Raw genomic sequence first — 115,343 nt, 5'->3', positions numbered from 1 at the left:
CTGTCGCTGCTCTTTTTCGCTGTCTTCTCGATTGATTCGCTATTGTCACGGCTCATATTTGTTCAGCCGCTGGTCGCAATCGCGCTTGTACTCGGTGGAGCCTGGATGCTGGTAGAGCGAAAAAAAGAGTGGTAATGAATAAATGTGCTGGATTGACCGGGGTTCTACTAACGCAGATAGCAGAACTCCGGCAGGGAAAGAGGCAGAACCGTATACATAGCAGAATCGATGTCATCCCTTCATATCGTATAACGCACATGCTCTATCAGGTATGCTAAAGTATAGGATTCACAGGCGACGCGACATGCTGCCTGGTCTATACCTGCCAGCTTGCAAGACTCACATATCGACTTACGGATAGCTGCAGAATCTTGCTTCACTGAAGAGATCCGCTGCATCTCATCGCTATCCATTTGTATCCGAAAAAGCTGCCGAGTTGGCAGCTTTTTTGGCGTTCCTGAACTCAGCTGTATGCTCACGAAAACAGATCCGGTAAATTTGGGTAATGGTATTCAGTGAATGCAAAAGCATACATATCGTCAATGTACATATATCAGGCATGTATGCCTACCGGCTGCTGTCAATTGAAAGGGAGGAATAATATCGCCTATGGAAACGCTCAATGTTATTATCGTGATTTTACTTATTCTGCTTACATCCTTTTTTGTCGCATCGGAGTATTCGATTATTCGGGTGCGGATCTCACGGATCAACCAGCTGGCAGAAGAAGGCAACAAAAATGCCAAAGCTGTACAGTATATTATTTCCAAGCTGGATGAATTCCTGTCTGCCTGTCAGCTGGGAACTACGCTCACGTCACTGGCACTCGGCTGGTTGGGGGAATCGACGATCGAAGAGCTGCTGCATCCGCTGTTTGTTTGGCTGCAGATTCCAGCGTCGCTTACGTCCGTGCTGTCTTTCCTGATCGCGTTCCTGTTGATGACGTATTTTGAAGTGGTGATCGGGGAGCTGGTACCCAAATCATTTGCGATTCAGGTCGCCGAGCCGATGGCGCTATTCTTTGCCCGGCCGATGATTGTTTTCTACAAAATCACTTATCCGTTTAACTGGGTACTGAGCCGTTCAGCCCGTGTGATTACCGGACTGTTTGGAGTCAAACCGCTGTCCGAGCAAGAGGTAGCACAGAGCGAGGCAGAACTGCGCTTCGCCCTCTCGGAAGGATACAAAAGTGGCAGCATCACCCCGACTGAGTACCGATATCTGAATAATGTATTTGATTTTGACGAATTGGTCGGCAGCGAAATTATGGTACCGCGTACGGAAATTATTTATATTGCACAGGATGCTTCTCTGGCGCAGTTTTATGATATTATTCGTGAAGAGCCATATAGCCTGATCCCGGTCGCGCTTGGCGGAGACAAAGACCGGATTATCGGACTGCTCAATGTCAAAGAAGTACTCCGTGATGCCGTGAACCGGTCGCATGCTCCAACCGATCCGATTGCACCGTTTATCCGTCCTGTGCTGCAGCTGATCGAGACGGTGCCAGCGCGTGAACTGCTCGGACAGATGCAAAAGGAAAATATTCATATGGCCGTCTTGCTGGATGAATACGGCGGTACTGCAGGAATGGTCACCCTGGAGGATATTCTGGAAGAGATCGTCGGTGATATTCCATCCAAATCGGATACCGAGCCGCTGTCCACTCCGGCGATCAGCAAGCTGGGTGACAAGCATTACAAGCTGCAGCCGCAGGCATTGATCCATGAAGTTAACCGTCGCCTTGGCACCGATATTGAAGCAGGCGAAGCTTATACAATCGGCGGCTGGATCCTGTCACGCAAATTCAATATTCGCGAGGGACAATCGGTAATAGAAGAACATTATGAATTTACCGTAACACGGATGGAGCAGCATCATATTCGCGAGATTGAAGTACAGCCGCATGAGCCGGAAGAAATGCAGGAAGAAGATGATTAAAAAGTACAGATAGCTGCGATAACTAAGGGCAGCTAGCCTACGTTCAAGCGGCCATCCTATCTATAAGCAGCTGCAAGTCATAAAAAGCACACCTCAAGCGTAATAAACAGATGCCAACAAACGCAAAACAAGCTTCAAAAGCTGACACCAAAAATAGCATAAAACAGCTTGCCTCTTCACCGGTATTACCGGGAAATGATATAATATAATGAATACCAGCCTTTACGAACCCATGCTCTTAAAAGTTCGACTGCAGCTGATATTCCAACTCTGGATAACGGGGGAACCAAAGATGGCCAAGAAAAACAAAGCTCCGGCAAGACCGGCAGCAGCACAGGATAAACCAGCTACACTCAAAGATCTGTTGAGTGCAGATGTACTCGATAAGCTCAAAGCCCAGGCTAATGAGATGCGTGAAGTAGAGCAGCAACGCCAGGAGCAGGAGCGTCAAAAGGCGGAAGAAGCCCGCAAAGCCGAGCAAAAGCGCAAGGACAATGATTTCGAATATCTGCTGGAAAACAGTAAGCAGGATTGGAAAAAATACAAGTAAGCTAATCGTCATACAAACAGCAAGCCATTCGTTAGATCGGGGGATTCTCTGATATAGCGAATGGCTTCTTTTGTATACTTACTGATAACGATTATCAAAAAAAGAGTTGATCAATAATCGGTAAGTGGCTACAATGATACTTTGTAGTCTATTGATAATGAATATCATTATCGAATGTAAATGATTCCATATTACATAGCAGGTCAGCCATCAGGAGGGAGGATACCGTAAAAAAAGGAATGTACAGGCAGTCATGCCGCTTTTTACGGGATGATATCTGGTATGAAATTGAGAACACTTATTGTACTGTTTGCTCTGCTGGCGATCACCTCTCTATTTGTAGGAGTAAAGGACCTTCGTCCATGGGAGATATTCAGCTGGACAGCTGAACAGCAGCAGGTATTCTGGATTAGCCGGATACCGAGACTGATCAGTATTATTATCGCCGGTGCGTGTATGAGTATTGCCGGACTGATTATGCAGCAGCTCAGCCGCAACAAATTTGTCTCTCCGACAACAGCCGGAACGATCGAGTGGACAAGGCTCGGCATTCTCGTCTCGATGATGCTGTTCGCAGCTGCGGCACCACTGGTCAAGATGAGTATTGCGTTTGTATTTGCACTGGGTGGTACTTTCTTGTTCATGCAAGTGCTGAATCGGATCAAGTTCAAGGATACGATATTTATCCCGCTGGTAGGACTGATGCTCGGCAATGTGGTTAGCTCGATCGCTACTTATTTTGCCTATCGGTACGATCTGGTACAGAATATCTCCTCCTGGCTACAGGGTAATTTCTCGCTTGTGCTGCAGGGGCGATATGAGCTGCTGTATATCAGCGTGCCGCTCGTGATTATCGCATACATCTATGCCAATCGGTTTACGCTGGCAGGTATGGGGGAGGATTTTGCCACCAATCTGGGACTGAATTACAAAAGGGTAGTCACGCTCGGGCTGATTATTGTCTCGCTGATCTCGGCTTCGGTCGTACTGACGGTTGGATCGATTCCTTATCTGGGACTGATTATTCCGAATATCGTCAGCATCTATCGCGGCGATCATCTCAAAAAAAGCCTAATGCATACCGCACTGCTCGGCGCAAGCTTCGTCCTGCTGTGCGATGTACTGGGACGGATCATTATTTACCCTTACGAAATTCCGATCGGAGTGATGGTAGGTGTCATTGGCAGCGGCATTTTCCTGTATCTGTTGTTAAGGAGAGATGCGTATGCGGCTGCAAGCTAAGATAGGGTGGATGACGGGAATATCCCTTGTACTGATCGCTCTGTTCCTGCTGGTCAAGCTGAATCCGGTCAATCTGGATTATGTGCTTCCCCGGCGCGGAGCCAAAATTACAGCGATTGTACTGACCGGTACGACGATTGCGTTTGCTTCGGCTATTTTCCAGACGATTACGAATAACCGGATTCTGACGCCGAGTGTGATGGGACTGGATTCGCTGTATGTGTTTATCCAGTCGGTGATTGCTTTTGTGTTCGGCACATCGAGTCTGTTTATGCAAAATGCGAATGTGAACTTCCTGCTCTGTGTGATCGGGATGATTGCGTTCTCCGGTGTACTGTACCGGCTGATGTTCCGGCGGGAGAATCAGAATATTTACTTTCTGCTGCTGATCGGCATGATTCTGGGCAGCTTCTTCTCCAGCCTCTCGACCTTTATGCAGGTGCTGATTGATCCGAATGAATTCCTGATTTTGCAGAACAAACTGTTTGCCAGCTTCAACAAGGTCAATACCGATCTGCTCTGGCTGGCGCTTATCGGTACGGCAGGGGTCTTTGTGTATGTGTATCCGTACATCAAGTACTTTAATGTACTGGCACTGGGCAAGGATCATGCGGTCAATCTGGGGATTGATTATGACCGTGTGGTCAAACGGTTGCTGCTGGCGGTAGCAGTATTGGTATCGATCTCGACAGCACTGGTCGGTCCTATTCTGTTTCTCGGACTGCTCGTCGTCAATCTGGCCCGCGAGTTCCTGCCGACCTATCGGCACAGCTATCTGATTGCGGGATCTGTGTTGATCGCCATTATTACACTGGTTGGTGGACAGTTTGTCGTCGAGAGAATCTTCGCATTCTCAACACCGCTTAGTGTGATCGTGAATTTCTTTGGCGGGAGCTATTTTCTTTATTTGCTGCTGCGGGGCAATATCGCGAGATAAAACAGGACAAAGGACCCCATCACGAATCTGCAAAGAACAGGGAGAATATCTCCCTACTCGGTCATGAAAGGAAGAGGAAGCATGCTGGAAGTCAAAAACCTGTCCAAAACGTATAACGGCAAAAAAGTGGTCGACGATGTCTCTCTGACGATCAACAAAGGGCAGATTACTTCGTTTATCGGTCCGAACGGAGCAGGCAAAAGTACCCTACTCTCTATGATCAGCCGTCTGATTACGAGAGATCAGGGTGAAGTATGGCTGGAAGGCCGCGAGATTGGCAGCTGTGACAGCAGAGAGCTAGCGCGTACGCTGGCGATTCTCAAGCAGGCCAACCATATCGAACTGCGACTGACGATTCGCGAACTGGTGGCTTTTGGCCGGTTCCCCTATTCACAGGGCCGACTGAAAAAGGAAGATGAACGTCATGTAGATGAAGCCATTGCCTATATGGAGCTTACCGAGATGCAGCACAAATACCTCGACGAGCTGAGCGGCGGTCAGAAGCAGCGTGCCTATATTGCGATGGTGCTCGCCCAGGACACCGAGTATATCCTGCTCGATGAGCCGCTCAATAATCTGGATATGAAGCACTCCGTCCAGATTATGCAGACGCTGCGCCGGATGGTACAGGAGCTGGGCAAGACGATTGTGCTGGTCATTCACGATATTAACTTTGCTTCCTGTTATTCGGACCGGATCGTCGCACTCAAAAACGGCCGGATCGTACAGGAAGGCAGTGTAGAGCAGATTATCGATAGCGATGTACTGCGCAGCATTTATGATCTGGAGATTGGTATCCAGGAGATTGAAGGGCAGCGTATTTGTACATTTTACGCCTGATAACTGTACCGGGAAATAATAGAGAAGTGATACTTAAACTATACAGCGGGTAGCAATAACGAATTCGGTATTGCGCGCATTAACAATAAAAGAGTCTGCCAATTGCAGGTGGCTGTGGCTGTATAGCACAGGGTGGACTGCGGATGGCAGCACTCGGATTTGCAAAAAAATCATCCAGGCAAGATCCAATACACTTATCAAAGGGGAATTATGATGAAAAAATGGACACTGAGTTTGACACTTATTTTGGCGATACTAGTACTGGCTGCTTGCGGCAAAGAAGCCGGATCTACAACAGGAGCAGCAGGAAGCGATGCAGCACCAGCGGCTACTGTCAAAGTCGCTCAAACGACAGGAGATGTCGAAGTACCGAAAAATCCACAGCGTGTAGTTGTATTTGATATGGGCATCCTGGATACCATGGATCAGCTGGGTATTAAGCCTGTTGCTGTCCCGCAGGACAATCTGCCTCCTTATCTGGAAAAATACAAAAGCAGTGATTATATCAATGCAGGTGGTCTGAAAGAGCCGGACTTTGAGAAAGTCAGCGAAGCTGCACCGGACCTGATCATCATCTCCGGACGCCAGGCGGATTCCTATGAAGAATTCAGTAAAATTGCGAAGACGATCAACCTGAGTGTTGATACGAACGATTACATGAAATCTTTTACCCAAAACATGAATATCATCGGTGAAATCTTCGGCAAGCAGGATGAGATTAACGAAGCATTGACTGCTATCAATAATGAAGTAACGGCTACACAGGAAAAAGTAAAAAAAGCGAATCATAATGCACTGATTGTACTGGCTAATGAAGGCAGCCTGAGCGCATATGGAGCCGGTTCACGCTTTGGATTGATTCATGATGTACTGGGCTTCAAAGCCGCCGATCCGAACATCGAAGTATCTACGCACGGACAGAGTGTATCTCCCGAATATGTAGCCGAGAAAAATCCGGATTATCTGTTTGTTGTAGATCGCGGCAGTGCAATCGGTGAAGATTCATCCGGCAAAGCGACAGTCGAGAATGCCTTGGTTAAAAACACCAATGCCTATAAAAACGGACATATTGTCTACCTGAATCCTTACTATTGGTATCTCTCCGGTGGCGGTCTGCAATCCGTATCCGAAATGGTCAAAGAAGTAGGAGATGCAGTACAGGGATAAATGATTTCTGACGTAAACCCTATACAAACAGCACGCAATGAAAACAGGAAAATAGGCAAAAATATGCTAACAGTCCTGCAAAGCTGGTTATCCCGATCTATTCCCAATTCATAACATAGTCTAAAGGAAGCTGTGAGTCATATCGCAGCTTTCTTTTTGTTATATAAAGTGACATAAATAAGTGAAGAGAATGTTGGATATCTGCTAAAATTCGATTTTTATAGCTGAAAATTAATTTTATTGATCAGACCAATTAACTATTTTAATAACTACATTACATAAAAAGAGAACTATACTCTAGAAATTAATCATTATTTCATTATAATGATTATAACAACAGGTGCTGCTCACAAAACTTCCAAGAAAGAAGGTGGATGATGGTGTCTGAAAATACACAGGTAATCGCAGGTCAACAAACCACAGCCGTCCGCAAAAAATGGCTGCGTTCCACCGATATTGCCGGCTGGTGCTTTGTGCTGCCGCTGCTCGTTGGTGTGCTGGGCTTTTCTCTGTATCCAATGGTCTCTGCACTGCTCACTAGCTTCCGCGGTAATGGCGCTGCCTCTGCGCAGTGGGTAGGGTTGACCAACTATTCCAGAGTGCTGCAGGACGATCTGTTCTGGGGGGCTCTCTACAACACCATCTATATTGGCGGGCTGTCGGCCATACTTGGTATTGTGTTCTCCTTTATCCTGGCCAGTCTGGTACATCATCTACCCTGGCAGCGTACACGCAATCTGTTCAAAGCGATTTTTTTCCTTCCCAATGTGGTCTCGGCCGTAGCCACCAGTCTTCTGTTCAGTCTGTTATTTCATCCCGGCAAAGAAGGTCTGATCAACTATGCGCTAAACTGGTTCGGCATTGATCCGGTTGGCTGGTTTACCGATCCTTCGATTGCCCGTCTGAGCGTTGTATTCATGATTCTGTGGAGTGCGCTTGGATACAATACGATTATTTTCCTCGCTGCCCTGCAAAGTGTGCCGCGCGAGCAGTATGAAGCGGCAGATATTGATGGAGCGAGCGCGCTGGGCAAATGGCGTTATATTACGATTCCATCGCTACGTCCGATCTTCCTGTTCATGATTGTCATGGGCGTAATCAATGGTATGAAGCAGTTCACCAATGTATGGCTGATCGGTGGAAGTGCCGGTAATCCATCGGGTGCACTGATGACTTCGGTACTGTATATTTACCGCAATGCCTTTTTGTCTTCCCAGCTGGGGATTGCGACAGCGGCATCGTATCTGCTGTTTGTATTTATCCTGCTGCTGACACTGGTTATCCTCAAGGTAAACGCCAAAAACCAATTGAACTAGGAGGCTGACGACATGGATAAAACTGCACCATCCCTCCCCAAAGCTCCGATAAAGCTGGGCCATCAAACCAGTCGCAAGTTCACCAGTTTTGCCATTATGTTTATTCTCTGCGCCGCCTCCGTGACGATGGTACTGCCATTTATCTGGATGGTTATGACCAGCTTTGACTGGGGAGCACGGCTCAATATTCCGTTTCCGCCGAGCTTTTGGCCGGAAGATCCGTCGCTGCGCACATACCGTGCAGCCCTCACCAATGTGGATCTGATCCGCTATATTCTGAATTCCTTTGTCGTGGCGATCGGTGTCATCGTAATCAGCCTGTTCTCTGCTCTGTTATCGGGATATGCACTGTCCAAGATCCGGTTTAAAGGAGCGGGCATGGTGCTGGTTCTGGCGCTCAGTACGATGATGATTCCTTTTGAAATGACAATGATTCCGCAGTACATGCTGTTTAACCAGATTCATCTCCTGGATACATATTGGGTTTTCTTTTTGCCGGCACTGAATTATGCGTTTGGTACCTTCCTGTGCAAGCAGTTTATTGACGGGCTGCCGGGTGAACTACGGGAGGCGGCATTGATCGACGGAGCGAGTGAATATGGCATTTTCCCGCGTATTTATTTGCCGCTCTGTATGCCGATTTTTGCCACGATGGTCATTTTGCAATTCCTGGGTGTGTGGAATGAATTAATCTGGCCGCTGCTGGCGCTGAACAATCCGGACAAGTACACGATTCAGCTCGGTCTGGCGATGTTCAATTACAACAACGGTTCCCGTCAGATGCCATCGATTATTATGGCTGCTACCTGTATCAGTCTGATCCCGGTACTGGTGCTGTATATGTTCCTGCAAAAATATATTGTGGAAAGTATCGCAACAACAGGTCTGAAGCAGTAACCAAATCCGACAAAGGTGGTAATCCGATGAGACGAAAATGGCAAACCGTATGTATTGTGCTGCTGGTGATGATCTTGACGGCATGTAGTTCCTCGGCAGAAGGCGAAGCGGGTTCGCAGACGTATAGTACGGAGAATTTACAAAAAGTGTCCGATGTATCCGGTACGGTACGCCTTTCTCTGGCCGGTTGGCAGCTGGAGAATGGTATCGATCCGGTGACCGGACAGGAGACGACCGGATTTAACCAGTATATCGATGATACATTCAAAAAAATGTATCCGAATATCAAACTGGAGATCACCCAGGTGCCGTGGGAGAATGCCCAGGCCAAGCAGCGCGCCCAGCTGATGTCGAGTGATGTGGATGTTATCTATACTGGCGGTGCTTTTGCTGCCCAGTATTATAATGAAGGATTGCTGCGTGACCTGGATGATCTGATCGACAAGGACAAGACGTTTGATCCGAGCATCTATCTGGAAGGAATCTGGAACAGCTCTTACAGCACACGTTCGCCAGATGGTAAGCATCAGTATGGTATTCCCGCTATTCTCGGCAAGCGCGTCACGATCTATGACAAGCAGATCTTCGCAGACTGGGGCGTAGAGCCATTATCCGAAGTCCCAACTCCCGAAGAGATTCTGGAAAAAGCCAAAAAAATGACCGGTACCGACCCGAAAACCGGCGAGCAGACGTATGGACTGTGGTTCTCTGGCAACTCGATCAACCAGTCTACCTTTGTTGCACTAAGCTATTATTTTGGTGAAAAAGGCGGCGAAGGAACGCTCGACAAACCGGGTGATATCAAATGGTCACTGGATACCCCTGGCATGGTCAAAGCACTGGAATGGATGGGCGAAGCGGCCAAGCTGGCACCACCGGCATTTGTAAATGGCAGCGGCGAAGAAAACTTTGGTCTGGAAAAGAACAATGTTGCTATGGTACTGGATAACAGCGGGACTACGATCATGAGTGAATTCCGTGCCAATGGAGACAAGGAACTGCTGGATCGTTATGTACCGGTCATGAATATCGGTAAAAACGGCACCGGCTGGGTAGCGGTAGATCCATTCATCATGGCCAAAAAAGCCCAGAACCCGGAAGCTTCCTGGGAAGTAATGAAGTTCCTGGCGAGCTATGACACCCAAAAATGGGCGTATCTGAACTTTGACTATACGCCTACACTAAAAAATGCAGACTTTATCGAAGAAAATAACGGCTACGTTAAAAATGCCATGAAGATGGCGGACATCACCAAGCCAACACTCATGGACGAAGCCAATCCATTCTACAACAGCGAAATTGTACCGGCGGTTAACGGTTATTTGAGCGAGTCGGCCAACGGCAAGTCACCAGATGCCAAAGCATTGCTGGAACGACTGCAGTCACGGGCTGAGGATTGGTCGGCTAATCAGAAGTGATGCAAGCGGAAGATAACGGTTTGTCAAGATGCATATTCCACAGTAAATGATCGAATGGTGTTACTGTATCTCTATAGTAGACTTTGAATAAGCGCTCTGGACTGGGCATGTATTTGTGGAATTCTGTTGTGAGATCATGCATTCCAGAAAGGAATAAGGGCACGTCCTCGGGTGGAGCCCGGGAATCTATGGATAAGGAGAAGCTGTAGATTCCCGCGCTCCAAAGTCGTCCTTTGCCCTTATTTCCTTTCTTCCATTACGAGGGAAGATATACTATGTATCCTTCTAGAATGAGAACAGTACAGCTTGAGTCATCTGATTTGTTATATGAAGTTTATTAAGGGATAGCTGCTATCGCAGTCTGTCCCTTTTTTTCGGTTGCTTATTTATGGAGAACCGCTTATTGATTATACGGCTTTCTGGGTAAGTACATATTTGATTTGGGATGAAGGGATGGGTTGGTATAGTGCTTTAGCGATATCGCATGCTCTATCACTGCATATATAAAATAAATTTAAAGATTTTATATTCAACCTACTACTCTCCGGTAGACTTGTTCCGTAAGCCCGTAAGCCCGTAAGCCCGTAAGCCCGTAAGCCCGTAAGCCCGTAAGCCCGTAAGCCCGTAAGCCCGTAAGCCCGTAAGCCTTTGCCCTGCCACTCTGTTCAGCCAACAGTTACTCACTGCACAGAGCGCAGGCAAGGGAATAGAGCTAAGGACGACCTTTAAGCCTGGAGATCCTCATTTCCTCTCCCATATAAAACGATCTCCAGGCTTAACCGGAGGACGTGCTCTATCCTTTGCCGGAGCGGAATAACATAAAACCCACCATGCTTAACAATAACACCAACAAATACAATAAAGCTGCTACATGAAACAACCTTGCGCCCGCCACTGGACTGCTACATTCTGCAGATTCATGCTGATTTTGTGGATTCAGGCTAATTATTATAAAATACGCTATAGTACGATCAAGAGAAACAAAAAGCCTGAATCCATTACCGCTCATATACCACCTTTTAGGCAGAAAGGAATTACTCTCATGAATGGACAGACACGCGCCAATATCAAGGCAGGACTGGAAGTAGATATCGTACTCAAGCAGGATCAGCGTACCGGCAAGCTGACCCGTGGTGTGGTTAAGGATATCCTGACCAATTCTCCCAACCATCCGCATGGAATCAAGGTTCGACTGACTTCGGGTCAGGTCGGACGGGTAAAGAATATTATTACGCCTTCTTGAACATCGAGAATAGATACAGCTGGAAATGCGACTGAAGCATTTTCCAATAGAAGTTGGTTATGTGTCAGCGCACAATAGGCAGTAGTGAAAAGGACTATACATGGAATCAAGCACAAGAGAGGAGTACACATAATGAAACAGAACAAACTGGGAGGTACCGATCTGGTGGTCGGCGAAATTGGACTGGGCTGCATGTCGCTCGGCACCGAAGAGAGCAAGGCCATCAATCTGCTGCACGAAGCGCTTGATATGGGCGTGACGCTGCTCGATACGGCAGACCTGTATGATGAAGGACGCAACGAAGAAATCGTCGGCAAAGCGATCAAAGGTCGCCGTAGTGACGTCGTACTCGCTACCAAGGTCGGTAACCGACGTATTCCGGGCCAGGACGGCTGGGTATGGGATGCATCCAAGGAATATATTCTGGAGGCAGTCAAGGATAGTCTGCGCCGATTGCAAACTGATTATATCGATCTGTATCAGCTGCATGGCGGTACGATGGATGATAACATTGATGAAGCTATCGAAGCCTTTGAACAGCTGAAAAATGAAGGCTTGATCCGCCAGTATGGCATTTCCTCGATTCGTCCCAATGTAATCCGCGAATATGTGAAGCGCTCGCATCTGGTTAGCGTGATGAGTCAGTACAGCATTCTGGATCGTCGTCCGGAAGAAGAAGTGCTGCCCCTGCTGGCCGAGAATGGAGTGAGTGCTATTGTTCGCGGGCCGGTTGCCAGCGGAGCACTCGCTGACGGACGTGAAGATAAAGCACAAAAAGGGTACCTTGGTATCGATGGAGCCGAGATTATGGATCTGCGACGTCAGCTGGAACCGCTATGCGGATCGGAGCGCAGCATGAGTCAACTGGCAATTCGTTATGCGCTGTCTCATCCGGCTGTCGGCACTGTGATTCCGGGAGCGAGTTCCTCGGAGCAGCTGCGTCATAATGTAGCAGCTGCTTCGTCTCCAGCATTGACCGAGGATGAAGTACGACTGATCCGTTCAATCCGTCCGGCCAACCAGTATACCCAACATCGTTAAGCAATAGCAAACCGCAAAAAGAGCATCTCGTCTTTTAGATGAAATGCTCTTTTTTTGCCGTTTATATCGAATATGTACATAATGCAATAAATAATTGTTCATATACCCGGTTTTTTTGGTTAATAAGAGGGCAGGTTAGCTTGTTACATAAGGAGGCGAAGATGATGTGGGGTGCATTAATGTGGGGAGCTATCGCTGGCTCGGCGGTATTGCTCGGAGCGCTGGTAGCGATGTATTTCAAAATTCCCAAAAAAATTATTGGCTGGATTATGGCATTTGGTACCGGTACACTGATCGGAGCAGCTTCGTTTGAACTATTGGAAGATGCGATCGAGGATGGTGGGCTGGTCGCTACAGCGATCGGTTTTCTGGTCGGAGCGGTTGTCTATACCGTGTTCGATCTGCTGATCTCTTCCCGAGGCGGAGCGAACCGCAAACGCTCGTATTATAGCCGTGCGGAAGAGGGAGACGATCAGGATAGCGGTAAAAGCGGACAGAACGCTTCGTCAGATGGTAAAAAAGGCAAGTCCAAAGGCGGCAGCGGTCTGGGTATTTTCGCAGGTACGGTAATGGATGCTATTCCCGAGTCTATCATGATCGGAGCCAGTCTGCTGACCGGTCAGGGTGTCAGTGCTGTGCTGGTCGTGTCTATCTTCGTGAGTAATATTCCAGAAGGATTGTCCAGTACCGTAGGGATGCAGCAGAGTAATTATTCCCGCAGCAAAATCTGGGGCATGTGGATCGCCGTACTGATCGTATCCTCACTCGCTTCCATGCTGGGCTATCTGTTCCTGGAAATGCTGCCGAACGAGATCAAAGCAGGGATCGGCGCTTTTGCCGGCGGCGGGATCATCGCCATGCTATGCTCAACAATGGCACCGGAAGCCTATGAAGAAGGCGGCCCGATGGTCGGTCTGATTGCTTCATTGGGGCTGCTGGCTGCGCTGATATTGAGTATTTAATATTTGATTGTAGGGTAGAAAGTAAAATGATCACAGTAAATACATCAGCTGATTTTCCGATTGAGGAATCGGCTGATGTATTTTTGATGAAATCTATTTTTATCATATAATAGATGCACATTAAAAAATTGGCTGATTTCATATACTATATTATGAAAATATAAAGATGTATGAGCGGGAGTACTGTGAATAATACTCGCTGCGGTTAAAGGGCAATCATTTGACAGGAACGAGAGTGCCAGATGGAGAAAATATCTATACAACAATTAATGAAGTTATACTTAGATACCATGGACAAGTGTGGAGTTTATCTGCTAAATGAAAGTGATCAGGTGATCGCACATCATATTTTTGAGGAATTTGATACAGGGGTGATTTCATTCTTGCATATAAATAGTCTACAAGCACTTTACGATGCAGGCTGGATCACAAACGAAGTAGTATGTAAAAGTTCTGCTTTAAGAACATTAGTTATGGAGTTACAGCAAGGCAAAGAGTGGAATATTTATGCAGTCAGACATTCACCCAGCTGGAGAAAAGTGCTTGAATTAGCGGATGAAATCAAGAAAGATAATACTTGGGATACATTCATCTAAGTTGTCCTTTATTTATTAAATTAAAAAGCAGAAGAAGGAGAGTCGTCATGAAAGGAACACTGTTTACCGAAAGACATGCCGGTCGTGAATTGTTGATTTACTTGCCTCCTTCTTATGATCAGGCGGCCTATCCGCTGCCGGTGGTCTATGTGCAGGATAGCGGGGATCTGTATGATCCCGTGCTGAATGCCAATTTGTATCATCTGGAGCTGCGGTTTGCAGCCGGAACTTTGCCTGAATGTATACTGGTCGGCATTATGCCGCATGACCGGATTCATGAATATACGCCATGGTCGGCCCAGAAGCTGCTGCCAGGACGAAGATATGATGATTTTGGTGGTAGAGCCAGCCAGTATCTGTATATGATCGTGCATGAACTCAAGCCGTGGATTGATCGCAATTTCTATACCGATCCGCGTCCGGAAAGTACCGGGATCGTCGGCAAGTCGCTCGGCGGTCTGGTTGCTCTGTTCGCTGCTTATGTCTATCCCGAGGTGTTCGGCCGGATTGGGGCGATGTCGGCATCTCTCTGGTATGAAGGCTTCGTGGAATTTATGGAGGAGAGACAGCTGAACCCCAACCTGCGTATCTACATGGATATCGGCTCCCTGGAAGGCACCACCAAAACGAATCGTCAGCGGCTGATGCAATCGCTAACCGATGAAGCGGCAGCTATTCTGGCTCGCAGTGAACTGCCTGCGGAGCAGCGGCAGTTTGTACGAATCGAGGGAGAAGATCATAATGAAGAAGCTTTTCATCGCCGTTTTCCGGAAATGATGGAATGGCTATATGCTCGTCACAGCATTCGACTGCTGCAATAGGCATCTTGCCAAATTTAACTAAAAAGCAGATAATAAGGACAGAGAATTCTTTAAATTAAGATAGCTTGACGGATGACAGCAATAACAGGCTGCTAATCCGACAGTAAAATAAATCGATTTGGAAGGAGCGATTCTCTAATGGAAAGAATAGAATCCGCAGAGCAGTACCAGCAATTGATTGGTGAACAGGAATATACCGTTATCAAGTTTGATACCAACTGGTGCCCGGACTGCAGAACACTGGACCGCTTTATGGGCGGTATTATCGAACAGAACACAGATAAGCGCTTCTATGCGATGGATGCAGAGAAATTCCAGGATCTGGCGGAGCAAAATGAAGTCAGAGGCATTCCAAGTCTGCTCGTTTTCCGTAACGGAGAAAAGATTGCCCATCTGCACAGCAAATTTGCCAAAACGCCAGCTCAGGTATCGGAATACCTGGCAGAGGTCAAATAAGTACCCGTACAACAGCGAAAAACCCGGTACAGGATGATCATCCTACCGGGTTTTTTGTGGTAATGTATATGTTAACCAGATGAAGAAGGGTTAAAATGCAAAATAACATCATTACATTATTATCTTTGTTTCGCAACCAGCTCTTTACGTTTTAGAATCAGATGTTCTACACTGCGCAGATGCAGCAGCAGCTCATCCGCGTCTTCGTCATTGAGTTCACGGATATTGTCGACCAGCTTGCTGGCCATGATACTAAATATTTTATCGAGAGCTCTGCCGCCCTTACGGGTAATAGAGATGCTCACATAACGGCGATCCTGATCGGAGCGGGTACGTTCAATCAATTCTTCCTGTTCCAGCTTATCACAAATTTGTGTAACTGCACTTGTCGTCAGACCGGTAGCCTTGACGATATCGGTTCCATATTGACTGCCATTGTTCAGTAGAAAATGAAGAATAAAGATCTCGGTCGTATTGGACTTTAGCTGACGCATCAATGTAGGCAATTCCATAATCCGCGGCATGCGGTCCACAAGCAATAAATAACTCTTAAGCAGTTCACCAGACGTTTCCAATTGTTAAATCCTCCTCAATAATATAGGTAAAACTGTTAGTTAATTATCGGTATAATGAAAAGTGTGAAAAATGATTAACTATCAGAATTCCATTATGTACCATCCGATTGTAAAAAATAGAAATTGCAAAAATTCAAATAAGAAATCAAACTTTCTTAAAACTTCCTTAACAATATAGTAATTTGTTACCAGTATTACGTCAATGCAAATTCGACAGATTGAGACAAAAAACCGCTGTCATTGACGTAAATTTGAACTTTTTTTATAATTAAATATAAATATCGCCGATTTAGCTATCATTTTTTAAAATATTGAACTATGCATAGTCTGCCAGTCTGATTGGCAGGCGAATTATATCAATTAAAAGGTGGCCCAATTCTATTGAACGATTCATCACTTCCCTTTGTAACCATGGACGAAATTGTACGTGAGGGGGATCCGATTCTGCGCGAGGTGACAGAACCGGTGACTCTTCCTTTATCCGAAGAAGAGCGTACAAAAGTCAATCGCATGATGGAGTTCCTCAAAAAATCCCAGGACGAAAAAGCGGCTGAGCAATATGGACTGCGAGCGGGTATAGGTCTTTCTGCCAATCAGATTGGCTGGAACAAACGCGTCTTTGTTGTGTATTTTACCGATGATCAGGATCGTCAGCTGGAGTACGTCTTCTGCAATCCCAAGCTGGTCAGTCATTCGGCTGCAATGATCTATCTGGAGAGTGGTGAAGGGTGTCTGTCTGTAGATCGTCCGGTGGACGGTTATGTACCAAGATATGAGAAAGTTACGGTGCAGGCATATACGCCGGAGGGGCAACTCTTCAAGCTCAAGCTAAAAGGCTTTGCTGCAATCGTATTCCAGCACGAGTATGATCATCTGAATGGTGTGATGTTCTATGATCATATTAATAAGAAGGACCCGTTCCGTCTGCCCGATGCTGAATATATACGTCCGCTGTAATCTTTATAGTATATCGGACAATTCTCTGTTTTCGTGAATTATTTTCTCGAAAAAGTTCATACTTTTTTAAAACTTTGGAAATGGGACAGATTCATATCCAGGTAAATCCGGACTGTATCCTGTTATCTGTACTGAGGATTCAGTCATGGTTCGCAAGCATGAAGTCCAATTCTGCCTGAATGGTGCAGATCCTACCAATCAGAGAGGCCGTCGATGAAAGACGGTCTTTTTTGTCGGGTTGTGATATGATACATTATATTTCTCGTTCATTGTAAGCGTTTTAATATTCGGTTCGTATAACAATTCGGAATATGGCAATCGGCAGATAACGATCTATCCTGATCAGGCGGAGCGATGAGAAGATATGAAAAAAGTACGTGGAACAATGCTGCAGCTGCTCATTGAGCGCATCAATAATATCAAGATCAAGAACAAGCTTATTTTTGCGTATATTTTTGTCGTGGTGCTGCCGGTATTGTGTATTGGCGGCCTGGTCGTGGATTATCTGCGGCAGGAGGCACTGAACAATGCGATCGAACAAACAACTAACAACGTAGAGCGCATCAAAAATCAAATGACCACAATGCTGCGCATTCCTATTAACATCTCCAATGAATTGCTATTCGATAACCGGCTCAGCCAGGTGGTCAATACACGTTATGAACGGGTGTATGATCTGGTGGAAGCCTACCACAATTATCAGGAATTTGATGAATATCTGCGCCTGTACTCCGAAATATCAGCGATACGCTTTTACACCAGCAATGATACGATCCAGAACAACCTGGAATTTATGAAAATCAACTCGGATATCCGCAGCAGCGAATGGTATCAGACAGCGATCAACAGCCGCAAGATTAACTGGTTCTATCGCAGTGATGACCAGATCAGCCCGATCAAAAAACTCAGCTTGGTGCGCGATATCAAATTCAGCGATTATACAACCAGCGGCGTGCTGGTGATCGAATTGAGTCAAGCGTATCTGAATTCATTGATCAGTGCAGAGCCATTTGAGACGATGATCCTGGACCAGGACGGCAATATCGTGGCCGCCAAGGATACGGCTCTGATCGGTAAGCGTCTGGATGATCCCGTGATTGATATTGATATCGACCCTGCCGGCAAAGGTACCTATGAACGGGAAGTTAACGGTCAGCAGTCCAATATTGTAGTCGATGAACTGATACCGGAGAGCAGTGCCAATGGACTCCGGATTGTCTCGGTTTTCTCCAATAATACGATTGTACGGGATTCCAATATGATCATTCTGATCGGGACCGGTGTGCTGCTGCTGATTCTGCTCAGTGGACTATTGTTCCTGCGGCTGATTTCGCTGCTGATCACCCGGCGTCTGTCCGGACTCAGCCGTCAGATGAACAAAGTGGGTACCGGCGATCTGAGCGCGATTTCGCGCATTTCCGGCATGGACGAGATTGGACAGCTATCCCGCAAGTTCAATGATATGATCGCCAGCATCCGTCAGCTGATGGATCAGGTCTATGAGACTAATGAACGCAATACCCGACTGGAGATCAGCCAGCGGGAGATTAATTTCAAAATGCTGGCGAGTCAGATCAATCCACACTTTCTATTCAATGCGCTGGAGTCTATCCGCATGAAAGCCTACATGAATGGTGAAAAAGAGATCGCTTATATTGTTCGGCTGCTGGGCAAGCTGATCCGCAATAATCTGGAGATCGGCAACAAGCAGACAACCATAGAAGGAGAAATGGAGCTGATCCGTTCGTATCTGGAAATCCAGAAGTTCCGCTTTGGCGAGCGGCTGAATTATGAGCTGCTGCTCGATCCCCAGACATGCCGCACACCGATTCCGCCGCTGATTATTCAGCCGCTGGTCGAGAATGCTATTATCCACGGCATGGAGAGCAAGGAAGGAGGCGGTCTGATCATTATCCGTACCCTGCAGATTGATCATGAGGTGATGATTGATGTGATCGATAATGGTACAGGGATGAGCGAGAGCAGACTGGAGCAGGTACGGAAGTCGCTACATAGCGAAGCGGAAGGAGAACGTATCGGTCTGCGCAATGTGCATCAGCGTCTGACTCTTTCCTATGGCAGCGCCTATGGTCTGCATATCTCCAGTACGCCGCATGTCGGCACACAGATTTCTTTTAAAATTCCGGCAGGATAAAGAGACAGCAGCACATATCATGCAGCAGACGGACGTTATACCATTCTGGACAGGGGGAGGTACATTATGTTTAAAGTAATGATTGTGGATGATGAGCCGGCAATACGGGAAGGGCTGAAAACGATAGTAGACTGGGATGCGATCGGTTTTGAGGTTGCCGAGACAGCGGCCAACGGACGCGAAGCATTGCAAAAATATGAGCGCATCCGTCCTGATCTGATGATTATGGATATCCGTATGCCTGGTATGAGCGGACTGGAAGTCATCGAACAGCTGCGCGAGAATAAGCTGCGCCAGGCCCATGTACTGATCCTGAGCGGATACGCGGATTTTGAATATGCTCGCAGAGCACTGGGTTACGGGGTTGATGGATATTTGCTGAAGCCGGTGGATGAGCAGGAGATGGAAGAAGAGCTGCGACGGGTATACCGTACACTGGAGCAGGAGCGCCGGGTGAATGTGCATCGGTCCGAGCCGGTACCGGTTCATGAAGTGGTGGAACAGATGCTGCTGAGCAGCTCCGGTAAAGAGCAGCTCAAAGCAGAAAACCTGCTGCAGCTGGACTGGAATTGGTATCAGATTATTCTGGTAGAGCTGCGTGAAGGACGGGGCAAGCCTTCCGAAGGATTGGCACGTTCGTTCCGTCAATTGTCGGACGGATGGACAGCGGATGCCAAAACGGTCGTTTTCCGGGCAGGCAGCTATCTGGGAATACTGACGGGGCGCGAAGTCACTACCGACAGTTTGCAGCAGCTGCGGGAACAATTGATTGCACTGGAGCCGGAAGGCTGTCAGGTATATCTGGCTGCCGGGGAAGCGGTAAAAGACAAAAGTCTGATTCATGACAGTTACGAGCAGGCTGAGTCACTGATGGCACAGCGCTTCTGGGCAGGAGAATCGGGTATTCTGGCAGCCGAACCTGCAAGAGCAGATGGCGAAGGTACGGTACCATTGGCTGGAGAATGGGCGGATCGTCTCTATTATGCTGTCGATATCCGTAGTACCGATGCAGTAGGACGTGTGCTGGAGGAGCTGATTACTGCCTGTCGCAGTGCGATGCTGTCCGAGCATGATACGAAGAGTCTTTGTTCACATGTGCTATCGCTCGCACTTAGCCGTCTGCCGGGCAGTATCGCCGGTTCGGGTCCGGCTGTGCAAAAGTGCCTGTCTCTGATCCCGGAGCTATACGCCCTGTCGACAGCCGGCCAGATTATCCGTCTGGTGCTGCAACATATTGGTGAATTGCTGCAATCGATGGATGGTGGCAGTCATGAGTCGGTGATGAAACAGATGACCGATTTTATTCGTCGTCATTACAGCGATAATCTGAAGCTGGAGATGCTGGCGGAGATTTTCAACTATAACAGTGCATATCTGGGCAAAATGTTTAAAACCTATACCGGCGAATCCTTTAATCATTTTCTTGATCAGGTTCGACTGGATAATGCCAAGGAAATGCTGGCGCAGGGGATGAAGGTGCATAAGGTAGCCGCTCAGGTCGGTTATGCCAATGTAGATTATTTCCACAGCAAATTCAAAAAATATACAGGCATCTCGCCTTCTGCTTATCGTGAGCAGATGGGAGACAGTTAAAGCAGAAGCATACGGCTTCTGCTTTTTTTATTGTGCTGTAACATTCGATAGAATACATTACTCTATTTCAACAGAAACCAAATAGACTACAAAACGAATGATGAAAAAGAAAACACAAGGAGATTGGGTGGTCCTGTAAAACCTTGATTTTCAGTGAAAAAGGTGAGCGAATTTCCGATGACTAATTTTTATATGAATTTATGTGCAATTTGTAAGGTATTAACAGTAAGCGCTTTCTTTTATAATCGAGAGGTATCCCACACAGACACGGTATCAAGTTATCAAGGTCGATCAGGATCGATTATAGGAAGGCGGATGAGTTATGGAATCAACCACCAAGCAGGCCTCTTCCCGTAAAAGGGATCAGGCAGCCAGTCTGAATTCCCGTAAAACTGGGGGATTCTGGAAGCTATTCAAACAGCAGCGTTATTTGTATCTCATGTCGTTGCCTTTTGTAATCTGGGCGTTCATCTTCAGCTATGTACCTCTGTGGGGCTGGCTGATGGCATTTCAGGAATACAAGCCGGCCCGTTCGTTTTTTGCTCAGAAATGGGTAGGGTTTGACCAGTTTATTACCCTGTTCCAGGATCAGCAGTTTTACCTGGCACTGCGTAATACACTGGCAATGAGCTTCCTCGGTCTGATTTTTGGATTTATTTTCCCGGTCATTTTTGCCATTCTGCTCAATGAAGTTCGGGGCATGATCTTCAAAAGAACCGTACAGACCGTCTCCTATCTGCCTCACTTTGTATCATGGGTCGTTGTAGCCGGTATCGTAACCAAAGCACTCTCCACAGACGGCGGTATTATTAACGAACTGCTTGTCTCGCTTCATATTATAGACCAGCCGATTCAGTTTATGGCTCAGGGCCAATGGTTCTGGGGAATTGTAACCGCTTCCGATGTATGGAAGGAAATGGGCTGGAGCACGATTATCTATCTGGCTGCCATCACGGGTATTGACCAGGAACAGTACGAAGCTTCCCGCGTGGATGGAGCGGGTCGATTCCGTCAGATGTGGCATATCACGCTGCCGGGGATGCGAACCACTATCATCGTACTGTTGATTATGTCGATCGGTCATCTGGTGAGTATCGGTTTTGAAAAGCAGTTCCTGCTCGGTAATAACCTCGTAACGGATTATTCACAGGTACTGGATCTGTACGCACTGAAATACGGTCTGGAAATGAACCGCTATTCCTACGGTACAGCGATCAGCATATTCAACTCGGTTATCAGTATTATCCTGCTGTTCACAGCGAACGGAATATTCAAAAGAACCACCAAAGAAAGTATCATGTAACGCTGGAAAAGCAAGGAAGATACATCCGCATGCTGAAGTCCTATGCATAATCTGAAGGGAGAGAATAACAATGGCTGCAAATAAAGCTTTTAACGCTACCCGGGGCGACAAGATATTCGATGTATGCAATACGATTATTATGTGTCTTGTACTGATCGTCACCCTGTACCCGTTCCTGAACGTGCTAGCGATATCCCTGAACGAGTCGTCCGATACGGTAAAAGGCGGCATTCACCTGATTCCACGGGCATTTACCCTGGAAAATTACTCGGTCATCTTCCAGTACCAGGGGTTGCTGCAGGGAGCGCAGATCTCGATTCTGCGGACTATCGTAGGTACGATCTTCGGTCTGATCAGTGCCTCGATGCTGGCTTTTACACTGAGCCGGGTTGACTTTCAGGCTCGCAAATTTATCTCTACGTTCCTCGCGCTGACCATGTATGTAACAGCAGGTTTGGTACCTACGTTCCTGCTGATCCGGGATCTGGGCATGATCAACTCGTTCTGGGTATACGTGCTGCCGGGTGTTGTAAGCGCATTTAACGTATTTATTATCCGTTCCTTTATCGATGGCCTGCCGTATGCACTGCAGGAATCGGCCAAGCTGGACGGTGCCAATGACTTTACCATTTATCTCAAAGTGATCCTGCCGCTGTGTAAGCCGGTACTCGCTACGATCGCACTGTTCCTCGCAGTTGGACAGTGGAACTCCTGGTTTGATACGTACTTGTACAACGCAAGTGCACCGGAGTGGACCACCCTGCAGTATGAGCTGATGAAAGTTCTGCAGCAGAGTACCCAGCAGAGCGGAGCAGTCAATGCCAACGATATGGCCAAACAGATGGCCAGTATCTCTCCGGAATCAATCCGGATGGCGATTACGATCGTCGTTACCGTACCGATTTTGGTCGTGTATCCGTTCCTGCAAAAGTATTTTGTTAGCGGTATGACACTGGGTGCGGTCAAAGCATAATGTACCTGCTTTATACTTGAACGTAGGCTACAAAGCGGTATTTTGCCGCCTCAGCATAAACGGTCTGACTATTCTCCCGTGATATTCTGCCCGCCAATCTATGGCAATCGGTAGAGTGCACGGGAGAATGGGGCAAGCCGGAAGGTCCATGTTACATCCTATCTGTTTGATGCAGTATCCATTTCATAAAGGGGGCTATATGAATGCCTAGCAAATTATTCCGATATGCACTGGCTCCACTGGTCGTAATGTCGCTCGTTACCGCGACTGCCTGTGGTAGCTCGGATCCAACCGAGCAGGAGACTTCCGATCCGTCTACACCGATTACTATTTCCTTCTTTGGTTCCGATGCCAGTCCAACCTGGAACAATATGAAGGATGATGTAGGACAGGCGATCACCAAGGCAACCAATGTTACGATCAATGCCGAGTACGATGTCAGTGGTGGCGGCACACAGAAAATCGCCCTGATGACAGCATCCGGTGAATATCCGGACATGATTTTCCCGAAAGGTTCGATTACCAAGCTGGTAGAAGCCGGCGCGCTGATCGATCTGACCGATCTGATTGATAAATACGGCCCGAATATTAAAAAAGTATATGGCGACGATCTGTCCCGTCTGAAATACAGCAAAGAAGATCCATCCATCTACGTGATTCCGACCAACGCCGGTGTAGGTCAGACAACATTCGATGCTGGCGGCGGCTTTGAAGTACAAAACGCTGTTATGAAAGAACTGGGCTATCCGAAAATCAAAACCGTTAAAGATTTTGAGAACGTTCTCAAAGAATACAAAGAGAAACATCCAACGATCAACGGTCAGCCTACTATTCCATTGTCGCTGAATGCCGACGACTGGAAAATTATGATTACGGTTACAAACCCGGCGTTCAATGCTACAGGTGCACCGGATGACGGTGAATTCTACATCGATCCAAAAACCTATGAAGCGCAGCTGCACTACAAACGTCCGGAAGAAAAAGAATACTTCCGCTGGTTGAACCACATGTACAATGAAAAGCTGCTTGATCCCGAGACGTTTACCCAAAAGAGTGACCAGTATATGTCCAAAATCGCCAGCGGCCGCGTTCTTGGTCTGATCGATCAAGAGTGGGATTACCAGCAAGCCGAGAATTCCCTGAAAACATCCGGTATGGCAGAGCGCACCTATGGTCATTATCCGGTACAGCTGGATGAATCGACCAAAGACCGTTCGTTCCAGGATATCGGTGCACCGGTTGGATACGGTATCGGTATCACAACTTCCGCCAAAGATCCGATCCGTATCGTCAAGTTCATGGACTGGATGGCATCCGACGAAGCTCAGGTGCTGAACAACTGGGGCGTAGAAGGCAAGCAGTATGAAGTGAAAGACGGCAAACGCGTAGTCCCAGCTGCAGTGCAGGAACGCAAAGTCAATGACAATACCAACTTTACCAAAGAATCCGGTATCGGCATGTACAACTTCTCGGTACGTTACGGTGATGGTGTCAAAGATCCAGGTGGCAACTACTACACTACCAACTTCCCTGAGCAGATCATAGCCGGATACACCGAGCCGGAAAAAGAAACGCTCAAAGCATATGGTGCCAAAACATGGAAAGATCTGTTCCCGCAAAAAGAAGAGTTCCCGGTTAAACCATGGGGTGCAGCGTACAACCTGCCTGCTCCTGACGACCCGAACTACACAGTAAGCTTCCAGAAATCCCAGGATATCGTCCGCAAACGTATTCCGGAAGCGATCCTCGCGAGTCCGGATCAATTTGATAAAGTCTATGACCAGATGATTGCGGAAATCAGTACGGATGATATGAAGAAAATGGAAGCCGAATATACCCAGATGATCAAAGATACGGTTGAACTGTGGGGAGAAGCTCCAGCTGCCAAATAAGCAGCGATATGAAATAAAAATAGGTTCATACGAGTCGAGAGATTTGTCGGAACCGATCAGATTATTGCTCCTGTATACTGAATACAATGGGGACTCCGGTTGCTGGAGTCCCTTTTCCATGAAATACTGCGATAAGAAAAAGAAATGGTACAAAGGAGGAATCAATAACGATGTCCGGCAAATGGCTTAAACGTACGCTTGCACCCTTGGCTGTTCTTTCACTGGCAGCTGTAACAGCCTGTGGTGACAGCAGTGATCCGACTCAAATGGAAACTACCGACACGTCCCAGCCGATCTCGATCTCATTTTTTGGCTCTGATCCCAATGCAACCTGGAATAATATGCAAGATGATGTGGGCAAGGCGATCACCAAAGCAACCAATGTAACCATTAACGCAGAATACGATGTCAGCGGTGGAGGCACACAGAAGATTTCCCTGATGACGGCATCTGGCGAATACCCGGATATGATTTTCCCGAAAGGCTCGATTAACAAGCTGGTCGATGCCGGTGCGCTGATTGATCTGACCGATCTGATCGATCAATACGGTCCCAATATCAAAAAAGTATATGGCGACGATCTGTCCCGGCTACAGTACAGCAAGGAAGATCCATCCATCTACGTGATACCGACCAATGCCGGTGTAGGGCAGACTTCTTTTGATGCTGGGGGCGGCTTTGAAGTACAGAATGCTGTCATGAAGGAAATGGGCTATCCCAAAATCAAAACCGTCAAGGACTTTGAAAAGGTGCTGAAAGAGTACAAGGAAAAGCACCCGACGATTAATGGTCAGCCGACGATCCCGTTATCCCTTAATGCAGATGACTGGAAAATCATGATCACCGTTACCGATCCGGCAGTCAATGCTACAGGCGGTACACCCGATGGTGAATTCGATATCAATCCCAAAACGTATGAAGCACGGCTGCACTACAAACGACCAGAAGACAAGGAATATTTCCGCTGGTTGAATCATATGTATAATGAAAAGCTGCTTGATCCCGAGACCTTTACCCAGAAAAACGACCAGTACCTGTCCAAAATCGCCAGCGGACGCGTTCTGGGCCTGATCGATCAGGAATGGGATTACCAGCAGGCCGAGAATTCGCTGAAAACATCCGGCATGGCTGAACGCACCTATGGTCACTATCCGCTGCAGATGAGCGAATCCACCAAGGATCATTCTTTTCAGGATGCAGGTCCTCCGGTAGGCTACGGCATCGGGATTACCACTTCGGCCAAAGATCCGATCCGTATTATCAAGTTCCTCGATTGGATGGCATCCGATGAAGCGCAGGTGCTCAATAACTGGGGCATTGAAGGCAAGCATTATGAAATAAAAGACGGCAAGCGTTCTCTGCCGGCAGACATCCAGGAACGCCGGGTGAATGACAATACCAACTTTACCAGAGAATCCGGTATCGGCATGTATAACTTCTCGGTACGTTACGGGGATGGGGTCAAAGATCCAAGCGGCAATTATTACACGACCAATTACCCGGAGCAAATCGTAGCAGGCTATACACAGCCGGAAAAAGATACGCTCAAAGCATATGGCGCGACAACGTGGAAAGACCTGTTCCCCGCCAAGGAAGAGTTCCCGGTGAAGGAGTGGGGCGCAGCCTATAATCTGCCTGCTCCCAATGATCCAAGTTACACCGTAGCGTTCCAGAAGTCGCAGGATATTGTCCGCAAACGGATTCCGGAAGCAATCCTCTCCAGTCCGGATCAGTTCGACAGTATCTACGATCAGATGATTGCCGAGCTGAGTACCGATGATATGAAGCAGATGGAAGCGCAGTACAGCCAGATGATCAAAGATACGGTAGAGTTGTGGAGCCAGCCGGTCGCTGCAAAGTAAGCAAGCCGCCAGCCGATACACAAAGGGGGCTCCTGTAGAGGAGCTCCCTTTTTTATATTTTTATAATAGTAGAAATCAGTGGAACAGAAAGGTGTGTTGGCATGAATACATCGAAGCAGTATTCCCCGTGGTCATTGTGGTATAACCGTCCGGCGAGTGTATGGGAAGAAGCGCTCCCTATAGGCAATGGACGACTCGGAGGCATGGTATTCGGCGGAGCCTTTAACGACCGGATTCAATTAAATGAAGATACATTATGGTCCGGCAGGCCGCAGCAGGATATACCAGCCAGTGATCCAGGCGAGCTGAATACTGTGCGGCAGCTGATTCTGGATGGTCAACTGGACGAAGCGCAGGAACAAATCAATACACGGATGCTGGGCAAAGACGTGGAAGCCTATCAGCCATTGGGCGATCTGGAGATAGAGTACATCAGCCCGGAGGGAGAACTGTCTGACTATTATCGTGAACTGGATATCCGGGAAGCGATAGCACGTACATACTGGACGACGAATGGACAACCGATGCAGCGCGAAGTGCTGGTTAGCCGTCCGCATCAGGTAATGGCTTATCGAATGGGCAGCATGGACGGTACACCGTTCAGTGCGGTAATCAGGCTGCGCAGCATACAGCCGCATCAACTTTATCTGGAGTCGCAGGAATTGCGGATGCACGGATATGTATATCCGGATATGGAAAAGTATGAGGTAGAACCTGATGTAATACATTATCGAGAAGGTGTCGAGTTAGAGTGTGACCAGGCTGGTTTCGATGCAGCATATGCGGATGATGCTCCCGATTTGAAGCGTTATCGGGATGGGTACAAGTCCTATCCTTATCGGGAGGAGGAGCAGCAGGGTATTCATTTTCAGGTACATGCCCGTGTACAGCTCTCTGGAGGACAGTTGGAGATACGGGATGGGCAACTCTATGTAAAGGATACTGCCGAACTGATTGTGTTGCTGGCGGCGGTTACTGACTTTGACGGGTATGACCGGCAGCCTGGGAGTGTAGGGCGCCATTTGGATGAAGAATGTGCGGAGCGTCTGCAGGAAGCGGCAGCATACAGCTGGGCAGAACTGACAGCCGCTCATCAACAGGATCATCAGCAGTTGTTTGACCGGGTAGAGCTGGAGCTGTACTCTTCCCTAGCGGAACAGCATAGAGCCGAAGACAAGAGTACACGTCAGAGGGTTGAGCTGCCTACAGATGAACGGTTGGAACAGTACCGGCAGGGAAGTATAGATCCTCAGCTGGAAGCTCTGTATTTCCATTATGGACGTTATCTGCTGATTGCCTGCTCGCGTCCGGGAGATCAGGCTGCCAATCTGCAGGGAATCTGGAATCCGCATGTACAGCCGCCTTGGAACAGTGATTACACGACCAATATCAATGTACAAATGAATTATTGGCCTGCCGAAGTATGCGGTCTGGGCGAATGTCATCAGCCGCTATTCGATCTGATCGAGGAGCTGAGTCATACCGGTCGTCAGGTAGCACAGCAGCGGTATGGTGCCAGCGGCTGGACTGCACATCATAATACCGACCTGTGGAGATCGGCACTTCCGACAGGTGGCGACGCCAGCTGGGCATTTTGGCCGATGGGCGGAGTGTGGCTGTGTGCACATCTGTGGGAGCATTATGCTTTTACTGGAAATATGGAATTCCTGCGTGAGACCGGCTATCCGGTAATGCGGGAAGCGGCGAGATTTGCGCTGGACTGGCTGGTAGAGGACAGACAGGGTTACCTGATCACCGTACCATCCACTTCGCCGGAAAATAAATTCAAAACCTCTTCCGGCCAGCCATGCAGCACATCCGCGGCTTCCACTATGGATATGACACTGATCCGCGAATTGTTCATGCATTGTATCGAAGCATCTGCGCTGCTGGGAAGCGACGAGGAGCTGGCTGCTCAGCTGCAGGAAGCAGCAAACCGATTGTATCCTTTCCATATCGGACAGCATGGACAGCTGCAGGAATGGTATGAAGATTATGAAGAATATGAACCAGGTCATCGGCACGTATCCCATCTGTACGGACTGTATCCCGGACGGGAAATTAACCGCTATGAGACACCGGAGCTGGTAGAAGCCGCACGTATCTCGCTGGAACGACGGATTGCCCATGGAGGGGGTCATACCGGATGGAGCTGTGCCTGGCTGATCAATCTGTATTCCCGGTTGCTCGATGGAGAACAGGCGTATCATTTTGTGCATACACTGTTGGCACGCTCCACCTATCCGAATCTGTTCGATGCCCATCCTCCCTTCCAGATCGATGGCAACTTTGGCGGAACTGCCGGTATCGCCGAGATGCTGCTGCAAAGTCATCTGAATGAACTACATCTGCTGCCCGCCCTGCCAAAAACCTGGTCCAATGGCAAAGTAACCGGCCTGCGCGCCCGCGGCGGATACACCGTCGATCTGAACTGGCAAGAAGGCGAACTGGTATCTGCCATCATCGTATCGGATAACGATACCGTATGCAGCATACTCTCTCCAACAGCACTCATGCTGTCAGAGCATAGCCCTGTCTCAGCTACTCTAAAGGAGAAAGCCATATTTTCAACTCAAACCCAAATAACTCCAGCAAAATCGACTGTAGCCAAGCATTCCGATGAACACCGGCTGGAACTGCCCATGAAAGCAGGGCAACGCTATACACTGGAGGTACAAATATTATAATGACGTCAACGTCTATCAGCACAGTAATAACATCTGTTATCCCCTAACCTCATTAAATGTACAAACCTGCAAAACCAATAACTTACAAATTCATAGACCTGTACATCAACAAAGCGATTACAAAATTACTAAAGACTCTGCAACAAACCTGCAAAACGACCACCAAGCTCCAAGCACAGAACGCAGGAAAGGAAATAAGAGCAACAACCGACATTTAAGCCTGGAGATCTTCGTTCCCTTTTCCAAGTAAAAGATCTCCAGGCTTAACCGGAGGGCGTGCTCTTATACCTTTCCGAAGTGGATGATGCCTATAGCAGTCAGACAACGCACCCCGTAAAGTCCTTGAATTTCCGTACCATGAAACATAAGTTACATCCTTTTAGAAGCTTCATCGCTACACTATAATGTAAGCAAATGTAAGCGTATACCTGTTTTCGACTCCAGCAGCACAGTCGAAAACAGGATAAAGGAATATTCTACCCAACCACCATACAGGAGGCACAAAACATGACTATTTTCCAATTTCCCAAAGACTTTATGTGGGGTACAGCTACCGCAGCCTATCAGATCGAGGGCGCTTATCAGGAAGGCGGACGCGGCCTGTCGATCTGGGATACCTTTGCACATACACCGGGTAAAGTGTTTGATGGACATAACGGCAATATTGCCTGCGACAGCTATCATCGCTATGAAGAAGATATTCTGCTTATGAAAGAGCTGGGCATCCAGACTTACCGCTTCTCGGTAGCCTGGTCACGTATTATTCCGGATGGCGATGGAGAAGTGAATCAGGAAGGAATCGATTTCTATCATCGGCTCGTTGACTGTCTGCTGGATGCAGGCATTGTTCCTTTCTGTACACTGTACCACTGGGATCTGCCGCAGACGCTGCAGGATGATGGTGGCTGGGAGAATCGCCGTACAATAGATGCTTTTGTCAAATACGCAGAAGTAATGTTCCGTGAGTTCTCCGGTAAAATCAAATTCTGGCTTACCTTTAATGAGCCGTGGTGTATTGCTTTCCTGTCCAATCTGGAAGGCAAGCATGCGCCGGGCAACCAGGATCTGCAGATCGCGCTGAATGTAGGTCACCATCTGCTCGTCGCTCACGGCCACTCCGTAAAATTGTTCCGGGATATGCAGCTCGAAGGTCAGATCGGGATTGCACCGAATGTAGCCTGGGCGGTTCCGTACAGCAAAAGCCCGGAAGATCGCGCAGCCTGCGACCGTAACATCGAAGTCTATGCCGACTGGTTCCTCGATCCGATCTACAAATGCAGCTATCCGGATTCTCTGTATGAATGGTTCCTGCAGGCAGGTGCGCAGCCGCCGGTACAGGATGGAGATATGGAGATAATTGCCCAGCCGATTGATCTGCTCGGCATTAACTACTATCATCCATCGGTGAATCGTTATCATCCGGAAGCCGGCTATCTGCAGAGCGAAGAGGTAGATATGGGGCTGTTCAAGACCGATATCGGCTGGCCGATCGATGCAACCGGTCTGTATGATGTACTGCACTATTTGCAAAAATACGGTAATGTCGATATCTACATTACCGAGAATGGCGCCTGTGTAAATGACGGCCCCGTAGACGGAATGGTCAATGATACGCTGCGCACCCAGTATCTGCAGCAGCATATTGCGCAGGTACACCGTGCAATCAATGATGGTATTCAGCTCAAGGGTTATATGGCGTGGTCGCTGATGGATAACTTTGAATGGGCAGAAGGCTACAAGATGCGGTTTGGATTGATCCATGTCGATTTCCGTACGCTAGAGCGCACACCAAAAGAAAGCTACTATTGGTATCAGAATGTAGTTCGCAACAACTGGATGGAGACACGCTGATTGCATAAATATAGTTGTTAGTTCGGGTCGGTATTCAAAAAGCCGGCGTTTCGCAGATAGGTCTGTGCCTATAGCCGCGAAATGCCGGCTTTTCCGGTTCATTTGATGCCAAGTTACCAAATATTTTAAGGGAAAAGCAGGTAAAGCGAATCAAACCCATGCTTTTGTGGTAATAAGCTCTATATCATACTAACGTCATACAAACGCTACTATGAACAAACTAACCGGTAGACGGACCAGAATCACAATCATGAAAGGGGAGTGGAAGATATGGCTACTAACAGCAAAGGGCATTCCAATTCGCCCCGCAATCATTCACCAAGACATAATACTTACGCAATGAGCAGAGCGCTCACCATCGTATCATGGGTGGTATGTGCGGTAGGTGTCTTTTTGATCATTTTCAATCTTCAGCCGTTTAATGACAACAATATGGGATTGATGGGCGGAATTGGCTGTCTCGTAGCAGCAACGTTTATTTACTTTATTGGTAAATCCTTCGGTTCGATGCAGGCACGAAGCGACGAAGGCAAGGACGGAATCAAAGAAGACTAACTGTCCTGCTTACAATTAAATAGCAGCTCCTTTGAGAATTTGTTCTTGAAGGGGCTTTTTTACGGAGTAAATATATGTTAATCTTTAAATAATGTGAAAACATTCACTTCCGCTTGCTAATAAATTGACAGATTTGTTAACAAGCTAAAAAAAACCGAAATTTACACGTCCTATGGATACGCAAAAAGCACACTTAGTGTTAACATAGGAATGTGTGGTTTCAATATTATGAACGTCATAAGCGTTATGTGAGAAAGGGGATCAAGATGAGCAAAAAACCAGGTTCGCGCCTTATGAAATGGGTTGTTCTGATTGTGACCGTTCTGTCACTGGCCCTGACGGTTTGGGCGTTGTTTGCCGGTACAGGCAACTATTTCGTTCTTAACCCGAAAGGACCTATTGCAGAAGGACAGCGGGACTTAATCGTCATTTCTACGATTCTGACGGCAATCGTTATCGTGCCGACGACAATAATTGCTTTTATTATTGTATGGAGGTATCGTGACAAGCCAGGCAGAAAGGCCAAATACGATCCGGATTTCAGCCACAACAATTTGCTTGAAACCATCTGGTGGGGCATTCCGATCGTTGTTATCTTTATACTGGCTGTCGTAACTGTTCGTTACACGTATGCCCTGGAACCTTCCGTGGCTCTCAAGTCCGAGAAGAAACCAGTCACTATCCAGGTTGTTTCACTGGATTGGAAATGGGTGTTCTTTAACCCGGAAGAAAATATTGCCACTGTGAACTCCGTGACAATTCCGGAAGATACACCAATCCGTTTTGAACTGACAGCCGATGCGCCGATGAACTCTTTCTGGGTACCGCAGCTGGCCGGTCAGATTTACACGATGTCCGGTATGGCGATGACCCTGTACATGCAGGCCGATCATCCGGGAACCTATTTCGGTTCAGGAGCGAACTTTAGCGGTGAGCACTTTGCCGATATGAGATTTGATGTAAATGCTGTATCCGATGCCGATTATCGTGCATGGGTAGAGAAAATCAAATCCGAGTCCAAGCCAATGACAATGGAAACTTACCAATCACTGGCGATTCCAGGAACTGCTGAAAAGCAAAGCTTCTCCTCATTCCCGGATAATTTGTTCCAACAACTCGTAACCAAATACCTGCCTGGCGGTCTGGCTGATACCAGCAACCGTGCAACTCACACCACTCCTCAAACGGAAATCAATGAGAAGGAAAGTGAACAGGGGCAGAGCGATATGGGTACAGACACCAAATCCAACAATGAGCATGACGGACTGGGTACAGACACTCAGGAAGGCTCAAACAACTAGGTTTGATCAAGGTTCCGCTTGCAGATAGGCTGCCGATCGTGAGGCAGTGTACCGGTAAGCGGAGCGTATAAAGACAGTGAAAGGAGCTCCCCGATGCTCGAGAATATTAAACAGTTTGCATCAGAATTTTTTGTCACCGGTGACCCGCTGATTTACGGTGCAGACGTATCCATCGCATTGGTAACGATCGCGATCTTTGCGGGACTAACCTATTTCAAGAAATGGAAATGGTTATGGCGTAACTGGTTGACTACTGTCGATCACAAGAAAATCGGTATCATGTATATCCTCGCTGCGATCATCATGATGTTCCGTGGCGGTGTCGATGCTCTTATGATGCGGACACAGCTGGCGATTCCGAATTTCGAATTTTTGCATCCCGAGCACTATAACCAGGTATTTACTACGCACGGCGTAGTTATGATCCTCTTTATGGCGATGCCATTTATGTTCGGTTTGTTCAACGTCGTTGTACCTCTTCAGATTGGTGCACGTGACGTCGCATTCCCATTCCTGAACTCACTCAGCTTCTGGCTGTTCTTCCTGGGTGCGATGCTGTTTAACCTGTCGTTCGTAATCGGTGGTTCACCGGATGCGGGCTGGCTGAGTTATCCGCCGCTCTCGGAACTTCAATTTAATCCAGGGCCTGGACAGAACTTCTATATCTGGGGTATTCAGATCTCCGGTATCGGTTCCCTGGCAACAGGTATCAACTTCCTGGTAACTATCATCAAAATGCGTGCACCAGGCATGACAATGATGAAAATGCCGATGTTCACATGGTCGGTATTTGCAACTTGTGTAATCATTATTTTTGCATTCCCAATTTTGACTGTTACACTGGCACTGCTGTTCCTTGACCGTTTTGCAGGAGGGCACTTCTTCACGCTCGATGGCGGCGGTAATCCGATGATGTATATCAACTTGATCTGGATGTGGGGTCACCCTGAGGTATACATTGTTATTCTGCCGGCGTTCGGTATCTTCTCCGAAGTCGTCAGCGTATTCTCCCGTAAAAAGCTGTTTGGTTACACATCCATGGTATTTGCCATGATGATCATCGCTTTCGTATCATTCTTCACCTGGGCTCACCATTTCTTCACAATGGGTTCCGGTGCAGACGTCAACGCATTCTTTGCGATTTCGACGATGCTGATTGCGATTCCGACAGGGGTTAAAATCTTTAACTGGCTGTTTACGATGTATCGCGGACGAATTCGCTTCGATCTGCCGATGCTGTGGACGGTTGCTTTTATCCCGGCCTTTATCGTCGGTGGTATGACAGGGGTTCTGCTGGCGGTTGCGCCTGCTGACTTCCAGTATCACAACAGTTACTTCCTGATTGCCCACTTCCACCAGGTTCTGATCGGTGGTGTCGTATTTGGTTACTTCGCCGGTATGTACTACTGGTGGCCAAAAATGTTCGGCTTCAAGCTGAACGAGACATTGGGCAGATGGTCCTTCTGGTTCTGGAACATCGGTTTCTACGTATGTTTCATGCCGCAATACCTGCTTGGTCTGATGGGTATGACTCGTCGTGTAAGTACGTTTGACTGGGATACAGGCTGGGGACCACTGAACGTGGTATCTACAGTCGGTGCATACCTGATGGGTATCGCATTTATCTTCCAGGCAATCCAGATTGCCTACAGCTTCAAGTATCGCGAAAAAGATACAACAGGCGATATCTGGGATGCTCATACGCTGGAATGGACTATTCCTTCCCCGGCGCCAGAGTATAACTTTGCAATTACACCTGTAGTGGACAGCAGAGATCCGCTGTGGGTTGAGAAGCAGCGTCGTGCTGCCGGCAAGCTTCCGAAGAAAGATGCGAAGCCGAAATACGAACCAATTCACATGCCTAGTAACTCGGGTATACCGATTGTATTTTCTACTTTCTTCTTCATCGCTGGTTTCGGATTCACGTTCCACTGGGTATGGATGGCAGTCCTGGGTCTTGCAGGCGTCCTGGCATGTCTGGTTGCGCGTTCCATGAACGATGATGAAGGCTTCTACATCCCTGCTGAAGAAGTAGAAAAGACTGAGGCTTCATTAAGGGGGACACTTTAATGGCACAAGCCGTATCACAGAATGATCATGGTCATCACGATCATGGACATCATGATCCGCAAGAGCTAAAAATGCTTGGCTTCTGGATCTTCCTGATCACAGACGTTATTCTGTTCGGTACGCTGTTTGCTACGTATGTGGTGCTTCACCACAACACGGCAGGCGGACCGAGCGGTGCTGATATTTTCGAAATGCCGGGTGTTATTGCTGAGACATTCATCCTCTTGACCAGTAGTTTTACAAGTGGTCTGGCTGTTCTGGCAATGAACAAAGGTAAAGTAAAACAATTGATCGGTTGGCTCGTTGTAACATGGATTCTGGGTGCTGCCTTTATCTACCTGGAAGTAGATGAGTTTGCCAAACTGATCCATGAAGGCCATGGCTTCTCCGGAAGTGCATTCCTGAGCTCCTTCTTTACACTGGTAGGAACGCACGGACTTCACGTTTCTATGGGTCTGGGATGGATGCTGCTGTTGATTATCCAACTGTCCCGTCGTGGTATTAACGATGTAACACGCGGTAAAATCAACGTAATCAGCTTGTACTGGCACTTTTTGGACGCAGTATGGATCTTCCTGCTGTCGGTCGTATATCTGATGGGGGTGATGTAACATGGCGAATCATTCCAACCATTCACACGGACATGACGAAGCTCATGCACATGGCTCACTGAAGTCTTATATCATCGGCTTCATCCTGTCGATTATACTGACCATTATTCCACTGGTTGTCGTTATGAATCATATGATGGATCCGATTCCTACGATCTTTGTCATTATGATTACAGCGATTCTGCAGTTCGTTGTACAGCTGTTCTTCTTCATGCACGTACGCGAGCGTCAGGGTAACCAACCGCGCTGGAACGTTATGGCTCTGATCTTCGGTCTGGCTATCGTATTGGTAGTCGTATCCGGTTCGATCTGGATCATGACTTACAACGGCGTAGGTTACTAATTCGAGTGATCCTGTTTGATAGCTCAAGCAGTTATGGAACAGGTATAGAAATACAATAAAAGCTCTTCTGCAAGTTGGCTTTCCCTTTCGAGAGAAGGGAGGCTGATACCGCAGAAGAGCTTTTTTGTTATGTCTGGATGGTCTGGAATCCGAAGGGTGATCTATAAGAATAAATCATTTTCGAACAAGTAAGAGCAATTGACCCAATCTCGGCTTAATAAGCTATAAGTAGGATAAGCCTGGTACATTGTGATCGAGCTTGTTCAGGACAGAACACTGTTCATATAAGCAGGCTGATACTTATCCTGCAAGTACTTCTCGATCTCCTCACGGAGCTCCGGACGATTCAAAGCAAATTCCAGTGTAGCTTTAACATAACCAAGTGGATCGCCAATATCATAGCGGTTACCCTGAATCTCCAATGCGGCCAGATGTGGCAGACGGGAGATCGCATCGGTCAGCTGGATTTCGCCGCCTTTGCCTGGCGGAGTGTCTTCCAGAATATCGAAAATCTCCGGTGGCAGTACATAGCGACCGATTACTGCCAGATCGGAGGGAGCATCTTCCACATTCGGCTTCTCTACAATATCGCTGACCGGGATAATCGAATACGGTGTACTGGATACAGCAGAAGGTGCGACGATGCCGTATTTATTCGTATGCTCATACGGTACATGCTGTACCCCTACAATGGCTGTCGACGGATAGACATTCTGGTTAAGCAGCTGCTTGAGACCAGGCTCTTCATGCACGATCAGATCATCGCCCAGCAGCACGGCAAAAGGCTCATTACCGACAAATTGGCGTGCACAGAGAATCGCATGACCGAGGCCGAGCGGCTTTTTCTGGCGGATGTAATGGATATCTGCCATTTCGGAAATAAGGTTAACCTGCTCCAGCAGAGCAGTTTTGCCTTTGGAAGCCAGATCAAGCTCCAGTTCAATCGAATGGTCAAAATGATCTTCGATCGAGCGCTTGCCGCGTCCGGTTACGATTAATATGGATTCAATACCGCTGGCAACCGCTTCTTCGATAATGTACTGGATAGCCGGTTTGTCGACGATCGGAAGCATTTCTTTGGGTTGCGCCTTGGTTGCAGGCAGCAGGCGTGTACCCAGGCCAGCTGCAGGAATAATCGCTTTACGTACTTTCATAGATAAATGCCTCCTTGATGATTGTATTGTGCCAAATGGTCAGAAGTGTATAAAAAGGGACAGCGGAGAAGTTCTGTCGCTGTCCACTTGATGCTTAACGAAATACCCACAATTTGCTGAAGCCAAAATTAATGATAAGTCCCAGCAGTGTAACGGCTACTTTGGCGATCCAGACTGGAATCACTGCCGACATAAAGCTGATAGCGATAGTCGTGATTGCTGCGACGATACCATTTACCAGCAGGAAGCGCAGCAGCTCGCCTATATTCCAGCCCTTGCCCTGTTCAAACGTCCAGCGCCGGTTCCAGAAATAGCTGTTGGCCGTACCGGCAGCATAGCTGATCACCTGCGCAGGAGCGACACCGATCAGATGGTGCAGCAGCATAAAGACGATAAAATCTATGGCTGTATTGGAGACGCCTACTGCAGCAAATCGTACTGCCTGACTGGCAAACAGCTTAGAAACCAACATAGCGCTGTTCCTGGATCATAGGGCGTTGTTCACTGACAGGACGCTGCTGCTCCTGACTGAAATTCTTGGTCTCCTGTACCAGATATAATGGGCGCTGCTTGACCTCATCATAAATCCGGCCGATATATTCGCCGATTACCCCGAGGATGATCAGCATAATACCATTAAGGAACAGAATGCAGGCGATTACCGATGCCCAGCCGGGCGTTGTAGAGAAGTGCAGCAGCTTCTGCCCGACGACGAACAACAAATAAACAAAACTGAATACAGAGATAATACTACCGAGTATACTGGCCAGCCGCAGCGGCTTCAGGGAGAAAGCCACCAGGGCATCCGAAGCAAACTTGAGCATTTTTTTCAGAGGATATTTGGTCTCGCCGGCAAAGCGTTCTTCCCGTACGTAGGAGATAGAGGTCTGGCGGAATCCCACCCAGCTCACCAGACCACGTACAAAGCGGTTCGTTTCCTTGAGGCTTTTCATCGCTTCGCATACTTTGCGGTCGATCAGGCGGAAGTCACCGGTATCGAGCGGAATATCAATATCGCTCAGCTTGTTGAGTGTCCGGTAAAAGGCAGCCGCCGACCATTTTTTGAATCCGGTCTCGCCTTTGCGTTCGGCGCGTGTGGCGTAGACAACATCGTAGCCTTCTTTCCATTTCCCGATCATCTCCAGAATCAGCTCAGGCGGATCCTGCAGATCGGCATCAATCACGACAATAGCGTCGCCCTGTGCATGATCCATTCCTGCCGTAATCGCAATCTGATGACCAAAATTACGGGAAAATTCAATCAGCTTCACTGCCGGATCGCTGCTGCATAGCTGGCTAACCATCGAAGAGGTCTGGTCCCGGCTTCCATCATTAATAAAAATCAGTTCATAGCTTTCCCGTGTCTGTCTCATTACTTCGGTCAGGCGGCGATAGCATTCAAATACGACAGCTTCCTCGTTATACACCGGAACGACAATCGAGTATCGCATATTCTTTTCCTCCTTATCAATCACAAGCTGTATTTATCGTGTTGTAGCATCCCAAGCGTCTATTCCGTCAGTTGTTCTGTTGATCTATCTGTTTTTATCTGTTTTGTACACCGCCTGCCGGATTGCCGGAGTAGGCTATACCCGAATAAGGCAGAGCATTCATTTTGCAAGTACAGAAGCATGATCAACAAGACCAGTAGTTTATGTAAAAAATATAACAATGCAATATGAACAATAAATGAACGTTGCCTTAAAGACCGCTGAATATTACCGTAAAAGAAGATAAAAAAAGACGCTAACTCCTTTACTGGCAAGGGGTTTGGCGTCTTTTTTTAAAAATATTCCGCTTGAAATAATCAAGCCTATTTTTGCAAAAGGAAGGGTTGTTCCCTTCCCAATATGGCTAACAAAATCTCTGATATCCCAGGTTATACGCATCCATCAAGCAACAGCAGAGTACCAGCAGAAGAGCAATAGAAGAGCAATAGAAGAGCAATAGAAGAGCAATCGGTTTATACGGTTGTTCCCGCATCTCCCGGTAAATACACTCTCATGATTGTCCCCTGCTCCGGAGCGCTGTCCACCTCGATACGTCCGCCATGCAGACCAACGATTTTGTGGACGATCGACAAGCCGAGTCCATTGCCTCCTGTAGCCGAGTTACGGGATGTATCCGCTTTGTAAAAGCGTTCAAAAATATGCTGCCGATGCTCTTCGGTAATCCCGCAGCCGGTATCCTGCACCGACACCTGAATCCATTGCTCATCCTGGGTCAGTGTAATATAGATATTTCCATGATCCGGCGTGAACTTGATCGCGTTGGACAGCAGATTCATCCATACCTGACTGAGCAGATCCTCATCACCGGTAAACTGGATTTTGTCCAGATCGGCCGATAGATCAATCTGCTTGGCCATCCACATCGGAACGCAGGACACGACAGACATCCGTATCTGCTCATCCAGCCGGAACGGACGTGTATTTAGCTTGACCACATCCAAAGAGGCCAGTTTGAGCAGATTGCTGCTCAGCTTGGAGAGACGTTCGCTTTCCTGCTCGATAATCTGTAGATGCCGTACCTGTTCCTCGGTAGCGCTATCCCGCAAAGCACCTGCGAATCCGCGAATCGAGGTGAGCGGTGTCTGGATCTCGTGCGATACATTGGAGACGAATTCCTGACGCATCGCTTCGATCTTGGACAGCTGGCTGGTCATCTGGTTAAAATTATTACCCAGTTCTCCAATCTCATCCCTGCGCTTGAGATTAACGCGCACACTATAGTCTCCCTGGGCGACGAGACGGGTCGCTTCGGATAGCTTGTTGATCGGGCGGGCAATCAGTCTGGCGGCGAACAGGAACAACAGTACACCTGTGACCAGCATGACCGACAGTACCAGAATCATCCAGTTGTTGAACTGATTCACAAAGTGACCGGGAGAAGGACGCACAAAAAGTGCATAATGCTCGCCATTTCGTTCAAACGGTACGCCTACATATCGCGGTGTTTTATCCTCGGACGATTTAGTATTGAAAAAGAAATTCAGGCTCGGTACACCGGGAGCCTTGTTATCCTGCGAATTAGCCGGATGATACGTCTGACCCTTCAGCACCAGCTGTTGTACTTGCTCGGGAATTACCCATTGTCCTGCCGGATCATTATCCGGAGGTGGATTGCCATTACCGCCATTGCCCGATGCCGGAGCTGCCGAAGAAGAACGGTCAGCAGATAGCTGACTGTCATTTCCGGTAGCTGCTGGTAAAGAAGAACTTTCGGACTCATCCGATTGCTGCGCAGTACGGGAAGGCGAAGTGTTGCTGCTGTTCGTAGAGGAAGGAGAAGAAGACAATCCGGGAGGACCGCCGGGACCATCGCCGGTAGAGCGGTACTCCGAGCCATTTTCTCCGACAACAACGATCTGCAGCTGACCGCCCTGGCTGTCCAGATACTTCTGCATCATGGATTCCGGCAGAGAAGACTGGATATCCGCCATTGCTCGCGCATCTGTAAGAATCCGGTCTTCCACAAAGTTCACCTGTTGACGCTGGAATACCCAGTCAGATAGCAGCAGAGTAACTACGAAGCTGGCGACGATCACGAGGATAAAGGTCAGCACCAACTGGCTGTAGATATTTTTCAATCCATTTTCACCTCGATCCGGTATCCGATTCCCCGAATCGTCTGGATTACAAACCCATTCTCTTCGGAGAATCGGTCGCGCAGCCGCTTGATATGCACATCTACCGTACGCTCATCCCCGTCATAATCGTGACCCCAGATTTTCTCGATCAGCTGGTCCCGGGTAAAGATCTGTCCGGGGAATCCGGCGAGCGTGTAGATCAGCTCGAATTCCTTGGCAGGAAGGGATTGCAAAGTGCCGCCTATATCGGCTTCTTTGGTAGAAGCATCCAGTCTGACATTGCCGATCGTCAGCGATTCACCCGCAAAAATGCGGTACCGTCGCAGCAATGCTTTTACCCGCATGACCAATTCTTCCGGTACAAAGGGCTTGGCGAGATAATCATCGGTACCGAGCCGGAAGCCTTTGATTTTGTCTTCGGCTTCTCCTTTTGCGGTTACGAGCAAGATCGGCACATCTCCATAATAACGGCGGATATCCATACACAGCTCCCAGCCATCCATATGCGGCATCATTACATCCAGAATAATCAGGTCCCATTTACCGTCACTCAGCATGTCAAAAGCTTCCCGGCCATCCCGTGCCCGGTGCACAGTATACCCCTCACGGGTCAAATACATATAAATCAATTCCAGTATGGATGCATCATCATCAGCAATTAGAATACGTACCATCATTAACGCTCCTTTAAGTGGTCATCTCACTTTTTAAGTTGAACATACAATTATGCTGTTATAAGCAGAATCTATAGCTATATCGGCTTTTGCTCATATCTTTATCCATCGTATCACAGGAATATGTAGAATATATGAACAGCAGTCTGGAATAAAAAAGAAATAAAGTGAACAAACCTCTTTTCAAAACGAACAATATGAACTAAAATGAACTTATATAAACGTAAACAGTCACTAGGCTTATACGATAACCCATCTACCGAGAGGATGAATATTATGGAAAACCGTTATGTATCCCACCCGAATGATGTAAAAACATTTGATACTGCCCGTCTGCGCGAAGAGTTTCTGATTGAGAGCCTGTTTGCTACAGATGAACTTGTAACCGTTTACAGCCATGTGGATCGTTATATCGTCGGTTCAGCCGTTCCCGCTTCCCGCGAGATCAAGCTGGAAGTGAATCTCAAGGATATTGGTACCGACTTTTTCCTGGAGCGTCGCGAGATCGGTATTATCAATATCGGTGCAGCCGGAACGGTAACAGCCGATGGAGAAAAGTATGAAATTGGCGCTTTTGAATGTCTGTATGTATCGCTTGGAACCAAGGAAGTCAGCTTTGCGAGCGGTGGCAGCGAGCCGGCCAAATTCTACTTTGTGTCCACACCGGCACACAAAGCCTATCCAACGACCAAAGCAACCAAAGAAGACGCAACCCCAAGCCATCTGGGCGATATCAAAACATCCAATGAACGTACGATCTACAAATACATTCACCAGGGCGGTATCCAGAGCTGTCAGCTGGTCATGGGTATTACCGAACTGGCACCGGGCAATATGTGGAATACGATGCCTTCTCATACCCATAACCGTCGTTCAGAAGTATATCTGTACTTTAACCTGCCGGAAGATGCAGTGGTATTCCACTTTATGGGCGAACCGCAGGAGACCAAGCACCTCGTTATGCGTGACGGACAGGTTGCCATTTCGCCGAGCTGGTCGATTCACAGTGGAGTAGGTACGAGCAATTATACGTTCTGCTGGGCGATGGCCGGCGAGAATCAAACATTCGATGATATGGACGCAGTAGCCATGAAGGATTTAAAATAAACCCAAAAACCATTCCAGTGCACAGAAATGAACATATTGTATTTGTAATGAGCTCTGAACATGCGTCCAGTAGATGGTGCTGCACAGAATCATAACGAATACAATCGATACTGGAAGGGACGGGGGTCAGGATGAGCGCACTCAAACGGCATGAACGAATTATGGAAATATTGATCGCCAGCCAGGAGATTACGGTAGGCGAACTTAGCGATACACTCCATGTAACCGGCAAAACGATCCGTGAGGATCTGGCCAAACTGGAAGAAATGGGCCTGCTGGTCCGTGTACATGGAGGTGCTGTACTGGCTCAAAATGATCAGTATGGTATCCTGTCCGGGCAGGGCGTAAATACCAAGCATATGCCGGAAAAAGCGGAGATCGCCGAGCGGGCGCTGCATTATATTCAGCCCAATGATATTATCGCGCTGGACGGAGGCAGCACTACGCTGGAGATCGCCCGCAGACTGCCGGCAATCCCGCTAACGGTGGTAACGAATGATCTGTTTATTCTCAGTGAGCTGGCTAAAAGGGAGCAGATCCGCCTGGTTGTTCCCGGCGGCGAACGCAACCGCAATATGCTGGTCAGCAGCCAGGCGATTGAATATGTACGGGGGCTGAATATTCACAAAGCCTTTGTTTCTTCCACCGCGCTACATCCGGAATTTGGCTTATCGATCTATACCGGCGATCTGGTTCCTTTCAAAAAAGCGCTGGTCGAGACCGCCCAACATGTGTACGGCGTGATCGACCATCAGAAATTCGGACAGTTTGCACTCTGGACGTTTGCAGGTTGTCAGGAACTGGATCGTATTATTACAGACAGCGGATTATCCATAGAGCAGGCGGAGCAGTTCCGTCAGGCCGGTATCTCGCTGGATCAGGCAGATGCACTATCATGATTCCATCACTCAGTTGTTAACAAAGCTATTCCATTACAGGAGGATGAACAGGGATGAAAGCATTTGATTTGAGCGGCAAGGTAGCACTGGTAACCGGCGCGAGCGGAGGACTGGGACAGGGCATGGCTCTGGGACTTGCGGAAGCAGGCGCGGATATCGTCTGTGTCTCCTACTCTAGCAGCGACGATACAGTTAGAAAAGTCCGGGATCTGGGCAGAGAAGCGCATTCGATCGAAGCGGATTTGAGCCAGCATGATCGGCTGGAAGATGTAGTGAAGCAGGCTCTGGCCTTCAAGGGACATATTGATATTCTGGTCAACAATGCAGGGATTATCCGCCGTACACCGGCTGTCGATCATGCATGGAAAGACTTTGCCGATGTCATTGATATCAATCTGGAGACGGTATTCTATCTGTCCCAGCTCGTAGGTCGTCATATGATCGAGCGCGGCAGCGGCAAAATTATCAGTGTGGCTTCGATGCTGTCTTATCAGGGCGGAATTAATGTGCCGGGATATACTGCGAGCAAGCACGGGGTAGCCGGGATCACCAAGGCGCTCGCCAATGAATGGGCATCCAAAGGCATCCAGATCAACGCGATTGCTCCCGGCTATATGATGACGGATAATACCGCTCCAATCGTGGCTGATCAGGCACGGTTCGATGCGATTACCGAACGTATTCCGGCAGGACGCTGGGGTAAGGCAGAAGACATGCAGGGTCCGGTCGTCTTCCTGGCTTCCGAAGCTTCGGATTATCTGAATGGACATATTTTATGTGTAGACGGCGGATGGATGGCACGTTAACAGAGATTGCATTTCAGAATCGGAGGTGTCCTTTTGAGACAGGCAGTATTATCTCATCTATACGGCAAGCAGCCCGTCGCCGATCTGGCTGCCAGAGTCGCACAGGGTGGATTTACCGGTGTGCAGCTGGCTCTGGCCAAAGCGATCTCGGACGTGGATACATCAACCGGCAAATTAAGTCCGGGACTCGGTCATATGATCGCCGAGCAGTTTGAGCGGCAGGGGATACGTATTTCGGTGCTGGGCTGTTATATTGATCCGGTACATCCGGACCCGGCTATCCGGCGCCAGGAGATTAACCGGTTCAAGGAGCATCTGCGTTATGCCCGCGATTTTGGCTGCAGTATGGTAGCGACAGAGACCGGCTCTCTCACTACGTATCAGCAGGGTTATCCGGACAGCTATCAGGAAGTCGGCTGGAATACCCTGCGGGATACCGTATCCGAGCTCGCGGAAGAAGCGGAAAAATGGGGCGTACATATAGCGATCGAGCCCGTAGCGGTCCATACGCTGCATACCGCCGAGCTGATGGAGCGGCTGATCGAGGAAGTACCTTCGCCTACCGTCGGTATGCTGTTTGACCCCTGCAATATGATGAAGACCGAATTTGTAGCCGATCAGCAGGCTTTTCTGCGCGGTGTATTCGAGAAACTGGCCGACCGGATTATTCTGATCCATGCCAAGGATATCCGATTTACCGAGGATGGTATCAAGCAGGAATGCCTGGCAGGCACCGGTATACTGGATTACCCGTACTTTTTTGAATTGCTGCAGCAGTACAAGCCGCATATCGATATCTCACTGGAAGGCGTAACCAAAGAACAGCTACCGGAGGCTTCCCTCTATATGCGCCGCATCTGGCAGGAGACGCTGGACAAGCGTCAGGCATCGGTTACGGGATAAAAAGAAAAAGCTATAGGGATAACGGAGAAGCGAATAGTAGATAAAAGAGTACACGATATACTTGCTGCTAGTTGCCAGCATAGTCATATGGCTTTTCGGCTTCCTGTAAGGCACATCTGTCCCGTTCAGGAAAAGCCTGCTGCTGCAAACGCTGGATAGACGATTGAATAATTCATGTCCGTTTATGGGCGTGCCCCAGGGGTAATGATGAACATACTATTCCCCTGGGAGGAGACGACTATGACGCAATCACCACAGGATCATCGTAAAGTCGCATTGGTCACCGGAGCAGCGATCGGAATCGGAAGAGGAATTGCCAAAGTACTGGCCCAAAAAGGCTATCGACTCGCTCTAACCTATCATTCGGACGAAGAGGATATGGAGACTGTAGCCCAGGAGCTGGCCCATATTTACGGAGCAGATCCCTTTACCATTCAAAGCGATCTGACCCGGCAGGATGAAGTGGAATCGACCATTCGCCAGGCGGTAGAGCATTTTGGCCGACTGGATCTGCTGGTCAACAATTCCGGCGGAGGCACGATGAAGCCACTGATCGAGCTTGACAGAGAGCAGATGAACCAGATGATCGATCTGGATTATCGCGCACCGATTCTGGCTACACGCTATGCCGCACAGGCGATGATCGAGCGCAATATCCAGGGGAATATCATCTATATTACTTCCTCCCGCGGCGAGCGAGCTTATCCGGGTGACAGTATCTATGGCGGTATGAAGGCTGCACTGATCCGCTCCTGCGCTTCGATTGCATTGGAGCTGGCGCCGCATGGCATACGTGTCAATTGTATTGCACCGGGAGCTACAGTCAATCGTCTGGAACAGGACCCACTCAAGGAACCACTCGGCAAAAAGATTCCGCTCGGGCGTATGGGCACACCGGCAGATATCGGAGAAGCGATCGCCTGGATCGCTTCCGACGAAGCTTCTTATATTACAGGTATCAATCTACGCGTGGATGGCGGACTGATTCTGCCAGGCATGCCGGAGGATGTGTCGGAAGAAGCGGGTTATGGCTGGGGTAAAGTCTACGATTAATGAACAACATGACTAATATATAACAGCTACTCACTGCATTCATATCCTTATAGATGAATAGAAATCAGATAAAGGATGAATTCCACGGGAGACCGGAGAATTCATCTTTTTGGCGTTTCATCAAAACTTCATTTGACTAGAGAAGCGAGTGGAATCATAATAAACATATCTTCAAAACAAATAAATTGTATACAATTTAATTAACGGCATGTATAATAAAGATAACTTCCAGATTCTATAATAAACATAGTAATAATGTAGTAAGATAATACTTTTATTTTATGAGGCAAAGGGTGTCTGTCTTATCACTTCCAATGTTGTCATTGCAGACAGCAGGTGATGCAGCAGCACCGAAATTATAATATATATGGAGGAATTCACATGTACAAATCTATTATTATCGGTACTGGTCCTGCGGGACTGACAGCTGCGATCTACCTGGCTCGTGCCAACATGAGCCCACTCGTTATCGAAGGACCACAGCCTGGTGGACAGCTGACCACGACTACAGAGATCGAGAACTTCCCCGGTTTCCCGGAAGGTATTATGGGTCCTGAACTAATGGATAATATGCGCAAACAAGCCGAGCGCTTTGGCGCCGAATTCTTTACCGGCTGGGTAAACAGTGTAGACATGTCCGAACGTCCGTTCAAGCTGCAGGTCGAAGGCAAAGGCGAGATCGTTACCGAGACGCTGATCATTTCTACCGGTGCAACAGCCAAGTATCTGGGTATCCCGAACGAGCAGGACAATATCGGCCGCGGTGTAAGTACCTGTGCGACCTGTGACGGTTTCTTTTTCCGGAATAAAGAAATCATCGTTGTCGGCGGCGGAGACTCTGCGCTGGAAGAAGCCAGTTTCCTGACCCGTTTTGCTTCCAAAGTCACATTGGTTCACCGTCGTGACGAGCTGCGTGCTTCCAAAATCATGCAGGATCGCGCACGTGCCAACGAGAAAATCGAGTGGGCGTTGAATAGTACGCCGGTTGAAGTAGTAGCAGGTGATATGGGTGTGACCGGTCTGAAAGTGCTCAACAATGCAACAGGCGAGGAAGAAGTCATCCCGGCTCACGGCGTATTCGTAGCGATCGGTCACCATCCGAACACCGGCTTCCTCGGCGGACAGATCACTACGGACGAGAACGGTTATATCGTGACTACACCGGGCACTGCCGAGACCAATATCCCTGGCGTATTCGCTTGTGGTGACGTGCAGGATACCAAGTATCGCCAGGCCATCACTGCTGCAGGCAGCGGATGTATGGCAGCGATGGATGCAGAGAAATATATCGAAGCACTGGAGCATGCCGCAGTCACTCTGTAATGCGATGAGCTGACCAGATAATTAATGAATTGAATATAACTTCAAAAGCTGCCCGATTTACTCAGGCAGCTTTTTTGGTTTTTCAAATTCAAAGTTCATACAATTAAATAAAGATTGGTAATAGTAACGAATAGTAATGGCAAGCAAGAGTAACCGACAGCTTTTCTCGTAGGGAATTTTCCTGCCAGCAATTTCTATTGCCAATTTTTTGGAGCGTTTCCATTAAAACTTTGGTGTCGGACGTTTTGGTGGGAAGTTTTTTTATTTGTGTTTTCCTGTATAAACGATAATAAAATTCGTCCGATATAGCTGGTTACGTTTGTTTATTCTTTTCCAGTGGCTACATACTGCCACGCCTCTATGAGACCTTTTTCAAATTTGAGAAATAAATCAGCCTGTGGATGATACAGATCTGGTTGGAATGGGCTATCCAGCGGCTCCGGCTGCAGGGTAGAGAGATCCCATGCCTGCATATCCACCTCGCGTCCCCAGGCAAACAGCTTGCCGGTAGAGGAGACAGCCAGCTGCGCTTGCGGATAGACAAATACATCAGGCAGATTTGTAGAAGTTAGAAAGTCCGGGACGTTGGTAATGACCGCATGACGAGCACGCTGCCGAGCATTATAGATTAGAATTGCAGACTGTGTCTCTTCCTGTCCCCAATCTTCCTCTTCCAACAAGTCCTCATCCAGCCGGCCCCAGATTGCCAGCCGTTCAGAATCCAGCCATACCATGGGGAGATCCCAGTCAATCAGCGGATACCAGATGGAATCGAGCGAAGCGCCATCTTCGGACTCCCACACGTTGTTTAGCCAAGCCGTACTACTCCAGATTCGACTAACACCAACAGGTGCCCATACCCAGCCAGTTTCAGCGATATACTCCCCATCCGGTGAGACATACAGTTCCCCGTGAAAATAATTCAAATAATGTTCGTTGGCTTTGGCTGCCTGCTCTTCTGATTGAGAAACCGGGATATCCCGGTCGCTGAGCGGCTGGATTTTCGGCAAAAGAGATATAAGCTCCAGCCGATTCCAATCTGTCCCATACACCAGCAGTAGCTGTTCCTTTTTCATAATAAAAGCCAGAGGGTACACAGACTTGTCGTAGTGATACTCTCCGCGCTCCAGTGACAGTAGCGTATTGCCCGAGGCTAGTTCAATCACAACCGCATATTTGCCAAACCGGTTGGAGACAGCAGCGGCACGTCCACATGGGCTAACGATCAATTGAACCGGATAAGCCGGCTGGAATGCCGGTAATTCAACCTGGCTAATCAGCCGAGTCTGTCCGGTAAATAGCTCAATCTGCCACAGCTCTGCCTGCTCATTAAATGCCAGCAGCAGCGGCTGTTCTCCGGTAGCAACAGGGACAGCGCACCAGGCAATCATGGTGCCCAGGTCCGGATGCAGCGGAGGCAGAGATACCGATATCTTTTGCATATCTATTCTCCTTACATTATGTATATGAAAAATTATATAAAATAAAGCCAGTGGCCCATAGGGAGTCACTGGCTTTATCTGGATTATACGTTATTGTCTACATTATGCCAATGAATGGCATTTACATCTTCCATACTAAAACCAGACACTTGATATGGCCTGAAAAATCAGAAATATTCCCAAACCGGCCATTAACAAAGACATGCCTTTTTTTCGCTTGGCCTGAGAGAAGTTAAACACACCCAGACTGAGCAGGGGGAAAATGATGAGCGCGAATAAGAACATCATAAAGTAAAAAGGCAGCGAAATGTCGGCAGTTCCCCAGAAATTCATGGTCGCTTTCTCTCCGTTTCACAAATGGTTGATCTCTATCTATTTATATGTTTGTATAGTGGCCGTGATAGCCTTTTTTGAATATCCTACAATTACCAATAACGAAATTATAGATCAAAATGCCGAATCTGGTTCATCCTAAATAAGGCGATTTTACGTCAAATTTTAAGCAATTGAGTGAGCATGTATGGTTCGCTACTCTGTCTGTGTCGATGTCGTGACCGGTATGATCTATAGCCAAGTCCCCTGATCATTTTCAGGATCATCTATAGACAAAACAAGAAGCACCGATGTATGTATTCAATAAATCTATAACCGGCTGCAGCATAATCACATAGCCAGACTATTGTATTTGCCTATATTCCGAGTATAATACTCGGTATAAAAGAAAGCAAAGGTGTGAATGACTGTGAATCGTATTCAGGAAATAATATCAGAACGCAATGACGATTATCTGGATCTGCTGAATTATGCGATCCAGCTCGGCGACCTGGAATGGCAGCAAGAGATTCTCGACAGCCTGTCTCACTGGAATACATCCAGCGATTGGGCGATTACCGAGAATCTATGGAGAGAATTTGACCGTATCAATTATAAATTAATACAAGTGTATCAAGATATTCGCCACAGCACCGATGAGCCGACCAAAAAACAGCTGCTTCAGCAGTGGTGGGAGCTCAAGCTTCAGCGCATCCATGTATCCCGCCAGATCCAGTCCGAGACGACAGAGCAGGACAGCCCTGAGCAATCCTGTCCCTAGACCCTGACAGAATCGCATCAGTATAACCAGGCATAATCTATCTGCCTGCCAGCACCTGCAGCTGCTACTTGCCTATAATCGGCATAACCATAGGCAGACACCGTTCACATCGCAAATGATGCAATAACAAATAAAAAAAGAGAGCCGCATCTGCCCCAGCAGACGGCTCCCTATATATCTTCTTGTACATGACAAGCCAGCCTGTATTCACATTCTATTGTGAATTACATGCTGGCTTGTTTCATATCGCGCATCATCGTCATCATATTGGTCATCATCTCATCGCATTCCTGCAGCTTGGTCATCATCATGTCGGTATTCATACCCATATCCTTCATGTTCATGTCCATTTTGCTGCACATTTCCATCATCATCTTCATGTTGTTCATCTTGCTCATCATGTCTTCCATACACATACCCATCATCATTTGCATACACATCTTTTCCATAGCTTTCAGCTCCTCATGAGTGTATTGATGTTACGGTACTGCTGATAACCTTAGGTTCTAACGCTGTTAGAATACTACAGATTTGGAAGAAAGACAATCAGCAATCCGTCAGCATGGCTATACGACAGAGGAGAAATTTATTCTGTTGCGTGATCCTAATATAAGAAAGGAACAGAGCAGGCACAACCCGGAACCCGCGATACTACACGGATACTCGCACCCGTCCCAGAAATTGTGAAATAGCGGCATATGCGGCACCGATTACGGCAGACTGATCGCCAAGCTCGGAATACTGGATGACCAGCTTTTGCCGGTGATAGGGAAGGGTACGCTGGGAGACAACTGTCTGTACATGCGGTGCAATCCACGGCTGCGCCTGACGCATATGACCGCCGATAATAACCACCTCCGGGTTGAAGCTATTGACCAGATTGGTAATTCCGATCCCCAGATATTCTCCGATCCGCCGAAACAGCTCGATGGCTTCCGGTTCGTCCCATTCTGCCTGCTGTACCCAGTAAGCGGTCGTACTGTCGAGCAGCGGATCACGAAGCGCATGATCATAAGCCAGTTCCGAAGCATATAGTTCCCAGCAGCCGCGGCTGCCGCAGGAGCAGGGCAGACCGTACGCCTCGACTGACATATGACCGGTTTCCCCGGCATAACCACGAGCTCCCTTGTACGGCTCACCGTCAATAATAATACCGGAGCCAATCCCCATACCTACACTGACATAGACCAGATTGCGTACATGCCGTCCCGCACCGAACTGCAGCTCGCCAATCGCGCCGGCATTGGCTTCATTATCAATCGTAACTGGCAGTCCGAACAGCTGCTCCAGCTCCACGCGCAGCGGCACACCTTCCCAGCCCAGATTGGGTGCGAAGAGCACATTGCCAAGCGCATCGACCATACCAGGCACACCAACGCCCATCCCGATTAGTCCATGCACAGAGGCAGGCACCTCGGTCAGCAACCGGGTCATCATCTGCTGCATCAGCTCCAGTGTCGTGGATACCTGGTGATCCTGCAGCGGCATCATCTGCCGCGCGATAATCTCGCCTTCCAGATCGGTTAGTACAATCGTCAGTTCATTGACGGTTAGCTCTACACCAGCAGCATAACCGGCTGTCCGGTTGAATTCCAGCATGAGCGGCTTACGACCGCCGCTGGACTGGCCTTCACCGGATTCCAGCACCAGTTGATCATCGATCAGTTCCTGCACCAGATTGGAGACGGTTGCCTTGTTCAGCCCGGTGAGCCGGGAGACGCTGGTACGGGACAATGGTGCATGCTGGCGGATGCTGTCCAGTACGAGCGACTTGTTGATACGTTTGACGAGTGCCTGGTCTCCAGTAATTTTCATGAATAATACCCCTTTAGCCGATTTTTTAAGACTTTGTTTAATGAATAGACAAAGTATTCTGTATATGTTAGGATAACGATGTAAACGATTTCTTTCAAGCGGTTATTTTGCGCAGCCGACAGCTGAACCGATCATGGACGACCTGTTCTGCCGCGAAATCTCACGCCCATGAACACATAAGAGGAGGATTTATGTAATGGCTTACTTTGCAAATGTTGAGAAAGTAGCTTACGAAGGTGTCCAATCCAAAAATCCCTATGCTTTTAAATTTTATAATCCGTCCCAGATCGTAGCGGGCAAGACGATGGAAGAGCATCTGCGCTTTGGTATGGCGTACTGGCATACACTCGTTGCCGGTGGTTCCGATCCATTCGGTGTTGAAACCGCTTCCCGTCCGTGGGGCTCCTATACAGGCATGGACCTGGCCAAAGCTCGCGTCGAAGGACTGTTCGAGCTGATGGACAAACTGAGCATGCCTTACTTCTGTTTCCACGATGTGGATATCGCTCCCGAAGGAGACAGTCTTCGCGAATTTTACAACAATATCGATACGATTGTCGATATGATTGAACAACATATGAAGCAAACCGGCAAAAAACTGCTGTGGAATACAGCCAACATGTTCAGCAATCCGCGCTTTATGCACGGTGCAGCTTCTACATGTAATGCCGATGTATATGCTCATGCGGCGGCACAGATCAAAAAAGGTCTGGAAGTCGGCAAGCGTCTGGGCGCGGAAAACTATGTATTCTGGGGCGGTCGTGAAGGGTATGAGACACTGCTGAATACAGACTATGCACTGGAGCAGGACAATATGGGCCGCATGTTCCATATGGCAGTCGATTATGCCAAGGAAATCGGCTTTGATGCCCAGTTCCTGATCGAGCCGAAGCCAAAAGAGCCGACCAAGCATCAATACGACTTTGATGCGGCGACAGCGATTTCCTTCCTCAAAAAATATGATCTGACCGATCATTTCAAACTGAACCTGGAAGCCAACCATGCGACACTGGCAGGCCATACGTTCCAGCATGAGCTGCGTGTAGCCCGTACAGAAGGCATGCTCGGCTCGCTCGACGCGAACCAAGGCGATATGCTGATCGGCTGGGATACAGATGAATTCCCGGTAGATCTGTATGCAGCGACAACAACCATGTATGAAGTGCTGCAAAATGGTGGTCTGGGTCGTGGCGGTATTAACTTTGATGCCAAAGTACGCCGTCCTTCCTTTACACCGGAAGATCTGGTAATCGCTCATGTAGCCGGTATGGATACATTTGCCAAAGGTCTGACCACGGCTGCCCGTCTGCTGGAAGATCGCGTGTTCGAAGACTTTATCGATCAGCGCTACAGCAGCTTCCGCGAAGGCGTGGGTGCCGATGTAGTGAGCGGCAAAGCAACACTGTCTTCACTGGCAGAGTACGCGCTGAACAACGAGCAGCCGCGCCAGAATGAATCCGGCCGTGAAGAATTGCTCAAAGCCACACTGAACCAGTATCTGGTGACTGAATAATCCTATCTTTACAGCAGACAGCCATGCATCGTATCAGATCCTGCAGGTGTGATCCGGATAGCTGTTGTCTGCATCATAAAGAGTCCATGATCGCTTCCCTGGGTCCCGTAAGGGAACCGGCAGGGGAGCGATTTTTGGTATGAATACCATTCGCTGTAAAGCATCATTTTGATGTGTGCAGCCATCCTATCGGTCATTCAGCAATTTATAAAGGAGGAATACTATGAGCTACGTTATTGGAGTAGATCTGGGGACCAGCGCTGTCAAAACGGTGCTGGTCAACAAGCAGGGGCAGGTGGCATTTGAGACATCGGAGTCGTATCCGCTATCCCAACCCAAGCCGGGATACAGCGAACAGAATCCCGAAGATTGGGTAGAGCAGACGCTGGTCTCGCTGGGCAGACTGCTGGAGGTATCCGGCGTACCGGCAGAAGAGATACAAGGCATGAGCTTCTCCGGACAGATGCATGGATTGGTATTGCTGGATCAGGATCATCAAGTGGTCCGTCCGGCGATCCTGTGGAATGATACACGTACCACTTCCCAGTGCCGTCGGATCGAACAGAAGCTGGGTGGAGAATTGCTGCAAATTGCCCGTAATCGTGCGCTTGAAGGGTTTACTTTACCCAAAATACTGTGGGTACAGGAACACGAACCGGATAACTGGAGCCGGGCAGCCCTGTTCCTGCTGCCCAAGGATTATGTACGCTATCGGCTGACCGGTGATCTGGCGATGGATTATTCGGATGCGGCAGGTACGCTGCTGCTCGATATTACCGCCAAGTCTTGGAGCGAAACGATTGCTACTGCGTTTGATCTGCCATTATCTCTTTGTCCGCGTCTGGTAGAGTCTTTTGACGATGTAGGCGGACTGCTGCCGGAGGTCCGGGAGCGTACAGGTCTTGGTGAGACTACGCGTGTCTATGCGGGTGGCGCGGATAATGCTTGCGGTGCGATCGGAGCAGGCATTCTAAGCGAAGGCCAGACGATGTGCAGTATCGGTACCTCCGGGGTTGTGTTGTCCTATGAAGAACGCAAGGATCTGGATTTTGAAGGTAAAGTTCATTTCTTTAACCATGGGGAAAAAGATGCCTTTTATATCATGGGCGTAACGCTGGCTGCTGGTTACAGTCTGGAATGGTTCCGCAGCACATTTGGCAAAGAACTATCATTTGAAGCCTTGCTGTCAGGCGTGGACGAGATTACTGCCGGAGCCGATGGACTGCTGTTTACGCCGTATATTGTCGGCGAACGTACACCACATCCGGATGCAGATATCCGGGGCAGCTTTATCGGTATGGATGCATCGCATCGTCTGCCGCATTTTGCCCGTGCTGTGCTGGAAGGTATTACGTTCTCCCTGCGGGAATCGATCGATATCTTGCGGGAGTCCGGCAAACAGATTACCGAAGTGATCTCCATAGGCGGCGGTGCTCGTAATGAGACCTGGCTGCAGATGCAGGCGGATATTTTCAATGCACGGGTAGTCCGGCTGGAGAATGAGCAGGGACCTGCGATGGGAGCTGCTATGCTGGCTGCTTACGGCAGCGGCTGGTTCGATTCGCTGGCAGATTGCGCTGCAGCGTTCCTGCGCACTTCCAAATCGTATGAACCCGATCCGGACCGGGCAGAGCAGTATAACCAGCTATTTGTCATTTATCAGGAGATTTACAATCAGACGGCTGACCTGAACCGGCGGCTGGCTGCTTTTAGAGGATAAGGATGATCTATCGGGAGGATACATCCGGTTTACAGACATGTCTGTTGGTTCTTTAATGCGTATAGCAGTCTACCCGCAGAAAGAAGATAGAACTGACATGAGAATCAAGAGAAAAGCCGGATAGCAGAACAGACCCTGATAGTAGAATAGAAGCTAATATAGACGTTTCACTACACAGCCTTTTTTCTTTTGACAGGAAAAGGGCTGTGCTTATTTTCGGCATCCATGCATACATACCGGAATAAGCGGTTAAGTTGATTGTACGATCAAAAAAGTTTTACAATAAAAGCAAAGGAAGCAGTATACTATAGCATAGCAATAAAAGATGCATTCTGGTTGCTCCAGGATTAACTTTTCATTTGTATGATTTGATCTTTCCTGTATAGTGAGATTATTTGATTAAATAATAGTAATTTCACACTTTTTTACAAATAATACATTCATTTAGCGCAACTATCTGCCGCTGGATGCGTCTTATGCTATGGGCCTGGAAAATCTCGGGCGCAGAGCGGAATCAGCCCTGTAATACATCGTACACATAACCATAAAATTTATCGGTAAAGCGCCCTCATTCTATTACCGGAACCGGCTTGTCTGCCGATAAATACAATCAGAGCAAATCATAGGAGAAGGGCGGTTACGTCTGCATGAAAATATCAAATACCATCTGGGTCAAAACCCTTCTGGCTGGAACGATCCTGTTTACAGGACTTCCTGCTGTTACTCCCAATCAGGCTATCTATGCGGCTTCTTCACAGGTAACCGTTAACAGTTCCACCGATGTAACCAATGCGCTTTATACATCGCTAATGAATCGTGATGCCGAAATTACTCTTTTATATAAAGGAAGTACCAGCGGTCTCAAAACCATGCTGCAAAACGCATTCGAAAATGCGCTGGAAAAAGATCCGTATACCCAGTACATTCTGGACAGCTATGGACTCAGCTGGCGCCAGAATGCCTATTCTGCGCGCGTGACAGTTACGATGAACTATCGTGAGACGACTGCCCAGACCGGCTACGTCAAAAATAAAGTACAGCAGATTCTCTCCAATATCGTGTCTGCCAGCATGAATGACCACGAGAAAGTCAAAGCGATCCATGACTGGGTCGTACGCAATGTAAAATATGATGAGACATACACCCGCTATACCGCATATGAAGCACTGCATGATGGCACAGCAGTCTGTCAGGGATATGCTCTGCTGACTTACGAGCTGCTCAAGGAAGCCGGTATCCAGAACATGATCGCCGAAGGTACAGCCGATGGCGAGCTGCATGCCTGGAATCTGGTGAACCTGGACGGCAAATGGTATCACCTGGATACGACCTGGGATGATCCGGTACCAGATCAGGGCAATGATGTGCAGACAGCCTACTATCTGCTGACTGACTCCCAGATGAAGCAGGATCACAAATGGACCAAAACCTACCCGGCAGCGAATACAACGTATCACAGCACGCTGGATCAGCTAATTGCGGCGGGCGGTCCCAAAACCAGCGTTTACCAGCAGCTGGAGAAAACACTGAATTATGTGTCCACAGCGAGCGAATCCGATACGATTCGTTCGGCAGCAGGCCTCAAATCGCAAGTACAGGCGGCTCAGACAGCTGGCAAAAATGCAGTGACTTTCCGTTATAACGGCAGCCTGACCAGTCTGAAAAATGATCTGCGTGGATTGTCTTCGGTTGGCGTGAAGTCGCTATCCTACAGTGTGAAATCAATCAGCAGTGCCAGTGATCTGAAAGTTACCTTGAGCTGGAGCTAATATGTACTTCAAGCTGGAGTTGAATTGTACTTGAGTATAACTTCAGTAGTAAATAAATAAAGTTAAAAAGACCTGTTGGCTAAATACCAGTAGGTCTTTTTTTATGGATAAAAAGTTCCATATTATTATACAATTTAAATTTGAAAAATAATCAAAAGACCGAAAAGTACATATTCAACTTTATCAATATCAATAATAACCTTTATAAATTAATGTTAAAGCATATTAATTTATATATATATTAACTATAAAAAGTGCAAAAGATACCTAAATATAAATGAAATACAAATACGTGAATATTATATTTTAATTTATTGAAAGCGCTTTATAATTAAGTATAGACATTGAGCAGCGCAGGCTGATTATTCAGTGTTAAATTGATTCAGAAGGGTGGAAGTTCCTTGCATATGAAACGCAAAGTACTTACGATGGTGGTTATTATGACGCTCTTGCTGCCTATTTTTGCTGATACCAAAGGATTCGCAGCTCACTGGGCACTAAGTGGGGATGTGAATGTTCATGATCCATCTTATATCAAAGAAGGCAGCGGAACCTACGTATTCTCAACAGGCGCTGGTATTCAGGTTCTGAAGTCTGATAATGGAACCAACTTTTATCGTGTGCCGCAGGTTTTCCTTTCTCCTTTATCCTGGTGGAGACAATATGCTCCTAACTTGAAAAATGATCGTGCCAATGATGTATGGGCACCGGATGTCAAACAATATAATGGTCGTACATGGTTATACTATTCGATCTCTTCTGATTTTGGCCAAAATACATCGGCGATCGGCCTTGCTTCAGCAAGCAGTGTTGGCGCAGGCAGCTGGCGCGATGATGGTGTTGTTCTGACTTCGAACAGCACAAAAGACTACAATGCGATTGACCCTGAACTGGTTATCGATGCCAGCGGTCAGCCTTGGCTTGCTTTTGGATCATTCTGGACAGGTCTGAAAATTACCAAATTGGATAAAAATACGATGAAGCCTACAGGCAGCATCTATTCTATTGCCAAACGTACTGTTAATGATGGTGCGATTGAAGCTCCATCCATTACGTACAATGCACAGACAGGATACTACTACTTATTCGCTTCTGTTGATAAATGTTGCGATAAAGCCAACAGCACTTACAAAACTGTCTATGGACGTTCGAAGAGCATTACCGGTCCTTATGTGGACAAAAATGGCGTAGATATGATGAAAGGCGGTTTTACGATTCTCGATGCAGGTAATGATCGCTGGAAAGGTCCGGGCGGTGAAGACATTTACAATACCAACCTGATTATCCGTCATGCCTACGATGCTACCGATGGTGGCAATCCGAAGCTGCTGATCAGTGATCTGAATTATGATTCTGCCGGCTGGCCGACCTACTAATCTCGTAACATTCTTTATCTGCCACAACTTACTGTATGGTGTAACTCAAAAAGCCTTTCCTGCTTCACTGTCGTACCCGGAATCCGGTTACAGACAGAGAGCGGAAAGGCTTTTTGAGTATATATTTTGGTAAAGGTTAGAGTATGAATAGATTCGCGATAGGCATCCCAATGTATAAGGTCAACTAATCACATCTTTGGATGCTGATGGTGCGGCATTATGATACCGAATCATCCTGCCGCGCGCCAGTCTCCAGATCACACTCGTTCAGTGGGATTACTTTGGTACGCTTGGTCCATTTATAACCCAGCCATAGAATCAGGAACAGCGGAACACTAATGTAAGAAGCGAGCAGAGATTTCCAGTCAATCGCTTCCGGTGTAATGTACGACAGACTCTGTCCCACGATAACGATCGCACACAGTACAAAAGCAAATAATGGGCCAAACGGGAACCATTTTGCCTTGAATGGCAGATCATTCATATCACGACCCTGTGCCTGGAAAGCACGACGGAATCGGTAATGACTGATCGCAATTCCCAGCCACGTAATAAATCCGCACATCCCCGAAGCATTCAGCAGCCAGCTGTAGACAACGCCATCCCCGAACAGTGAAGCCAGGAAAGCCAGCATGCCAAAAGCAGCGGTTACGATCAGTGCATTTTGCGGAATGCCACGGGAATTCAGACGGCCAAACATTTTCGGGGCTTTGCCGGAGCGAGCCAGTGCATACAGTACACGAGTCGAAGCGTACATACCGGAGTTACCGGCAGACAGTACAGACGAGAGGATAACGGCATTCATGGCTGCAGCTGCAAAAGCAAGTCCTGCTTTTTCAAAAATCAGGGTGAATGGGCTGACACCGATATCGCTCAGATCACTGCCCAGCAGCGATGGTGTTGTATACGGAATGATCAGACCAATCACCAGAATCGCCAGAATGTAGAAGATCAGAATGCGCCAGAATACCTGACGGATCGCACGCGGTACATGCTCACGCGGGTTTTCGCTCTCACCGGCAGCAACCCCGATCAGCTCGGTTCCCTGGAAAGAGAATCCGGCTGCCATAAATACGCCGATAAAGGCGAGCAGCCCGCCGTTGAATGGAGCATCGCCAATCGTAAAGTTGCGGAAGCCAATCGCTTCGCCACCCATGATGCCAAAGATCATCAGTACGCCAATCACGAGGAAGGCAAGTACAACGACAATCTTGATCATGGCGAACCAGTATTCCGATTCCCCGTATCCTTTGACCGACAGGATATTCAGCAGGAAGATCAAGGCCAGGAACAGCAGACTCCACAGGAAGGAAGAACTCTCCGGGAACCAGTATTTGATAATAATCGTAGCAGCGGACAGTTCGGCAGCGATCGTCACCGCCCAGTTGTACCAGAAATTCCAACCCATCGCAAAGCCAAAAGCCGGATCGACGAAACGGGCGGCATACGTATTGAACGAACCGGAATCCGGCATATAGGTCGCCATCTCGCCAAGGCTCGTCATCAGGAAATAGACCATAATACCGACGCAGGCATAAGCGAGCAGAGCGCCGCCGGGACCTGCATTGGCTACCGCCCCGCCGCTGGCGAGGAATAATCCTGTCCCGATCGAACCGCCGAGGGCGATCATCGTCATATGTCTGGCGCGCAGGCCAGCGCGGAGCTGAGGCTCCGGTGTAGGTGTAGGCTTAACGGTTGAACTCATGATGCTTGTGTACACTCCTTCATAATCGTCCAGGGAAAGAATGCCAAAAAAATAGACCGCGGCCAGGCCGGGTCTATTTCTATAGATTCCGCACCATACTTTCCCTTTAAGATAGCTCAACACAATGAAATGCTTGGATTTTTTCATTGTGACAGTTCTGTCCCTTTCGGGTACAGCCCCAGCACAGGATTCCCAGAGCGGAATCTGCACTTCGGCAGCAGGACCTTTTCAACCGGGATTCGCGGCGGCTCTACGCCTGCTCCGGTTGTACTGATTCATGCTGCGACCTCTACCTCATCGGTTATGTGTGATGAGGCATATTATTCAGTTATAGGTTCATATCAGCCTGTTGCGTACAACCTGTGTTGTCTAAGTGGTTTAGCTGACATGGACGTGTTACAGTATACGTGCTTAGCAGACATTTGGCAATGATTTTGTACAGAATGAATATAAAGTCGATTAGCTGGAAGCGTTTTGCTGACGACTCTTCGCCATTTGCTGCCAGATGGTACCAGCGGCTTCTTCCCCGGATTCAATGCGTTCGAGCGCCATGCGCGCTTGCAGGCTGACTTCGAATTCCGGATCTTCGACTGCAGTCTCCAGCGCCTCTCGTGCTTCTTCGGTACCGACTTCGTACAGGAAGCGGGCAGCCCGCCAGCGTACCAGTTTGCTGCTGTCCTGCAGGGTTTTCAGCATGGCTGGTGTTGCTGCCGGATCACCGATATCGGACAGGGTGTCGCCGGCTGTACGACGAACCGCAGCCGATTTGTCTTCCAGTGCGCGGTAGAGCAGCTCCATCGCTGCTGGCGTTTTCAGATCGCCGAGATATACAACAGCAAGGCGACGGATTTGCATTTTCTCATCCGACAATGCCTTTTCGATCAGCGGCAGACTATCCTCTGTTGGTTCCAGTACGTCAAAGCCGGCATAACGTACACGCCAATCTTCACTGTTCATGGATTCGGTAATCTCCTCTAGCGTCATGCCGCGGCGCTGTTCGACGAATTCTTCATTGCTGGCACCATGGGAGATAGCCTGATCGATAATTTTACGCAGACGTTCCTGTGGGAAAGCGGCTTCCAGTTCCTGCTCTACTTCGCGGGCAATATCCGGCAGTTCCCCGTAGCGTACGCCATAATCGGTCAGCTTGCGCTCCTTGATAAGGGTGGCGCTGGCAACTTCGGTTACTGCCTGCACGAATCGTTCGGCGAGAGAGATGCGTTCTTCTTTGGTACCGGCTTTGACCCGGATCTGCATCGGGATACCGCGGAAGAACTGGACGAATACATTCGCTTCCCCAAAATGATCTCCTGACAGATCTTCCGGCACTTCCAGCTTGTTCTCGATACCTTGCTGACCGAGCTTATCCTGCACTTCGTTCAGAATAGCTGACCAATCGGCACTGGCACGACGATCCAGAGCGACAAAGTCGGCCGTATGGAATACACTTTTAACACCATTAATATGAAGCATCTCACGAATAAAGGAAGGAGCCGAACGCTCATTATCCAGCGTATAGGTTTTGCGGATACCCTGAGGCAGCTCTTCGTCCAGACGCAGCATCATCGTGTTCGGACTGGGTGTAGGTTCAATCGAAATAATTTTCATAATAGATAGACCTCCGTATATCAAATTGTGATTATGCAAAATGCAGATACATAGCCTGCTGCAGCCGGATATTATCGCATCATGAGTAAGAACCATCCTGTAAGACTGCCGAATACATATGGCAGATCTCTTCTATACTATTGTAACCCAAAGAGGAAAAGGTTGGCACATGAGAAAACGATGAAGATTGATCCGGTCAAATGAAAAGACGATTTTGCCTGATCGATAAACAGGCAGAATCGTCTTTTTGGTAGATCACATATAGAATTAGCCGGCATCGCGTGCAGCAGCTGTCTCTTTCATGCCCATCAGCGCATTCATCTGTTCCAGCAGATTGCCGCCGCCGGTCAGGGAAATGGTGCCGATTTTCTCGCAGATTTTCTCCAGGAACTCCAGTTCCTTGAGCCGGTAAAGCGTAGCATTCTCATCCATCAGCTTGGCGGTATTGAGCAGGCTGCGGGTGGAGGCCGTCTCTTCGCGGCGGGTAATCATATTGGCCTGCGCTTTTTTCTCGGCGAGCAGTACAGTGTTCAGGATGGTACGGATATCGCCAGGCAGAATAACATCCTTGAGACCGGCGGACAGGAACTGCACACCATATTCCTCACTCTGCGTCTGCAGGCGGCTCAAAACAAAGTCACCGATCTCCTGCTTCATGCGCAGCAGATCATCCAGCTTGAGCGTGCCGACATATTCGCGCAGTAGCAGCTGCAATTGGATGTAGACCTGCTCGTCAAAATTCTTGATCTCTGCTGCCTGAAGCGGATCGGTTACTTTGTACTGACAGACAAAGTTTAACCGCAGCGTGACTTTGTCTTCGGTCAGAATCTCCTGACCGGTCATATCCAGCTGCTGCCGGCGCAGATCGATCTTTTTGACCGTGACATTAACCGGACCGCGCCAGTAGAAGGTACGGCCCGGTGGCAGCAGCTGCTGCAGCTGATTGTCAAAGTACAACAGACCGGTCTCATGGCTGGCAATATCGACGACATACAGATGCGAATGCAGTTTCGCCAGAATACTGCGGCTGATCTCCGGTCCTACAACAGGCTGACGGATATCCGCATGGATAAACTGGTGCTCCTGCAGTACATTCCAGTATACATACGTACCGGCTGTCAGCAGCGCATTATATTTGCCATTGACCAGATGGATCACATATTCATGGTCACTGACTTCGACGACAGTCAGTTCACGCATCAATTCGGCATCGTGTTGATAGAGCCGGATATGAACAGCTTCGTCCTGGGTATGGGTAGGATTCCAATCGGTTGGCGTGAACTGAAGCGGCTCACTAAGCTTGCAGCGCCGAATCGTGGTCTGACCGGATAGATTGAGAAAGCGATAGCTGCCAGGCTTCAGTGTTTTGATGTAACTGCCTTGCTCGAACAGCAGTCCGCGCTCGTCGGCGGCAATATGTATTTTATGTAAAGGTTGTGGTTGGATCATAGTCATGGGTGTTTCCTCCTGAGTTTGTCTTTGTGCGGGAAGTTCTCTCGCATCACATACGGAGCCTGAGCTTGAGACAGCATCTGCCGAACCAAAGCGCCAAATAGGGAGAACGGCATGAATCCGGCTGTGTGACTCGCCTGATTCTGCTGGTCTGCCTTTCCTTACGATCTGCCCGAACACGATAACTGCCGAATCCGCTGGCTGCAAAGTACGCTGCTGCGTGGTACCCCGTGCTGGCGGTACCCAGAGAACTTCCTGCTGCAAAGATTTGATTTTAATAAAGCTCCATTAACAGTGGAGTGCGCTACCTGCGCTCACGTGAAAGGTGAGTGGGATTCGAACCCGATCTTCTATTTCATAGGGCGTACAGACGAATGCACATTACGACATACCGTCATACATTGTATGCGGCACCGCCGGATCTTGGAGATCCGCAGCCTGAAGGGTAAGCCATTCGTAGTGGACGCTTTATTATCATCGCTGATCCGGTGCTTCATGAACAGGGCGCAAGTATGGCGACAAGGACAAGTAGTACACTTCTGGAAAAAGGATCATAGATACAAGTGAGCGATCAATCGGCATTGGTTGTTTTTCTTCGGCTGGATTGCACAGCAAAAAACGGCATATCGCATAGAAGCACAATTCAAATCAAATGTAGAGCAGTGCATTCTTTATAATAAAGAAGAACAAGAAGAACAAGAAGAACATGGGCAAAGGAGGCAGCAGCATGAGTGAGCAGGTTCAGCACATGATCGACTGGCTGGAAGATCATCTGCTGGAGGAATTTTCGCTGGCGGAGCTGGGGCAGAGTGTAGGATATTCGCCGTACTATTGTTCCTTTCTGTTCCGGCATCATACAGGCATCAGCATGAAAAAGTATATTCAGCTGCGCCGGGTTTTTCTGTCCAGCATCCGGCTGGCAGAGACGCAGCAGCGGATTATCGATATTGCAGTAGAGCATGGATATTCCTCGCAGGAGGCATTTTCCAGATCATTCAAGGATGTACTCGGGGTCACACCTCATGCGTTTCGGCAGCATCCTCAGCCGATACAATCCTATATCAAATTAACGATTGATTCATACGGGAGGGAATTAACGATGGATATTTCCGGCAAACAAGGTATTGAACAGTTGCAGCGTCAGGTCGAGGAATTGTACGAGCATGAGATTCTGAATGTGCTGAACGGGCAGATGATGTTTGAGAAATTCAGACAGAATCAGTGGATGGGCCGAAGCGATTATGTTCCTTTTAATGAAGCAATGTGTGTACACGAGACTACCGAAGAGATCTTTGGCGATCCGTTCTGCAGAGTACGGGCGCAGGGGCATGGCAGCTCACTGGAGCAGTATGAACAGATTGTGATCCAACCGCTGCAGCCTCTGATGGAAAAGGAATATCGCTGTATCGTGCTCTGGTTTGGCGACGATATGTTCTGTCAGATCAATCTATTGACCCTGCTGGCTTATCTGGAGCAAAAATATTACCAGGGCACGATCTATGTCAATGTGGTGCAGGAGCAGACGTATGAGGTGCAGCAGACAGCTATCCAGCTGGGTTCATTTGCCGGGATCTATCGTCAGGTACTGCTGAATCAGCAGATGCCACAGGAACCACTGCTGCCTGTCATGTATCAGGGAGTCCGGCTGTATCTCAATCTGCAGCAGCCTGACAATGAAATAGCGGCATTTATTCGCAGTCATCCTGGAGATTCTGCCGAACAGCTGCTGCCACAGTTATTTTCTCTGTTCAGTCATTACGGACTGGGTGATACCCAGTATTTGGAGCTGATAGCATCGGTTCGCCAGGCGTCGGCATAACTATCGTTATGTATATTGTATCTACAGATGTCGGTGCATCATGGTTATCTGTATAAGGATAAAATATAAAAGTAAAAGCGAAGGACTTTACCTCGGCGGTAGAGTGCCTTCGCTTTTTGTTACCTGTATACATACTGCTATTCAATCCGCTGCTTATACCGCTGCCTGATCTTCCGGCGCTGTCTGCGGCTGGCGTACAATTTTCACTTCATAAAAAGTGATCTTGTTATCCAGGATATAATCCGGAATATTGCGGTGGGCGTGGGATTCACGGAAAGCATCGCTGCGTGTCCAGCCCTGGAAATGATCCTTGGATTCCCAGCGTGTGCTGATCGTCACCTCGTCATACTCTTTGTTGCTGTCGTTGAACAATACTTCCAGACCGAGAAAACCTTCCATAAATTCCACTTTGCCGACTTTGTCAAAACGCTCGACGAGCAGGTGGGCACTGCCTTTGGTAAGCTGGGATGTGTTGGTTACGATAATCATATTAGTTTCCTCCTGAGTGGTGAGGGATCTCCGGCAGAATAACCGGATACTTCCCTTTAAATTGGATAGTGGCATTCATTCCATAGATATCGCGGATAAAGTCGTCGGTCAGCAGCTCCAGCGGATGACCGCAGGCAGCGAGTCGGCCCTGTCGCAGGGCAATCATGTAATCACAATAAGCGGCAGCCTGCTGGAGATCATGCAGTACCATCACAATGGTCAGTCCGGTCTCCCGGTTGATCCGGTGCAGCATATCCATCACTTCAAACTGATGGGCAATATCGAGAAAGGTAGTCGGTTCATCGAGCAGCACAATATCGGTCTGCTGGGCGAGTGCCATAGCAATCCGCGCCCGCTGCTGCTCGCCACCGGACAGCGTGTGGAACATGCGCTCGGCATACATGGAGATGCCTGTCCACTGCATAACCTGATCCAGAATTGCCCGGTCTTCGGCACCCTGCAGCGGCTGGAATCTTTTTTTGTAGGGCGCGCGTCCATAGGCGACCAGTTCGCGTACAGTCAGCTGTGGCAGTGATTCCTTTAACTGCGGCAGCATGGTAATGGTATGCGACCATTCGCGCAGGCTGTACGCTGCAGCCGGTCTGCCATGTACGCTCACCTGACCCTGATCCGGCTGCAGCAGACGAACCAGAATGCGCAGCAGGGTGGATTTGCCGGAGCCGTTTGGTCCGACGATCGCAGTAAGCTGTCCGGCAGGCACGGAGATATGTATATCTTCCAGCCGGAAGTGTCCACGGTTCAGCTGGATACCGCTGGCTTCAATCGCATTCATCATGACAGCACCGGCCCTTTTCGTTTTAATAAATAAAGGAAAAATGGAGCACCGAGTACAGCCAGCAGAATACCGACCGGCAGTTCAATCGGATCGAACCAGGAGCGGGCAACCGTATCGGCAAAAACGACCAGTACCCCGCCGCCCAGCATCGAGAAGGGGAGCAGAAACCGATAATCTTCCCCGATCAGCAGCCGGATCATATGTGGTACGACCAGTCCGACAAATCCGACGAGTCCGGCAACACTGACCGCCGTACCTGCCAGTAGTGCCGCCAGCATAATAATCATGAATCGCTGCAGTTCGACACGCTGACCGAGCAGCCGCGCCGAATCGTCTCCCAGCAGCAGCAGATTGGCAGGCTGGATCGCGAACAGGCAGAGTAGTAGCCCGATAATCGCATACGGCGCCATAAACTCCAGATGATGCCAGCTGCGGCCATTCAGCCCACCGGATAGCCATGGCAGCACCGCCTGAACCCGGTCGCTGAAAATAACCATGATTCCGTTCGTAAAAGCACCGAGCAGCGCATTAACAGCTACGCCTGCCAGCACAATTTTGACAGGGGCAGCACCGCGTTCCCACGCCATAACATAGATAACGATAGCAGTAATAAAGGACCCGGCAAAAGCAGTGATCGGCAGCAGATAGCTGAACTGGGGAAGGATGACCATCGTGATCATCGCTGCCAGTCCGCCGCCTGCCGAGACCCCGATAATCCCCGGATCAGCCAGCGGATTTTTCATAACCCCTTGCAGCAGCGCACCGGATGCAGCGAGACAGGCACCGACTAACAGTCCAACCAATACCCGTGGTACGCGCAGATCCATAACAATCGTGCGATATACCGATTCCTGACCATACATCCAGACTGCCATTAGCTCCTGTAAAGGAATAGATACCGCTCCATGTACAATCCCATAGATAGATACAAGGACAAGCAGCAATGGAAGCAGTATGGCGAGTATCCATCTGCGACATGCTCTTTGTCGCAGATTTGGACGTGCCCGTTGTCGCAGATTTGGACATGCTCGTTGTCGCAGATTTGGACATGCTCGTTGTCGCAGATTTGGACGTGCTCGTTGTCGCAGATTTGGACGTGCCCGTTGTCGCAGGTCCAGACGTGCCCGTTGTCGCAGATTCGAACATACACGCCGCCATCGCCCAATACGTCCAGACTGCTGACGATCCGGCTTACTCATGAGCCTTATTCGGATACAGCAGACCGTGCATCAGGTCCAGCGCTTCGGTAACCCGTGTACCTGGATTGGTACCGAACAGATCCGATGGCAGAACGTCCACCCGACCATGTTTGACCGCACTGACACTGCTCCATGCCTGATTCTCCTGCATTTCCTTTAAAAAGCCTGCTTTGACTTCGTCTCCGCTGCCATGGGTCATGATGAGTACATAATCCGGATCGGCTTCCACAATCCGCTCGGTATTGAGCTGGGCATACTGGGGATAATTTTGAAGTCCCGGCAGATCGGCAGCGATATTGATGCCACCGGCCAGTTCCAGAATGTTGCCGCTGAGCGAATTGGGCAGAGCGGCCATGTATGTACCGGGAGCTCCGTAGACGAGCAGCACCCTTGGTGGATGGGCAGCAGCTTTGGCAGAGGTGGACAGCTTCTGGATATGCTCTTTCAGTTCATCGTTCAGCTGACTGGCCCGGTCTTCACGCTGAAGCATCTGTCCAAACAGGGTGATCTGCCGCTGGATATCCGCTACAGAGTTAGCCGAGCTAAGTACCATCTGAGCTCCGATACTTTCGATCGTCGGAATATCTTTTTCATTGAGCGGTGCGTTACCGAGTACGACATCCGGCTGCAGGAAAGCGATCTTTTCCAGATCAATCTCATGGGTGGAGCCGATAGTTTGTACCTTTTCGGCAGCGGGTACAGGTGCCTTGCCTGTAGAAGTAGGGCGTCCCACGACCGTTCCACCCAGTGCATAGATAATATCGACATCCCCGTTGCTGAGAGCTACGATTCGCTGGGGAATATGCTGCAGCGGTATAGTACGATTGGCAAAGTCTGTCAGAGAGAGCGTGCTGGCAGCTGCTGCAGACGTTGCATTTACAGCAGGTCCTGTGGGTGAAGCAGTAGGTTGACTGCATCCAGCCAACGTACAGACGAGCAGGATGGATACGCCAAAATGTGAAGCTTTCATGTGAATAAAAGTCCCCCTGCATGTTGTATACAAGCTATTTAAGCTAAATGATAATCATTTTCAATTACCAAGCTTGACTTAAATGATAATTAATATCATTTGTGACGTCAATAATAAAATAAATTTAAAATTTAATTTAATGTTTTATAACCAAGCTGGGGCGGTTGAGAGATTAGGGCGTATAGAGGAAACAAATCTTTATCAGAGAAATAAAACCCTTTAAAAATAAGGTATTACGCCAAAATTGACGTATTGACAAAGATCAAAAATCTGGTCTAACATGGGCATTGTGTAATGCACACAGCTTCCCTGATTAGGATGGGGAGGGAAAATTAAGCATTTCACATGTCCAGTAGGACATTTATTTTTTAGATTTAATTGAGAATGATAATCAATTAAATCAAGCTCAACTCAATTTCACATGAAAGGAGGAGTCCTGTCCGATATGCAGCAGAAATATGCATTACCGGTACTGTGGATACTGATGATTACCATGATCATGGTCGTATTGGTTCCATCGTCTGCTATTACAGCGTCATCCAGCCGACCGGCGAAAGGTACATACACCATCGATTACGACATACTCCGCGCGGAAGACAATTCCGTATCTATGGCCAATGATTATTTTGAAAAGCCGGCCAAACTCTATGTGACCGGCAACAAAATGACGATGCAGATTACCGTTAACCACAGCGCTTGGACAACGAAGTTCAAGGTGAAGTACAAAGGCAAAATCGTGGACACCAAGGTAATCAAGACCAATACTGCCAAAGATACGCGTGTTGTCCAATTCCCGGTCGCCGATCTGAACAATGCGATGATCTCGCAAATCCATGTCACCGTACCGTCTTACAGTTACGACCATGACTATACGATTCGCTTCAAATTCGATCGTAGCAGTCTGAAGAAATCCAAATAATGCAATGATCCATATCCCATCATACCTACCGAGGAGAGTGTTACTATGAATATTGCGATGAACCGTTCGACCAAATGGAACTTTAAAAATACCCTGCTGGCTGTTGTGCTGACAGCGCTGCTGGCCATGATTGTACTGCCTGTAAGTGCAGCTCACGCAGCGCTGGCCAACGGCACGTATTCCGTAGATTACAAAGTACTTGCCGATGGATCGACCAGTACATCCCGCCTGGACAGCTATGTGGTGAAGCCGGCAACCGTAACTGTAGCAAATGGTGTAACCAAAGCGCGCATCACAATCACCAGCAGCAATCTGATCACAGCGTTCAAAGTGGAACAAAATGGTCAACTGGTTGACGCTACTGTAGTTAGCACCAACACAGCGAACAACACCCGTGTTGTGGAGTTCCCGGTATCCAATCTGGATGCAACAGTAAACGCTTATGCCGAGATCAAAATTCCGGTAATCAATTACACAGGCAAATACAATGTAGACCTGAAATTTGACTCTTCCAACGCGGAGTAATGACGAGTTTCTTTATATAGAGAAACTACAGCTTTATTACACTACGCTTTGTAAGGTGGAATTGGGGAAAGAAGAAACGTAATTCAAACTGCACAAGAAGGAGAATGAATCCAAATGAATATGACAATGAACCGTATGGAAAAAGGAACATGGCTCAAAGCTCTGATGATCGCAATGATCGTAGCATTGATTGGCGCTCTGCTGGCACCGGGAGCATCCAAAGCGGAGGCAGCTATAGCGGATGGCACGTATCTGATCGATTATACTGTCTATGCCAATGGCACGAACAATGCGTCTTATATGGATAACTCCGAATATTCCAAAAAACCGGCTACCCTGATCGTATCCGGCGGCAAAGCCACAGTAAAAGTCACACTGAACCACAAAGACTGGATCAAATCGTTTAAAACACAACAAAATGGCACTTATGTAGCTGCTGCGTCGACAACAAGTGGTGACACGGTAACCTATACGTTCCCGGTGAGCAACCTGTCAAACAAAGTAAATGCCCAGATTCGTGTAGTCGTTCCTGCAGATGTAGCAGGTCAACCATATGACCATACGTACACTGTGCAGTATTTGTTTGATCAAGACAGTATCTAAACTAAAAAATACAAATAGGTAGATAGATGACTACTGCTTATCTGGGGCCGTATGGCTCCGGATAAGTCTATTTTGTTAACAGGGGGAGCATGACTTTGAAAAGGCGCTTTGCACCATATTTGATTACATGTATTGTTTTTGTGATGTTGTTCTCCATCGTTTCACCGGCACTGCCTTTGGCCTTCGCAGAGGAGAAGGGCGGCAGTGAAGCGAGCAGCGTAAGTACAGATACCTACGATGATTCTTCATCCGGTACGGTAAGCGAGAATACGTATGCACCGATTGGCGCACCGATCCACGTTCCTTCGCAGGACCCGATGAGCCTGTTTAATTATTCGACCGCTACTACGGCTACTTACAATACGTATGCAGACGGACAGTACACGATCGGTTACAAAGTCGTTCGTACCACAGATACGAGCAGAGAAGTGACTGCTTTCCGTGAAAGCTACGGCAATGCCGATCGTCCCGGTCGTATTATTGCCCAAAATGGTCACTACACATTCAGTTTCCGCGGTATCAATGCAGCAAGCTTTACCGACATCACCGCGACTCAAAGCAATCAGACCAGCATAGCGGTCTATACGCAGGAGACGCAGGCTGCAACCAATCATTCGGCAGCCAAGAACTACACGAGAGTCCATTTTGACGTCTATGATCTGAACAGTCCAATCACTCTGAATTACAAGTTCAATGATGTGGCAGGTTCGGGTTATTTGATACTGGATACATCGACCCTGACCAAAGACAACACGGGAGAAACGCCGTCCAATCCGGTAGACCCCGAGCTGGTTGAACCTGCAACAGGTACCCGGCAAACCCTGAACTACACCGTTCTCAAAGATGGCACAAGCGAGACATCCATGATGGACAGTTACATGCAAAAACCGGCTACCCTGGTGACGACAGCGGACAATAAACGCTATATCCAGCTGGGGATCAACAGCAGCAGCACGGTGACCGGGCTTCAGACCGATGTAAAGGGCTCGTATGTCGATGCAGGCATTATTGCTAAAGATACAGCCAACAATACACGTACGGTACAATTCCCTGCCGATGCTTTGACAACGAGCAATTCCAAAGTATCCGGCAAGGTACATGTTACGATTCCAGCTCTTAATTATGACAACTGGTATACCGTACAATTCCAATTCGACAACAGCAGTCTGATCGAAGAAACCGTATCAGATATTAACTATACCGTACTCAAAAATGGGACCGAAGAAACCTCCATCATGGATGGTTATATGAATAAGCCGGCCCAGCTGGTAACCAAAGGCGATCAACAGTATATCCGCCTGACCGTCAATAGCAGCAATCTGATCACGTCCCTGCAAACCAGACAAAATGGGACTTATACCGAAGTAGACACCCTTTCGGAAGATCATTCCCAAAATATGCGTGTTGTTCAATTCCCGATTGATGACGTATCACAAAAAGTAGATGCCTATACACATATCGTTATTCCCGGCATCGGGTACGACAACTGGTACTATGTACAGTTCAAGTTTGGCAGTGGCGTACAGGCGCCGCTCTACAAAAATGGCGATTACACGCTGAATTATAGTGTTCTGCATGCCACCAAAGACCAGCCTTCTTCGATGGCCAATTACTTTACCGCACCTGCTACATTTACAGCCAAAGACGGCCGGTATGATGTATCTTTTACCGTGAAAAGCAGCAGTATCGTAACCAGCCTGAAAACCGAGGTGGATGGCAAGCTCGTCGAATCGACAACGATTAGTCAGGATGCCGCCAATAATACACGTCAGATTCGATTCCAGGTAGCCAATCTGGACGATATTCTCAAAGCGCAGGTACATGTCAAAGCAACACCGACATACGAAGCGGATTACGCGATTCGTCTGAAATTCGATGCTTCCAGCTTGAGCCCGGTAACAACGGCGCCAAGTACAGGCACGATTGCAGACGGACAATATGATGTGAATTTTAACGTGTACAAAAATGGTACGAATGAAACTTCTGTTATGGATGGTTATACAGCCAAGCCGGCACAATTGATTGCCGATGCCGGCAAGTATAAAATTCGCCTGACACTGAAAAACAGTTCCTGGATTCCTTCTTTCCAAACCAAGGTGGCAGGCAAGCTTCAAGAAGCACCAACGGTGTCGACAGGCAATGATACGCGCGTTGTTGAGTTCGCGCTGGAAAATCCGGTACAAAAAGTGGAAGCCTATACCCATGTAGTAATACCGGCTCTAAATTATAACAACTGGTATACGGTCCAACTGCAATTTGATACTTCGGGGTTACTGCCGGATACGACCACTCCGGAGGTTCCGACGCCGGAGAATCCTGTACCGGAAGTTCCGACACCTCAGCAGCCTACCACACCAGACGGTATGGCTGACGGAACCTACAGTGCTTCCTTGACTGCCTACAAATACGGAACCAAGGACACATCCGTTATGGATGGCTATCTGGGCAAACCGGCAACCGTTATCAAAAAAGGCGGCAAATATGTGGTACAGGTACTGCTCAAAAACAGCAGCTGGATCAAAACGTTCAAAGTAGGCGGACAGGAAGCAGAAGTCATTTCCACTTCCGGTGATACCCGTATCGTACAGTTCACAGTGGCGGATCTGCCGCGCAAAGTAAAAGTAAACACCCATGTTATCGTTCCCGATCTGGTGATCGGTGGTATGGATTACGATCATACGTATGATGTAGATCTACAGGTAGGCTCGCTCACTTCGTATGAGGCACCAATATTATCCACGACAACAACTGCCGTTCCACTGGACTTTGCCAAGCTGGCAGCCGGCACGTACAAGCTGCCATTCAGCATCGTGATGCCGGGTATCGCTTCCGGTACATCCACTCCGCTGGAACGCTTTATGCCAAGCGATCAACCCGTTCAGCTGACTGTGGAGAATGACAGCCGCTATGTCACACTGACACTGAGCAACGGCAATAGGATCAAAACACTGCGTGTAAGCAGTAGTGATGGCTACAAAGATGCCGAAGTCATCAGCAGCGACGAAGCCAAAAATACCAAAACCGTCAAATTTAGCGTGTCCGATTACACCAAAAATGTACCGGCCCAGCTCGTAACGAACGGCGGTGTCAGCATCGCCAGCACATCAGCAGACAGCAGCAATGATACGGTATACGATTTTGAATTCAAATTTGATACAAGCGCTGTGACTGCAGACAGCAAAGCAACAAATGCAAGCAGCGATAAAGGCAATAACAATATTGCCGACGGTGATTACACCGCCACCTACCGTATTTTAAAAAATGGTACCGATACGGATTCTGTCCTGACACCGTATCTGGATCGAACCGCCCGATTGACCGCCAAAAACGGCAAAGTATATGCCACCGTGCATATTATGGACAACGAAGCAGTACCTGTGTTTATGACCGATCATGCAGGCAAATATACGGCACCGCAGATCGTTGCCCAATCACAGGATGGCAAATCCCGCACCATAACATTTGAAGTACCGAATCTGGACAGCAAACTCAGTATTTTCGCTCAAGCCCATCTGCCTTCCCGTTATATCCATAATGAGAAAATGGGTGGTCAGCTGCTTTTTGACCGTTCTACCCTGCAATCTGCAAGTGACAGCAAGCAATCAGTACCGACAGTCGCACCAACCAGCCCGTCCGCTACCGCCGGAGCAGTTCCGGTTGGAGAAATAACAACCGGCAGCAATCATTCGGACAATAACGCAAATAGTGCGGATAACACGAATAAAGCCAATAGCACAGCTACCCAAACGCCGACCGCACAGGTAGCAGCGCAGCAATACAGCATTGGCGTAAAAGTATACAAGGACAAAAGCAATGAGCTATCCGTGATGAACGACTATATCAAGCCTACAGCTACATTGGTAGAGGAAAACGGCCAGATGTACGCCGAGCTGACACTGAATAATAGCAGCTGGATGCCCGTTCTTCAGGTGCAGCAGGATGGGGTACTCCAGAACGTACAGAAGGTCTCTTCAACAGATAAAGGAAGCGTTGTACGCTTTAAGGTCGATAACCTGTCCGGCAAAATCAATGCCTATACCCATGTCGTTGTACCTGGCCTGATCATTGGCGGCGTACCGTATGACCACTGGTATAACGTACAGCTAAAATTCGATGAATCCACCAAAAAGGCCAAAAAAGAATAGAACTACACTGCCAATATGCACAACTGACTCTGCTTTAGAACAGCCGTGCATATTGGCAAAAGGATCATCGATCAACATCATACGGGAGCTATCAGGCATTATAGAAGCTCGCTTGCAAGTCTTGGTACATCCCGGTGCCAGGACTTGCAGGCATTTTGGCAAATAGTTAAATCATGGAGGGAAAAACGACGTGCATTTACCCAAACAGCAGCGTTCCCGTACAGCAGGTAGCCCTGGACGCATACCAGGCAGCTACAGACACATATCATGGAAATCATCTCGTCCAGTCATCTTGCTGCTTGTATTCATATTCATATTGTCCGGCTGTTCTTCGTCGGCAGGTACCATGACCACATCTGCAGCGCCGCAGGCGAATGCAGATGCCCAAGATCCGGCACGTATCGTTGCGACTACAGTCGCTATTACCGAGATTGCGAATGCGCTGGAACTGGATCTGGTTGGCAAACCGACCAGCAGCAAAAGCCTGCCAGATCGTTATGCCAGTGTACCGGACGTTGGTAATCCGATGAGCCCGGATATGGAAAAAGTACTGTCTTTGCAGCCAACCGACATTTTATCGGTCACTACGCTCAAGTATGATCTGGAACCGAAGTTCAAGGATATGAGCGTCAATGCCGAATTTCTGAATCTGGAAAGTCTCGGCAATATGGAAAAGGAAATCCGCAAGCTGGGCGAACGTTTTGACCGCACCAAGCAAGCCGATCAGGTTATCACTAAGCTGCAGGATAAAGTAAAACACATCCAGCAGCAGGTAAAAGGCAAGTCTTCCCCCAAAGTACTGATTCTGCTAGGTGTACCAGGCAGCTATCTGGTAGCTACCGAGAATTCATATATCGGGGATCTGGTTCGTATTGCCGGAGGTACCAATGTGGTGCAGGGAGAGAGTGTAGAATATCTGGCATCCAATACCGAGTATTTGCAGCAGTCCAATCCGGATATTATTTTGCGGGCTGCTCATGGTATGCCGGAAGAAGTAGTAAAAATGTTTGATGAAGAATTCAAAACAAATGATATTTGGAAGCATTTTAACGCGGTGCAAAAAGGACATGTATATGATCTGCCGGAGCCGCTGTTTGGCACAACAGCTAGTCTGAATGCCGATGCTGCACTGGATGAGCTGGTAAAAATGCTTTATCCGGCAATCTGATCATCATGGAAAGGAGCAAGTCATGATATCCAATATTCCCAAGCCGTCATTGTCTGCTGCAGCAGATGTTGCCGGGCAGCATCCTGTAGCAGATTATCCCCGCCAGCACCATAGACGGTTGTGTAGCTTTGTCGCTATCGGTCTGCTGCTAATCGGCGTGGTGCTGTTCTCGGCGATGACCGGCAGTCTCAAAGTAGGCGCAGTGCAGCTGATTCAGGGACTCTGGTCCGGCACCGATGCACAGGTAAATGTAGTGCGTGATCTACGCTTGCCGCGCATTATCGTGGCATTGATAGCAGGAGCAGCACTCGCTGTAGCCGGTGTGCTATTGCAGGCGGTGATGAAGAATCCGTTGGCGGATTCGGGGGTGATCGGCATTTCTTCGGGTGCTGCACTTATTTCGCTGATAGCTGTTACTGTATTTCCGGCACTTTATTTCTGGATGCCAGCCTTTTCTTTTCTCGGCGGCGCGCTCGCGTGGGCGATGGTGTACGGGTTCTCCTGGAAATCCGGACTTAATCCGGTACGGCTCATCCTGATCGGTGTAGCCGTGAACGCGATTTTCTCAGGACTCGGGCAATCGTTCAATTACCGCGGCAGCTATGCGGTGACCAGCATCAACCAGGTCACCACATCGACCCTGTCGATGAAAAAGTGGGTCGATGTCGAGGTGATACTCTGGTATGGCGGGATTGGACTCATACTGGCGCTGCTCGTTGGCACCTGGTGCAATTATTTGTCCTTGCAAGAGAAAACTGCCCGTAATCTGGGTCTTCATGTCACACGGGCGAGGCTGATAATCTCGGTTATCGCAGTTATACTTGCTTCCAGTGCGACAGCGATTGCCGGTGTGATCGTATTTATCGGTCTGCTGATTCCGCATATTGCACGTCAGCTGGTCGGTTCGGATCATCGCTGGCTGATTCCATTTTGTGCATTGTCCGGAGGACTGCTGCTGCTGGTAGCCGATACACTGGGACGTACGCTGCTCGCTCCGCAGGAAATTCCCGCTTCTATTATTATGGCTATTATCGGGGGCCCTTTCTTGATTTTCCTGATCCGAAGGAGTGATCGTATCCATGGACATTAAAGAAATCACCTTTTCCTATGATCGCAAAGTCGATCGTCTGCATCAGGTGAACGCGGAGATTCAGCCCGGCAGGATTACGACGATTATCGGTCCCAATGGCTGCGGCAAGTCGACTCTGCTGAATGTCATGTCCAGTAATGCAGTCCCTCGGCAGGGACAGATTATTCTGGATGGCCAAGACATCCGTCAGTACCGTCCCCGTGAACTTGCACGCAAGCTGGCTGTAGTACATCAGCAAAATGAAGCACCGGCTGATCTGACCGTGGAACAATTGGTTCGTTTTGGCCGCTTGCCGTACAAGACGCTGCTGTCCAGCCGCCGGGAAGAAGATGATCAGGCGGTAGAGTGGGCGCTGAAGTGTACTAATCTGGAAGAGCGGCGCTATCGTACACTGGATCAGTTGTCTGGCGGTGAACAGCAGCGGGTATGGATAGCTATGGCGCTGGCACAGCGTACACCGGTACTGTTTCTCGACGAGCCGACGACGTATCTGGATATGTACTATCAGCTGGAGATTATGGAGCTGATTGAGCGGCTGAATCGTGAGCATGGACTGACGATTGTGATGGTGCTGCATGATATCAATCAGGCGATTCGGTACAGTCATCATCTGATAGCCATGAAAGAAGGCCGGATTGTGATGAGCGGAGAGCCAAAACAGATTGTGACCGCCGAGCTAATCCGTTCTGTCTATGATGTGCATGTAGCCGTCCGGCAGGATGAAGAAGCGGGATTGTATGTGATTCCTGTCAGTGTACGTCAGCAGACACCCATAGAAGCTGGATAGCAGCTTGATCGATCCGAGTCTATTCGACGAAAAAGCCCTGTAACCCGATCGTCGGGATTACAGGGCTTTTTTTGAATAGGATATTATATCCAACGTTGATACGTGGATATGTAAACCGGGTAATAATCTTTCAAATACCAGCAGGTAAAACAGACGACCGAAATATATACGCTATACGTTGGGACTATCTGCCAATATGCAGCAGAATCCCGCAGATCTATCCAATCGTCAAGACTTATCAGGGAGGAATACAATCCTATGCCGAAGATTCGTTACGATAATATAGACAACGTCAGTATCGACAAGACACTCAAACAGTTCAAGCAATGGCGCGAAGATCGCCGCAAAAAAGCAACCAGGGATCGTTCTTATGTTGTCCCTCACAAAGAGCCGGAAATGGATTATTTGCATGCCAATCGGGAAGATGCTTCGATTACCTGGATTGGGCATTCCACCTTTTTCCTGCAATATGAAGGGTTGAATATTGTGACCGATCCGGTATGGGCACAGCGGCTGGCTTTTCAGCGTCGGATCGGTCAACCGGGAATTCCGATCGAAGATGTGCCGCCGATCGATATTATTCTGATTTCCCATTCGCATTATGATCACATGCATATCAATTCCATTCGCAAGCTGTATCGCAGCTCTACTACTGTTATTGTTCCGGCAGGACTGAAAGCCAAAATGGTTCGCAAAGGCTTTCATCGCTGTCATGAAATGCACTGGTGGGAGACATTCAAAGTAGGCGATGTGAATATTACTTTTGTACCGACCCAGCACTGGAGCCGCCGTACATTGCTGGATACGAATACGTCACACTGGGGTGGCTATGTTCTGGAGCCGGTGCATCATCCGGTGCTGCCGCAGGAACCCCATCATATCTGGAATACCGAACAGGACCCAACCGAGCCCAAGCCGGATGTTCCAGCCGTCACCGGCGATAGCGAAGCAGACGGATACATTCATGAGCCGCTGCCGCCTACGATTTATTTTGCCGGTGATAGTGGTTATTTCCCCGGATTCAGCGAGATTGGTCGCCGTCACAAGATTCATGTGGCGCTGATGCCGATCGGTGCATACGAACCTGAATGGTTCCTCAGTTCTCAGCATACGACGCCCGAGGAAGCTTTGCGCGCCTTTTGCGATGTCGGTGCCGAGACGATGATCCCTATGCATTACGGAACTTTCAAGCTAGCTGATGATACTGCCAAAGAGGCACTTGATCGCCTGGAAGCCGAGCGCCAGCGCCTGAAAATCGATTCGGAGCGTATCCGTGTACTTGGTTATGGCGAGACGCTGATCGTTCATGGTAATGCCGATGAAGAAGCAGACAGCGAAGACGAAGAAAATGTAATCTGATCTCCCATCTGACAGCTGGTTAGCAGGATAACCGGCTGTCTTTGCCGATTCGCTGGATCACAAATTTTAAATAAGAAAAGATAGTGGGAATAGTTCGATTACCCAAATTTGTGTGGTATACTATTGCCAACAGTAATTTCATGAAAATGAATACTGCCTTTTTTCATGAAATAAGATAAGTTTCATCACACAATACTTTATTAATGATAAGGATGGGTTGTATACATGATAAGTACTTCAGGTGTCACGCTGCGTTACGGTAAGCGCGCCCTTTTTGAAGATGTAAATATTAAATTCACGCCAGGTAACTGCTACGGTCTGATCGGTGCGAACGGTGCCGGTAAATCCACATTCCTCAAAATTCTGTCCGGTGAAGTAGAACAGAACGAAGGGGAAGTGCATATCACTCCGGGCGAGCGTATGGCGATCCTCAAACAGAACCAATCCGAATACGATGAGTTCCAGGTGCTGGAGACCGTAATTATGGGTCACAAACGCCTGTACGATATTATGAAAGAAAAAGATGCTCTTTATGCAAAAGAAAACTTCAGTGATGAAGACGGCATGCGTGCCGGCGAACTGGAAGCCGAATTTGCAGAAATGAACGGCTGGGAAGCGGAAGCCGAAGCTGCCGAGATGCTGAACGGTCTGGGCATCGACAACGAAATGCAGTATAAAATGATGAAGGAATTGAACGGTAACGAGAAAGTACGCGTCCTGCTCGCTCAGGCCCTGTTCGGTCACCCGAACATCCTGCTGCTGGATGAGCCTACCAACCATTTGGACATCGAATCTATTCACTGGCTGGAAAACTTCCTGGCTTCCTACGATGGCACTGTTATCGTAGTCAGTCACGACCGTCACTTCCTGAACACGGTATGTACGCATATCGCCGATATCGACTTTGGCAAAATCCAGATGTATGTAGGTAACTATGACTTCTGGTACGAGTCCAGCCAGCTGGCACTCCAACTGAGCCGTGAACAGAACAAGAAAAAAGAAGACAAGGTCAAAGAACTGCAAGCCTTTATCCAGCGCTTTAGCGCCAATAAATCCAAGTCCAAGCAGGCTACTTCCCGTAAGAAAATGCTGGACAAAATTACGCTGGATGATATTCGTCCATCCAACCGTAAATATCCGTTTATCAATTTCAAAGGCGAGCGCGAAGCAGGCAAACAGCTGCTGTTGATCGATGGTCTGAGCAAAACGATCGACGGCGAAAAAGTAATTAACAACCTGACGCTGACCGTCAACAAAGGCGATAAAATCGCTCTCGTGGGACCAAACGGTAACGTAAAAACTGCTTTGTTCCAGATCCTCATGGGCGAAGTGGAGCCGGATGAAGGAACGTACCAGTGGGGCGTAACTACTTCCCAGGCGTACTTCCCGAATGATAACTCCGCTTACTTTGATGGAGTAGACGAGACGCTGGTTGACTGGCTGCGTCGTTATTCCAAAGATCCGGATGAATCTTTCCTGCGCGGTTTCCTCGGCCGGATGCTGTTCTCCGGTGACGAAGCACTCAAAAAAGCAAGCGTACTGTCCGGGGGCGAGAAAGTTCGCTGCATGCTGTCCCGCATGATGTTGATGGGCGGTAACGTTCTGCTGCTGGATGAGCCTACCAACCACTTGGATCTCGAATCCATTACAGCACTGAATAATGGTCTGACTGATTTTGACGGGACTATCATCTTCACTTCCCATGACCATCAGTTCGTACAGACTATCGCCAACCGCATCATCGAGATTACGCCAAATGGCATTATCGATCGTATGATGAGCTATGACGAATACCTGGAAAGCAAAGAAATCCAGGAAATGCGCGAAAAAATGTATCCGGTACAAGTGTAATCCCGGATTACTTTCAGTAAAACCAAGCGGTTCCTTTGGGAGCCGCTTTTTTGTGTATTTTGATAGTGAGGGCTGCTGAGGAGGAGACGTTAATATTCTTGGCTCACAGTTGTGCTTATGATACATATAGCTGTAAGCAGACCTTAATCAATCAACTCACTCCACCCTAGATCCAACCTGACCCCAACAAATTTTGCGTCCGGGCAAAAATGTTAACCTTTATGCACAACGTTTCACCTGGCTTACTTGCTTTGCCCGGTGCTACAAGGTTTGCTTCAGGCTACAACGTTTGCCTTTCCCTACAACGTTTCTCTAGACCCACAATAAAACCGTTTGTTACGATGAACAGATGAAATGGGAAGCGGGCTATTGTACGGAGCGGTCTGCATAGGGAGGAACCAACAACATGGTGGATGTATATCAGAATATCAAGGAAGGCGAGCGCGGAGCATGGCTTAGTATTGTCACATATCTGATCCTGTCTGCATTCAAGCTGATTCTTGGTTATCTGTTTCTGTCGAGTGCGCTGCGTGCAGACGGGATGAATAATCTGACGGATATTGTAGCATCTGTCGCTGTATTGATCGGACTACGTATTTCGCGGAAACCGCCGGATTCTGATCATGCGTATGGACATTTCCGGGCAGAGACGGTTGCAGCGCTGATTGCTTCTTTTATTATGGCTATGGTAGGTATTCAGGTGCTGGTAGATGGTGTGGGCCTGTTATTCTCTGGACAGGAGCAGGCGCCGGAGCCTTGGCTAGCCGGTGTAGCTATGATTTGTGCAGTGATTATGTATGGCGTCTATCGTTATAATTTGAATTTAGCCCGGCGTACGAATAGTCAGGCACTGATGGCAGCTGCCAAAGACAATCTGTCTGACGCAATGGTCAGTGTGGGCGCTGCAATAGGCATTATCGGTTCCCAGCTGGGTATGCCCTGGCTGGATATTGTTGCAGCGCTGGTGGTAGGCCTGCTGATCTGCAAAACCGCCTGGGATATCCTGAGCGATTCGATGCACCGTCTGACAGACGGTTTTGACGAGCAAGAATTGCCGGGACTGCGTGAGACGATTGCTTCTATTGAAGGAGTAGAGAATATCAAGGATATCAAAGCCCGCATTAATGGCAGCCAGACACTGGTCGATGTCATTATCGAAGTCTCTCCCGAGCTGACAATTACGGAAAGTCACCATATTAGCGATAAAGTTGAAGCTAGGATGGCAGAAGTGCATAATATTCATTATGTGCATGTACATGTAGAGCCGAGAGAAGTCTGAGCAGATCGTAAGAAGTCTTTATTTTTATAATCAAAAGAAAAAATGATTACAGGAAATAAGCTTACTCGGCATTGGTTCTTCAGCTCTCCAGCGTACAGGATCGAATGGAAAAGAGGGTTATATTGTGGACGAATCATCAGGTTCCGGACGGCATCACAGGCGTTTTCGCTGGAAATGGGTGCTGGTTGTTTTTGTTATTCTGCTGGTTATTGCGGCAGCCGGGGTCGCTTGGCTGGCATGGATGGTAGCGCCGCAGCGTCATCCAGGCCTCGATTATACAGAGCTGGATACAACCGCCAAAATACAGACCATGATCCAGCAGAAGCGATTGGAGATTACGCTCAGTCCGCAGGAATTCAATCAGCTTGCCCGCAAAGAGCTGCTGGATCATCAGGAAGATTATCCGTCAGGACTGCATATCCAGGGAGCCGACTTTACATGGAAAGGAAATATGGTCCAGGCCGATCTGACAGGAGATTATCTGGGCATTCCGTTTGGAGCGCTGCTGGATTTTGATGCCCGCTTGCAGGACAACCAGCTGGTCCTCACCCATCAGCATACTACGGTACGTCATGGACAATGGGCAGGAGCACTGCTGGAGCCTGTAGATATCTCGCTGACCAAGTATTTTCCGGCTATTGTAGAAGTAAAGCAAATGGAGTTTGGCGAAAATGAGATTAAGGTCCGGTTCCGCCTGGATTTACTCAAGCTACCCCGATTACTGATGCGTTAAACATACATCATGAGATACAGCAGGTTACTTTTTCGCAGCCTATATATCTATATAATTCATAAACAAAGCCAAAAGAGCCTTTCTCCCGGAGAGAAAGGCTCTTTTGGCCGATAAGACATTATCTGAACCGCAGCCGTGCTCATCCCTGTACACCATACTTCAAAGGATGAGAGAACGGTTAATAGGTTCGTCTGCGTCCTGTAAACAGACTGATCACGAACAGTACCAGGAACAGGAAGAACAGTACCTTGGCAATGGTTGCTGCTGCTTCGACGATACCAAAGAATCCGAATACGCCTGCAACAATAGCAATAATGAGGAAAAGAATAGACCATTTCAACATGAATATCACCCTTTCTGTTAGGAATATGAAGTTGCTGGATTTTTGATCTGTCATCACGTCATACAGATCGTATGGAATTAGTTACTTATTAATTAGTAAATGTACCTTAACCGTGCCGTTATGCGTTGAAACAGAAGCTGTTATATTTACGTGAACGGGAGCTGCTTCTGTTTCGGTCGCAAAACAGAAGGGTAGTTTATGAATAACATCCTGAAAAAATGTGAAACCAAAACATTCATTGTTGAAAGAGAGGGTAAATTATGAACATTGTTATCAGTATCAGTGTAGCGATCGTTGCTATCGCATTCGCAGTACTCGTTGTATTCCTCGTTAAGACCCTGTTATCCGCCAAGGATTCGCTGGATAATGTATCCGCAACCTTGAAAGATGTACAAAAGACAATGGAAGAACTGACATACGAAGTGAAACAGACAATCCGCAATGTCAATGATATTACAGGAGATGTCGAACATAAGTTGCAACAGGTTGATCCGGTTGTAGAATCCGTTAAAAACCTTGGCGTGGTGCTGAGTGAAATCACGGAGACTGTAAAAGACCTGACGCTGAAAACCAAAGAAGTATCCGGTACATTGTTTGATCGCGTGAAATTTGCCACTGGCAAATCCGAGCATTCCAGCAATGCACATTCTATGGTAACAGCTTCTACACCAGAAGATCGTACCCTGCAATCCTACTCTGCTACATATGACAAAAACGGTCATAATAATGGCGCATGGTTGAACTGGGTAGACACCGCAGTAAACGTATGGCAGAAATTTCGCAAAATCCCAACGAAGTAACATCAGCTAATTAATCTGCTGCTGATAATCTCGACACGACCAATGGCGACACGACGATTTCATGTGTAAACCGATAGAAAGGGTGAGACGATGCTTACTTACATGATGTTACTTGCTGGAATATTGTCCCCTTACAACGGTTCTGCCCAGGTATCTGATGCACCGTTACAGCCAGTCGTAGCTGTGCAATCTGCTGAGTATGCCGCAATGCCGGCCGATAACAGTATCCATACCGCTTCCATAGCGTCTGCAACCGAATCCGTATATGAAGAACCTGATACTCCGGATACACTCAGCTACCATACCCTGAACGGCGTATCCCTCAGCGATAGCCGCGCAGAACTGCTGGATAAAAAGGGTGAACCGCTCCGTCAGGTGAAGACGGATGCCGGCTATACGGAATACGAATATGACGATGTGAAAGTAGGCATGATGGGAAATCACATTTATTATGTAAGTGTGCCTGCTCATGCCGGATCACTGACACTGGACGGTCATTCGCTTCGCTTGAACAAGCAGGCGATCACCAGTGAGCTGGGAGAACCGGATTTCACAGCAGAAGACGGGGAAGGTTACAATAACGACTTTTACGCTTTCAAAGTCTTTACCAAACCCGGCACAGACGAGATTGTTAGCGCAGATATTTTCGATACCTTATCTGAATAAAGTGTAGTTTACAAAAAAAGATGTTTCAAACATGTTAGATGAGGGTAAATGCTATATTGACTATCTTGTGGGAGCAGGTGAGTAACATGAATCCGACCAATGCCAAGCCATACGCCAAGATTGTAGCCAATGGCATACAGGCTGTAGAAGTCGTGAAGGAGCTGCAAAGTACAGGTTATGGGTTTGATGATATCTATGTACTGGCGCATCAGCAGGACGTGACAGCCAAGATTGCCGAGACAGCAGGCGCACAGGAGATTGGACTGAAGGAAGAAGGCATGTTTGACTCATTAGCCAACCTTTTCCGTTCACGTGGTGATGAACTGCGTTCCAAAATCACTTCGTTCGGGTTTACCGACGCGGAGGCAGAATTTTACGAACAGGAACTGGATCAGGATAAAGTCCTTATTATAGCCAATCATAAATCCTAAATTATAAAAGGCTGCATGTAGCTAAAGACAAAGAGGTTGTATCAAAATCATATAACCGTTGTCCCCGCTAGGGCCTAGATTTGTAAGGAAAATGCCTTCAATTCCACTTCCATGGTGGAGTTGGAGGTTTTTTGACGAGTTTTTGATACAGCCCCTTTTTGGATAAAAATAACTGTTGGCTTATAATGAAAATAAGGTATATGAATCCGCTTCATGAAATAAGGGAATGAGGAGAAGTTATGAATATATTAATTGTTGATGATAATCCGACCAATGTCATTATTATCCGTGAGATTCTGAAAAGAGAACAATATACCAATATCGTTACTTCCGCTTCGGCCAAAGAAATGTTCGAACATCTCGGTCTGGGCGAGCCTGACGCGATAGCGCGTGCCAAAGCCAATTCCTTTGATCTGATTCTGCTGGATATGATGATGCCTGAAATGGATGGCATCGAAGCCTGTCGGATTATCCAGCAGCATGAGCTGCTCAAGGATATTCCTATTATTATGGTAACGGCAGTAGGCGATTCCAAAAAGCTGGCGGAAGCATTGGACGCTGGCGCAATGGATTATGTAACCAAGCCGATCAACAAAGTAGAGCTGCTGGCCCGTATGCGTCTTGCTCTTCGTCTCAAGCACGAGAAAGACTGGCATAAGGAAAGAGATCAGCATATTCAGGACGAACTCAAGCTGGCCAGTCTAGTGCAGCATGCCGTACTCAGTACACCGATCCATGATCCTTCTTTCCAGATTCAAGCACTGTACAAGCCTTCTTTTGAGCTGGCAGGTGATCTATATGCCTGGTATCCGCTCGGCGAAGGACGATATGGCGTTATTCTGCTCGATATGATGGGACATGGTATATCCTCATCGTTGTTCTGCATGTTTATCGCGTCGGTGCTCAAGGATACAGTCACTACCTATGTGGAACCGGAAAAAGTAATTCAGGAGCTGAATCGTCGTTTTAATCAGCTGCATATCGAGAATCAGCTGGTGCAATATTACTTTACAGCGATCTATCTGGTAGTCGACACCAAGTACAAACGGATCGATTATGTCAATGCCGGACATCCCCCGGGTCTTTTCTTTGATGATAATGGAGAAGTGACCCGGCTCAGTACCAGTACGTTCCCGGTAGGACTGTTTGACCGGATTGAAGCGGAGCCCCGCAGTTTCCATTATGAAGGAGACGGACATCTGGTACTGTATACGGATGGTCTGCTTGAAGCGGTAGAAGGAGATCAGGAAGTGCAGCTCAGTTTCCTGATTGATCAGCTGAAATCCAATCATCATCTGGATAAAGAAAAAATCGAAACGGTATTTTTTGAAGCTGCTGCACCTGCAGATCGGGATGATGATAAGTGCCTGGTGTGGATTTCACTCAATGAAGGAGCGGACAATTAATGAAGCTAAGAACAAAGCTGGTCCTGGGGTTCAGTGTCATCATTTTATTATTGATGACGCTGGGCTTTATTACGTATGACCGGATGAATTATATGAATGAACAGCTTGATAAAGTATACCAGGAGCGCTATCTCAAAGTACGTTATTCGACAGATGTCCGCTCAGAAATGAACGTAGTCGCTCGCGAAGTAGCCAATATGCTGCTTAGCGCTTCTGCACAGCCTATCGAGAAAAGCCGGGCAACGATTGAGCAGAATATTAGCAGTGGAGAAAATAATCTCAAACTGCTGAGTAGTTCCGCCAATTCGCCGGAAGAGAAAAAGCAGATTGAGACTGTAATCTCCAACTGGCAGATCTTCGTAGATTATTCCCGCCAGCTAACTTCGCTTGTAGCCGGTGACCAGATTGCGGCTGCGAACAATTATCGTACCCAGGTAGGACTGGATGCGCAGACCAATCTGAATCAGAGTATCTCCGATCTGGCGGAATACCAGGATAACGCTATCGACAAGGAAATTGCAGAAGCCAATGCCGCGTATCAAAATTCGATTCGCATTACGACCTATGTCATGCTGGCTGGCGTGGTTCTGAGCCTGCTGGTTATGCTGTGGATCGTACCAAGCATCAGCAAAGGATTGGGAACGGTCTCCCTGATGATCAAAGGATTCTCGGAAGAACGTTTCGGCGTAATCCGCCGTATCAAGGTCAAGTCCAAGGATGAGATCGGCGATGTAGCCAGAGTGTTCCAGCAGATGGCCGAAGATTTGCAGGAAAAGCGCCATATGGAAGAGCAGTATCGTCAGGCGCAGGAAGATCAGTCCTGGCTTGATTCCAATACCGCGCGCATTACCGAATTGCTGCGGGGTGTCAATACTCTGGAACAGAGTGCACAGACGTTTATTAATGAATTTGCTCCGACACTGGGTGCCCATTTTGGAGCGATATATCTGCGTACCAATGAAGCAAGCGATAAAATTATGCTCAAAGCAGCCTATGCTGCTGATGGTGAATTATGTTCCAAAAAAGAAATTCGTATCGGTGAAGGGCTGACCGGGCAATGTGCTGCCGATCAGAAGCCGATTGTACTGGATCAGGTACCCGAAGGATATATTCCGGTCAATTCCGGACTGGGCTCGGGCAAGCCGCAAAGTGTACTTATTTATCCGATAATGTTTAATGATGAGCTACTGGGCGTAATTGAGCTGGCTTCGCTGCGTAATTTTGCATCGCTGCAGAGACAGCTGCTTCACTTACTTACCCAGGATCTTGGCATTATTATCAATAATATTAATCGTCGTCTGCATGTCGAAGAGTTGCTGCGTGAATCCCAGGCACTGACCGAGGAACTGCAAAGTCAATCCGAAGAGCTGCAGCTGCAGCAGGAAGAACTGCGCCGCTCCAACGAACGTCTGGAAGAGCAGACCGAGGAGCTCAAGCGCTCCGAAGATATGCTGCAGCGCCAGCAAGAAGAGCTGGAGCATTTCAATAACGAACTGATCGCCAAAACGCGAGAACTGCAGGAGCAGATTCAGCACGTGGAGGAACAGAACGAAGAGATCGAGCAGAGCAAGCATCAGCTGGAACAACAGGCGATGCAGCTCGCAGTAACCAGCAAATACAAATCGGAGTTCCTGGCGAATATGTCTCATGAACTGCGTACACCGCTGAACAGTCTGCTGATTCTCTCCCAGCTGTTAACCGAGAACAAGGATGGCAATCTGACCGATAAGCAAATGGAATACGCAAGTACCATCTATATGTCCGGAGCGGATCTGCTCAAGATGATTGATGAAATCCTCGACCTCTCCAAAGTCGATGCCGGCAAGATGGAGATTAACCGCGAAGCCGTACCGGTGACCAATCTGGAGTCCTTTGTAAATATGAACTTTGCGCCGGTAGCAGCAAAAAAAGGAATAGATCTGCTGATTAATATCGGCGAACAGATGCCGGAAGCCATTGTAACCGACGAGCATCGCGTCAAGCAGGTACTGCGCAATATGCTGTCCAATGCATTCAAGTTTACGGAAAAAGGCTATATCGAAATGAATATTGATCAGGCAGATCCGGGCGAATTGCCATCTTACCTGAACAGGGAGCAAGCCTTTATCGCGATCAAGGTGATCGACAGTGGTATCGGTATTCCGCAGGACAAGCTGGATCTGATCTTCGAAGCCTTCCAGCAGGTAGACGGCACAACCAGCCGCAAATACGGCGGTACCGGTCTGGGCTTGTCTATCAGCCGCGAGCTGGCCCGTCTGCTGGGCGGAGGCATTACAGTTGGCTCCGAAGAAGGCAAGGGAAGTACATTCACCCTGTATCTGCCCAAGCTGGTTCCATCTGCGTCCGATGGAGCAGAGACCAATACAACAACCAAAACAGGCATGGGTGTAGAACAGATCAGTCCGGCCTATATGTCAGCTGATTTCACCGACCAGGTGCTGCAGCGTTCCTCGGCACGTGCGACCAATCGCAAGCCGGTCACAGAGTCGGAATCGGCCGTTATTCCGCAGCCGCTTGCCGATGATCGTGACCAGATTAGCAAGGATGACAAAGTGCTGCTGATTATCGAGGATGATCCCAACTTTGCCAAAATCCTGATGGATATGGCCAGAGATCGTGGATTCAAAGCTCTTGTAGGGATGCAGGGGGATACCGGTCTGCATATGGCTAAGACGTACAAGCCTGATGCTATCATCCTGGATATCCAGCTGCCGGTTATCGATGGATGGGCGATTCTCAGCGAGCTAAAAAGCAATGCCCACACCCGTCACATCCCGGTACATGTCATCTCTGTTATGGACGATGTCAAGCAGGGACTGATGATGGGAGCTATCGCCTATCTCAAAAAACCATCCAGCAAGGAAGCGCTGGAAAAAGCCTTCTCCCATCTGGAATCCTATACTGAGCAGGGGCTCAAGCAGCTGCTGATTGTAGAGGATGACGAGATTCAGCGCCAGTCTATTATTGAATTGATTGGTCATGATGATGTCTCCATCACCGCAGTCTCGACAGGCAAGGCAGCATTGGAAGAACTGGATAGCAAGCGTTATGATTGTATGGTACTGGATCTGATGCTGACCGACATGACCGGCTTTGAACTGCTGGACCGGATTCGTGACAATCACCAGCTCAAAGATCTGCCTATCATTATTTATACGGGCAAGGATCTGGATACCAAGGAAGAGACCCAGCTGCGCAAATATGCAGAATCCATTATCGTCAAGGATGTTAAATCACCGGAACGTCTGCTGGACGAGACGACTCTTTTCCTGCACCGGGTAGAAGCCGATCTGCCGGAAGACAAACGTCGTATTTTGCAGAAGCTGCATAACAAGGAAACCTTGTTCGAAGGCAAGCGGATTCTGCTAGTGGATGACGATGTCCGTAATGTATTCGCCCTGTCCAGTGTGCTGGAAGGATACCGGATGGAAGTTACATTTGCCGAGAATGGACGCGAAGCGATCGATATTCTGAATCAACAGGAATTTGATCTGATTCTGATGGATATGATGATGCCGGAGATGGACGGATACGAAGCGATGCGAATTATTCGTCAGATGCCAGAGTACGATAAATTGCCGATTATTGCGCTTACTGCCAAGGCGATGAAAGATGATCGTTCCAAGTGTATAGAAGCCGGAGCCTCAGATTATGTCAAAAAACCGATACAAACGGACCAACTTTTATCATTAATGCGTGTTTGGTTGTATTCGTAGAGCACAAAAGTGGGTAAATGATTTATAATGTTAAACGTTGGCGATTTATCTGTGTATCCAACACACCGCCAATTCGGATTTAAATGGATCGTGTTGATCCTTATTAATGACTAATGATCAAGCTAAAGAACAGAACGACCATATACGATTGACGCACTTGCACAAACGTTGAGAAGCCGGTTGCACGATTCAGTGAACCGGCTTTGTAACGAATACGAATCACGTACAGTTTACAAGGAATCGGGGCTGAAAAGATGACACCGACGGATCATGAACAAATACAGAACAATTCAAACTCGCCCCAGGGGGAAGGTCAGATTATTACGAATCTCGCAGAACGCGAGAATATCGAAATCGATCTGCTGCTGGAAGGAGTACATCGTTTGTACGGATACGACTTCCGTAATTATGCGCGTGCTTCGCTGACTCGCAGAATATGGCATCATGTCCATGCGGAGAATCTCAAATCTGTCTCGGCTCTTCAGGAAAGAGTGCTGCATGACCGTTCCTGCTTTGAACGGTTTGTACAGAACCTGTCGATCCCGGTGACAGAGATGTTCAGGGACCCGCAGCTGTTCCGTATGTTCCGGGAAAAGGTCATTCCACTGCTGCGAACCTATCCGTATATCCGGATCTGGCATGCAGGCTGCTCCACGGGAGAAGAAGTTTATTCGATGGCTATTCTGCTGCATGAAGAAGGTCTGCTGGACAAAGCACGTATTTATGCGACCGATATGAACAATCGTTCATTACAGCAGGCACGCGAAGGCGTATTCGGGATTGACCGTATGCAGCTGTATACCAAAAATTATCTGGAAGCCGGCGGAACCCGCTCTTTTTCCGAATATTATACAGCCAAGTACCAATCTGTTATTTTCCAGCCATTTCTTCGCAAACATATTATTTTTGCGGAGCATAATCTGGCTACAGACCGCTCGTTCAACGAGTTTAATGTAATCCTTTGCCGAAATGTAATGATTTATTTTGATGATAAACTCCGTGAACGTGTTCATGGATTGTTTCATGAGAGTCTTAGCCGTTTCGGTATTCTGGTGCTGGGCTCCAAGGAGTCCATGCAATTCACCGGCTACAGTGATTCGTATGAACCGCTGGATCGACTGGAAAAGGTATACCGGAAAATTAACTAGAGAATGTAGGGGGATACCATGAGGTTTCATGAACCGATTCATATCTTGCTGGTAGATGATCGACCTGAAAACTTGCTTGCCCTGGAAGCCGTTCTCGAGAGCGAACGTTATAATCTCGTCAAAGCGACTTCAGGGGAAGAAGCGCTGCGCTGTCTGCTCAAGGATGAATTTGCTGTTATTATTCTGGATGTTCAGATGCCGGGCATGGATGGCATCGAGACCGCCAAATTGATCAAAGCCCGTGAGAAAACCAAAGAAATTCCGATTATTTTTGTATCTGCCAATAGCAAGGAAGCCGAGCATCTGTTTGCCGGATATTCTGCCGGTGCTATTGATTACATGGTAAAACCGTTTATTCCACAAATCCTGAAATCCAAGATTGAAGGATTTGTTAATATGTATCTGACCAATAAGCGTCACAAAACGCAATCGATGCTGCTGCAGCAAAAAACGCTTGAACTCGAAAAAATGAATCAGGAACTGGTTCGCGCCAAGGAAGCTGCCGAGATTGCAGCCAAAGCCAAAACCGAATTCCTTGCGATGATGAGTCATGAAATCCGTACGCCGATGAATGGGGTTATCGGTATGATCGATCTACTGATGGAGACCGATCTTCAACCTGAACAAAAGGACTATGCTGAGATTATCCGCAGCAGTGCAGATACGCTCGTTATGGTCATTAACGATATTCTTGACTTTACCAAAATGGAGTCAGGCAAAATGGAATTGGAAGAACATCCTTTTTCACTGGAGAATTGTATTGCCGAAGTGTTTGGCCTGTTTTCGGTCGAAGCTGGCAAAAAAGGTCTGGAACTGCTGTACCGGATAGGGGACAATGTACCGGGTTATCTGTTCGGCGATATGGCGCGTCTGCGTCAGGTATTGATTAATCTGACTGCCAATGCGATCAAATTTACCGAGCAGGGCGGCGTTTACCTGGAGGTAGAAGCGGTAGGTCAGCATGATAATCGTCTTGAACTGGAGTTCAAAGTCAAAGATACGGGAATCGGTATTGCTCTAGAGAAACGGGAGCAATTGTTCCAGCCATTCTCGCAGCTGGATTCGTCCATGACGAGAAAGTATGGCGGAACCGGACTTGGACTGGCCATTTGCAAAAACCTGGTACAAATGATGGGCGGAGATATTCGCCTGGAATGCAAAGAGATGGAACCTGGTGAAGGAGCGGTATTTGCCTTTAGCATCCGTGTAGGTGAATACACGGTTGAAGAGACGGAAGTAGATGTGGTAGAGGAAAGACCGATAAATCTACTTCAAAAGAGCGGCTCCATTCCCCGCATTCTGATTGTAGACGACCATCCGATCAATCAGAAGCTGATGGTTAGTATGCTCAATAGACTCGGTTACGAGCCGGATACTGCAGATGACGGAGATGAAGCGATTCGGATGGCTTCTGCCCAGACGTATGATTATATCTTTATGGATGTACAGATGCCTAATATTGACGGACTGGAAGCTACGCGGATTATACGCGAGCTGGGGAATGGAGAACGTTCGGTCATTATTGCAATGACTGCTGATGTGATGGAAGGTATCAAAGGACGATGCTTTGCAGCAGGCATGGATGATTATATAAGCAAACCGGTCAAAATGAGTAGCGTAAAAGCAATGATGGAACGTTATGCATTGGAATTATCACGGTATGAAGCCAAAAAAACGGTATATTGATCATTCGTATGTGATAACCGAATTAACATATAATGCGCAATAAGGTCTTGCTGCCACTGGCGGAAAAGGCTAGATTTGCGCTGCCCCTGCTAAAGTTGTTATAACAACTAAAAATTGTATATACTATAAAAAACAGGATATAATCAAAATCAGTTCTCCAATCGGTTATGCTTGCTATGTTTCAGAGGATAACGGATTGGGTTATTAGTAAAGAAACCATTGTTCAGGGGAGAATGTCTATGACTACTAACAAAAACGAAAAATTTAATGCAGTGACCCAACTCGAAGAAGGCGCATGCACTGTCTTTTTAAGCGGGGAAATGGATTTATCGGTAGCGCCTGATTTTCGTCTGGTTATGGAGCCGCTTGTAGGCGACGCTGGCCAGGATCTGATCGTAAACATGAAAGACCTGAAATATATTGATAGTACAGGTATCGGTATCCTACTTTCTATCCTCAAAGCACGGCACGGTATGAATGCCAGCTTTACTGTTGAAGAGGTTCCTCCACAAATTCAAAAGCTGTTTGAAATGACCGGTATTGCCAAGTTTTTTGCCCCTCAGGAGAACTCCCACTAGGAAAGGATCGAACATAGCATGAAAGCTGATACTCAAAAAGTAATACTTAATTTACCTGCAACCGCAGAGTTTGTAGATGTAGTACGATTAAATCTGTACGGAATTGCTTCCAAAATGGGATTTTCATATGAAGATATTGAAGATATGAAAGTGGCCGTATCCGAAGCTTGTAACAATTCCGTGCTGTATGCCTATGGGCAAAATGATGGACATATTGATGTAACGTTCGAAATTGGTGAAGAAACGTTATCTATTACTGTCGAAGACGAAGGGGAGAGCTTCGAAACAGTAAAAGGTGGCGGAGAAGAAAGCACACTGCATGACAAAGATCTGAATGATGTTCAGATTGGCGGACTTGGCTTCTATCTGATGCAAGCATTGATGGATGATGTAAGCATTGAGAATGTAGCTGGTCAAGGTACTCGCGTTGTCATGTCCAAAAGCCTTGCTCTAAGCGAGGAAAGAGTATGAGTGAAAGAGTGACTCCCCCCGAATCGATGGACGAGGCGATCGGCCTGATCTGGGAGTATCAACAAACAAAAGACAATGACATTGCGACCGTACTGATCAAAAAGTATGAGCCGATGGTCAAGATGGCTGCGGGTAAAATTGCCCGTAACCGCCCGGACCTGTACGAAGACTTGTACCAGGTCGGTCAAATGGCATTGATTCGTCTTTTGCAACAGTATGATATTTCTCTGGGGATTCCCTTTGAACCATATGCCATGAAGAGTATGATCGGGCATATGAAAAACTTTTTGCGCGATAAATCGTGGTACATACAGGTTCCGCGCCGAATCAAAGAAAAGGGAGCCCTGGTTCAGCAGGCGATCGACGAATTGACGGTCAAGCTGGAACGTTCCCCTAGTGTGCGGGAAATTGCCGGTTTTCTGGAACTTTCGGAAGAGGAAACCATTGAAGTCCTGGCAGGACGCGAATGCTATCATTACGTATCTCTGGATTCGCCACTGTCTCAGGAAGAAAGTGCGGCTACACTGGGTGAATTAATCAGTGCAGACGTAAATGATTACGATGCAGTAGAGAAGCGGATGGATCTGCAGCAGGCTCTTAGCCAGCTGAAGGAGCAGGAACAAAAAGTACTGCTGCTTGCCTTCCAGGAAGGTCAATCCCAACGTGCGATTGCACAAAAACTGGGTGTATCCCAGATGAGTGTATCGCGTATCCAGAAACGCGCTACGGAGAAGCTTAAGCAAATTATGTCTAACGCTTCATCATCGGGTTAATGTTGCACATGTACAAGATTAAATTGTCGGATATGGCAATTGACTGAGGTATGCTTTGATTCTCCGGATGGAGGTTAAAGCATACCTTTTTTAATTTACTGTTTTTAATTCACTTTTGTGTTTTATAAGGTGCAGGATTTGAAGTGTAAGTGTAAGTGTAAGTGTAAGTGCGTTTGCTGTTCTATTGGGTGCTTGGACTTGAATTTGAAGAAAGGCTGTAAATGAAAGCGAGGTGGATGTAAGATGGTCCGCTCCGAAATTGGATTAGTCTCCTGCCCCTATTTAAGATCAGATATCCTGAATATCCGCTTGCAGCGGAGGATATCCGATCTTAAATAGGGCCGCTTCGCTGCTGGAGTCTAATTCCAATTCCTTCGCTCAGAGATTGGAATACATTTTTTTCTCTAAAGAAATCTGAAAATCGAAATCTAAACTCTAAAATCTAAAATCCAAAAGTAATAAAGGATTTTGGATTTCATCTTTGTTTTGTAACGATAGCTCAATAGCACTAAGCATGTTTTCAAAAGAAGTCTGCGCAAACAGCAGAGCGGAGGAGAGGGAATCGTTCCAAAGGCCGACATTTAAGATTGGATATTTACCGATGAAATCGGTGATTCAAAATATCCAATCTTAACCGGAGGCCGCCGGAATGATCCCTTTCCGTAGCGGTTGATGCATCAGCATACTAGCGACATAGCAGGAGATAGTAACTCTTAATCCGTATCCTGTATCATTTGCCCTGTTGCAATCTAATCCTGTTGCAGCAGCCTGGTTACATATACAAGTTCACCATCAGTCCCGGTTAGAAAGTACAGTTCCATCTTTGAACAAGAAAATCCCCGTGCGCGGATAAAGGATAACCTAACGTATCTTTTATCCACGCACAGGGATTTTGATAAAGGAAATAATGCAAATTTGCTTCTGTTACCCTTTGCCACCGCTGGTATCGGTACCTTGGGAAGCTTTTACATAATCGAGAATTTGACTGATATAATCACCGATTAATGGCAGCGAGACCATCTGGCTTAGGATAAAGGCGAGCAGGGCCAGGATGACGATGGTACCCAGCGATAGACCGAGTCCTCGTGCAGTACCGGCAATGAAGTTGGTGATCAACCGGCGGCGTACGCTGCTGTAGTTTTCGATGATGTCTTTGATCTCTGCCTTGTCCAATGCTTTGGTCAGCTGGTCAAGGCGTTCATTCAGACGTTTCACTTCATGACGCAGCTCGAATGGATGCTCCCGCACATTATCCGGGGGTGGAACCACTTCAGGGGAGGTAGGTGATAACTCTTTGTCTTTGTCAGCCATGGAATTCCCTCACTCTCATATGAATTCGCCGCATCGGGCATAAAAATAGCCGACTGCAATGAGCCGGCTATTTTGGTCAATCCAGGTTATATTAGCGTTTGTTGTTGGAGTTGAAGTTGTTGTTTGTCGATGGGTTGGAACCCGTTGTAGTAGAACCTGGTGTAGTGGACGATGTTGTCGATCCTGTTGTAGAACCTGTGCTGGAAGAACCAGTCGAATTACTGGATCCTGTAGAGGTAGAAGAACCGGAACCGGACGAAGTCAGCGGTTTGGAATCCTTTTTCACATCTTCAGCAGCTTTGCTTACTTCTTTGGCTACATCTTCTTTAGCATCTTTTATATCTTCAGCGATATTTTTGGAAGCTTCAGCAACATGTTTTACGATGTTATCTTTGGCTTCTGCTTTTTCTTGATCGGCAGACTCGCCTACACCGATTGAAGATTTGGCTTTACCGGTCAGGTCAGTAGCTTTGGTAGCGACTGTCTGTGCGATTGTTGTTGCTTTGTCGCCTACGACGCTTGCCAGTTCTACCGTTTTGTCACTGATCAGGCCAGCTGCTTGCATCGTCTGATCGGATACAGTGCCGTATACGTTTTTGGTTTTTTCACCGGCTACAGCCAGTTTGTCGGACAGATCACTGCGCAGTTCGCGTCCCGGTTTTGGGGAGAAGAGCAGTGCGGCAGCGGCACCGATCAGGCCACCGATAAATACACCTTTCAAAAATGTGGAACCGCTTTGCATTGGATACTCTTTTTCTGCTTCGTTCATAAAAAATCACTCCTTCAATATAGTGTAGGTTGCGTGTAATAGCGTACGGTTCTGCGACTAGAGCCGAAGAGCCAGCCATATCATATCAAGTGAAGCTTCTCTGGGAGTATTAAGTATTATGTTGCAGCTTACCATAAGTATGGCTTATATCATGCTTGTCTGAAATCAGGATGCTCTGTGGAGCAGTCGGGATAACAGTCCAAGCAGAAAAACGAAAATTGCAGTTCCCAGAATAGCCGGGATAATCGCAAAATCACCGACATTCGGGCCAAAGTCACCAAACAACAGGGCGCCCAGCCATGCTCCTACAAATCCGGCAATAGCGGCTCCTATAATACCGCCAGGCATCGCTTTGCCTGCGAGCGCGTTACCGATCAGGCCGATAATAACGGCGAGCACAATACTGATAATGATTCCCCACATGCAGATCGCCTCCTTTACATTACGCTACGCTAGTCCATTTCAGCTGAAGGCACGTAACCATTGAATTGGGCTATCTCGCTTGTTTGTCTTACTTCGTATATAAACATGGCGCATAAGCATGAAACATTGGACGGTCAAGCCTGTGCATCGTCAAAAGGCTGCTGGGGCTTTCTTTTTTGCCATACGGATAAGGCATAGGCACATGTAATCAGCCACAGGAATCCGCTGGCAAAACCGGCAATAATATCAGTTGGATAATGTACACCGAGGTATACGCGTGTAATGCCGATCAGTGCAATAAGTATCACGCCACAGAGAATTGCCGGTACCATGGATCGGTTTTTCTGTCTGCGGTACCGGGCCCAGATAAAGAAGAGCATCCCGTACATGGCTGCAGCGATCGTAGCATGTCCACTGGGGAAGCTGTAGCCCGAAGCATGAGTCCAGAATTCCAATTCAGGACGAGGGCGCATAAAGTGAGCTTTGAGAATCGTATTCAGCAGCCAGGCACCCAATGAGGTTACGAGAAGCATCAGCGCCTCCCGGTACTCGCGCCATACTGCCAGCAGCAGGGCAAAGCCAAGCGACACAAAGACCGTAGAATAAAATCCGCCTAGATAAGTGAAGAACAGCATCGTACTTCGGAGCGGTTCCTCGTGATAGGTTCGTACTTCACGCTGGAATTCATTTTCCCATATATGAACCTGACCGCCGAATGCATTCTGAATCAGCCATGTGACCACGTTAAGGAGAATAAACGAGACGGCTGCTCCTGCAATCAGCACGAGAGTAATCGTAAGCCATAGGGGGAGGTTGGAGAGTTTGCGTCCTGAACGATCAGGAAAAGCTGGAGATGAGATAGGGATCGCCTTCTTTCATTTGTTATCGTTATGTTAAATTTAACCCGGTATTCACGACTGAACCCTGTTAGCGGCAAACATTCGTGAATGTTATGCTAAATGTGTACGAATCCAAAGCAACATGGTAGCAAAATAAGCCATGCGGTAACGAAATGTACACCAAAAAGCCTGCCTCTATTTTTGCAGAGGCAGGCTTTGATACCTGGAAAAGCGAAATTACTTGCTGCGCAGGCGTCCCAGTTCGGACACAAGTGCTTCAACTTCACTGATACTCAAGTTGGGTTTGTTCATGACAATATCATACACTTCATGGATATCTTCATACTGATCCAGCGAAAAAGCAGAAGCCTGCATCGCTGCACCACTGGCCATCCGAAGCTTGGTTTTGATTGCTTCAATCATGACTTCCAGATTTTCCGTTGTAGGTTGGGACAAATCCATCGGTACGTTCTCCCTTTCTGTAACAAAAGCTGATTTTGTTGTATTGTACCATGGATAGCTGTAGGGAACCAATATTTTGCGGTAATAGAGCGCATCGGTTAAAATTACTATAGATATGCGCATTTGAGGAGGGAATCTACTATTATATGATTAATCGCCAGTCAAGTCTGCTTCCCTATGACCAGCAGAACCGGCGTAATGTGAATCGGGACGGCTTAACGCAGTTTTTCCGGATGATTCACAGTCGTTATGTGCTGGAGGAGCTTGCCTTTGTGTGTATCGGTACAGACCGTTCAACAGGAGACGCTCTGGGACCGCTTATTGGCAGCGGACTGGAAGCACGAGGAATTCCCAATATCACAGGTACAATGGAATATCCCTGCGATGCCCATAATCTGCATGAACGTATTCCGCGGATATCCGGTGAACTAACTATTATTGCGATAGACGCCTGTCTGGGACAGCAGCGTTCGGTAGGTCTTTATAGTATTGGAGAAGAGCCGCTATTTCCGGCATTGTCGGTTGGAGGCAAATTTCCGGGCGTGGGCACATACAGTATCGCAGCCATTGTCAATGAAAATGGTCCCAAGCCCTACTGGACACTTCAGACGACTTCACTACGCCATGTGATGAAGATGGCAGAGGATGTTGTGGAAGCAGCCGTTCGTGGACTGGGTGTTACGGATTAAATGAGTACACAGCATTTGCCTGAATAATATGATTCGCATCTGATTTCATATAGAATAAAATCCATGATTATAGATGAACGATTTGTATACATTTCCGAAATAAGAGCACAGGGAGGCAATCATTCATGAACCAGCCTATACAGCAATCATCCGAACTTCTTTATTTTACCGATACCGGTGCAGGAGAGCCGCTCGTGCTGCTGCACGGTTTTATGGGCAGCTCTGCTTACTGGGATGAAGTTGTACCCGAACTATCCAAACAGTATCGTTGTATTGTGCCTGATCTGCGTGGACATGGACGAAGTCCGGCACCGGAAGGCTCTTACCGGATCGAGCAAATGGCAGAAGATGTTATTCGGCTGCTCGATCATCTGAATCTGGGACGGGTTACTGTACTCGGTCACTCGATGGGCGGTTATGTAGCTCTCGTCCTGGCCGAGCAATATGCAGACCATTTGAAAGCCTGGGGACTGGTGCATTCGACCGGATACGAGGATTCACCAGAAGCCCGCGAGAAACGCCTGCAGACCGTATCCAAAATCAACAGCGAGGGCGTGGCTGCATTTGTGGATGGGTTTATCGAAGGATTGTTCGCACCGGATTCGGTAGCTTCGCTGCCGCAGGCTGTACAAAAAGCAAGAGAGATTGGCTACCATACGCCTCCTCAGGGAGCCTGCGGTGCAGCCATGGCAATACGTGAACGTCCAGATCGCCGTTCTGTGATCGCTTCCTCTTCTCTTCCGGTACTGCTGATTGCAGGTGAGAACGATCATCTTGTTCCGGCAGAGCGTCTGTTTACTGCCGAGGGAGAGCAGATTACTACAGCAGTTATACCGGGTGCCGGACATATGAGTATGCTGGAAGCACCTCAGGAACTCATAGCGGTTATCAAGCAGTTTATCCAATAAGATCGACTATAGAATTATATTGAAGGCGGGATAGGGATGTTCAGAAAAGATTACCTCATGGGCATGATCGAGGATATGGCCAGCATGATCTCCAAAGCGTTCGGACTCAAGGAAGAAAAGAAATATACAGAAGCACTGTGGGAAGTCGACGATCTGATGCGCAAAAATTTCCGTTTGAATAGTGAACTGGTAAACCGAATGCCTACGGATGAAGTGATAGATATGTTCCGTGTAGGACCTACTGTCGAAGTGGATCAGCTGCAGGGATTGGCACGCATGATCGAGGTCGAAGCGGATATTTACGCAGCTGGTGGTCATGAGGAAGACGCGGTTGTGCGCCGGATCAAATCTCTGCATTTGTTCCTGTACAGTGCGGTAAATGGCGCGGATCGCAGTCTGCTGGATTATCCGCAGCATATTGATGGACTACTCGATCAGCTGGAAGAATACGTGCTTCCTGCTGCGGTAGAGAAACTGATGCTGGAATATGAAGAGCAGGAAGGCTATTATGATAATGCGGTAGATGCGCTTCGCCGTCTGAACGAGCTGGACCCTGCCGAAGGAAAGCAGACCGGCGCAGCCTTTTATGAACGTATGCTTCGCAAAAGTGACGAAGAGCTGCAGGAAGGCGGCATCACCCGGGCCGATATGGAAGCGGCGCATGCCCGGCTGCAAAATTGAAAAGGAAAGAAAGTGATTGTACATCATGGATTCACTCCAGAAATTGATTCACCAGCTGATCGAGAGCGGCGAGCTGATCTCGGCAACGCTCAGTCAGCGCCGCAAACGGGAACCCGATGCATTTAACAAAGTCATTATCAAGCCGGTTGAACTTAAAAAGCAGCTGCATTACCAGTTTGCTTATCATTATAATAATAAAGTTACTCATGAGAATGTACCTGCTGCCGAAGCGGAGCGTCCACTGATGGAGCTGTTCGAGCAGTCGATGCGCCAGGGTCTGCTGTGCACGACCGAGGCGGATTATCAGGTACTGATCAGCAAGAAATACAAAGTCTCCATTCTGACCAAAACCGCTACCAAAACAGAAGCCGATCTCAATCATAATCGCAAAAAGCGTTATATTCTGGATGAAGGCGAACCTGTTCCATTTTTGGTAGAGCTGGGCATTATGAATGCTGACGGCAAAGTATTCGCCAAAAAGTACGACAAGTTCCGCCAGATCAACCGCTTCCTGGAGATGGTACAAGATATACTGCCTTCTCTGCCGGAAGACCGTGAACTGACGATTGTGGATTTTGGCTGTGGCAAATCCTATCTCACATTCGCCCTGTATCATTATCTGAATATCCAGCAACGTCGTCCTCTGCGTATCGTCGGTCTGGATCTCAAAGCCGATGTTATTCAGCATTGCAGCCAGCTGGCTGACAAGCTGAATTATGACAAGCTTCAATTCCTGGTTGGAGACATTGCAGATTACAATGAGCTGGATCAGGTGGATATGGTTGTTACCCTGCACGCCTGTGATACGGCGACCGATGCGGCTCTGGAAAAGGCCGTTCGCTGGGATGCTTCGGTGATCCTGTCTGTGCCATGCTGCCAGCATGAGCTGTTCAGCCAGGTGGAGAACGATGCGCTCAGTCCGCTGCTGTCTCACGGTATCCTCAAGGAGCGCTTTTCTGCGCTGGCAACCGACGCGATTCGTGCCAAGCTGCTCGATCTGATGGGTTACCGTACACAGCTGCTTGAATTTATTGATATGGAGCACACACCCAAGAATATTCTGATTCGTGCGGTCAAAGGTTCTGCCGGCGATACAACGACGATGTGGCAGGAATACAGCGTGTTCCGCAATATGCTGCAAGCCCGTCCTTATCTGGAAAATGCCTGCCGCGATCTGCTTCCGCAGGAAACGGCCAGCGAAGCTGCTCTGTAAAATATATTCAAACGCCTATGCTTCAATGAAGCGGTGCAAACAGGTCATTTCAAAGATTAAAAGTCAAAGTAATGCAAAAGCCAAAGTAGCTCTCAGACTGCTCTGATCGAAGCGCATCTGTATCCTACGATTCTTTGTACTACTAATAGGAATGCTTCATATATTAACATCAACGGACTGTTTGTTTTGGCAGTCCGTTTTTTCTATATTCCAGAGAAAGGTATACTATTGATTGCGAGTATGGTTTATCCTTTTACCTGTTTGATTGAGTCTTGGGAACATGTGCGGTTAAAACTAGCCCATGTTCACACCACTGTGCTAAAATGTGTAAGGACATCATTACGGCACAGCACTTGGGTCATGTGGGAATACATAAGCCTGATATAGAGACAGGAATACAACCATACTGAAGGAGGACTGGTGGAGATTATTTCCGATATTATTTCACAACTACTGCACTGGGTAGAACAGCTCGGTTATGCAGGCATTATGCTGGGTTTGATGATTGAGGTCATTCCGAGCGAGATTGTGCTGGCCTACGGCGGGTACCTCGTATCTACAGGCAGTATCAATTATTTTGGAGCGGTGGCTTTTGGTACGATTGGTGGCGTGATTGCCCAGTTGTTCATTTACTGGATCGGACGGTACGGCGGACGTCCTGTATTGGAAAAGTACGGCAAATACATTCTGATCAAAAAAAGCCATATCGACCATGCGGAAAAATGGTTTGATAAATACGGCACAGGTGTTATTTTCACTGCGCGCTTTATTCCGGTAGTACGACACGCCATTTCGATCCCGGCAGGTATTACCAAGATGTCCCATGCCCGTTTTATTATACTGACTACGCTGGCAGTAATTCCATGGTCTGCCCTGTTTGTTTATCTGGGTATGGTGCTGGGCAGCCAGTGGGAGAATATCGATCAGATTGCGAGCAAATACACGACACCAATTCTGATCGTGGCGGTTGTGCTGCTGGCATCGTACTTTTTGGTTAAATGGAAGATGAAAAAGAAATAAATCATCCGAAAGGCGGCGAATAGAATGAGCAAGCGCAATCTGGCAGATAAATGGGAAGTAGCTATTACTCCGGAGCAATTTATGGAAGGTATGACACAGAACAAGGAAGCTTTCCATGATGGACATATCTTATTTAACTGGACTGATCTGGAAGATCATGAATTTTTCAAACTGCTTCAGCATCGTGATGATCTGCGCTCTATCATCATAGCGGCTGACTGGTGCGGCGATGTGGTTCGTAATATTCCTGTAGTGTTCCGTGCTTTTGAGGAAGCAGCTATTCCAACGCGGGTACTTATTCTGGAAGAGCATCAGGATGTAATGGATGAATATCTGACGATGGGCGGGCGCTCCGTACCGATTGTCATTATCACAGATACCGGTGGTCATGTACTGGGACAATGGGGACCGCGTCCACAGCATGTGCAGGAGTTGATGGTTGCTTTCCGTCAGGAGAATCCTGATCGCGAAGCACCGGACTACAAAGAAAAGATGGCCGAGGTACGCAAAGGAATGATGGAACGCTACGGAGAAGGTTCCGCGTCTCATGCGATGGTTATCCGCGAACTGCGTGAATTATTATCAGGAGTGTGAGGGATTTGTTCAAAATAGAGACTTTTTCGCTGGGACCGCTGCAGACCAATGCCTATCTGCTAATCGCAGAAGACAATGAACATGCAGTAGTCATAGATCCGGGGATGAACCCGGGCTCACTGATCCGGCGTATAGATACACTGAACCTGAAGCTGGAAGCCATTTTGCTGACCCATGCGCATTTTGATCATATGGGCGGCGTTCAGGAGATGCGTCAGCATTATGCCTGCCCGGTCTATCTGCACGATCTGGAAGCAGAATGGATGACCAACCCGCGGCTCAACGGATCAGCGATGTGGCCGGATGTGACGCCACCGATCACGGCAGAGCCTGCAGAATATGCGCTGGATAAAGGACAGAAGCTGGAGCTGATCGGTCACACCTTTACCGTCTACCATACACCGGGTCATTCACCGGGCAGTGTCAGCTTTCTGTGTGGAAAAGAACTGTTCTCCGGTGACGTACTGTTCCGCATGGGTGTGGGACGTACCGATCTGACTGGCGGCAGCGAGCGGGCATTGGTCGATTCGATTCGTACTGTATTGTACCGGTTTGACGATGAGACCAAAGTCTACCCGGGGCATGGACCGAGAACGACTATCGGAGCCGAGAAAGCGGGCAATCCTTATGTTCCTGCATAATGTAGCAGCATCTGCATGAACGTTTGTATGGTAGACAGAATTTTGCATCATCGCTTCTGTCTGCAGCTGGGTATTCATTTACAGAAGTTGATTTACTCAAAGACAATTACTTAGACAAGCAGACCGGATTTTTTCCGTCTGCTTGTTTTATTTTGGAAATAAAATGACACCAATCGACCTCTATGGACGTACTTTATAAAACGACTATTTTCACAAGGGTATTAAGATGGAATTTTCGGGATTAAAGTGGACACCACTTACTTATTGTAGTAGGATGTACAAATAAGGAGATAAGCTAGGGGGAGATAGACGATGCTGCATCTGGGAGAAAAAGTCGTAGTGGTCACTGATACCTTTGAGCAAAATCTGCCTGTAGGTGATTATGGATATATAATTGCGTATGACCGTAACCCTGATAATGCCTTCGATTATGTCATTCGTATTCCTAAAGCAAACCGTAACTTCTTTGTACCGGCTGGCGATATTGAGCCGGAGGAGACACTGCTGCAGCAGGAAGCAGAACGAATCGGACGCGAGGCGCTAATCGATTATGCTCTGGCGACACACAATGAAAAGTTATTTTTCCAAGTGATGAATGGTGAGGAACTTCCGGTACCTGAAGAACCTTTAACAGATAAAAGTACACAGGCTGATTTTGTCAAACAAATCAATCTGCGTGCTTGGATTTAAAAGAGTCGGCGCTGCCGGCTCTTTTTTTATTGCTGTCGCTTTAACGGATTGAATTGTAAGGGTATGTACCCTATAATGGAAAAAGTTATTTCCCGCTGGCTCAGCTGGCTATGTGGGCAGAAAATACCATTTTCTGTTCCGCCATCAGCTGCAGTCTGCGAGAGACCGGTACAGGATTGAAGGAGGGTTTATCAATGACGATTAATATTCAGGATGTGGAACATGTAGCCAGACTGGCGCGTCTGGATTTGAATGAAGAAGAAAAAGAACAATTCACCGCGCAGCTGGATGCTATTCTCAAATACGCAGAAAAGCTGAATGAGCTGGATACAGACAATGTCGAGCCAACTACGCATGTGCTGCATGTCAGCAATGTAATGCGCGAAGACAAAGTACATGAGAGTCTGCCTATTGAAAAGGTACTGCGCAATGCTCCCGATGATGAAGACGGACAGTTCAAAGTACCGGCTGTTCTGGAATAGACGCCAGCAGCCTGATCTCAAGCAACCCGAATTGAAGGAGGATACGAAGTGACTTTATTTGACCTGAGTCTGAATGAAATACATAACCGGCTTCATGCCAGAGATCTGGCAGTAACCGATCTTGTAGCACAGGCTTTTCAGACCATTAACGAACGTGATGACCGCATTCAGGCGTACCTGACACTGGATGAGGAAGCAGCCCAACACAAAGCGGCTGCACTGGATAAGAAAATGGCCAGCGGGGAAGCTCGTGGTTTGCTGTTCGGTTTGCCGGCAGGAATCAAGGACAATATCGTAACCGAAGGACTGCGTACGACCTGTGCCAGTCAATTTTTGCGTAATTATGACCCGATTTATAATGCGACCGTTATGGAGAAGCTGCAGCTGGCAGATTCTGTAACGTTGGGCAAACTGAATATGGACGAATTTGCCATGGGCGGCTCCAATGAGAATTCCAGCTTTATGCCGGTACGCAACCCATGGAATCTGGATTATGTACCAGGCGGTTCGAGCGGCGGCTCTGCAGCAGCAGTAGCAGCAGGCGAAGCTTATTTCACCCTTGGCTCTGATACCGGTGGTTCGATTCGTCAGCCGGCTTCCTACTGCGGGGTTGTTGGACTCAAGCCTACCTATGGTCTGGTATCCCGTTTTGGCCTGGTGGCTTTTGCGTCATCACTTGACCAGATTGGTCCGATTACCAAAAATGTAGAAGATTCCGCTTATGTATTACAAGCAATCGCTGGCTATGACGAGAAAGACTCCACATCAGCCAAGGTTGATATTCCTGACTATATCAGCTCGCTTACAGGCGATATCAAAGGTCTGAAAATTGCCGTTCCTTCCGAATATATCGGTGAAGGTGTCGATGCAGCAGTCAAGGAATCGATTATGAGCGCGCTCAAAGTACTGGAAGGTCTGGGTGCAGAGTGGGAAGAAGTATCTCTTCCATATACCGAGTATGCAGTAGCTACGTATTATCTGCTTGCCTCTTCCGAAGCTTCTTCCAACCTGGCTCGTTTTGACGGTGTACGTTATGGTGTACGTGCCGAGAACCCGGGCAATCTTCTGGAGCTGTATCATCAGTCCCGCAGTGAAGGATTCGGTCCGGAAGTGAAACGACGGATTATGCTGGGTACCTATGCACTGAGCTCCGGTTATTATGATGCTTATTATCTCAAAGCCCAAAAAGTACGTACATTGATTAAGCAGGACTTTGACAATGTATTTGCCAAATATGATGTTATCGTTGGACCAACAGCGCCGACAACCGCATTCAAACTGGGTTCCCAGGTAAATGATCCGTTGACAATGTATCTGAACGATATCCTGACCATTCCGGTGAGTCTGGCAGGGGTACCGGCGATCAGTGTTCCATGTGGATTCGTTTCCGGACTTCCTGTTGGCATGCAGATTATCGGCAAAGCCTTTGATGAACAGACGGTTTTGCGTGTGGCGCATGCATTTGAACAAAATACCGATTTCCACCAGCAGCGTCCACAGCTGTAAAACCATGTGAAGAAGGAGGACTATACCGATGTCTACAGCCAGATATGAAACAGTCGTCGGACTGGAAGTTCACGTTGAACTTCATACCCAATCAAAAATCTTTTGCGGCTGTTCTACCGCTTTTGGAGCACCGCCGAATACGCATACCTGTCCGGTCTGCCTCGGTCACCCGGGTGTACTGCCCGTGCTGAACCGTCAGGCCGTGGAATATGCAATGAAAGCAGCGATGGCGCTGAACTGCCAGGTTGCGGATGTGAGCAAGTTTGACCGCAAAAACTACTTTTATCCCGATTCACCGAAGGCTTATCAGATTTCCCAATTTGATCAGCCGATCGGAGAACATGGATGGATCGATATTGAAGTCAACGGACAGACCAAGCGAATCGGCATTACCCGTCTGCATCTGGAAGAAGATGCGGGCAAGCTGACCCATACCTCGGGCGGTTATGATTCCCTGGTCGATTTTAACCGTGTCGGTACACCGCTGATCGAGATCGTCTCCGAGCCGGAGATTTCTTCTCCCGAAGAAGCCCGTGCCTATTTGGAAAAGCTGCGCGCTATTATGCAGTACTGTGATGTATCGGATGTGAAAATGGAAGAAGGATCGCTTCGCTGCGATGCCAATATCAGTCTGCGTCCTGTCGGTCAGGCAGAGCTGGGTACACGTGCCGAACTGAAAAACATGAACTCTTTCCGCGGTGTACAGCGCGGTCTGGAATACGAAGAGCTGCGTCAGGCGCAAATTCTGGACGATGGCGAAAAAGTCGTTCAGGAGACCCGCCGCTGGGATGAAGCACTGGGCAAAACCATTTCTATGCGCAGCAAGGAAGAATCGCATGATTATCGCTACTTCCCGGACCCGGATCTGGTGACTCTTCATATTGATCAGCAGTGGAAAGATCGTGTACTGGCGTCGATTCCGGAACTGCCGGATGCGCGTCAGGCTCGCTATACGTCCGAGTACGGACTGCCTGCCTATGATGCAGCCGTTATTACTTCTTCCAAGCCGCTGGCTGATCTGTTTGAAGAGAGCTTGCAGTATACGGGAGATGCCAAATCGGTTGCCAACTGGATTCAGGGTGAACTGCTCGGTTATCTAAATGCCAACAACCTGGAGTTCTCCGCTGTTCCGCTTACCGGACAGGCACTTGGCGAGATGATCGGCCTGATTGAAAAAGGAACGATCAGCAACAAAATCGCCAAAACCGTCTTCAAGGAAATGCTGCAATCCGGCAAGAGCCCTCAGCAGGTCGTTGAAGAACAGGGATTGACCCAGATCAGTGACGAAGGTGCGATCAAGACGATTGTGCAAGAAGTCATTGCTGCCAATCCGCAATCGGTTGCTGATTATCAGGCCGGCAAGGACAAAGCCATTGGCTTCCTGGTTGGACAGGTTATGAAACAAAGTAAAGGCAAAGCCAATCCGAGCATGGTTAATCAGCTGCTGGCCGAATTGCTGCCGCGCTAAATACAGCGTATAATTTAACAGGATTCACGACATACAGAGAATTAGAGGACATGCCAATCGGGGCATGTCCTTTTTAAAATAACCACGGTCCATACAGCCTGTTTTCAGGCTGCTGGCTGTTAGAGGAGACGCCGATCATGATACGCCAATGCTCACTGCAAGATGATGATGTAGTAAGACAGATCTGGGCGCTGCAGCATATTGCTTACCGGATGGAAGCGCAATTGATAGGGGTCAAAGAGCTGCCGCCGTTAATGGATACAGTAGAGAGTATTCGCCGCTGCGACGAGACGTTTTATGGGTACTTTAATGAAGAGGAAGAAATTCAGGGTGTGGTCGCTGTAGAGCAGGAAGAACCGGACACACTGACGGTCTCGCGCATGATGGTACATCCTTCTGCCGCAAGACAGGGAATTGCCAGCAGATTATTGTCTCATGTATTTGAACAGTATCCTGATGTGCCATTGTATATTGTATCTACAGGTACCAAAAATGAACCGGCAGTCGGTTTGTATCGCAAGCACGGCTTTCAGCCCATAGAAGCTTTTGAAGTAGCTCCCGGTGTGGAACTGACTACTTTTCATCGTCATAATCCAGACATTAAGAATGAACAGGAGGTGTAATGATAAGTATGGGAAGTCCCTGGTTCATTGATAATATGAATATTTTATTTCGTCTGCTCGCTGCAATGCTAATGGGTGGGCTGATTGGCTGGGAACGGGAGCGTTCGAGCCACGCGGCTGGACTGCGTACCCATATTCTGGTCTGCGTCGGTTCAGCGCTGATTATGATGCTGTCTGTATACGGCTTTGCAGATTTTATCCATGAGACCAATGTACGTATAGATCCAGCGCGTCTGGCGACAGCTGTTATTTCCGGAATCGGGTTTCTCGGAGCGGGTACTATTCTGTTTACTGGCAAAGCGATTACTGGACTGACTACAGCTGCCTCACTCTGGGTAGTAGCAGCTATTGGTCTGGCGATCGGAGCAGGGTTTTATTTCGCGGCCTTTGTCACTACGCTGCTGGTTTTACTTAATCTTTGGGTACTGAATATTGTCGAGCAGCGCTATATCCGGCGCAGCAAAGCCCACGCGATTACTATTGAAGGCATATCCGGCATACTGACACTGGAACGGGTATCCAAGTTTTTATATGCCGAGAATATTACGATCAAAAGAATCACTTTTATCAAGGAACGCAGCGGACATACCTTATCTTCCGACACGCTGCTTACCGAGCTGCGCATGAACGTGGAGATTCACCATGAATATAATCCGATGGATATTATTAGCCGCATGCAAAAGATCGACGGAGTTACAGCTGTCTCCATCGAATAGGTGAATGAACAAATATCTGTTCGTAAATACACTATGCAATATGTAAATACACCGAAAATATCGGACATACCTATCGTCAGCGGTATGGAAGGAGGAATCAATATGGCGAACTCCCCGTCCAGACTCCCGCTCAAACGCAAGTTTATTGCTGTACTTCTTGCAGCTATTTTACCGGGTTTTGGTCATATTTATCTTGGACTGGCACAGAAAGGCATTCAGTTTATCGCTTTGCTGCTGCTGGATATTACAGCACTCGTTTACTTTACGTCCCAGGGAATTCAGATTAATCTGCCATTCCTCGGTTTGCTGGCGCTTCTCGTACCGGTGATTTATTTTTATAACGTATATGATGTACTGCAATCGACCGATTGGATCAACGAGCATATTCGGGCCTATGTTCCTTTCAAAAAGAAGAATCGGCCTTATGCCGGTCTGCGTGGTATCAGCTTTGGCCTACTGCTGATTCTGGAAGGTACTGTGATCTGTATTCTGCTGCTGCGTCCCTATTGGCTGCGCAATGTTGTCAGCTTCTGGGGTGGCTATCTGACCGCATTTGTATGTTTGCTGATCGGAATACTGCTGCTGACGTTTCAGGGAATACGCATCTACCGCGCCCTCCACAAAGGATCGCAGGAGAAGACGGGAGGTGCTATCCATGCCCACAAAAATTAGAGTCGGCAGGATTACAGCTTCCTTGCTCTGGCTGGCTGTGGGTATTCTGGTATTTCTTGACCAGTGGACCGGTGGTGGGCAGCTGCTGTGGCTGCTGACATGGTGGCCGGTAATACTTGTCGTTTGGGGAATCGAATATATTATTTTTTATCTTTTGTCACGTCGGCGTTTGTTCCGACTTCGGATGGATATAAAAGGGATGCTGATCGCATTGCTTGCAGCAGTATCCATTTTCCTTGTAACCGAGCAGAATCAGTATTTATATTTGTGGAGCAGAGTCAGTCTGGATTTGACGGCAGCTTCAGCTGAATTCAGCGAAGCATCGGGTACACGTACCGAACTGGATAGCCTGACAGTCCCGATCACCGAAGAGACGGATGAATTGAATGTAGAAGGTATTAACGGCGATTTGATTATTCACTCCGGTAGTGTAGATCAGATTCAGATCCGGCCTGTAGTATGGGTAGATGAGGTAGAACGGGAAGAAGCCAAAAAGATCGCCTTATCTACCAAAATCAACTTTACCGAGGGACAGGATATCGATATTCGTCCAGAGACGACCTCCTATGGTGAATCCAGCAATCGTCAGCCTCGGGTCAATATGGAGATTACTTTACCAGCCAGCCGTCATTTTGATATCAATGTCCAGACGACCAATGGCAAGATTACCATGAGCAGTATAGAAGCACTGCGCAGCATTTCAGTGCGCAGCGGCAACGGAGGTCTGGTGCTTCGTGATCTGTTAGGTGATGTCAAAGCGCAGACAACCAATGGCAATATGGAACTTACTTCTATACTAGGAAATGTGAACGCAGAGACCAATCAGGGCACGTTCCGGGCCAATGATATTAGTGGAGCTGCCAGGTTGTATACACAAGTTGGTGATGTTTCGCTTACCGGAGGACTTGGGGATATCGACGTGAATACACGCAATGGTAATATCTTTGTCGATGAAGCCAATTTCGAGACACGGGCAGAGACGCTGAACGGCAATATCGAGGTGCGTTCTGTCAGTATAGGCGGAGACTGGTCTATATACAGTGCGGTTGGCGTCATCAATCTGTATTTACCTGCAGCCGGCAATTATGAAGTTTCCGGTTCCAACAGCTATGGCACAATCAAGACAGATTTACCATTAGAAATAAAAAATAAAGCTGTCAGTGGAACATTTGGCACTGCTGATCATACGATTCGGGTCGATGGCAATGGCGATCTGAACATACTGCATAATACAGACTCGATTATCAAAGACAATGATCAGCAGCAGATTGCCCCTTCAGCAGGTGAAAAGGAAACTACAGATACTCCAGATACTCTAGATACTCCAGCAGCAGACACACCAGCTGGCAAAACAACGACAGAGCCCATTCTGGAGTCCAATAGTAATTCCTCGACCGCAAAATGATGAATAACGTTCAGTGTTTGCCGCATTCTCAACAAAGTAAGGGTTGCTTTGGAGCTCCAGCAGCATCGTTGACAAGCTTCTCCGGCAACCTTTACAATGTGAAGGGCAATCTGTACAAAAGCCTGCATTATCATCTGGCGGTTTCTGCAGGACAGCCCAGCAGTGTGAGCTGGATGATGATCCGGCACTTCCTTACCTGCAACCAGGAAGGATGGTTCTGCAATACAATCTGCTGGCTAAGCTTGCAGTAAAAGTCTGCAAGCAATCTTGCAGTATGAATCCGCAAGCTAATTTTACAGCTTGATTGTACAGTATGCTCTCGCAGCAAAAGACTGACTAGCCTAAAGCAAAATGCAGTTTGCGTAGTTCAACAAGGCGGTGGACCAGATGACAACACGTGTTCAACATGCACTCGAACAACTGAAAACCAGTGGCGTACGAATCACACCACAGCGTCATGCCATACTCGCTTATTTGCTGGAGTCCATGGAGCATCCGACAGCTGATGAGATCTATCGGTCACTGGAACCGCAGTTTCCCAGCATGAGTGTTGCGACGGTATATAATAATTTGAAAATGTTTATCGAAGCAGGGATGGTTCGCGAGCTTACGTATGGAGATAGCTCCAGCCGCTTTGACGCGAACGTTACTGAGCATTATCATATTATCTGTGAGCAATGTGGCAAAATTGAAGATTTTAATTACCCTTCACTTCGCGAAGTCGAGAATCAGGCAGAACAGCATACAGGCTTTCAGATTTCCGGTCATCGGATGGAATTGTATGGAATTTGCACCGATTGCAGAGATTGATAGTAAAGGTTAATTTCAGCAGCACGGGATCAGGATATCCAGTGCTGCTTTTTTATTAGCTTCACAAACGACACAATTACATACAGGAGGCTGTATTGAGCAGACAGAAGCGGGCGCGTATGAACAAAAGTCGTAGAGTCAGACGTTGGTGGATAACAGCATGTGTTTTGATCATAGCAGCGGCAGCAGCTTATATCATGATTCCCAATCCCTTTCATGAAGATCCGGACTGGAAAGGAATCGACAAGCCAATCTTCGTCAAAGGAGAGCTGATGGATTATACAGCGCAGGGGACAGGAGATTCTCTTCAGATTCCGTTGCCGGTTCTTCAGGCAGAAGTAGATCCAAATATTAGATATGAACAAGCTACCCAATCGATTATTTTGACATCAAATAGCAGCATTATGCATCTCAAAGAAGGAAGTACCCAGGCAGAACTGAATATGAAGCCGGTTCAGTTACGATTTGCTCCTGAACAGCAGCAGCAGATAATGTATGTCCCATTGGCACCACTCAAGCAGATTTACCATATGGATGTACATGAAGACCCTGATACAGGAGCGGTAATCCTAATGCGTGCAGGAGACCAAATCCAATATGCCAGTGTGTCTGCCGGCGGTAGTGGACAGACTGCAGCACTGCGAAGTGCAGCCAGTATTCAATCCCGGGTATACAGTGATGTACCGGACGGCACGCATTTGAGAGTTTGGCAGACAGGCGATGAATGGCTAAAAGTACAACTGGATAATGGAATTACCGGTTATATGCAGCGCAAGTCTGTTCAATTGGGCGAGTTAACGACTATTCCTGTCCCTGCTATTCCGGATAACCGGGTACAGACCGAATGGAAAGGCAAAAAAGTCAATCTGGCATGGGAAGCTGTATACGAACAGCGCCGTGATCCGCATACGATTGGCAAACTGCCGGGCATTAATGTGCTCAGTCCGACATGGTTCGAGATTATTGATGATTCTGGCAATGTCAGAAGTAAAGCGGATATGGAATATGTGAACTGGGCGCATCATCGTGGTATTGAAATATGGGCGTTGCTCAGTAATGGATTTGATGCTGACCGGACTACAGAAGCTTTGTCCAGCTACGAGAATCGGCGCCGCATCATTACACAGACCCTGGAATATGCCAAAATGTATCAGCTGGATGGCATTAATATTGATTTTGAGAGTGTGTATACTACAGACGGTCCGAATGTAACCCAGTTTATTCGTGAGCTGAAGCCGCTGGCAGCCGAGCACAGTCTGGTATTATCGATGGATGTCACACCCAAATCCAATAGTGAACTCTGGTCCAAATTTCTGGATCGGCAGTCACTTGCACCCTCACTCGATTACATGATGGTTATGGCATATGATGAGCATTGGGCATCCAGTCCCGAAGCCGGTTCGGTAGCCTCTCTGTCCTGGACAGAAAAAGCAATGCGACGTGTACTGGAAGAAGATGAGGTGCCGGCTGACAAACTGATACTCGGTATCCCTTTGTATACGCGGATATGGACAGAGAAGTCCGAGAACGGGCAAACCAAGGTATCATCCAAAGCAGTAGGTATGGAAAGCATCGCCAATCTACTGGCAGACAAAAAACTCAAGCCACGTCTGGATACGGCTACAGGCCAGAACTATGTAGAGTACAAGGACAAAGACGCAACCTACAAAATCTGGATCGAAGATGAGCTGTCACTAAAAGCAAGAATCGCGCTTGCCCGCAAACTCCAGCTGGCAGGAATAGCGTCCTGGACCCGGAGCCTTGGCGACGAACGTGCCTGGGATACACTATCCGAATTCAAATAAGTACCATTTCATATCATCGACTATAGACGATACCCTTATAAGTCACTAAGCATATATACCAGTCACCTGCCCTACACATTAGCCATCAAGCGTATATAATAGTCACTCGTCATGCATATCAGTCATTAAGCGTATAAAGTGGTCACTCGTCATGCATATCAGTCATTAAGGGTATATAGCAGTCACACATTATGTACATCAGCCATTAAGCATATATAGTGGTCACACTTCATGTACATCAGTTATTAAGCAGATATCGTCATGATTTATATACACCAGTTACTAAACCAATATACTCATCGCCATGTATATGCCTTACCAGAAGCTAGATACAAATCTAATATTATTTCAGCCCTGTTGAGCGCTACGCTTAACAGGGCTTTTTTTATGAAAATCAGCAAATTGATTAATACAGGCAGGAAAGGTATTCCAAAATGTAGAAATTAACCCTGAGCCAGAAAAACAAAAATATACAAATCTCCATACAAATAAGGGAGGATCATGTGGAATTAACCAATCTTTCGTTTCTAAATGAAAGTTTCAACAACCGTAAAGTAGTCGGAGCCGTAGCATCCAAAAGCAATAGCAAACAGTTCAATGGTTCATTGCTGCATGATTTTGAAGTGTTAATCATCGTTGTTTGCCGTCAAGATCTGGAAGAGGAAGTCATAGAGCATCGGATGGACATTTCCAATACACATATTCAGGTC

General features: G+C 47.9%; 105 protein-coding genes and 1 riboswitch (2 of these 106 cut by a window edge). Of the genes, 82 read left to right on the top strand and 23 right to left on the bottom strand.

The annotated features are described in order from the left end of the window. From AR543_RS21720 to AR543_RS21645, 16 genes are all read left to right on the top strand, one after another. A protein-coding gene (locus AR543_RS21720) for a hypothetical protein (protein ID WP_060536395.1) crosses the window boundary here: on the top strand, positions 1 to 135 show its 3' end. Its footprint begins 369 nt before the window's first position; 135 of the gene's 504 nt are visible here — the last part of the coding sequence; its start codon lies off the left edge, out of view; it ends in the stop codon at positions 133 to 135. 474 nt (positions 136 to 609) lie between these two features. Further along, positions 610 to 1,941 carry a hemolysin family protein gene (locus AR543_RS21715; RefSeq protein ID WP_060536394.1) on the top strand — a complete coding sequence of 444 codons (1,332 nt, stop codon included), beginning with the start codon at positions 610 to 612 and terminating at the stop codon, positions 1,939 to 1,941. Between the two features lie 292 nt (positions 1,942 to 2,233). Further along, positions 2,234 to 2,491, top strand: a complete 258-nt coding sequence (locus AR543_RS21710; protein WP_060536393.1) for a YqkE family protein — start codon at positions 2,234 to 2,236, stop codon at positions 2,489 to 2,491. Between the two features lie 282 nt (positions 2,492 to 2,773). Beyond that, positions 2,774 to 3,733: an ABC transporter permease gene (locus AR543_RS21705; RefSeq protein ID WP_060536392.1), complete on the top strand. Its 960-nt coding sequence runs from the start codon at positions 2,774 to 2,776 to the stop codon at positions 3,731 to 3,733. Next, a complete protein-coding gene (locus AR543_RS21700; RefSeq protein ID WP_060536391.1) occupies positions 3,717 to 4,670 on the top strand; it encodes an iron chelate uptake ABC transporter family permease subunit in 954 nt (317 codons plus the stop codon). The genes AR543_RS21705 and AR543_RS21700 overlap by 17 nt, the downstream gene beginning before the upstream one ends. An 81-nt stretch (positions 4,671 to 4,751) precedes the next feature. Beyond that, positions 4,752 to 5,510, top strand: a complete 759-nt coding sequence (locus AR543_RS21695) for an iron ABC transporter ATP-binding protein (RefSeq protein WP_060536390.1) — start codon at positions 4,752 to 4,754, stop codon at positions 5,508 to 5,510. A 213-nt stretch (positions 5,511 to 5,723) separates the two neighbouring features. Next, complete coding sequence (locus AR543_RS21690; RefSeq protein ID WP_060536389.1) at positions 5,724 to 6,677, top strand: siderophore ABC transporter substrate-binding protein; 954 nt, start codon at positions 5,724 to 5,726, stop codon at positions 6,675 to 6,677. Positions 6,678 to 7,051: 374 nt separating this feature from the next. Further along, a complete protein-coding gene (locus AR543_RS21685; RefSeq protein ID WP_060536388.1) occupies positions 7,052 to 7,993 on the top strand; it encodes a carbohydrate ABC transporter permease in 942 nt (313 codons plus the stop codon). Between the two features lie 12 nt (positions 7,994 to 8,005). After that, complete coding sequence (locus AR543_RS21680) at positions 8,006 to 8,890, top strand: carbohydrate ABC transporter permease (RefSeq protein ID WP_017814245.1); 885 nt, start codon at positions 8,006 to 8,008, stop codon at positions 8,888 to 8,890. 26 nt (positions 8,891 to 8,916) lie between these two features. After that, positions 8,917 to 10,308, top strand: a complete 1,392-nt coding sequence (locus AR543_RS21675) for an ABC transporter substrate-binding protein (protein WP_060536387.1) — start codon at positions 8,917 to 8,919, stop codon at positions 10,306 to 10,308. 1,042 nt (positions 10,309 to 11,350) lie between these two features. Then, entirely contained in the window at positions 11,351 to 11,551 is a 201-nt protein-coding gene (locus tag AR543_RS21670; protein ID WP_060536386.1) for a YwbE family protein, read from the top strand. Positions 11,552 to 11,683: 132 nt separating this feature from the next. Beyond that, a complete protein-coding gene (locus tag AR543_RS21665) occupies positions 11,684 to 12,592 on the top strand; it encodes an aldo/keto reductase (protein ID WP_060536385.1) in 909 nt (302 codons plus the stop codon). Between the two features lie 164 nt (positions 12,593 to 12,756). After that, positions 12,757 to 13,554, top strand: a complete 798-nt coding sequence (locus AR543_RS21660) for a ZIP family metal transporter (protein ID WP_060536384.1) — start codon at positions 12,757 to 12,759, stop codon at positions 13,552 to 13,554. Between the two features lie 242 nt (positions 13,555 to 13,796). Then, a complete protein-coding gene (locus AR543_RS21655; protein WP_060536383.1) occupies positions 13,797 to 14,150 on the top strand; it encodes a hypothetical protein in 354 nt (117 codons plus the stop codon). A gap of 47 nt (positions 14,151 to 14,197) precedes the next feature. Beyond that, positions 14,198 to 14,971, top strand: a complete 774-nt coding sequence (locus AR543_RS21650) for an alpha/beta hydrolase (protein ID WP_060536382.1) — start codon at positions 14,198 to 14,200, stop codon at positions 14,969 to 14,971. A gap of 138 nt (positions 14,972 to 15,109) precedes the next feature. Then, on the top strand, positions 15,110 to 15,427 hold the full coding sequence (locus AR543_RS21645; protein WP_060536381.1) for a thioredoxin family protein: 318 nt from the start codon (positions 15,110 to 15,112) through the stop codon (positions 15,425 to 15,427). Between the two features lie 119 nt (positions 15,428 to 15,546). On the opposite strand, the gene AR543_RS21640 is transcribed toward AR543_RS21645, so the two are convergent. After that, positions 15,547 to 16,002 (bottom strand): MarR family winged helix-turn-helix transcriptional regulator, encoded by a 456-nt coding sequence (locus AR543_RS21640; RefSeq protein WP_060536380.1) that lies wholly within the window; start codon positions 16,000 to 16,002, stop codon positions 15,547 to 15,549. Between the two features lie 411 nt (positions 16,003 to 16,413). Between AR543_RS21640 and def the strand changes: the two genes are divergently transcribed. The 14 genes from def (at position 16,414) to cyoD (ending at position 36,155) form a co-directional block, all read left to right on the top strand. Further along, a complete protein-coding gene (gene def, locus AR543_RS21635; RefSeq protein WP_060536879.1) occupies positions 16,414 to 16,959 on the top strand; it encodes a peptide deformylase in 546 nt (181 codons plus the stop codon). Positions 16,960 to 17,323: 364 nt separating this feature from the next. Next, complete coding sequence (locus AR543_RS21630; RefSeq protein WP_082472305.1) at positions 17,324 to 19,114, top strand: cache domain-containing sensor histidine kinase; 1,791 nt, start codon at positions 17,324 to 17,326, stop codon at positions 19,112 to 19,114. Positions 19,115 to 19,180: 66 nt separating this feature from the next. Further along, positions 19,181 to 20,707 (top strand): response regulator transcription factor, encoded by a 1,527-nt coding sequence (locus tag AR543_RS21625; protein ID WP_060536379.1) that lies wholly within the window; start codon positions 19,181 to 19,183, stop codon positions 20,705 to 20,707. 322 nt (positions 20,708 to 21,029) lie between these two features. Beyond that, a complete protein-coding gene (locus AR543_RS21620; protein WP_060536378.1) occupies positions 21,030 to 22,010 on the top strand; it encodes an ABC transporter permease in 981 nt (326 codons plus the stop codon). A gap of 70 nt (positions 22,011 to 22,080) precedes the next feature. Then, complete coding sequence (locus AR543_RS21615) at positions 22,081 to 22,983, top strand: carbohydrate ABC transporter permease (RefSeq protein WP_060536377.1); 903 nt, start codon at positions 22,081 to 22,083, stop codon at positions 22,981 to 22,983. A gap of 203 nt (positions 22,984 to 23,186) precedes the next feature. Beyond that, positions 23,187 to 24,875, top strand: a complete 1,689-nt coding sequence (locus tag AR543_RS21610) for an ABC transporter substrate-binding protein (RefSeq protein ID WP_060536376.1) — start codon at positions 23,187 to 23,189, stop codon at positions 24,873 to 24,875. Between the two features lie 170 nt (positions 24,876 to 25,045). Further along, positions 25,046 to 26,737 carry an ABC transporter substrate-binding protein gene (locus AR543_RS21605; protein ID WP_060536375.1) on the top strand — a complete coding sequence of 564 codons (1,692 nt, stop codon included), beginning with the start codon at positions 25,046 to 25,048 and terminating at the stop codon, positions 26,735 to 26,737. Positions 26,738 to 26,838: 101 nt separating this feature from the next. Next, on the top strand, positions 26,839 to 29,424 hold the full coding sequence (locus AR543_RS21600) for a glycoside hydrolase family 95 protein (protein ID WP_060536374.1): 2,586 nt from the start codon (positions 26,839 to 26,841) through the stop codon (positions 29,422 to 29,424). A 507-nt stretch (positions 29,425 to 29,931) separates the two neighbouring features. Beyond that, positions 29,932 to 31,275: a GH1 family beta-glucosidase gene (locus AR543_RS21595; protein WP_060536373.1), complete on the top strand. Its 1,344-nt coding sequence runs from the start codon at positions 29,932 to 29,934 to the stop codon at positions 31,273 to 31,275. Positions 31,276 to 31,545: 270 nt separating this feature from the next. After that, the gene (locus tag AR543_RS21590; RefSeq protein WP_227871796.1) at positions 31,546 to 31,830 is read left to right on the top strand and encodes a hypothetical protein; all 285 of its coding nucleotides are present in this window, start codon (positions 31,546 to 31,548) and stop codon (positions 31,828 to 31,830) included. A 266-nt stretch (positions 31,831 to 32,096) separates the two neighbouring features. After that, the gene (qoxA, locus tag AR543_RS21585; RefSeq protein ID WP_017814265.1) at positions 32,097 to 33,131 is read left to right on the top strand and encodes a cytochrome aa3 quinol oxidase subunit II; all 1,035 of its coding nucleotides are present in this window, start codon (positions 32,097 to 32,099) and stop codon (positions 33,129 to 33,131) included. Between the two features lie 93 nt (positions 33,132 to 33,224). Next, on the top strand, positions 33,225 to 35,201 hold the full coding sequence (locus AR543_RS21580) for a cbb3-type cytochrome c oxidase subunit I (protein WP_060536372.1): 1,977 nt from the start codon (positions 33,225 to 33,227) through the stop codon (positions 35,199 to 35,201). Then, positions 35,201 to 35,812 carry a cytochrome o ubiquinol oxidase subunit III gene (cyoC, locus tag AR543_RS21575; RefSeq protein WP_017814267.1) on the top strand — a complete coding sequence of 204 codons (612 nt, stop codon included), beginning with the start codon at positions 35,201 to 35,203 and terminating at the stop codon, positions 35,810 to 35,812. Before AR543_RS21580 ends, cyoC begins: the two co-directional genes overlap by 1 nt. 1 nt (position 35,813) lies before the next feature. After that, entirely contained in the window at positions 35,814 to 36,155 is a 342-nt protein-coding gene (cyoD, locus tag AR543_RS21570; RefSeq protein ID WP_017814268.1) for a cytochrome o ubiquinol oxidase subunit IV, read from the top strand. Between the two features lie 263 nt (positions 36,156 to 36,418). On the opposite strand, the gene galU is transcribed toward cyoD, so the two are convergent. The 5 genes from galU to AR543_RS21545 all read right to left on the bottom strand — a co-directional run bounded on the left by galU (position 36,419) and on the right by AR543_RS21545 (position 41,572). Continuing rightward, positions 36,419 to 37,309 (bottom strand): UTP--glucose-1-phosphate uridylyltransferase GalU, encoded by an 891-nt coding sequence (gene galU / locus AR543_RS21565; RefSeq protein ID WP_060536371.1) that lies wholly within the window; start codon positions 37,307 to 37,309, stop codon positions 36,419 to 36,421. A gap of 94 nt (positions 37,310 to 37,403) precedes the next feature. Beyond that, on the bottom strand, positions 37,404 to 37,781 hold the full coding sequence (locus tag AR543_RS21560; protein WP_060536370.1) for a GtrA family protein: 378 nt from the start codon (positions 37,779 to 37,781) through the stop codon (positions 37,404 to 37,406). Then, positions 37,768 to 38,760 carry a glycosyltransferase family 2 protein gene (locus AR543_RS21555; RefSeq protein WP_060536369.1) on the bottom strand — a complete coding sequence of 331 codons (993 nt, stop codon included), beginning with the start codon at positions 38,758 to 38,760 and terminating at the stop codon, positions 37,768 to 37,770. Before AR543_RS21555 ends, AR543_RS21560 begins: the two co-directional genes overlap by 14 nt. Before the next feature lie 512 nt (positions 38,761 to 39,272). Beyond that, entirely contained in the window at positions 39,273 to 40,898 is a 1,626-nt protein-coding gene (locus tag AR543_RS21550; protein ID WP_060536368.1) for a sensor histidine kinase, read from the bottom strand. Beyond that, entirely contained in the window at positions 40,895 to 41,572 is a 678-nt protein-coding gene (locus AR543_RS21545; protein WP_060536367.1) for a response regulator transcription factor, read from the bottom strand. The genes AR543_RS21550 and AR543_RS21545 overlap by 4 nt, the downstream gene beginning before the upstream one ends. Before the next feature lie 276 nt (positions 41,573 to 41,848). On the opposite strand from AR543_RS21545, the gene kduI reads away from it, so the two are divergent. The 6 genes from kduI to trxB all read left to right on the top strand — a co-directional run bounded on the left by kduI (position 41,849) and on the right by trxB (position 47,663). After that, a complete protein-coding gene (kduI, locus tag AR543_RS21540) occupies positions 41,849 to 42,679 on the top strand; it encodes a 5-dehydro-4-deoxy-D-glucuronate isomerase (RefSeq protein WP_060536366.1) in 831 nt (276 codons plus the stop codon). 131 nt (positions 42,680 to 42,810) lie between these two features. Continuing rightward, positions 42,811 to 43,578, top strand: a complete 768-nt coding sequence (locus AR543_RS21535) for a DeoR/GlpR family DNA-binding transcription regulator (protein WP_060536365.1) — start codon at positions 42,811 to 42,813, stop codon at positions 43,576 to 43,578. A 53-nt stretch (positions 43,579 to 43,631) separates the two neighbouring features. Then, entirely contained in the window at positions 43,632 to 44,384 is a 753-nt protein-coding gene (kduD, locus tag AR543_RS21530) for a 2-dehydro-3-deoxy-D-gluconate 5-dehydrogenase KduD (protein ID WP_060536364.1), read from the top strand. A gap of 33 nt (positions 44,385 to 44,417) precedes the next feature. Next, complete coding sequence (locus AR543_RS21525) at positions 44,418 to 45,287, top strand: sugar phosphate isomerase/epimerase family protein (protein WP_060536363.1); 870 nt, start codon at positions 44,418 to 44,420, stop codon at positions 45,285 to 45,287. Between the two features lie 240 nt (positions 45,288 to 45,527). Then, complete coding sequence (locus tag AR543_RS21520; RefSeq protein WP_060536362.1) at positions 45,528 to 46,340, top strand: SDR family NAD(P)-dependent oxidoreductase; 813 nt, start codon at positions 45,528 to 45,530, stop codon at positions 46,338 to 46,340. A 381-nt stretch (positions 46,341 to 46,721) separates the two neighbouring features. After that, positions 46,722 to 47,663, top strand: a complete 942-nt coding sequence (trxB, locus tag AR543_RS21515; protein WP_060536361.1) for a thioredoxin-disulfide reductase — start codon at positions 46,722 to 46,724, stop codon at positions 47,661 to 47,663. Between the two features lie 323 nt (positions 47,664 to 47,986). Here the strand turns inward: trxB and AR543_RS21510 are convergent, their stop codons facing one another. Together AR543_RS21510 and AR543_RS21505 are read right to left on the bottom strand one after the other, a co-directional pair. After that, a complete protein-coding gene (locus AR543_RS21510) occupies positions 47,987 to 49,105 on the bottom strand; it encodes a hypothetical protein (RefSeq protein ID WP_060536360.1) in 1,119 nt (372 codons plus the stop codon). Positions 49,106 to 49,240: 135 nt separating this feature from the next. Then, complete coding sequence (locus tag AR543_RS21505) at positions 49,241 to 49,438, bottom strand: hypothetical protein (RefSeq protein WP_017814281.1); 198 nt, start codon at positions 49,436 to 49,438, stop codon at positions 49,241 to 49,243. Positions 49,439 to 49,847: 409 nt separating this feature from the next. Between AR543_RS21505 and AR543_RS21500 the strand changes: the two genes are divergently transcribed. Beyond that, positions 49,848 to 50,198: a hypothetical protein gene (locus tag AR543_RS21500; RefSeq protein WP_060536359.1), complete on the top strand. Its 351-nt coding sequence runs from the start codon at positions 49,848 to 49,850 to the stop codon at positions 50,196 to 50,198. A 224-nt stretch (positions 50,199 to 50,422) separates the two neighbouring features. Here the strand turns inward: AR543_RS21500 and AR543_RS21495 are convergent, their stop codons facing one another. Continuing rightward, positions 50,423 to 50,647 carry a hypothetical protein gene (locus AR543_RS21495; protein WP_060536358.1) on the bottom strand — a complete coding sequence of 75 codons (225 nt, stop codon included), beginning with the start codon at positions 50,645 to 50,647 and terminating at the stop codon, positions 50,423 to 50,425. 202 nt (positions 50,648 to 50,849) lie between these two features. Continuing rightward, positions 50,850 to 52,013: an ROK family protein gene (locus AR543_RS21490; RefSeq protein WP_060536357.1), complete on the bottom strand. Its 1,164-nt coding sequence runs from the start codon at positions 52,011 to 52,013 to the stop codon at positions 50,850 to 50,852. A gap of 196 nt (positions 52,014 to 52,209) precedes the next feature. Between AR543_RS21490 and xylA the strand changes: the two genes are divergently transcribed. From xylA to AR543_RS21470, 4 genes are all read left to right on the top strand, one after another. After that, complete coding sequence (gene xylA, locus AR543_RS21485) at positions 52,210 to 53,526, top strand: xylose isomerase (protein ID WP_060536356.1); 1,317 nt, start codon at positions 52,210 to 52,212, stop codon at positions 53,524 to 53,526. A 223-nt stretch (positions 53,527 to 53,749) separates the two neighbouring features. Beyond that, a complete protein-coding gene (xylB, locus tag AR543_RS21480; RefSeq protein WP_060536355.1) occupies positions 53,750 to 55,246 on the top strand; it encodes a xylulokinase in 1,497 nt (498 codons plus the stop codon). Positions 55,247 to 55,893: 647 nt separating this feature from the next. Then, on the top strand, positions 55,894 to 57,015 hold the full coding sequence (locus AR543_RS21475; protein ID WP_060536354.1) for a transglutaminase domain-containing protein: 1,122 nt from the start codon (positions 55,894 to 55,896) through the stop codon (positions 57,013 to 57,015). A 407-nt stretch (positions 57,016 to 57,422) separates the two neighbouring features. Beyond that, positions 57,423 to 58,391: an arabinan endo-1,5-alpha-L-arabinosidase AbnA gene (locus AR543_RS21470; protein WP_060536353.1), complete on the top strand. Its 969-nt coding sequence runs from the start codon at positions 57,423 to 57,425 to the stop codon at positions 58,389 to 58,391. Positions 58,392 to 58,608: 217 nt separating this feature from the next. Here AR543_RS21470 and AR543_RS21465 read toward each other — a convergent pair whose 3' ends face one another. The 3 genes from AR543_RS21465 to AR543_RS21455 form a co-directional block, all read right to left on the bottom strand. After that, entirely contained in the window at positions 58,609 to 60,096 is a 1,488-nt protein-coding gene (locus AR543_RS21465) for an amino acid permease (RefSeq protein ID WP_060536352.1), read from the bottom strand. Positions 60,097 to 60,200: 104 nt separating this feature from the next. Further along, a riboswitch (Lysine riboswitch) is annotated at positions 60,201 to 60,396 on the bottom strand. Positions 60,397 to 60,555: 159 nt separating this feature from the next. Then, positions 60,556 to 61,704 (bottom strand): virulence factor, encoded by a 1,149-nt coding sequence (locus AR543_RS21460; RefSeq protein WP_060536351.1) that lies wholly within the window; start codon positions 61,702 to 61,704, stop codon positions 60,556 to 60,558. 267 nt (positions 61,705 to 61,971) lie between these two features. Then, a complete protein-coding gene (locus tag AR543_RS21455) occupies positions 61,972 to 63,159 on the bottom strand; it encodes a slipin family protein (RefSeq protein WP_060536350.1) in 1,188 nt (395 codons plus the stop codon). 724 nt (positions 63,160 to 63,883) lie between these two features. On the opposite strand from AR543_RS21455, the gene AR543_RS21450 reads away from it, so the two are divergent. Further along, on the top strand, positions 63,884 to 64,975 hold the full coding sequence (locus AR543_RS21450) for a helix-turn-helix transcriptional regulator (protein WP_060536349.1): 1,092 nt from the start codon (positions 63,884 to 63,886) through the stop codon (positions 64,973 to 64,975). Between the two features lie 153 nt (positions 64,976 to 65,128). Here the strand turns inward: AR543_RS21450 and isdG are convergent, their stop codons facing one another. The 3 genes from isdG to AR543_RS21435 are packed head-to-tail and all read right to left on the bottom strand — an operon-like array spanning position 65,129 to position 67,276. Then, the gene (gene isdG, locus AR543_RS21445) at positions 65,129 to 65,464 is read right to left on the bottom strand and encodes a heme oxygenase (RefSeq protein WP_060536348.1); all 336 of its coding nucleotides are present in this window, start codon (positions 65,462 to 65,464) and stop codon (positions 65,129 to 65,131) included. A gap of 1 nt (position 65,465) precedes the next feature. Next, entirely contained in the window at positions 65,466 to 66,257 is a 792-nt protein-coding gene (locus AR543_RS21440; protein WP_060536347.1) for an ABC transporter ATP-binding protein, read from the bottom strand. Next, complete coding sequence (locus tag AR543_RS21435) at positions 66,257 to 67,276, bottom strand: FecCD family ABC transporter permease (RefSeq protein WP_227871914.1); 1,020 nt, start codon at positions 67,274 to 67,276, stop codon at positions 66,257 to 66,259. Before AR543_RS21435 ends, AR543_RS21440 begins: the two co-directional genes overlap by 1 nt. On the opposite strand from AR543_RS21435, the gene AR543_RS24455 reads away from it, so the two are divergent. Beyond that, entirely contained in the window at positions 67,204 to 67,461 is a 258-nt protein-coding gene (locus AR543_RS24455) for a hypothetical protein (RefSeq protein WP_162495393.1), read from the top strand. The genes AR543_RS21435 and AR543_RS24455 overlap by 73 nt on opposite strands. On the opposite strand, the gene AR543_RS21430 is transcribed toward AR543_RS24455, so the two are convergent. Then, a complete protein-coding gene (locus AR543_RS21430) occupies positions 67,452 to 68,429 on the bottom strand; it encodes an ABC transporter substrate-binding protein (protein WP_060536346.1) in 978 nt (325 codons plus the stop codon). The two genes, AR543_RS24455 and AR543_RS21430, sit on opposite strands and share 10 nt — an antisense overlap. A gap of 445 nt (positions 68,430 to 68,874) precedes the next feature. Between AR543_RS21430 and isdC the strand changes: the two genes are divergently transcribed. From isdC to AR543_RS21375, 11 genes are all read left to right on the top strand, one after another. Beyond that, the gene (gene isdC / locus AR543_RS21425) at positions 68,875 to 69,348 is read left to right on the top strand and encodes a heme uptake protein IsdC (RefSeq protein ID WP_060536345.1); all 474 of its coding nucleotides are present in this window, start codon (positions 68,875 to 68,877) and stop codon (positions 69,346 to 69,348) included. A 45-nt stretch (positions 69,349 to 69,393) separates the two neighbouring features. Then, positions 69,394 to 69,873 carry an NEAT domain-containing protein gene (locus tag AR543_RS21420; protein WP_060536344.1) on the top strand — a complete coding sequence of 160 codons (480 nt, stop codon included), beginning with the start codon at positions 69,394 to 69,396 and terminating at the stop codon, positions 69,871 to 69,873. 114 nt (positions 69,874 to 69,987) lie between these two features. Then, positions 69,988 to 70,476: an NEAT domain-containing protein gene (locus tag AR543_RS21415; protein WP_060536343.1), complete on the top strand. Its 489-nt coding sequence runs from the start codon at positions 69,988 to 69,990 to the stop codon at positions 70,474 to 70,476. Between the two features lie 119 nt (positions 70,477 to 70,595). After that, positions 70,596 to 74,621, top strand: coding sequence for an NEAT domain-containing protein (locus AR543_RS21410; protein ID WP_158524000.1), 4,026 nt, complete (start codon positions 70,596 to 70,598; stop codon positions 74,619 to 74,621). Between the two features lie 307 nt (positions 74,622 to 74,928). Further along, on the top strand, positions 74,929 to 75,789 hold the full coding sequence (gene isdE, locus AR543_RS21405; protein ID WP_227871913.1) for a heme ABC transporter substrate-binding protein IsdE: 861 nt from the start codon (positions 74,929 to 74,931) through the stop codon (positions 75,787 to 75,789). A 22-nt stretch (positions 75,790 to 75,811) separates the two neighbouring features. Then, a complete protein-coding gene (locus AR543_RS21400) occupies positions 75,812 to 76,879 on the top strand; it encodes a FecCD family ABC transporter permease (RefSeq protein ID WP_227871794.1) in 1,068 nt (355 codons plus the stop codon). After that, positions 76,869 to 77,666 (top strand): ABC transporter ATP-binding protein, encoded by a 798-nt coding sequence (locus tag AR543_RS21395; protein WP_060536341.1) that lies wholly within the window; start codon positions 76,869 to 76,871, stop codon positions 77,664 to 77,666. The genes AR543_RS21400 and AR543_RS21395 overlap by 11 nt, the downstream gene beginning before the upstream one ends. A gap of 258 nt (positions 77,667 to 77,924) precedes the next feature. Continuing rightward, the gene (locus tag AR543_RS21390) at positions 77,925 to 79,025 is read left to right on the top strand and encodes an MBL fold metallo-hydrolase (RefSeq protein WP_060536340.1); all 1,101 of its coding nucleotides are present in this window, start codon (positions 77,925 to 77,927) and stop codon (positions 79,023 to 79,025) included. A gap of 225 nt (positions 79,026 to 79,250) precedes the next feature. Next, the gene (locus AR543_RS21385; protein WP_060536339.1) at positions 79,251 to 80,876 is read left to right on the top strand and encodes an ABC-F family ATP-binding cassette domain-containing protein; all 1,626 of its coding nucleotides are present in this window, start codon (positions 79,251 to 79,253) and stop codon (positions 80,874 to 80,876) included. 406 nt (positions 80,877 to 81,282) lie between these two features. Continuing rightward, positions 81,283 to 82,155, top strand: a complete 873-nt coding sequence (locus AR543_RS21380; RefSeq protein WP_060536338.1) for a cation diffusion facilitator family transporter — start codon at positions 81,283 to 81,285, stop codon at positions 82,153 to 82,155. Positions 82,156 to 82,279: 124 nt separating this feature from the next. Continuing rightward, positions 82,280 to 82,888 (top strand): hypothetical protein, encoded by a 609-nt coding sequence (locus tag AR543_RS21375; protein WP_060536337.1) that lies wholly within the window; start codon positions 82,280 to 82,282, stop codon positions 82,886 to 82,888. 178 nt (positions 82,889 to 83,066) lie between these two features. Here the strand turns inward: AR543_RS21375 and AR543_RS21370 are convergent, their stop codons facing one another. Further along, positions 83,067 to 83,231 (bottom strand): DUF1328 domain-containing protein, encoded by a 165-nt coding sequence (locus AR543_RS21370; RefSeq protein ID WP_082472303.1) that lies wholly within the window; start codon positions 83,229 to 83,231, stop codon positions 83,067 to 83,069. 266 nt (positions 83,232 to 83,497) lie between these two features. Here AR543_RS21370 and AR543_RS21365 point away from each other — a divergent pair, with 266 nt between their 5' ends. The 10 genes from AR543_RS21365 to AR543_RS21320 all read left to right on the top strand — a co-directional run bounded on the left by AR543_RS21365 (position 83,498) and on the right by AR543_RS21320 (position 94,906). Then, on the top strand, positions 83,498 to 84,031 hold the full coding sequence (locus AR543_RS21365) for a DUF948 domain-containing protein (RefSeq protein ID WP_064505703.1): 534 nt from the start codon (positions 83,498 to 83,500) through the stop codon (positions 84,029 to 84,031). Positions 84,032 to 84,133: 102 nt separating this feature from the next. Then, positions 84,134 to 84,697, top strand: coding sequence for a hypothetical protein (locus AR543_RS21360; RefSeq protein ID WP_145953939.1), 564 nt, complete (start codon positions 84,134 to 84,136; stop codon positions 84,695 to 84,697). An 86-nt stretch (positions 84,698 to 84,783) separates the two neighbouring features. Beyond that, positions 84,784 to 85,128, top strand: a complete 345-nt coding sequence (locus tag AR543_RS21355; RefSeq protein ID WP_060536334.1) for a YflT domain-containing protein — start codon at positions 84,784 to 84,786, stop codon at positions 85,126 to 85,128. A 239-nt stretch (positions 85,129 to 85,367) separates the two neighbouring features. Next, the gene (locus AR543_RS21350) at positions 85,368 to 86,534 is read left to right on the top strand and encodes a SpoIIE family protein phosphatase (RefSeq protein WP_060536333.1); all 1,167 of its coding nucleotides are present in this window, start codon (positions 85,368 to 85,370) and stop codon (positions 86,532 to 86,534) included. Then, entirely contained in the window at positions 86,534 to 90,250 is a 3,717-nt protein-coding gene (locus tag AR543_RS21345; RefSeq protein WP_060536332.1) for a response regulator, read from the top strand. The genes AR543_RS21350 and AR543_RS21345 overlap by 1 nt, the downstream gene beginning before the upstream one ends. A 254-nt stretch (positions 90,251 to 90,504) precedes the next feature. Next, positions 90,505 to 91,398 (top strand): CheR family methyltransferase, encoded by an 894-nt coding sequence (locus AR543_RS21340; protein ID WP_060536331.1) that lies wholly within the window; start codon positions 90,505 to 90,507, stop codon positions 91,396 to 91,398. A gap of 18 nt (positions 91,399 to 91,416) precedes the next feature. Further along, positions 91,417 to 93,084 (top strand): response regulator, encoded by a 1,668-nt coding sequence (locus AR543_RS21335; protein ID WP_060536330.1) that lies wholly within the window; start codon positions 91,417 to 91,419, stop codon positions 93,082 to 93,084. Positions 93,085 to 93,323: 239 nt separating this feature from the next. Continuing rightward, a complete protein-coding gene (locus AR543_RS21330) occupies positions 93,324 to 93,662 on the top strand; it encodes an STAS domain-containing protein (protein ID WP_017814317.1) in 339 nt (112 codons plus the stop codon). Between the two features lie 18 nt (positions 93,663 to 93,680). Then, complete coding sequence (gene rsbW, locus AR543_RS21325) at positions 93,681 to 94,133, top strand: anti-sigma B factor RsbW (protein WP_017814318.1); 453 nt, start codon at positions 93,681 to 93,683, stop codon at positions 94,131 to 94,133. Continuing rightward, positions 94,130 to 94,906 carry a sigma-70 family RNA polymerase sigma factor gene (locus AR543_RS21320; RefSeq protein ID WP_017814319.1) on the top strand — a complete coding sequence of 259 codons (777 nt, stop codon included), beginning with the start codon at positions 94,130 to 94,132 and terminating at the stop codon, positions 94,904 to 94,906. The genes rsbW and AR543_RS21320 overlap by 4 nt, the downstream gene beginning before the upstream one ends. 924 nt (positions 94,907 to 95,830) lie before the next feature. Here the strand turns inward: AR543_RS21320 and AR543_RS21315 are convergent. The 5 genes from AR543_RS21315 to AR543_RS21295 form a co-directional block, all read right to left on the bottom strand. After that, on the bottom strand, positions 95,831 to 96,217 hold the full coding sequence (locus AR543_RS21315; RefSeq protein WP_060536329.1) for a DUF5665 domain-containing protein: 387 nt from the start codon (positions 96,215 to 96,217) through the stop codon (positions 95,831 to 95,833). Between the two features lie 91 nt (positions 96,218 to 96,308). Next, complete coding sequence (locus tag AR543_RS21310) at positions 96,309 to 96,986, bottom strand: YtxH domain-containing protein (protein ID WP_060536328.1); 678 nt, start codon at positions 96,984 to 96,986, stop codon at positions 96,309 to 96,311. A gap of 165 nt (positions 96,987 to 97,151) precedes the next feature. Then, positions 97,152 to 97,409 (bottom strand): GlsB/YeaQ/YmgE family stress response membrane protein, encoded by a 258-nt coding sequence (locus tag AR543_RS21305; protein WP_060536327.1) that lies wholly within the window; start codon positions 97,407 to 97,409, stop codon positions 97,152 to 97,154. Positions 97,410 to 97,543: 134 nt separating this feature from the next. Continuing rightward, the gene (locus tag AR543_RS21300; protein WP_060536326.1) at positions 97,544 to 98,152 is read right to left on the bottom strand and encodes a phosphatase PAP2 family protein; all 609 of its coding nucleotides are present in this window, start codon (positions 98,150 to 98,152) and stop codon (positions 97,544 to 97,546) included. A gap of 333 nt (positions 98,153 to 98,485) precedes the next feature. Next, on the bottom strand, positions 98,486 to 98,710 hold the full coding sequence (locus tag AR543_RS21295; protein WP_017814324.1) for a DUF1128 domain-containing protein: 225 nt from the start codon (positions 98,708 to 98,710) through the stop codon (positions 98,486 to 98,488). Positions 98,711 to 98,856: 146 nt separating this feature from the next. On the opposite strand from AR543_RS21295, the gene yyaC reads away from it, so the two are divergent. The 18 genes from yyaC to AR543_RS21200 form a co-directional block, all read left to right on the top strand. Next, entirely contained in the window at positions 98,857 to 99,399 is a 543-nt protein-coding gene (yyaC, locus tag AR543_RS21290; protein WP_060536325.1) for a spore protease YyaC, read from the top strand. Between the two features lie 125 nt (positions 99,400 to 99,524). Next, entirely contained in the window at positions 99,525 to 100,307 is a 783-nt protein-coding gene (locus tag AR543_RS21285) for an alpha/beta fold hydrolase (protein WP_060536324.1), read from the top strand. Between the two features lie 36 nt (positions 100,308 to 100,343). Beyond that, entirely contained in the window at positions 100,344 to 100,988 is a 645-nt protein-coding gene (locus AR543_RS21280) for a DUF6483 family protein (protein WP_060536323.1), read from the top strand. A 25-nt stretch (positions 100,989 to 101,013) separates the two neighbouring features. Next, positions 101,014 to 102,201 (top strand): class I SAM-dependent methyltransferase, encoded by a 1,188-nt coding sequence (locus AR543_RS21275; RefSeq protein WP_060536873.1) that lies wholly within the window; start codon positions 101,014 to 101,016, stop codon positions 102,199 to 102,201. Between the two features lie 420 nt (positions 102,202 to 102,621). Further along, on the top strand, positions 102,622 to 103,221 hold the full coding sequence (uptA, locus tag AR543_RS21270; RefSeq protein ID WP_060536322.1) for an undecaprenyl phosphate transporter UptA: 600 nt from the start codon (positions 102,622 to 102,624) through the stop codon (positions 103,219 to 103,221). Positions 103,222 to 103,245: 24 nt separating this feature from the next. Further along, complete coding sequence (locus tag AR543_RS21265; RefSeq protein WP_060536321.1) at positions 103,246 to 103,815, top strand: thioredoxin family protein; 570 nt, start codon at positions 103,246 to 103,248, stop codon at positions 103,813 to 103,815. Positions 103,816 to 103,820: 5 nt separating this feature from the next. Further along, entirely contained in the window at positions 103,821 to 104,456 is a 636-nt protein-coding gene (locus tag AR543_RS21260) for an MBL fold metallo-hydrolase (RefSeq protein ID WP_060536320.1), read from the top strand. Between the two features lie 312 nt (positions 104,457 to 104,768). Beyond that, positions 104,769 to 105,146, top strand: coding sequence for a hypothetical protein (locus tag AR543_RS21255; RefSeq protein WP_060536319.1), 378 nt, complete (start codon positions 104,769 to 104,771; stop codon positions 105,144 to 105,146). Between the two features lie 194 nt (positions 105,147 to 105,340). Next, positions 105,341 to 105,628, top strand: coding sequence for an Asp-tRNA(Asn)/Glu-tRNA(Gln) amidotransferase subunit GatC (gene gatC / locus AR543_RS21250; protein ID WP_017814333.1), 288 nt, complete (start codon positions 105,341 to 105,343; stop codon positions 105,626 to 105,628). Between the two features lie 48 nt (positions 105,629 to 105,676). Further along, on the top strand, positions 105,677 to 107,134 hold the full coding sequence (gene gatA / locus AR543_RS21245) for an Asp-tRNA(Asn)/Glu-tRNA(Gln) amidotransferase subunit GatA (protein WP_060536318.1): 1,458 nt from the start codon (positions 105,677 to 105,679) through the stop codon (positions 107,132 to 107,134). A gap of 28 nt (positions 107,135 to 107,162) precedes the next feature. Beyond that, positions 107,163 to 108,602, top strand: a complete 1,440-nt coding sequence (gene gatB / locus AR543_RS21240; RefSeq protein WP_060536317.1) for an Asp-tRNA(Asn)/Glu-tRNA(Gln) amidotransferase subunit GatB — start codon at positions 107,163 to 107,165, stop codon at positions 108,600 to 108,602. A gap of 137 nt (positions 108,603 to 108,739) precedes the next feature. Then, positions 108,740 to 109,225 carry a GNAT family N-acetyltransferase gene (locus AR543_RS21235; RefSeq protein WP_060536316.1) on the top strand — a complete coding sequence of 162 codons (486 nt, stop codon included), beginning with the start codon at positions 108,740 to 108,742 and terminating at the stop codon, positions 109,223 to 109,225. An 8-nt stretch (positions 109,226 to 109,233) separates the two neighbouring features. Continuing rightward, complete coding sequence (locus tag AR543_RS21230) at positions 109,234 to 109,941, top strand: MgtC/SapB family protein (protein WP_060536872.1); 708 nt, start codon at positions 109,234 to 109,236, stop codon at positions 109,939 to 109,941. Between the two features lie 102 nt (positions 109,942 to 110,043). After that, positions 110,044 to 110,613 carry a hypothetical protein gene (locus tag AR543_RS21225; protein ID WP_060536315.1) on the top strand — a complete coding sequence of 190 codons (570 nt, stop codon included), beginning with the start codon at positions 110,044 to 110,046 and terminating at the stop codon, positions 110,611 to 110,613. Then, complete coding sequence (locus tag AR543_RS21220) at positions 110,597 to 112,018, top strand: DUF4097 family beta strand repeat-containing protein (RefSeq protein ID WP_060536314.1); 1,422 nt, start codon at positions 110,597 to 110,599, stop codon at positions 112,016 to 112,018. The genes AR543_RS21225 and AR543_RS21220 overlap by 17 nt, the downstream gene beginning before the upstream one ends. A gap of 387 nt (positions 112,019 to 112,405) precedes the next feature. Next, complete coding sequence (locus AR543_RS21210) at positions 112,406 to 112,828, top strand: Fur family transcriptional regulator (RefSeq protein ID WP_046226093.1); 423 nt, start codon at positions 112,406 to 112,408, stop codon at positions 112,826 to 112,828. Positions 112,829 to 113,025: 197 nt separating this feature from the next. Further along, positions 113,026 to 114,633: a glycosyl hydrolase family 18 protein gene (locus tag AR543_RS21205; protein ID WP_227871793.1), complete on the top strand. Its 1,608-nt coding sequence runs from the start codon at positions 113,026 to 113,028 to the stop codon at positions 114,631 to 114,633. 503 nt (positions 114,634 to 115,136) lie between these two features. After that, positions 115,137 to 115,343, top strand: the beginning of a protein-coding gene (locus AR543_RS21200) for a nucleotidyltransferase-like protein (RefSeq protein ID WP_060536312.1). It continues 672 nt past the right edge of the window; the window shows 207 of its 879 coding nt (coding positions 1–207); its start codon is at positions 115,137 to 115,139; its stop codon lies beyond the right edge, outside the window.

The sequence above is a fragment of the Paenibacillus bovis genome, assembly GCF_001421015.2.
Taxonomy (GTDB): domain Bacteria; phylum Bacillota; class Bacilli; order Paenibacillales; family Paenibacillaceae; genus Saccharibacillus; species Saccharibacillus bovis.
The sequence above is the reverse complement of the archived record's forward strand: the minus strand, read 5'-3'. Positions and strand labels throughout refer to the sequence as shown.

What these genes read in the sequence shown, in the direction of transcription:
- gatB (WP_060536317.1), top strand. Translation starts at nt 107,163, where the DNA reads ATGTCTACAGCCAGATATGAAACAGTCGTCGGACTGGAAGTTCACGTT.
- AR543_RS21650 (WP_060536382.1), top strand. Translation starts at nt 14,198, where the DNA reads ATGAAAGGAACACTGTTTACCGAAAGACATGCCGGTCGTGAATTGTTG.
- AR543_RS21320 (WP_017814319.1), top strand. Translation starts at nt 94,130, where the DNA reads ATGAGTGAAAGAGTGACTCCCCCCGAATCGATGGACGAGGCGATCGGC.
- cyoD (WP_017814268.1), top strand. Translation starts at nt 35,814, where the DNA reads ATGGCGAATCATTCCAACCATTCACACGGACATGACGAAGCTCATGCA.
- xylA (WP_060536356.1), top strand. Translation starts at nt 52,210, where the DNA reads ATGGCTTACTTTGCAAATGTTGAGAAAGTAGCTTACGAAGGTGTCCAA.
- trxB (WP_060536361.1), top strand. Translation starts at nt 46,722, where the DNA reads ATGTACAAATCTATTATTATCGGTACTGGTCCTGCGGGACTGACAGCT.
- AR543_RS21520 (WP_060536362.1), top strand. Translation starts at nt 45,528, where the DNA reads ATGACGCAATCACCACAGGATCATCGTAAAGTCGCATTGGTCACCGGA.
- AR543_RS21580 (WP_060536372.1), top strand. Translation starts at nt 33,225, where the DNA reads ATGCTCGAGAATATTAAACAGTTTGCATCAGAATTTTTTGTCACCGGT.
- AR543_RS21440 (WP_060536347.1), bottom strand. Translation starts at nt 66,257, where the DNA reads ATGAATGCGATTGAAGCCAGCGGTATCCAGCTGAACCGTGGACACTTC.
- isdG (WP_060536348.1), bottom strand. Translation starts at nt 65,464, where the DNA reads ATGATTATCGTAACCAACACATCCCAGCTTACCAAAGGCAGTGCCCAC.
- AR543_RS21380 (WP_060536338.1), top strand. Translation starts at nt 81,283, where the DNA reads ATGGTGGATGTATATCAGAATATCAAGGAAGGCGAGCGCGGAGCATGG.
- AR543_RS21700 (WP_060536391.1), top strand. Translation starts at nt 3,717, where the DNA reads ATGCGGCTGCAAGCTAAGATAGGGTGGATGACGGGAATATCCCTTGTA.
- AR543_RS24455 (WP_162495393.1), top strand. Translation starts at nt 67,204, where the DNA reads ATGGAAGCAGTATGGCGAGTATCCATCTGCGACATGCTCTTTGTCGCA.
- AR543_RS21385 (WP_060536339.1), top strand. Translation starts at nt 79,251, where the DNA reads ATGATAAGTACTTCAGGTGTCACGCTGCGTTACGGTAAGCGCGCCCTT.
- AR543_RS21590 (WP_227871796.1), top strand. Translation starts at nt 31,546, where the DNA reads ATGGCTACTAACAGCAAAGGGCATTCCAATTCGCCCCGCAATCATTCA.
- AR543_RS21330 (WP_017814317.1), top strand. Translation starts at nt 93,324, where the DNA reads ATGACTACTAACAAAAACGAAAAATTTAATGCAGTGACCCAACTCGAA.
- AR543_RS21305 (WP_060536327.1), bottom strand. Translation starts at nt 97,409, where the DNA reads ATGTGGGGAATCATTATCAGTATTGTGCTCGCCGTTATTATCGGCCTG.
- AR543_RS21545 (WP_060536367.1), bottom strand. Translation starts at nt 41,572, where the DNA reads ATGGTACGTATTCTAATTGCTGATGATGATGCATCCATACTGGAATTG.
- AR543_RS21665 (WP_060536385.1), top strand. Translation starts at nt 11,684, where the DNA reads ATGAAACAGAACAAACTGGGAGGTACCGATCTGGTGGTCGGCGAAATT.
- AR543_RS21220 (WP_060536314.1), top strand. Translation starts at nt 110,597, where the DNA reads ATGCCCACAAAAATTAGAGTCGGCAGGATTACAGCTTCCTTGCTCTGG.
- AR543_RS21690 (WP_060536389.1), top strand. Translation starts at nt 5,724, where the DNA reads ATGAAAAAATGGACACTGAGTTTGACACTTATTTTGGCGATACTAGTA.
- AR543_RS21315 (WP_060536329.1), bottom strand. Translation starts at nt 96,217, where the DNA reads ATGGCTGACAAAGACAAAGAGTTATCACCTACCTCCCCTGAAGTGGTT.
- AR543_RS21715 (WP_060536394.1), top strand. Translation starts at nt 610, where the DNA reads ATGGAAACGCTCAATGTTATTATCGTGATTTTACTTATTCTGCTTACA.
- AR543_RS21620 (WP_060536378.1), top strand. Translation starts at nt 21,030, where the DNA reads ATGGAATCAACCACCAAGCAGGCCTCTTCCCGTAAAAGGGATCAGGCA.
- AR543_RS21355 (WP_060536334.1), top strand. Translation starts at nt 84,784, where the DNA reads ATGAATCCGACCAATGCCAAGCCATACGCCAAGATTGTAGCCAATGGC.
- qoxA (WP_017814265.1), top strand. Translation starts at nt 32,097, where the DNA reads ATGAGCAAAAAACCAGGTTCGCGCCTTATGAAATGGGTTGTTCTGATT.
- AR543_RS21235 (WP_060536316.1), top strand. Translation starts at nt 108,740, where the DNA reads ATGATACGCCAATGCTCACTGCAAGATGATGATGTAGTAAGACAGATC.
- AR543_RS21610 (WP_060536376.1), top strand. Translation starts at nt 23,187, where the DNA reads ATGCCTAGCAAATTATTCCGATATGCACTGGCTCCACTGGTCGTAATG.
- AR543_RS21430 (WP_060536346.1), bottom strand. Translation starts at nt 68,429, where the DNA reads ATGAAAGCTTCACATTTTGGCGTATCCATCCTGCTCGTCTGTACGTTG.
- gatC (WP_017814333.1), top strand. Translation starts at nt 105,341, where the DNA reads ATGACGATTAATATTCAGGATGTGGAACATGTAGCCAGACTGGCGCGT.
- AR543_RS21395 (WP_060536341.1), top strand. Translation starts at nt 76,869, where the DNA reads ATGGACATTAAAGAAATCACCTTTTCCTATGATCGCAAAGTCGATCGT.
- AR543_RS21360 (WP_145953939.1), top strand. Translation starts at nt 84,134, where the DNA reads ATGATGTTACTTGCTGGAATATTGTCCCCTTACAACGGTTCTGCCCAG.
- AR543_RS21345 (WP_060536332.1), top strand. Translation starts at nt 86,534, where the DNA reads ATGAAGCTAAGAACAAAGCTGGTCCTGGGGTTCAGTGTCATCATTTTA.
- AR543_RS21505 (WP_017814281.1), bottom strand. Translation starts at nt 49,438, where the DNA reads ATGAATTTCTGGGGAACTGCCGACATTTCGCTGCCTTTTTACTTTATG.
- AR543_RS21615 (WP_060536377.1), top strand. Translation starts at nt 22,081, where the DNA reads ATGGCTGCAAATAAAGCTTTTAACGCTACCCGGGGCGACAAGATATTC.
- AR543_RS21490 (WP_060536357.1), bottom strand. Translation starts at nt 52,013, where the DNA reads ATGAAAATTACTGGAGACCAGGCACTCGTCAAACGTATCAACAAGTCG.
- AR543_RS21450 (WP_060536349.1), top strand. Translation starts at nt 63,884, where the DNA reads ATGAGTGAGCAGGTTCAGCACATGATCGACTGGCTGGAAGATCATCTG.
- AR543_RS21710 (WP_060536393.1), top strand. Translation starts at nt 2,234, where the DNA reads ATGGCCAAGAAAAACAAAGCTCCGGCAAGACCGGCAGCAGCACAGGAT.
- AR543_RS21695 (WP_060536390.1), top strand. Translation starts at nt 4,752, where the DNA reads ATGCTGGAAGTCAAAAACCTGTCCAAAACGTATAACGGCAAAAAAGTG.
- AR543_RS21625 (WP_060536379.1), top strand. Translation starts at nt 19,181, where the DNA reads ATGTTTAAAGTAATGATTGTGGATGATGAGCCGGCAATACGGGAAGGG.
- AR543_RS21605 (WP_060536375.1), top strand. Translation starts at nt 25,046, where the DNA reads ATGTCCGGCAAATGGCTTAAACGTACGCTTGCACCCTTGGCTGTTCTT.
- AR543_RS21415 (WP_060536343.1), top strand. Translation starts at nt 69,988, where the DNA reads ATGAATATGACAATGAACCGTATGGAAAAAGGAACATGGCTCAAAGCT.
- AR543_RS21255 (WP_060536319.1), top strand. Translation starts at nt 104,769, where the DNA reads ATGCTGCATCTGGGAGAAAAAGTCGTAGTGGTCACTGATACCTTTGAG.
- AR543_RS21225 (WP_060536315.1), top strand. Translation starts at nt 110,044, where the DNA reads ATGGCGAACTCCCCGTCCAGACTCCCGCTCAAACGCAAGTTTATTGCT.
- rsbW (WP_017814318.1), top strand. Translation starts at nt 93,681, where the DNA reads ATGAAAGCTGATACTCAAAAAGTAATACTTAATTTACCTGCAACCGCA.
- isdC (WP_060536345.1), top strand. Translation starts at nt 68,875, where the DNA reads ATGCAGCAGAAATATGCATTACCGGTACTGTGGATACTGATGATTACC.
- AR543_RS21390 (WP_060536340.1), top strand. Translation starts at nt 77,925, where the DNA reads ATGCCGAAGATTCGTTACGATAATATAGACAACGTCAGTATCGACAAG.
- AR543_RS21685 (WP_060536388.1), top strand. Translation starts at nt 7,052, where the DNA reads ATGATGGTGTCTGAAAATACACAGGTAATCGCAGGTCAACAAACCACA.
- AR543_RS21210 (WP_046226093.1), top strand. Translation starts at nt 112,406, where the DNA reads ATGACAACACGTGTTCAACATGCACTCGAACAACTGAAAACCAGTGGC.
- yyaC (WP_060536325.1), top strand. Translation starts at nt 98,857, where the DNA reads ATGATTAATCGCCAGTCAAGTCTGCTTCCCTATGACCAGCAGAACCGG.
- AR543_RS21340 (WP_060536331.1), top strand. Translation starts at nt 90,505, where the DNA reads ATGACACCGACGGATCATGAACAAATACAGAACAATTCAAACTCGCCC.
- AR543_RS21470 (WP_060536353.1), top strand. Translation starts at nt 57,423, where the DNA reads ATGAAACGCAAAGTACTTACGATGGTGGTTATTATGACGCTCTTGCTG.
- AR543_RS21275 (WP_060536873.1), top strand. Translation starts at nt 101,014, where the DNA reads ATGGATTCACTCCAGAAATTGATTCACCAGCTGATCGAGAGCGGCGAG.
- AR543_RS21670 (WP_060536386.1), top strand. Translation starts at nt 11,351, where the DNA reads ATGAATGGACAGACACGCGCCAATATCAAGGCAGGACTGGAAGTAGAT.
- AR543_RS21705 (WP_060536392.1), top strand. Translation starts at nt 2,774, where the DNA reads ATGAAATTGAGAACACTTATTGTACTGTTTGCTCTGCTGGCGATCACC.
- AR543_RS21455 (WP_060536350.1), bottom strand. Translation starts at nt 63,159, where the DNA reads ATGACTATGATCCAACCACAACCTTTACATAAAATACATATTGCCGCC.
- AR543_RS21265 (WP_060536321.1), top strand. Translation starts at nt 103,246, where the DNA reads ATGAGCAAGCGCAATCTGGCAGATAAATGGGAAGTAGCTATTACTCCG.
- galU (WP_060536371.1), bottom strand. Translation starts at nt 37,309, where the DNA reads ATGAAAGTACGTAAAGCGATTATTCCTGCAGCTGGCCTGGGTACACGC.
- AR543_RS21460 (WP_060536351.1), bottom strand. Translation starts at nt 61,704, where the DNA reads ATGAAAATTATTTCGATTGAACCTACACCCAGTCCGAACACGATGATG.
- AR543_RS21535 (WP_060536365.1), top strand. Translation starts at nt 42,811, where the DNA reads ATGAGCGCACTCAAACGGCATGAACGAATTATGGAAATATTGATCGCC.
- AR543_RS21335 (WP_060536330.1), top strand. Translation starts at nt 91,417, where the DNA reads ATGAGGTTTCATGAACCGATTCATATCTTGCTGGTAGATGATCGACCT.
- AR543_RS21285 (WP_060536324.1), top strand. Translation starts at nt 99,525, where the DNA reads ATGAACCAGCCTATACAGCAATCATCCGAACTTCTTTATTTTACCGAT.
- AR543_RS21310 (WP_060536328.1), bottom strand. Translation starts at nt 96,986, where the DNA reads ATGAACGAAGCAGAAAAAGAGTATCCAATGCAAAGCGGTTCCACATTT.
- kduD (WP_060536364.1), top strand. Translation starts at nt 43,632, where the DNA reads ATGAAAGCATTTGATTTGAGCGGCAAGGTAGCACTGGTAACCGGCGCG.
- AR543_RS21350 (WP_060536333.1), top strand. Translation starts at nt 85,368, where the DNA reads ATGAATATATTAATTGTTGATGATAATCCGACCAATGTCATTATTATC.
- AR543_RS21295 (WP_017814324.1), bottom strand. Translation starts at nt 98,710, where the DNA reads ATGGATTTGTCCCAACCTACAACGGAAAATCTGGAAGTCATGATTGAA.
- def (WP_060536879.1), top strand. Translation starts at nt 16,414, where the DNA reads ATGGACGAAATTGTACGTGAGGGGGATCCGATTCTGCGCGAGGTGACA.
- AR543_RS21645 (WP_060536381.1), top strand. Translation starts at nt 15,110, where the DNA reads ATGGAAAGAATAGAATCCGCAGAGCAGTACCAGCAATTGATTGGTGAA.
- AR543_RS21400 (WP_227871794.1), top strand. Translation starts at nt 75,812, where the DNA reads ATGATATCCAATATTCCCAAGCCGTCATTGTCTGCTGCAGCAGATGTT.
- AR543_RS21510 (WP_060536360.1), bottom strand. Translation starts at nt 49,105, where the DNA reads ATGCAAAAGATATCGGTATCTCTGCCTCCGCTGCATCCGGACCTGGGC.
- AR543_RS21205 (WP_227871793.1), top strand. Translation starts at nt 113,026, where the DNA reads ATGATTCCCAATCCCTTTCATGAAGATCCGGACTGGAAAGGAATCGAC.
- AR543_RS21475 (WP_060536354.1), top strand. Translation starts at nt 55,894, where the DNA reads ATGAAAATATCAAATACCATCTGGGTCAAAACCCTTCTGGCTGGAACG.
- AR543_RS21370 (WP_082472303.1), bottom strand. Translation starts at nt 83,231, where the DNA reads ATGTTGAAATGGTCTATTCTTTTCCTCATTATTGCTATTGTTGCAGGC.
- AR543_RS21230 (WP_060536872.1), top strand. Translation starts at nt 109,234, where the DNA reads ATGGGAAGTCCCTGGTTCATTGATAATATGAATATTTTATTTCGTCTG.
- xylB (WP_060536355.1), top strand. Translation starts at nt 53,750, where the DNA reads ATGAGCTACGTTATTGGAGTAGATCTGGGGACCAGCGCTGTCAAAACG.
- kduI (WP_060536366.1), top strand. Translation starts at nt 41,849, where the DNA reads ATGGAAAACCGTTATGTATCCCACCCGAATGATGTAAAAACATTTGAT.
- AR543_RS21600 (WP_060536374.1), top strand. Translation starts at nt 26,839, where the DNA reads ATGAATACATCGAAGCAGTATTCCCCGTGGTCATTGTGGTATAACCGT.
- AR543_RS21680 (WP_017814245.1), top strand. Translation starts at nt 8,006, where the DNA reads ATGGATAAAACTGCACCATCCCTCCCCAAAGCTCCGATAAAGCTGGGC.
- AR543_RS21495 (WP_060536358.1), bottom strand. Translation starts at nt 50,647, where the DNA reads ATGGAAAAGATGTGTATGCAAATGATGATGGGTATGTGTATGGAAGAC.
- AR543_RS21660 (WP_060536384.1), top strand. Translation starts at nt 12,757, where the DNA reads ATGTGGGGTGCATTAATGTGGGGAGCTATCGCTGGCTCGGCGGTATTG.
- AR543_RS21280 (WP_060536323.1), top strand. Translation starts at nt 100,344, where the DNA reads ATGTTCAGAAAAGATTACCTCATGGGCATGATCGAGGATATGGCCAGC.
- AR543_RS21555 (WP_060536369.1), bottom strand. Translation starts at nt 38,760, where the DNA reads ATGCGATACTCGATTGTCGTTCCGGTGTATAACGAGGAAGCTGTCGTA.
- cyoC (WP_017814267.1), top strand. Translation starts at nt 35,201, where the DNA reads ATGGCACAAGCCGTATCACAGAATGATCATGGTCATCACGATCATGGA.
- AR543_RS21420 (WP_060536344.1), top strand. Translation starts at nt 69,394, where the DNA reads ATGAATATTGCGATGAACCGTTCGACCAAATGGAACTTTAAAAATACC.
- AR543_RS21655 (WP_060536383.1), top strand. Translation starts at nt 13,797, where the DNA reads ATGGAGAAAATATCTATACAACAATTAATGAAGTTATACTTAGATACC.
- AR543_RS21675 (WP_060536387.1), top strand. Translation starts at nt 8,917, where the DNA reads ATGAGACGAAAATGGCAAACCGTATGTATTGTGCTGCTGGTGATGATC.
- AR543_RS21595 (WP_060536373.1), top strand. Translation starts at nt 29,932, where the DNA reads ATGACTATTTTCCAATTTCCCAAAGACTTTATGTGGGGTACAGCTACC.
- AR543_RS21560 (WP_060536370.1), bottom strand. Translation starts at nt 37,781, where the DNA reads ATGTTGGTTTCTAAGCTGTTTGCCAGTCAGGCAGTACGATTTGCTGCA.
- AR543_RS21630 (WP_082472305.1), top strand. Translation starts at nt 17,324, where the DNA reads ATGAAAAAAGTACGTGGAACAATGCTGCAGCTGCTCATTGAGCGCATC.
- AR543_RS21465 (WP_060536352.1), bottom strand. Translation starts at nt 60,096, where the DNA reads ATGAGTTCAACCGTTAAGCCTACACCTACACCGGAGCCTCAGCTCCGC.